The 110,295-nt window shown below is 74.6% G+C and carries 119 protein-coding genes, 2 tRNA genes and 1 pseudogene (2 of these 122 running past the window's edge); 66 read left to right on the forward strand and 56 right to left on the reverse strand.

Annotated features, from left to right (window positions below; translation table 11 throughout):
- Positions 1–123 carry the 5' portion of a glycosyltransferase family 4 protein gene (locus I4I82_RS20125; protein WP_218592437.1) on the reverse strand. Its footprint begins 942 nt before the window's first position, so the window shows 123 of its 1,065 coding nt (coding positions 1–123); its start codon is at positions 121–123; its stop codon lies beyond the left edge, outside the window.
- A gap of 250 nt (positions 124–373) precedes the next feature.
- Between I4I82_RS20125 and I4I82_RS20130 the strand changes: the two genes are divergently transcribed.
- From I4I82_RS20130 to I4I82_RS20160, 7 genes are all read left to right on the forward strand, one after another.
- Complete coding sequence (locus tag I4I82_RS20130) at positions 374–1,528, forward strand: glutathione-independent formaldehyde dehydrogenase (protein ID WP_218592438.1); 1,155 nt, start codon at positions 374–376, stop codon at positions 1,526–1,528.
- A gap of 1 nt (position 1,529) precedes the next feature.
- A complete protein-coding gene (locus I4I82_RS20135) occupies positions 1,530–2,093 on the forward strand; it encodes a type 1 glutamine amidotransferase domain-containing protein (protein ID WP_218592439.1) in 564 nt (187 codons plus the stop codon).
- Positions 2,090–3,751, forward strand: coding sequence for a zinc-dependent alcohol dehydrogenase (locus I4I82_RS20140; protein WP_225920633.1), 1,662 nt, complete (start codon positions 2,090–2,092; stop codon positions 3,749–3,751). Before I4I82_RS20135 ends, I4I82_RS20140 begins: the two co-directional genes overlap by 4 nt.
- A complete protein-coding gene (locus tag I4I82_RS20145) occupies positions 3,748–4,419 on the forward strand; it encodes a hypothetical protein (RefSeq protein WP_218595934.1) in 672 nt (223 codons plus the stop codon). Before I4I82_RS20140 ends, I4I82_RS20145 begins: the two co-directional genes overlap by 4 nt.
- A gap of 16 nt (positions 4,420–4,435) precedes the next feature.
- Positions 4,436–4,711 (forward strand): hypothetical protein, encoded by a 276-nt coding sequence (locus I4I82_RS20150; RefSeq protein ID WP_218594872.1) that lies wholly within the window; start codon positions 4,436–4,438, stop codon positions 4,709–4,711.
- Positions 4,698–5,426 carry a DUF1345 domain-containing protein gene (locus tag I4I82_RS20155; protein WP_218594873.1) on the forward strand — a complete coding sequence of 243 codons (729 nt, stop codon included), beginning with the start codon at positions 4,698–4,700 and terminating at the stop codon, positions 5,424–5,426. The genes I4I82_RS20150 and I4I82_RS20155 overlap by 14 nt, the downstream gene beginning before the upstream one ends.
- 95 nt (positions 5,427–5,521) lie before the next feature.
- Positions 5,522–5,800: a hypothetical protein gene (locus I4I82_RS20160; protein ID WP_218595935.1), complete on the forward strand. Its 279-nt coding sequence runs from the start codon at positions 5,522–5,524 to the stop codon at positions 5,798–5,800.
- A gap of 31 nt (positions 5,801–5,831) precedes the next feature.
- Here the strand turns inward: I4I82_RS20160 and I4I82_RS20165 are convergent, their stop codons facing one another.
- The 3 genes from I4I82_RS20165 to I4I82_RS20175 form a co-directional block, all read right to left on the reverse strand.
- A complete protein-coding gene (locus I4I82_RS20165) occupies positions 5,832–6,401 on the reverse strand; it encodes an HtaA domain-containing protein (RefSeq protein WP_218594144.1) in 570 nt (189 codons plus the stop codon).
- 180 nt (positions 6,402–6,581) lie between these two features.
- Positions 6,582–6,791, reverse strand: coding sequence for a hypothetical protein (locus I4I82_RS20170; protein ID WP_218594143.1), 210 nt, complete (start codon positions 6,789–6,791; stop codon positions 6,582–6,584).
- 26 nt (positions 6,792–6,817) lie between these two features.
- Complete coding sequence (locus tag I4I82_RS20175) at positions 6,818–7,336, reverse strand: MBL fold metallo-hydrolase (protein WP_218594142.1); 519 nt, start codon at positions 7,334–7,336, stop codon at positions 6,818–6,820.
- A 22-nt stretch (positions 7,337–7,358) separates the two neighbouring features.
- Between I4I82_RS20175 and I4I82_RS20180 the strand changes: the two genes are divergently transcribed.
- Complete coding sequence (locus tag I4I82_RS20180; protein WP_218594141.1) at positions 7,359–7,937, forward strand: AMP-binding enzyme; 579 nt, start codon at positions 7,359–7,361, stop codon at positions 7,935–7,937.
- 100 nt (positions 7,938–8,037) lie between these two features.
- Here the strand turns inward: I4I82_RS20180 and I4I82_RS34500 are convergent.
- Positions 8,038–8,193, reverse strand: a pseudogene (locus I4I82_RS34500) (MmyB family transcriptional regulator); the annotation flags it as partial.
- A gap of 400 nt (positions 8,194–8,593) precedes the next feature.
- Between I4I82_RS34500 and I4I82_RS20190 the strand changes: the two are divergent.
- Entirely contained in the window at positions 8,594–8,911 is a 318-nt protein-coding gene (locus tag I4I82_RS20190) for a hypothetical protein (RefSeq protein ID WP_218594140.1), read from the forward strand.
- Between the two features lie 161 nt (positions 8,912–9,072).
- Positions 9,073–9,699 (forward strand): InlB B-repeat-containing protein, encoded by a 627-nt coding sequence (locus tag I4I82_RS20195; RefSeq protein WP_218594139.1) that lies wholly within the window; start codon positions 9,073–9,075, stop codon positions 9,697–9,699.
- Between the two features lie 33 nt (positions 9,700–9,732).
- Here I4I82_RS20195 and I4I82_RS20200 read toward each other — a convergent pair whose 3' ends face one another.
- On the reverse strand, positions 9,733–10,572 hold the full coding sequence (locus I4I82_RS20200) for a helix-turn-helix transcriptional regulator (RefSeq protein ID WP_218594138.1): 840 nt from the start codon (positions 10,570–10,572) through the stop codon (positions 9,733–9,735).
- Positions 10,573–10,744: 172 nt separating this feature from the next.
- On the opposite strand from I4I82_RS20200, the gene I4I82_RS34790 reads away from it, so the two are divergent.
- Complete coding sequence (locus I4I82_RS34790) at positions 10,745–12,415, forward strand: SDR family oxidoreductase (RefSeq protein WP_218595937.1); 1,671 nt, start codon at positions 10,745–10,747, stop codon at positions 12,413–12,415.
- 12 nt (positions 12,416–12,427) lie between these two features.
- Here I4I82_RS34790 and I4I82_RS20215 read toward each other — a convergent pair whose 3' ends face one another.
- Together I4I82_RS20215 and I4I82_RS20220 are read right to left on the reverse strand one after the other, a co-directional pair.
- Positions 12,428–13,087, reverse strand: a complete 660-nt coding sequence (locus I4I82_RS20215; protein WP_218589380.1) for a DNA alkylation repair protein — start codon at positions 13,085–13,087, stop codon at positions 12,428–12,430.
- Positions 13,084–13,479: a hypothetical protein gene (locus I4I82_RS20220; protein ID WP_218589381.1), complete on the reverse strand. Its 396-nt coding sequence runs from the start codon at positions 13,477–13,479 to the stop codon at positions 13,084–13,086. The genes I4I82_RS20215 and I4I82_RS20220 overlap by 4 nt, the downstream gene beginning before the upstream one ends.
- A gap of 135 nt (positions 13,480–13,614) precedes the next feature.
- Here I4I82_RS20220 and I4I82_RS20225 point away from each other — a divergent pair, with 135 nt between their 5' ends.
- Positions 13,615–14,076, forward strand: a complete 462-nt coding sequence (locus I4I82_RS20225) for an ATP-binding protein (protein WP_218589382.1) — start codon at positions 13,615–13,617, stop codon at positions 14,074–14,076.
- Positions 14,077–14,079: 3 nt separating this feature from the next.
- On the opposite strand, the gene I4I82_RS20230 is transcribed toward I4I82_RS20225, so the two are convergent.
- Entirely contained in the window at positions 14,080–15,042 is a 963-nt protein-coding gene (locus I4I82_RS20230; RefSeq protein WP_218589383.1) for a hypothetical protein, read from the reverse strand.
- A gap of 101 nt (positions 15,043–15,143) precedes the next feature.
- On the opposite strand from I4I82_RS20230, the gene I4I82_RS20235 reads away from it, so the two are divergent.
- Positions 15,144–16,439 (forward strand): HAMP domain-containing sensor histidine kinase, encoded by a 1,296-nt coding sequence (locus I4I82_RS20235; protein ID WP_218589384.1) that lies wholly within the window; start codon positions 15,144–15,146, stop codon positions 16,437–16,439.
- A 34-nt stretch (positions 16,440–16,473) separates the two neighbouring features.
- Here I4I82_RS20235 and I4I82_RS20240 read toward each other — a convergent pair whose 3' ends face one another.
- Complete coding sequence (locus I4I82_RS20240; RefSeq protein WP_218589385.1) at positions 16,474–17,154, reverse strand: response regulator transcription factor; 681 nt, start codon at positions 17,152–17,154, stop codon at positions 16,474–16,476.
- Positions 17,155–17,278: 124 nt separating this feature from the next.
- On the opposite strand from I4I82_RS20240, the gene I4I82_RS20245 reads away from it, so the two are divergent.
- Positions 17,279–17,527 carry a hypothetical protein gene (locus I4I82_RS20245; protein ID WP_218589386.1) on the forward strand — a complete coding sequence of 83 codons (249 nt, stop codon included), beginning with the start codon at positions 17,279–17,281 and terminating at the stop codon, positions 17,525–17,527.
- A gap of 4 nt (positions 17,528–17,531) precedes the next feature.
- Here I4I82_RS20245 and I4I82_RS20250 read toward each other — a convergent pair whose 3' ends face one another.
- The 9 genes from I4I82_RS20250 to I4I82_RS20290 form a co-directional block, all read right to left on the reverse strand.
- Positions 17,532–18,569 (reverse strand): alpha/beta fold hydrolase, encoded by a 1,038-nt coding sequence (locus I4I82_RS20250; RefSeq protein ID WP_218589387.1) that lies wholly within the window; start codon positions 18,567–18,569, stop codon positions 17,532–17,534.
- A gap of 35 nt (positions 18,570–18,604) precedes the next feature.
- Positions 18,605–19,066 carry a GNAT family N-acetyltransferase gene (locus I4I82_RS20255; protein WP_226370154.1) on the reverse strand — a complete coding sequence of 154 codons (462 nt, stop codon included), beginning with the start codon at positions 19,064–19,066 and terminating at the stop codon, positions 18,605–18,607.
- Positions 19,067–19,107: 41 nt separating this feature from the next.
- Positions 19,108–19,515 carry a nitrile hydratase accessory protein gene (locus I4I82_RS20260; RefSeq protein ID WP_218589388.1) on the reverse strand — a complete coding sequence of 136 codons (408 nt, stop codon included), beginning with the start codon at positions 19,513–19,515 and terminating at the stop codon, positions 19,108–19,110.
- Entirely contained in the window at positions 19,515–20,111 is a 597-nt protein-coding gene (gene nthA, locus I4I82_RS20265) for a nitrile hydratase subunit alpha (protein ID WP_218589389.1), read from the reverse strand. Before nthA ends, I4I82_RS20260 begins: the two co-directional genes overlap by 1 nt.
- Positions 20,111–20,815: a nitrile hydratase subunit beta gene (gene nthB / locus I4I82_RS20270; protein WP_218589390.1), complete on the reverse strand. Its 705-nt coding sequence runs from the start codon at positions 20,813–20,815 to the stop codon at positions 20,111–20,113. Before nthB ends, nthA begins: the two co-directional genes overlap by 1 nt.
- The gene (locus tag I4I82_RS20275) at positions 20,812–22,359 is read right to left on the reverse strand and encodes an amidase (protein ID WP_218589391.1); all 1,548 of its coding nucleotides are present in this window, start codon (positions 22,357–22,359) and stop codon (positions 20,812–20,814) included. Before I4I82_RS20275 ends, nthB begins: the two co-directional genes overlap by 4 nt.
- Before the next feature lie 87 nt (positions 22,360–22,446).
- Positions 22,447–23,880 carry a substrate-binding protein gene (locus I4I82_RS20280; RefSeq protein ID WP_218589392.1) on the reverse strand — a complete coding sequence of 478 codons (1,434 nt, stop codon included), beginning with the start codon at positions 23,878–23,880 and terminating at the stop codon, positions 22,447–22,449.
- The gene (locus I4I82_RS20285) at positions 23,880–24,212 is read right to left on the reverse strand and encodes an ArsR/SmtB family transcription factor (protein WP_218589393.1); all 333 of its coding nucleotides are present in this window, start codon (positions 24,210–24,212) and stop codon (positions 23,880–23,882) included. Before I4I82_RS20285 ends, I4I82_RS20280 begins: the two co-directional genes overlap by 1 nt.
- A gap of 9 nt (positions 24,213–24,221) precedes the next feature.
- Complete coding sequence (locus I4I82_RS20290) at positions 24,222–25,052, reverse strand: helix-turn-helix transcriptional regulator (protein ID WP_218589394.1); 831 nt, start codon at positions 25,050–25,052, stop codon at positions 24,222–24,224.
- Positions 25,053–25,249: 197 nt separating this feature from the next.
- On the opposite strand from I4I82_RS20290, the gene I4I82_RS20295 reads away from it, so the two are divergent.
- Positions 25,250–25,450 carry a hypothetical protein gene (locus I4I82_RS20295; protein WP_218589395.1) on the forward strand — a complete coding sequence of 67 codons (201 nt, stop codon included), beginning with the start codon at positions 25,250–25,252 and terminating at the stop codon, positions 25,448–25,450.
- Positions 25,451–25,521: 71 nt separating this feature from the next.
- Here I4I82_RS20295 and I4I82_RS20300 read toward each other — a convergent pair whose 3' ends face one another.
- The 4 genes from I4I82_RS20300 to I4I82_RS20315 are packed head-to-tail and all read right to left on the reverse strand — an operon-like array spanning position 25,522 to position 28,774.
- Positions 25,522–26,724 carry a VOC family protein gene (locus I4I82_RS20300; RefSeq protein WP_218589396.1) on the reverse strand — a complete coding sequence of 401 codons (1,203 nt, stop codon included), beginning with the start codon at positions 26,722–26,724 and terminating at the stop codon, positions 25,522–25,524.
- Complete coding sequence (locus I4I82_RS20305; RefSeq protein WP_218589397.1) at positions 26,721–27,236, reverse strand: RNA polymerase sigma factor; 516 nt, start codon at positions 27,234–27,236, stop codon at positions 26,721–26,723. The genes I4I82_RS20300 and I4I82_RS20305 overlap by 4 nt, the downstream gene beginning before the upstream one ends.
- Before the next feature lie 40 nt (positions 27,237–27,276).
- The gene (locus I4I82_RS20310; RefSeq protein ID WP_218589398.1) at positions 27,277–28,350 is read right to left on the reverse strand and encodes an alpha/beta fold hydrolase; all 1,074 of its coding nucleotides are present in this window, start codon (positions 28,348–28,350) and stop codon (positions 27,277–27,279) included.
- A gap of 58 nt (positions 28,351–28,408) precedes the next feature.
- Positions 28,409–28,774, reverse strand: coding sequence for an HNH endonuclease (locus tag I4I82_RS20315; protein WP_218589399.1), 366 nt, complete (start codon positions 28,772–28,774; stop codon positions 28,409–28,411).
- A gap of 49 nt (positions 28,775–28,823) precedes the next feature.
- On the opposite strand from I4I82_RS20315, the gene I4I82_RS20320 reads away from it, so the two are divergent.
- Together I4I82_RS20320 and I4I82_RS20325 are read left to right on the forward strand one after the other, a co-directional pair.
- The gene (locus I4I82_RS20320; RefSeq protein WP_218589400.1) at positions 28,824–29,828 is read left to right on the forward strand and encodes an LLM class flavin-dependent oxidoreductase; all 1,005 of its coding nucleotides are present in this window, start codon (positions 28,824–28,826) and stop codon (positions 29,826–29,828) included.
- A gap of 136 nt (positions 29,829–29,964) precedes the next feature.
- Positions 29,965–31,482 (forward strand): alpha/beta fold hydrolase, encoded by a 1,518-nt coding sequence (locus I4I82_RS20325; protein WP_226370155.1) that lies wholly within the window; start codon positions 29,965–29,967, stop codon positions 31,480–31,482.
- A 73-nt stretch (positions 31,483–31,555) separates the two neighbouring features.
- Here I4I82_RS20325 and boxB read toward each other — a convergent pair whose 3' ends face one another.
- The 3 genes from boxB to I4I82_RS20340 all read right to left on the reverse strand — a co-directional run bounded on the left by boxB (position 31,556) and on the right by I4I82_RS20340 (position 36,347).
- Entirely contained in the window at positions 31,556–32,968 is a 1,413-nt protein-coding gene (gene boxB / locus I4I82_RS20330; protein WP_218589401.1) for a benzoyl-CoA 2,3-epoxidase subunit BoxB, read from the reverse strand.
- A 1-nt stretch (position 32,969) separates the two neighbouring features.
- Positions 32,970–34,667, reverse strand: a complete 1,698-nt coding sequence (boxC, locus tag I4I82_RS20335) for a 2,3-epoxybenzoyl-CoA dihydrolase (protein WP_218589402.1) — start codon at positions 34,665–34,667, stop codon at positions 32,970–32,972.
- Between the two features lie 84 nt (positions 34,668–34,751).
- Entirely contained in the window at positions 34,752–36,347 is a 1,596-nt protein-coding gene (locus tag I4I82_RS20340) for a benzoate-CoA ligase family protein (protein WP_218589403.1), read from the reverse strand.
- A 203-nt stretch (positions 36,348–36,550) separates the two neighbouring features.
- On the opposite strand from I4I82_RS20340, the gene I4I82_RS20345 reads away from it, so the two are divergent.
- The 3 genes from I4I82_RS20345 to I4I82_RS20355 all read left to right on the forward strand — a co-directional run bounded on the left by I4I82_RS20345 (position 36,551) and on the right by I4I82_RS20355 (position 40,511).
- The gene (locus I4I82_RS20345) at positions 36,551–37,678 is read left to right on the forward strand and encodes an NDMA-dependent alcohol dehydrogenase (protein ID WP_218589404.1); all 1,128 of its coding nucleotides are present in this window, start codon (positions 36,551–36,553) and stop codon (positions 37,676–37,678) included.
- 92 nt (positions 37,679–37,770) lie between these two features.
- Positions 37,771–39,612: an AAA family ATPase gene (locus I4I82_RS20350; protein WP_218589405.1), complete on the forward strand. Its 1,842-nt coding sequence runs from the start codon at positions 37,771–37,773 to the stop codon at positions 39,610–39,612.
- Positions 39,613–39,728: 116 nt separating this feature from the next.
- A complete protein-coding gene (locus tag I4I82_RS20355; protein WP_218589406.1) occupies positions 39,729–40,511 on the forward strand; it encodes a PIG-L family deacetylase in 783 nt (260 codons plus the stop codon).
- Here I4I82_RS20355 and I4I82_RS20360 read toward each other — a convergent pair whose 3' ends face one another.
- The gene (locus I4I82_RS20360) at positions 40,512–41,318 is read right to left on the reverse strand and encodes an ABC transporter permease (protein WP_218589407.1); all 807 of its coding nucleotides are present in this window, start codon (positions 41,316–41,318) and stop codon (positions 40,512–40,514) included.
- A gap of 95 nt (positions 41,319–41,413) precedes the next feature.
- On the opposite strand from I4I82_RS20360, the gene ctaD reads away from it, so the two are divergent.
- From ctaD to I4I82_RS20380, 4 genes are read left to right on the forward strand one after another with little or no spacing between them, the layout of a single operon-like run.
- Complete coding sequence (ctaD, locus tag I4I82_RS20365) at positions 41,414–43,168, forward strand: aa3-type cytochrome oxidase subunit I (RefSeq protein WP_218589408.1); 1,755 nt, start codon at positions 41,414–41,416, stop codon at positions 43,166–43,168.
- A 4-nt stretch (positions 43,169–43,172) separates the two neighbouring features.
- Positions 43,173–44,393: a phosphoserine phosphatase SerB gene (serB, locus tag I4I82_RS20370; RefSeq protein WP_218589409.1), complete on the forward strand. Its 1,221-nt coding sequence runs from the start codon at positions 43,173–43,175 to the stop codon at positions 44,391–44,393.
- Between the two features lie 35 nt (positions 44,394–44,428).
- Positions 44,429–45,082: an aminoacyl-tRNA hydrolase gene (locus I4I82_RS20375; RefSeq protein ID WP_218589413.1), complete on the forward strand. Its 654-nt coding sequence runs from the start codon at positions 44,429–44,431 to the stop codon at positions 45,080–45,082.
- A gap of 26 nt (positions 45,083–45,108) precedes the next feature.
- A complete protein-coding gene (locus tag I4I82_RS20380) occupies positions 45,109–47,253 on the forward strand; it encodes an SEC-C domain-containing protein (RefSeq protein WP_218589410.1) in 2,145 nt (714 codons plus the stop codon).
- 209 nt (positions 47,254–47,462) lie between these two features.
- Here the strand turns inward: I4I82_RS20380 and I4I82_RS20385 are convergent, their stop codons facing one another.
- Positions 47,463–47,660 (reverse strand): YciI family protein, encoded by a 198-nt coding sequence (locus tag I4I82_RS20385; RefSeq protein WP_226370156.1) that lies wholly within the window; start codon positions 47,658–47,660, stop codon positions 47,463–47,465.
- 247 nt (positions 47,661–47,907) lie between these two features.
- On the opposite strand from I4I82_RS20385, the gene I4I82_RS20390 reads away from it, so the two are divergent.
- Positions 47,908–49,101, forward strand: a complete 1,194-nt coding sequence (locus I4I82_RS20390) for a winged helix DNA-binding domain-containing protein (protein WP_226370157.1) — start codon at positions 47,908–47,910, stop codon at positions 49,099–49,101.
- Positions 49,102–50,049: 948 nt separating this feature from the next.
- Here I4I82_RS20390 and I4I82_RS20395 read toward each other — a convergent pair.
- Positions 50,050–52,047, reverse strand: a complete 1,998-nt coding sequence (locus I4I82_RS20395) for an ATP-dependent DNA helicase (protein ID WP_218595940.1) — start codon at positions 52,045–52,047, stop codon at positions 50,050–50,052.
- A 405-nt stretch (positions 52,048–52,452) separates the two neighbouring features.
- Here I4I82_RS20395 and I4I82_RS20400 point away from each other — a divergent pair, with 405 nt between their 5' ends.
- A complete protein-coding gene (locus tag I4I82_RS20400; RefSeq protein WP_218593334.1) occupies positions 52,453–53,331 on the forward strand; it encodes a thioesterase family protein in 879 nt (292 codons plus the stop codon).
- Here the strand turns inward: I4I82_RS20400 and I4I82_RS20405 are convergent.
- Both I4I82_RS20405 and I4I82_RS20410 read right to left on the reverse strand, forming a co-directional pair.
- A complete protein-coding gene (locus tag I4I82_RS20405) occupies positions 53,328–53,891 on the reverse strand; it encodes an isochorismatase family protein (protein ID WP_218593335.1) in 564 nt (187 codons plus the stop codon). The two genes, I4I82_RS20400 and I4I82_RS20405, sit on opposite strands and share 4 nt — an antisense overlap.
- Before the next feature lies 1 nt (position 53,892).
- The gene (locus I4I82_RS20410; protein ID WP_218593336.1) at positions 53,893–55,191 is read right to left on the reverse strand and encodes a nicotinate phosphoribosyltransferase; all 1,299 of its coding nucleotides are present in this window, start codon (positions 55,189–55,191) and stop codon (positions 53,893–53,895) included.
- Positions 55,192–55,228: 37 nt separating this feature from the next.
- On the opposite strand from I4I82_RS20410, the gene clpS reads away from it, so the two are divergent.
- A complete protein-coding gene (gene clpS / locus I4I82_RS20415) occupies positions 55,229–55,528 on the forward strand; it encodes an ATP-dependent Clp protease adapter ClpS (RefSeq protein WP_218593337.1) in 300 nt (99 codons plus the stop codon).
- Positions 55,525–56,076, forward strand: coding sequence for a DUF2017 domain-containing protein (locus I4I82_RS20420; RefSeq protein ID WP_218593338.1), 552 nt, complete (start codon positions 55,525–55,527; stop codon positions 56,074–56,076). Before clpS ends, I4I82_RS20420 begins: the two co-directional genes overlap by 4 nt.
- Before the next feature lie 27 nt (positions 56,077–56,103).
- Here the strand turns inward: I4I82_RS20420 and I4I82_RS20425 are convergent, their stop codons facing one another.
- Positions 56,104–57,813, reverse strand: a complete 1,710-nt coding sequence (locus I4I82_RS20425) for a bifunctional metallophosphatase/5'-nucleotidase (RefSeq protein ID WP_443690127.1) — start codon at positions 57,811–57,813, stop codon at positions 56,104–56,106.
- Between the two features lie 67 nt (positions 57,814–57,880).
- Between I4I82_RS20425 and I4I82_RS20430 the strand changes: the two genes are divergently transcribed.
- The 12 genes from I4I82_RS20430 to rdgB all read left to right on the forward strand — a co-directional run bounded on the left by I4I82_RS20430 (position 57,881) and on the right by rdgB (position 66,145).
- A complete protein-coding gene (locus I4I82_RS20430) occupies positions 57,881–58,303 on the forward strand; it encodes a GNAT family N-acetyltransferase (RefSeq protein WP_226370158.1) in 423 nt (140 codons plus the stop codon).
- Between the two features lie 78 nt (positions 58,304–58,381).
- Entirely contained in the window at positions 58,382–58,960 is a 579-nt protein-coding gene (locus I4I82_RS20435) for a M67 family metallopeptidase (protein WP_218593339.1), read from the forward strand.
- 56 nt (positions 58,961–59,016) lie between these two features.
- Positions 59,017–59,286: a MoaD/ThiS family protein gene (locus tag I4I82_RS20440; RefSeq protein ID WP_172154098.1), complete on the forward strand. Its 270-nt coding sequence runs from the start codon at positions 59,017–59,019 to the stop codon at positions 59,284–59,286.
- A 7-nt stretch (positions 59,287–59,293) separates the two neighbouring features.
- A complete protein-coding gene (locus I4I82_RS20445) occupies positions 59,294–60,241 on the forward strand; it encodes a PLP-dependent cysteine synthase family protein (RefSeq protein ID WP_218591382.1) in 948 nt (315 codons plus the stop codon).
- Positions 60,242–60,555: 314 nt separating this feature from the next.
- A complete protein-coding gene (locus I4I82_RS20450; protein ID WP_218591381.1) occupies positions 60,556–61,167 on the forward strand; it encodes a rhomboid family intramembrane serine protease in 612 nt (203 codons plus the stop codon).
- A gap of 57 nt (positions 61,168–61,224) precedes the next feature.
- Positions 61,225–62,037 carry a glutamate racemase gene (murI, locus tag I4I82_RS20455; protein ID WP_218591380.1) on the forward strand — a complete coding sequence of 271 codons (813 nt, stop codon included), beginning with the start codon at positions 61,225–61,227 and terminating at the stop codon, positions 62,035–62,037.
- Positions 62,037–63,236 carry an MFS transporter gene (locus I4I82_RS20460; protein ID WP_443690120.1) on the forward strand — a complete coding sequence of 400 codons (1,200 nt, stop codon included), beginning with the start codon at positions 62,037–62,039 and terminating at the stop codon, positions 63,234–63,236. The genes murI and I4I82_RS20460 overlap by 1 nt, the downstream gene beginning before the upstream one ends.
- Positions 63,233–63,595, forward strand: a complete 363-nt coding sequence (locus I4I82_RS20465) for a hypothetical protein (protein ID WP_218591379.1) — start codon at positions 63,233–63,235, stop codon at positions 63,593–63,595. The genes I4I82_RS20460 and I4I82_RS20465 overlap by 4 nt, the downstream gene beginning before the upstream one ends.
- Entirely contained in the window at positions 63,588–63,995 is a 408-nt protein-coding gene (locus I4I82_RS20470) for a hypothetical protein (protein WP_218591378.1), read from the forward strand. Before I4I82_RS20465 ends, I4I82_RS20470 begins: the two co-directional genes overlap by 8 nt.
- A gap of 10 nt (positions 63,996–64,005) precedes the next feature.
- A complete protein-coding gene (locus I4I82_RS20475) occupies positions 64,006–64,779 on the forward strand; it encodes an MBL fold metallo-hydrolase (RefSeq protein ID WP_218591377.1) in 774 nt (257 codons plus the stop codon).
- Between the two features lie 32 nt (positions 64,780–64,811).
- Positions 64,812–65,558, forward strand: a complete 747-nt coding sequence (rph, locus tag I4I82_RS20480) for a ribonuclease PH (RefSeq protein ID WP_218591376.1) — start codon at positions 64,812–64,814, stop codon at positions 65,556–65,558.
- Positions 65,555–66,145 carry an RdgB/HAM1 family non-canonical purine NTP pyrophosphatase gene (gene rdgB, locus I4I82_RS20485; protein ID WP_218591375.1) on the forward strand — a complete coding sequence of 197 codons (591 nt, stop codon included), beginning with the start codon at positions 65,555–65,557 and terminating at the stop codon, positions 66,143–66,145. The genes rph and rdgB overlap by 4 nt, the downstream gene beginning before the upstream one ends.
- Here rdgB and I4I82_RS20490 read toward each other — a convergent pair.
- Entirely contained in the window at positions 66,142–66,531 is a 390-nt protein-coding gene (locus I4I82_RS20490) for a carboxymuconolactone decarboxylase family protein (protein WP_372451435.1), read from the reverse strand. The genes rdgB and I4I82_RS20490 overlap by 4 nt on opposite strands.
- A 98-nt stretch (positions 66,532–66,629) precedes the next feature.
- On the opposite strand from I4I82_RS20490, the gene I4I82_RS20495 reads away from it, so the two are divergent.
- Positions 66,630–67,283, forward strand: a complete 654-nt coding sequence (locus tag I4I82_RS20495; protein WP_218591373.1) for a TVP38/TMEM64 family protein — start codon at positions 66,630–66,632, stop codon at positions 67,281–67,283.
- Between the two features lie 3 nt (positions 67,284–67,286).
- Here the strand turns inward: I4I82_RS20495 and I4I82_RS20500 are convergent.
- Together I4I82_RS20500 and bcp are read right to left on the reverse strand one after the other, a co-directional pair.
- Positions 67,287–67,360 (reverse strand) — tRNA-Leu (locus I4I82_RS20500).
- 568 nt (positions 67,361–67,928) lie between these two features.
- The gene (bcp, locus tag I4I82_RS20505; protein ID WP_218591372.1) at positions 67,929–68,396 is read right to left on the reverse strand and encodes a thioredoxin-dependent thiol peroxidase; all 468 of its coding nucleotides are present in this window, start codon (positions 68,394–68,396) and stop codon (positions 67,929–67,931) included.
- A gap of 96 nt (positions 68,397–68,492) precedes the next feature.
- Here bcp and I4I82_RS20510 point away from each other — a divergent pair, with 96 nt between their 5' ends.
- Positions 68,493–68,714, forward strand: coding sequence for a DUF3618 domain-containing protein (locus I4I82_RS20510; protein WP_218591371.1), 222 nt, complete (start codon positions 68,493–68,495; stop codon positions 68,712–68,714).
- An 11-nt stretch (positions 68,715–68,725) separates the two neighbouring features.
- Here I4I82_RS20510 and I4I82_RS20515 read toward each other — a convergent pair whose 3' ends face one another.
- From I4I82_RS20515 to I4I82_RS20530, 4 genes are all read right to left on the reverse strand, one after another.
- Positions 68,726–69,943, reverse strand: coding sequence for an NAD(P)/FAD-dependent oxidoreductase (locus I4I82_RS20515; protein ID WP_218591370.1), 1,218 nt, complete (start codon positions 69,941–69,943; stop codon positions 68,726–68,728).
- A gap of 67 nt (positions 69,944–70,010) precedes the next feature.
- Positions 70,011–70,790, reverse strand: a complete 780-nt coding sequence (locus I4I82_RS20520) for a SigB/SigF/SigG family RNA polymerase sigma factor (protein WP_218591369.1) — start codon at positions 70,788–70,790, stop codon at positions 70,011–70,013.
- Positions 70,787–71,227 (reverse strand): ATP-binding protein, encoded by a 441-nt coding sequence (locus tag I4I82_RS20525; RefSeq protein ID WP_226370160.1) that lies wholly within the window; start codon positions 71,225–71,227, stop codon positions 70,787–70,789. Before I4I82_RS20525 ends, I4I82_RS20520 begins: the two co-directional genes overlap by 4 nt.
- A 69-nt stretch (positions 71,228–71,296) precedes the next feature.
- Positions 71,297–71,704: an STAS domain-containing protein gene (locus tag I4I82_RS20530; RefSeq protein WP_226370161.1), complete on the reverse strand. Its 408-nt coding sequence runs from the start codon at positions 71,702–71,704 to the stop codon at positions 71,297–71,299.
- A 173-nt stretch (positions 71,705–71,877) separates the two neighbouring features.
- Between I4I82_RS20530 and I4I82_RS20535 the strand changes: the two genes are divergently transcribed.
- The 3 genes from I4I82_RS20535 to I4I82_RS20545 all read left to right on the forward strand — a co-directional run bounded on the left by I4I82_RS20535 (position 71,878) and on the right by I4I82_RS20545 (position 75,492).
- The gene (locus I4I82_RS20535; protein ID WP_218591367.1) at positions 71,878–74,058 is read left to right on the forward strand and encodes a SpoIIE family protein phosphatase; all 2,181 of its coding nucleotides are present in this window, start codon (positions 71,878–71,880) and stop codon (positions 74,056–74,058) included.
- Between the two features lie 228 nt (positions 74,059–74,286).
- Positions 74,287–74,886, forward strand: coding sequence for a hypothetical protein (locus I4I82_RS20540; RefSeq protein ID WP_218591366.1), 600 nt, complete (start codon positions 74,287–74,289; stop codon positions 74,884–74,886).
- A 105-nt stretch (positions 74,887–74,991) separates the two neighbouring features.
- Complete coding sequence (locus tag I4I82_RS20545) at positions 74,992–75,492, forward strand: Dps family protein (protein WP_218591365.1); 501 nt, start codon at positions 74,992–74,994, stop codon at positions 75,490–75,492.
- Positions 75,493–75,603: 111 nt separating this feature from the next.
- Here the strand turns inward: I4I82_RS20545 and I4I82_RS20550 are convergent, their stop codons facing one another.
- The 4 genes from I4I82_RS20550 to selA form a co-directional block, all read right to left on the reverse strand.
- On the reverse strand, positions 75,604–75,897 hold the full coding sequence (locus I4I82_RS20550; RefSeq protein ID WP_218591364.1) for a WhiB family transcriptional regulator: 294 nt from the start codon (positions 75,895–75,897) through the stop codon (positions 75,604–75,606).
- Between the two features lie 141 nt (positions 75,898–76,038).
- Positions 76,039–76,452, reverse strand: a complete 414-nt coding sequence (locus I4I82_RS20555) for an STAS domain-containing protein (RefSeq protein WP_218595941.1) — start codon at positions 76,450–76,452, stop codon at positions 76,039–76,041.
- A 6-nt stretch (positions 76,453–76,458) separates the two neighbouring features.
- Complete coding sequence (gene selB, locus I4I82_RS20560; RefSeq protein WP_218595942.1) at positions 76,459–78,294, reverse strand: selenocysteine-specific translation elongation factor; 1,836 nt, start codon at positions 78,292–78,294, stop codon at positions 76,459–76,461.
- Positions 78,285–79,589 (reverse strand): L-seryl-tRNA(Sec) selenium transferase, encoded by a 1,305-nt coding sequence (selA, locus tag I4I82_RS20565; RefSeq protein WP_218594352.1) that lies wholly within the window; start codon positions 79,587–79,589, stop codon positions 78,285–78,287. The genes selB and selA overlap by 10 nt, the downstream gene beginning before the upstream one ends.
- Positions 79,590–79,627: 38 nt before the next feature.
- Here selA and selD point away from each other — a divergent pair, with 38 nt between their 5' ends.
- The 5 genes from selD (at position 79,628) to I4I82_RS20595 (ending at position 83,595) form a co-directional block, all read left to right on the forward strand.
- Positions 79,628–80,653 carry a selenide, water dikinase SelD gene (selD, locus tag I4I82_RS20570; RefSeq protein WP_218595943.1) on the forward strand — a complete coding sequence of 342 codons (1,026 nt, stop codon included), beginning with the start codon at positions 79,628–79,630 and terminating at the stop codon, positions 80,651–80,653.
- Positions 80,654–80,699: 46 nt separating this feature from the next.
- On the forward strand, positions 80,700–81,806 hold the full coding sequence (gene cds1 / locus I4I82_RS20575; protein WP_218595944.1) for an L-cysteine desulfhydrase Cds1: 1,107 nt from the start codon (positions 80,700–80,702) through the stop codon (positions 81,804–81,806).
- 86 nt (positions 81,807–81,892) lie between these two features.
- Positions 81,893–82,339 (forward strand): PH domain-containing protein, encoded by a 447-nt coding sequence (locus I4I82_RS20580; protein ID WP_218594891.1) that lies wholly within the window; start codon positions 81,893–81,895, stop codon positions 82,337–82,339.
- Positions 82,336–83,163: a PH domain-containing protein gene (locus I4I82_RS20585; protein WP_218594890.1), complete on the forward strand. Its 828-nt coding sequence runs from the start codon at positions 82,336–82,338 to the stop codon at positions 83,161–83,163. The genes I4I82_RS20580 and I4I82_RS20585 overlap by 4 nt, the downstream gene beginning before the upstream one ends.
- Before the next feature lie 210 nt (positions 83,164–83,373).
- Positions 83,374–83,595 (forward strand): hypothetical protein, encoded by a 222-nt coding sequence (locus I4I82_RS20595; RefSeq protein WP_225922734.1) that lies wholly within the window; start codon positions 83,374–83,376, stop codon positions 83,593–83,595.
- An 86-nt stretch (positions 83,596–83,681) separates the two neighbouring features.
- On the opposite strand, the gene I4I82_RS20600 is transcribed toward I4I82_RS20595, so the two are convergent.
- The 3 genes from I4I82_RS20600 to I4I82_RS20610 all read right to left on the reverse strand — a co-directional run bounded on the left by I4I82_RS20600 (position 83,682) and on the right by I4I82_RS20610 (position 85,672).
- The gene (locus I4I82_RS20600) at positions 83,682–85,046 is read right to left on the reverse strand and encodes an amidase (RefSeq protein ID WP_218594446.1); all 1,365 of its coding nucleotides are present in this window, start codon (positions 85,044–85,046) and stop codon (positions 83,682–83,684) included.
- Between the two features lie 105 nt (positions 85,047–85,151).
- Positions 85,152–85,247: transfer RNA gene (locus I4I82_RS20605), tRNA-Sec, on the reverse strand.
- Positions 85,248–85,273: 26 nt separating this feature from the next.
- Positions 85,274–85,672 (reverse strand): STAS domain-containing protein, encoded by a 399-nt coding sequence (locus tag I4I82_RS20610; protein ID WP_218594445.1) that lies wholly within the window; start codon positions 85,670–85,672, stop codon positions 85,274–85,276.
- Positions 85,673–85,867: 195 nt separating this feature from the next.
- On the opposite strand from I4I82_RS20610, the gene I4I82_RS20615 reads away from it, so the two are divergent.
- A complete protein-coding gene (locus tag I4I82_RS20615) occupies positions 85,868–86,140 on the forward strand; it encodes a DUF2795 domain-containing protein (RefSeq protein ID WP_218594444.1) in 273 nt (90 codons plus the stop codon).
- Positions 86,141–86,178: 38 nt separating this feature from the next.
- Here the strand turns inward: I4I82_RS20615 and I4I82_RS20620 are convergent, their stop codons facing one another.
- Positions 86,179–86,601 carry an acyl-CoA thioesterase gene (locus tag I4I82_RS20620; protein WP_218594443.1) on the reverse strand — a complete coding sequence of 141 codons (423 nt, stop codon included), beginning with the start codon at positions 86,599–86,601 and terminating at the stop codon, positions 86,179–86,181.
- A gap of 19 nt (positions 86,602–86,620) precedes the next feature.
- On the opposite strand from I4I82_RS20620, the gene I4I82_RS20625 reads away from it, so the two are divergent.
- The 5 genes from I4I82_RS20625 (at position 86,621) to I4I82_RS20645 (ending at position 92,691) form a co-directional block, all read left to right on the forward strand.
- Positions 86,621–87,040: an acyl-CoA thioesterase gene (locus I4I82_RS20625; RefSeq protein WP_218594442.1), complete on the forward strand. Its 420-nt coding sequence runs from the start codon at positions 86,621–86,623 to the stop codon at positions 87,038–87,040.
- 212 nt (positions 87,041–87,252) lie between these two features.
- Positions 87,253–88,020, forward strand: coding sequence for an alternative oxidase (locus I4I82_RS20630; RefSeq protein WP_218595946.1), 768 nt, complete (start codon positions 87,253–87,255; stop codon positions 88,018–88,020).
- A gap of 68 nt (positions 88,021–88,088) precedes the next feature.
- Positions 88,089–88,808, forward strand: a complete 720-nt coding sequence (locus I4I82_RS20635; protein WP_218589647.1) for an ABC transporter ATP-binding protein — start codon at positions 88,089–88,091, stop codon at positions 88,806–88,808.
- Complete coding sequence (locus I4I82_RS20640) at positions 88,805–90,385, forward strand: sensor histidine kinase (protein ID WP_218589648.1); 1,581 nt, start codon at positions 88,805–88,807, stop codon at positions 90,383–90,385. Before I4I82_RS20635 ends, I4I82_RS20640 begins: the two co-directional genes overlap by 4 nt.
- A complete protein-coding gene (locus I4I82_RS20645; RefSeq protein WP_218589649.1) occupies positions 90,382–92,691 on the forward strand; it encodes an FtsX-like permease family protein in 2,310 nt (769 codons plus the stop codon). Before I4I82_RS20640 ends, I4I82_RS20645 begins: the two co-directional genes overlap by 4 nt.
- Here the strand turns inward: I4I82_RS20645 and I4I82_RS20650 are convergent.
- Positions 92,678–93,055, reverse strand: a complete 378-nt coding sequence (locus I4I82_RS20650; RefSeq protein ID WP_218589650.1) for a response regulator transcription factor — start codon at positions 93,053–93,055, stop codon at positions 92,678–92,680. The genes I4I82_RS20645 and I4I82_RS20650 overlap by 14 nt on opposite strands.
- 5 nt (positions 93,056–93,060) lie before the next feature.
- Positions 93,061–93,720 carry a response regulator transcription factor gene (locus I4I82_RS20655; protein ID WP_218589651.1) on the reverse strand — a complete coding sequence of 220 codons (660 nt, stop codon included), beginning with the start codon at positions 93,718–93,720 and terminating at the stop codon, positions 93,061–93,063.
- A gap of 146 nt (positions 93,721–93,866) precedes the next feature.
- On the opposite strand from I4I82_RS20655, the gene I4I82_RS20660 reads away from it, so the two are divergent.
- A complete protein-coding gene (locus I4I82_RS20660; RefSeq protein WP_218589652.1) occupies positions 93,867–94,595 on the forward strand; it encodes a hypothetical protein in 729 nt (242 codons plus the stop codon).
- Positions 94,596–94,664: 69 nt separating this feature from the next.
- Positions 94,665–95,939: a competence/damage-inducible protein A gene (locus tag I4I82_RS20665; RefSeq protein WP_218589653.1), complete on the forward strand. Its 1,275-nt coding sequence runs from the start codon at positions 94,665–94,667 to the stop codon at positions 95,937–95,939.
- Between the two features lie 239 nt (positions 95,940–96,178).
- On the opposite strand, the gene sodN is transcribed toward I4I82_RS20665, so the two are convergent.
- Positions 96,179–96,595 carry a superoxide dismutase, Ni gene (sodN, locus tag I4I82_RS20670; RefSeq protein WP_172154054.1) on the reverse strand — a complete coding sequence of 139 codons (417 nt, stop codon included), beginning with the start codon at positions 96,593–96,595 and terminating at the stop codon, positions 96,179–96,181.
- 81 nt (positions 96,596–96,676) lie between these two features.
- On the opposite strand from sodN, the gene I4I82_RS20675 reads away from it, so the two are divergent.
- A complete protein-coding gene (locus I4I82_RS20675) occupies positions 96,677–96,991 on the forward strand; it encodes a S26 family signal peptidase (protein ID WP_308112814.1) in 315 nt (104 codons plus the stop codon).
- 100 nt (positions 96,992–97,091) lie between these two features.
- A complete protein-coding gene (locus tag I4I82_RS20680) occupies positions 97,092–98,249 on the forward strand; it encodes an FIST signal transduction protein (RefSeq protein WP_218589655.1) in 1,158 nt (385 codons plus the stop codon).
- Here I4I82_RS20680 and I4I82_RS20685 read toward each other — a convergent pair whose 3' ends face one another.
- Genes I4I82_RS20685 through I4I82_RS20700 form a run of 4 tightly spaced genes read right to left on the reverse strand, consistent with a single transcriptional unit; the run spans position 98,250 to position 101,905 of the window.
- Positions 98,250–99,383 carry an epoxide hydrolase family protein gene (locus I4I82_RS20685; protein ID WP_218589656.1) on the reverse strand — a complete coding sequence of 378 codons (1,134 nt, stop codon included), beginning with the start codon at positions 99,381–99,383 and terminating at the stop codon, positions 98,250–98,252.
- 2 nt (positions 99,384–99,385) lie between these two features.
- On the reverse strand, positions 99,386–100,135 hold the full coding sequence (locus tag I4I82_RS20690; protein WP_218589657.1) for an SDR family NAD(P)-dependent oxidoreductase: 750 nt from the start codon (positions 100,133–100,135) through the stop codon (positions 99,386–99,388).
- Positions 100,135–101,121: an acetamidase/formamidase family protein gene (locus I4I82_RS20695; RefSeq protein WP_218589658.1), complete on the reverse strand. Its 987-nt coding sequence runs from the start codon at positions 101,119–101,121 to the stop codon at positions 100,135–100,137. The genes I4I82_RS20690 and I4I82_RS20695 overlap by 1 nt, the downstream gene beginning before the upstream one ends.
- Positions 101,122–101,164: 43 nt before the next feature.
- Positions 101,165–101,905 carry an IclR family transcriptional regulator gene (locus I4I82_RS20700; RefSeq protein ID WP_218589659.1) on the reverse strand — a complete coding sequence of 247 codons (741 nt, stop codon included), beginning with the start codon at positions 101,903–101,905 and terminating at the stop codon, positions 101,165–101,167.
- A gap of 68 nt (positions 101,906–101,973) precedes the next feature.
- Here I4I82_RS20700 and I4I82_RS20705 point away from each other — a divergent pair, with 68 nt between their 5' ends.
- The 5 genes from I4I82_RS20705 to I4I82_RS20725 all read left to right on the forward strand — a co-directional run bounded on the left by I4I82_RS20705 (position 101,974) and on the right by I4I82_RS20725 (position 106,216).
- Positions 101,974–103,131, forward strand: a complete 1,158-nt coding sequence (locus tag I4I82_RS20705; protein ID WP_218589660.1) for a 4-hydroxybenzoate 3-monooxygenase — start codon at positions 101,974–101,976, stop codon at positions 103,129–103,131.
- Positions 103,131–103,847, forward strand: a complete 717-nt coding sequence (gene pcaH, locus I4I82_RS20710; protein ID WP_218589661.1) for a protocatechuate 3,4-dioxygenase subunit beta — start codon at positions 103,131–103,133, stop codon at positions 103,845–103,847. Before I4I82_RS20705 ends, pcaH begins: the two co-directional genes overlap by 1 nt.
- A complete protein-coding gene (gene pcaG, locus I4I82_RS20715) occupies positions 103,840–104,352 on the forward strand; it encodes a protocatechuate 3,4-dioxygenase subunit alpha (protein ID WP_218589662.1) in 513 nt (170 codons plus the stop codon). The genes pcaH and pcaG overlap by 8 nt, the downstream gene beginning before the upstream one ends.
- Positions 104,353–104,502: 150 nt before the next feature.
- Positions 104,503–105,192 (forward strand): GtrA family protein, encoded by a 690-nt coding sequence (locus I4I82_RS20720; protein ID WP_218589663.1) that lies wholly within the window; start codon positions 104,503–104,505, stop codon positions 105,190–105,192.
- 40 nt (positions 105,193–105,232) lie between these two features.
- A complete protein-coding gene (locus tag I4I82_RS20725; protein ID WP_218589664.1) occupies positions 105,233–106,216 on the forward strand; it encodes a glutathione S-transferase family protein in 984 nt (327 codons plus the stop codon).
- Positions 106,217–106,319: 103 nt separating this feature from the next.
- On the opposite strand, the gene fabG is transcribed toward I4I82_RS20725, so the two are convergent.
- Together fabG and I4I82_RS20735 are read right to left on the reverse strand one after the other, a co-directional pair.
- A complete protein-coding gene (fabG, locus tag I4I82_RS20730; RefSeq protein WP_218589665.1) occupies positions 106,320–107,060 on the reverse strand; it encodes a 3-oxoacyl-[acyl-carrier-protein] reductase in 741 nt (246 codons plus the stop codon).
- Positions 107,061–107,067: 7 nt separating this feature from the next.
- Entirely contained in the window at positions 107,068–109,014 is a 1,947-nt protein-coding gene (locus tag I4I82_RS20735) for a 3-oxoacyl-[acyl-carrier-protein] synthase III C-terminal domain-containing protein (RefSeq protein WP_218589666.1), read from the reverse strand.
- Positions 109,015–109,143: 129 nt separating this feature from the next.
- Here I4I82_RS20735 and I4I82_RS20740 point away from each other — a divergent pair, with 129 nt between their 5' ends.
- A protein-coding gene (locus I4I82_RS20740; protein ID WP_218589667.1) for a glycoside hydrolase family 3 N-terminal domain-containing protein crosses the window boundary here: on the forward strand, positions 109,144–110,295 show its 5' portion. Its footprint extends 72 nt past the window's final position; 1,152 of the gene's 1,224 nt are visible here — the first part of the coding sequence; the start codon lies at positions 109,144–109,146; its stop codon lies beyond the right edge, outside the window.

Raw genomic sequence — 110,295 nt, forward strand, 5'->3', positions numbered from 1 at the left:
GAGCAGCACCCGGTGACCGGCGCGGACGAGCCCGCGGGCCAGCCGGTCGACGACCGACTCGGTGCCGCCGTAGGCGGGCGGGGGCACGGGGAGCCCCGGAGGGGCGATGAGACCGATGTACATGAGGGACGTCCTCGGCGGTGGCGCGGGCCGTGGCCCGCGGCGAACTGTGGGCCCTTCCATGTCACCGGCCGGTGACCGCCGCGGCCATCGGCAGAGCGGCCCATTCCGGCGACGGTGGTGGCCGCCCGTCGGGTCGGCGCCGTCGGCGCGGTATCGGCATCTCTGCCGATACCGGGGGCCGCACCGCGCCCGGTGCAATGGAGGCCCGGCCCGGGCGCAGCGCGGGGGAGCACACGGACGAGGAGGCAGCGTGAAGGCAGTGGTGTACGAGGGACCGCGGCAGGTCAGCGTCAGGGACGTGCCGGACGCGAAGATCGAGCGGCCGACCGACGTCCTGGTGCGGATCACCTCGGCGAACATCTGCGGTTCGGACCTGCACATGTACGAGGGCCGGACCGACTTCGAGACCGGCCGCTGGTTCGGGCACGAGAACCTGGGCCAGGTGGTCGAGGTCGGAGCGGGGGTCGACAAGATCCGGGTGGACGACTGGGTCGTCCTCCCCTTCAACATCGCCTGCGGGCACTGCAAGAACTGCGAGCGGCAGCTCACCAACTACTGCCTGACCGCGCAGCCGGAGCCGAACATGGCCGGCGCCGCGTACGGCTTCGCCGACATGGGCCCCTACGGCGGGGGGCAGGCCGAGCTGCTGCGCGTGCCCTGGGGCGACTTCAACTGCCTGCGGCTCGGCGAGGACGCCGAGCAGCGGCAGACCGACTACGTGATGCTCGCCGACATCTTCCCGACCGGGTACCACGCCACCGAGCTGGCCGGTGTGCAGCCCGGCGACCAGACGGTGATCTACGGCGCCGGCCCGGTCGGGCTGATGGCGGCCCTCTCGGCCACCATCCGCGGGGCGGGCAAGGTGATGGTCGTCGACCGGCACCCCGACCGGCTGCGGCTGGCCGAGTCGATCGGCGCGATCGCCATCGACGACTCGAAGGTCGACCCGGTGCAGGCCGTCCTCGACCAGACCATGGGCCTGGGCGCGGACAACGGCTGCGAGTGCGTCGGCTACCAGGCGCACGACCCCGACGGCCGCGAGCAGCCCAACCTGACGATGAACCGCCTGGTCGCCTCGGTGCGCTTCACCGGGAGGATCGGCACCGTCGGCGTCTTCGTGCCTCAGGACCCCGGAGCATCCGACGAGCTGGCCAAGCAGGGCAAGCTCGCCTTCGACTACGGCATGTTCTGGTTCAAGGGCCAGCACATCGGCAGCGGCCAGGCGCCGGTCAAGAAGTACAACCGGCAGCTGCGCGACCTCATCGCGGCGGGCAAGGCCGAGCCGTCCTTCATCGTGAGCCACGAGCTGCCGCTGGACCGGGCCCCCGAGGCCTACGAGCACTTCGACAACCGGGACGACGGCTGGACCAAGGTCGTCCTCCACCCGACGACGGCGGGAGCGTGACATGGCAGGGGAACTGAGCGGACGGAGAGTGGCGATACTCGCGGCCGACGGGGTCGAGCGGGTGGAGCTGGAGCAGCCGCGGCAGGCGCTGGAGGACGCAGGGGCCCGCACCGTCGTCGTCTCGATCTCGAGCGGTGAGATCCAGGCGCGCGACAACGACCTCGCCGACGCCGGCACCTTCGCGGTGGACCAGCTGGTCGGCGCGGCGTCGGTCGACGACTACGAGGCGCTGCTCCTGCCGGGCGGGACGGTGAACCCGGACAAGCTGCGGATGGAACCCGCCGCGGTGGGGTTCGTCCGGTCGGGCAAGCCGGTCGCGTCGATCTGCCACGGCCCGTGGAACTTCGTCGAGGCCGACGTCGCGCGGGGCCGTCGCCTGACCTCGTACCCGAGTGTGCGCACCGACCTGCGCAACGCCGGGGCGAAGGTGGTCGACGAGGAGGTGGTCACCGACGGCAACATCACGACGAGCCGGTCGCCGGACGACCTGCCCGCCTTCTGCGAGCGCATCGTGCAGGAGTTCGCCCGGGCCGCGCAGCCCGCCGCCGCGGGGGGTGGGTCATGACCTCCGCCATCGGGACCGCCGCGACCCTCGCCGCCCGCGCCGGCGGCACCGTCTTCCGGCTGGTGCGGTGGACCATCGACCCCGCATCCTCCCGGTCGGCCGCCGCGGGCGGGCCGGCGTCGGGGTGGCTCGTGGTGACCCTGTTCCGCGAGCCGACCGACATCGACACCGGCGCGCTGCCCGCGCCGCTCGCGGAGTTCGGCGACCGCATCGAGGTCCGCGTCCGCCCGGCCGCCGACGGCAAGGGCACCGAGCTGGCGGCCCGGCTGCGCGACCCGGCGGGCTCGGGCGGCGCGGCGCGCCGGCTGGGCGGCAACGACGCGCAGGCCGACCTGCGGTCCGCGCTGCGCCGGGCCAAGCAGCTCATCGAGGTCGGCGAGGTGCTGGCCGTCGACCCCGCACCGCACGGCGAACGGACGCCGACCCCCGGCGGTGCGCTCCTCGAGTCCTGGACCCGGTCGGCTCCGAAGGCGGGGTGTGCGATGAAGGCGGTGACCTGGCGCGGCGTCAACGAGATCGGCGTCGAGGACGTTCCCGAGCCCAGGATCCTCAACGACCACGACATCGTCCTCGAGGTGGGGCTGAGCGCGACGTGCGGCTCGGACCTGCACCTGGTGGGCGGCTACATCCCCGCCATGCGCGCCGGCGACGTGCTCGGGCACGAGTTCATGGGCACGGTGGCCGAGGTCGGCCGCGGCGTGACGAAGCACCGTGTCGGCGACCGTGTCGTGGTGGTCTCCTTCATCAGCTGCGGGAAGTGCTGGTACTGCAGGCAGGGGCTGTGGTCGCTGTGCGACAACGGCAACCCCAACCCCGGGATCACCGAGGCGCTGTGGGGCCAGTCCATCGGCGGCTGCTTCGGGTACTCCCACGCCCTGGGCGGCTGGGCGGGCAGCCACGCGCGCTACATCCGCGTGCCCTACGCGGACAACGGGGCCTTCACCATCCCCGAGGGCGTCTCCGACGAGCGGGCGCTGTTCGCCTCCGACGCCGCGCCGACCGGCTGGACCGGGGCGCACCAGGCCGAGGTGCAGCCGGGCGACGTCGTCGCGGTGTGGGGCGCGGGCGGAGTGGGGCAGATGGCCGCGCGCAAGGCCATCCTCATGGGCGCGGAGCGGGTCGTCGTCATCGACCGGTTCGACAACCGCCTCCAGCAGGTCCGCACGCACATCGGGACGGAGACCCTCGACTACGAGCAGACCGACGTCCCCGCCGAGCTGCGCGAGATGAGCGGCGGTCGCGGGCCGGACGTCTGCATCGAGGCCGTGGGGATGGAGGCGCACAGCCCGGGCCCGCAGTACCTCTACGACCAGGTCAAGCAGCAGATGCGGCTGCAGACCGACCGGCCCACGGCGGTGCGCGAGGCGATCTGGGCCTGCCGCAAGGGCGGGACGGTGTTCACCCTCGGCGTGTTCGCCGGCCTCGTGGACAAGTTCCCCCTCGGCGCCGTCATGAACAAGGCGCTGACGCTGCGCGGCGCCCAGCAGCACGGGCACCGCTACATCCCGGAGATCCTCGACCTGATGAGCCGGGACGAGGTCCGGACCGAGCACCTCGCCACCCACGTGATGCCGATCGAGGACGGGCCGAAGGGCTACCGGATGTTCAAGGAGAAGGAGGACGGGTGCGTCCGGGCCGTGTTCCGTCCGGGCGGGTGACGGGGGTGCCGGGGCCGCGGGTGACGGCGGAGAGGAGGACCGGGGCCGGGCCGACGGTGGTCGGGGTGCTGGCCGACCCGGGGGCCCCGGCCGAGCTGGCGCAGCGGCTGGCCGAGGAGCTCCCCGAGCTGCTCGGCGACCAGCAGGACGCCGACGACGACTGGGACGTCCGCGTGGAGGTCCTGCGACTGCCGCCGCAGAGCCCGGGACACCGCCGGCTGCTCGACGCGGTCGGGCCGCGGATGCGGGAGGAGGAGTGGGACCTCGCGGTCTGCCTGACCGACTCCCCGCTGCGCGGCGGGGAGGCCCCGCTGGCGGGCGAGCTGCTCGGTGCGGAAGGAGTGGTGGTCGTGTCGGTCCCGGCGTTCGGCGGCGTGTCGGTGCACCGCCGGCTCCGGGGGGTGGTGGCCGAGCTGCTCACCGCCGCCGGCCGGGACCCGGAGGAGCGGGCGGACCGGGGCGCGACGTCCCTGGTCGGCCCGTTCCGGCGGGTCGTGCCCGACGAGGAGACGGAGAACCTGCACGTCCTCGCCTCGCGCGGGCGGCTGCGGCTGCTCGCCGGGATGGTGTGGGACAACCGGCCGTGGCGGCTCGCGCCCACCTCTGGGAGCGGCCCTCCGATGCGGCGGAACGGGAGGAGGTGCGCCTCTACAACGCCTCGACCGTGATCACCCTGACGGTGGGGTGGGCTGCCTGTACGCGGGGCTGTTCGTCGTCATCGCCCTGGCGGAGCACTTCCTGATCCCTCCCGGGTACTTCGAGTCCAACCTGGGACACCCCGTCGGGTTGGGCGACTACCTGACCCTGGCGTGGTTCGCCACGTCCCTCGCGCTGGTGGCCGGGGCCCTCGGGTCGGGGTTCGAGAACGAGGACGACGTCCGCCAGGCGGCCTACGGCTTCCGCGAGCGCGAGCGCCGCGAGGGCACGGACGACGGGGACGGGTCCGATGACCGGCGCTGACCCCCACGACGGCGGCGCGCAGGGCCCCGTCGGGCAGCGGTCGGCGGAGCGGACGGGACCGCCCGGCGGGCCCGGCGGGCGGATCCTGTCCGCCCGCCGGGCCGTGGTCTCGGTGGTGGTCGGTCTCCTCGTCGGCGCCGCCGTCGGGGTGGTCACCGGCGCGCCCGAGCTCGTCCCCCTGGTCAGCTGGACCGTGGCGGCGGCGGTCGTCCTCACCTGGTTGTGGCGGATCAGCTGGCCCCGGGACCACCGGGGCACCAAGCAGCTCGCCGAGGAGGAGGGCCGGTCCCGCACGACGGACGCCGCCGTGCTGATCGGCTCGGTCGTCAGCCTCGGGGCCGTCGCCCTGGCCCTCACCCGCGCCGGCGGCAACCGGGACGCGGTCGCGGTCGCCCTGGTCATCCTGGGAGCGCTGGCGGCCGTCCTGGCCTGGGCGCTGGTGAACACGGTCTTCGCGCTGAAGTACGCGCGCCTCTACTACAAGGACGAGGCCGGTGCCGACGGTGGCATCGACTTCAAGCAGGACCAGCCGCCGGCCTACAGCGACTTCGCCTACCTGGCCTTCACCGTCGGGATGTCCTTTGCGGTCCCGGAGACCGAGCCCGTCGACAGCCGCGTCCGGAAGGTGGCGCTCGGGCACGCCCTGCTCTCCTACGCCTTCGGCACCGGGGTCCTCGCCGTGGCGATCAACCTGGTGACGAACCTGGGCCAGTAGGGGTGCGGGGAGCCGGGTGCGTCGGTGCCGAACGACCGGCGCGGACGTGCACTGCTCCACAGACCGCGGCCACCGCGGACCGGATGCTTGCCCGCATGAACCCGAACCCCCAGCACCCCCACTTCCAGCACCCCCACTTCCAGCACCCCCACCCGATGCAGCCCGCCCGTCGACCCGCCACGCCCGTGCGCACGATCCTGCTGATCGCCGCCGGGATCGTCGTGTTCGTGCTCGTGCTCGCGTCCGCTCTGGGCGACGGGGGCACGAGCGACGACTCCTCGACCGGATCCGAGTGCACGACCGAGTTCTTCGATGGCGGCACGATGACCGTCTGCAACGGCGAGGTGGTGTCGACGGACGTGGGCGACTTCTGACGCAGCGCCGTCAGACGAGCGGCGGGATCGCTCAGAGGCGGGCGCGGACGGTGGCCGTGCCGATCGGCAGGCCCCCGGAGAACAGGTCGACACCGAACGTCGAGTTCAGCGCGGCCGCGGCCTCGTCGGTCAGCGTGGCCCGCACGCCGCGGACGGTGAGGCGGTCGTCGCCGGCGCGGATGCGGGCGTCGCCCGCGTCCAGGTCCAGCAGCGGGACCCGGGTGTCGGTGCCGCTGACGCGCGCCGTCAGCACGCCCGCCACGGTGTCGATCACGAAGTCCTCGACGCCGAGCGTCACGTCGCCCGCGGTGACCTCCAGCCCGCCGACGTGCTCGATCTCCCCGGCCGCGGTGGACGGCACGACCGAGCCGCCGACGATCGGGAAGGTGAAGCGGGTGCCCTCGCCGCCGGCCTCCTCCTGCGCGGTGACGCTCACGCCGTTGTCGGCGAGCACGCCCGCGGTGCCGGCGTCCAGGCGCAGGGTGGTGCGCCCGCCGTGCAGCGAGACGGCGGAGTCGTCGTGCCGGGCGTGGGTCGGCGCGGCCGGCGCGGCGATCGCCGGGGTGGCGGCGGCCAGGCTGCCGAGGCTGAGGGCGGCCACGGTGGCGGCGGTGGTCAGGACCTGTCGATGCGCATGGGATGTCCTCTCGTGGTGGTCGGCCGTCGTCGGTCGGCCACGAACGAGTGAATCGCGAGGTGGGCGGGGGTGCGCGTCGACGGCGAGTCGGTCACGTCCTGCATCCGTGGAGGCCCTTGGGGCCGTAGTACGTGGAACGCCGCCTCAAGTGCCGCGTCCGACGAGATCGGTGACGGATGCGCCATCAGGGGCCACGGCGGGGTCGTGGCCGGGGACGATGAGATCGTCCCGGTCGGCGAGGGACTCGCAGGTCTCGAAGCCCGCCAGGCACTCCCGCACGTCGACCAGGATCGGGAACGGGTTGCGGCGGACGCGGTTCTCGGTGAAGTGCAGGGCGTCCGACGCGAGCACCATCCACCCGGCCGCGGTGCGGACCCGGACTACTTGGGTGCCGCCGGTGTGTCCGCCGACGCGGTGCAGTTCGAGGCCGGGGGCCAGTTCGACGCTCCCGTCGACACGCCGGACGGGCCCGCGCGGTCGGCGTCGAGGATGGCCGCGATCTCGCGGCACTTGTAGAAGGCCCCGACGATGTTGTGGCGCATCACAGCGTCGGAGACGAACGCCAGTTCGTCGGCCTGCACCACGATATCGGCGTCGGCAAACAGGTCCACGCCGCCGGCGTGGTCGTAGTGGAGGTGCATCAGCACGACACGGCGGACGGATGCCGGCTCGGCTCCGACGTCGCGGAGGAGCCGCTCGACCGGGGTGAGGGTCGTGCGGCCCCGGCGGACGCCAACGACGGCCGAGGAACGGGTGTCGACGACGGTCACGCCGTCCGGCCCGTGCACGGTCAACACGAAGTAGTCCATCGGCATGGACACGTCGGGACGGTCGATCGGCCCGACGAAGTTCTCGTGGCGCCGGCGCTCGCCCAGGCTGCCGTAGCGCAGGGCGTGCACGCGGTACGTCGGCGGGGGAGCGGTGTCCGGCGGCCGTCGGCCTCACCGAGGCCCGGTCATCCCCGCTTTCCTCACTCCGCGCGACCACGCGGAGGCGCTGGCCGACCCGTGGCTCGCGCGCCGGTTGCTCAGCTGCGGGCGGCCCGGACCGTTCACCGAGATCGGGATCGTGGACGACGACGGCCGGCAGCTCGGTCCCTGGCAGCGCGGCGAGATCGTCTGCCGGGGCGGCACCGTGATGGCGGGATACGTCGACGACCCGGACGAAGACGCGCGGGTGTTCGCGCACGGCTGGTTCCACACCGGCGACGTCGGCGAGCGCGACGGGGACGGCTTCGTCCACCTCGTCGACCGCAAGAAAGACATGATCATCTCGGGTGATTTCAACGTGTACTCCGCCGAGGTGGAGCAGGCGGTCTGGCGGCACCTCGCCGTCCGCGACTGCGCCGTGGTCGGCCTGCCCGACGAGGAGGGGGGCGAGGCGGTCGCGGCGTCCGTCGAGATGAAGGACGGCGCGGAGCTCGACGTCGAGGAGCTGCGGGCGGCGCGCTGCGCGAGCAGCTGGGCGGGGTCAAGGCGCCAAGGCGGTGCGGATCGTTGAGGCCCTGCCGCGCAGCGCGGCGGGGAAGGTGCTCAAGCGGGTCATCCGCGAGCAGTGCTGGGAGGGGCGCGAGCGTGCCATCTGAGGCCCGGGCGTGCTGGAGGTCGTGCGGGCGGCCGGGGTCGGCGAACACGATCTTCAGCAGGTTGCGGGAGGTGCTCCGGCCGCCGAACAGGGCGTCGGCGATCTCGTTGGCGGCGAGGACGTCGGTCGCGCCGTTGTGGACGAGGGCGGGGTTGTCGGGCCAGGCGTCCATCTGCTGGCGCAGCGCGGGGTCGACGCGGTCCGGGGCGCTGGTCCCGCGCGCCGGTGGCGCGACGCCGGCCAGCGCGAACAGGCGAGAAGCACGTCGAGCACCTGTTCACGAAGACCGGAGCGCCCTCGCGCGCCGCGCTCGCGGCCGGTGCAGCCCGCGGGTCGTGGTCGGCGGCGCCGCCGTCCACGTAGCCGCGTCCACCGCGGATACGTGCGCGCACTGACGCCCCGGCGCGGTGCGGGCGCGATCCTCGGTGGAGCCGGTGTCCCCGGCCCCACCGACCGCAGCAGGAGGACCGGATGAGCTACGTCGCCGCCCCTGGAGTTCGCACCCGAGCCCGTCCCGCGCGCGGGAACCCGCCGCCCGGGTTCGCCGTCCGCGCCACCGACGGCGAATCACAGTGCTCGACGGGAACGCCGACCTGCTCGCCGGGCCCGTCACCTACGACACCGAGGTGACCATGACCGGCGAGTCGACCTTCGTCGAGAAGGGCGAGCTCGTCGTCGGCGACCGGCCGATGAGCATCGACAGCGTCGGCGATGGCGTGCTCGAACCCAGTGCGCGCGCCGGCGTCCTGCAGGGCGCGGTGTTGTGGCGGGTCGAGGGGTGGTCGCCGGACGGCGCCGTCCGCGGGCTGCTCGCGACGTCGTTCATGCTCGAGCCCGGCACCGGTCGGTCGAGCGAGAACCAGGTGCTCCGGCTGTTCGTGGCCGACTGACCCGGCCAGGGCGTCAGGCGGCGGCGGGCGCCGACGTGCGCGCACTACGGCTTCGTCCCCGATGGCGCGGATCGACTCGGCTGCGTGCGGCGGCGCACCACCCCCCGAACCGAGTCGTTGGAGCTGGTGACCCCACGAACATGGAACGATCAGGAGCGACGATGCAGAAGACGAGCCGGAACAGATGGGTTGCGGCCAGCGTGATCGGTGTTCTGTCTGCGACCGTGGTCGTTTTCTGGGCCTCCGGCGCCAGTGCTGAGGAAGAGCCGGGTGCCGACGCCCATCAGCACTCGAAAGCAGTTGAGGGGGACGTTCCCGGCGTGGCCCGCATGATCAGTTCCTTGGACGACTTGAACGGCCTGCCGTGCAACACGGCGAGTGACGACCCAGGGACTGTGCAGATCGATTACGGGGTGCCCCAATCCGAGTCACAGGTCGGTATCTATTGCCAGGTCGGGGATCCCAAGCTGACGATCAGCATCGACACCGAGAGTTTCGCGACGAATCCGGACACAGGACTCCGCACCTCAGGTGGACGGGTGACGGCCGATCCGCCCGGATTCGTGTGCGATTCGGCGGACCTCCCAGCGGGGGCACGCTCGTGCGAGCCGGTCGAGTACCAAGAGGGCGACGTCGTGACGCTGACCGTCGAACCCGACGCGGTCTCCAGCTTCGCCGGCTGGGTGGAGATCGCCGGAACCTGCCAAGGAACGCAGTCGCCCTGCTCCTTCGTCATGGGTCGCGACGAGAGGGTGTCCGCGACCTTCGGCCTCATCGGCGGCCTCTGAACGCTCCGAGAGGACGAACGGGGGCCGGCGGCGTCAGGGCAGCGCCTGCGCCCCGATCACCGACAGCAACTGCAGCTTCTCGTAGCTCTCGCTGCCCGGCACGGCGGTGTAGACGAGCAGGGTGTGCGCCTGCTCCGGGTCCAGCAGCGTCTGGCAGTGCAGCTCGAGGCGGCCGAGCTCAGGGTGCTCGAAGCGCTTGGTCGCATGGGGGCGGACGCCGACCTCGTGCTCCTCCCAGGCCGTGCGAAACTCCTCGCTCCGCCCGACGAGCAGGTCGGCGAGGTGGGCCGCCCGGGAGCCGGGGCCGCGCAGGGTGACGACCCGGCGCAGGCCCGAGGCGAACATCCGGGACAGGAACGGGTGGTCCTCGGGCGCGTAGATCCGGCGGGAAGCGGGGTCGGTGAACCAGCGGTAGCCGATGCTGCGCTCGGGGCCGGTGAAGCGGGTCGTGTCACCGGTGAGGGCGACGCCCATCGGGCTCTGCCGCAGCGTCTCGCCCAGCTCGCTGACGACCTCGGCGGGCGTGTCGTCGAGCCGGTCGAGGATGCGGAGCAGACCGGGGCTGATGTGCTCGGTGACCCCGCCGCGGGCGGGTGGGTTGTGCCCGGCGAGGCGGAAGAGGTGGTCGCGCTCCTCCAGCGACAGGTGCAGCCCCTGGGCGATCGAGGCGATCATCTGCGGCGAGGGCTGCGGCCCGCGTTCGCGCTCGAGCCGCGAGTAGTAGTCGGCCGACATGTGGCAGAGCGCGGCCACCTCCTCGCGCCGCAGCCCGCTGGTGCGGCGGCGCTGCCCGCGCGGGAGGCCGACGTCCTCGGGCTGCACCGCCTCCCGCCGCCGCCGGAGGAACCCCGCCAGCCCTGCCCGGTCGATCATCGTGTGCCGCCCTCTCGTCGGTGCTGCCCCGTTCCTACCGCCGGGGGCCCCTGCGCAGCCACGGATCGTCGATCCCCCCTTCCGGGCGAGAGGGGGATCGGCAGGCCGTGGTTGCCCTCCCGGCGGGGCGCGAGTCTCGGTGGCACACCCCGAGCCGCACCGAGGAGCACCCGTGACGCACCAGCCCACCGCCCCGCCCGCCCGGCAGCCCCCGACCGAGGACGAGCCGTCCGGCGTCGCCCGCCAGGCCCTGCGGAGTGCGGGCGGCTGGGCCGGGATCGCCGTCGCCGCCGCGCCCACCGTGGCGTTCGTCGTCGGCAACGGGCTCGGCGGGCTGCCGTGGGCGTTCATCGCCCTCGCCGTGGCCGCGCCCGCGGCGTTCGGGGTGCACCTCGTGCGCCGCGAGCCCGTCCGGGCCGCGGCGGTCGGCCTCGTCGTCGCCGCGGTGTGCGCGCTGGTCGCGGCGCTGGCCGGCGAGGCCCGCGCCTACTTCCTCGTTCCCACCCTGCTCCCCGTGGCGTGGACGCTGGTGTTCCTCGGCTCGGTGCTCGTCGGACGGCCGCTGACGGGCGTCGCGCTCAACCGCCTCGCGGGCGGACCCCGCGACTGGCGCCGGCACGCCCCGCTGCGCCGCGTCTACACGATCACCTCGCTCGTCGCGGCCGCCATCGCGCTCGTCAACGCCGTCGTCCGCGCGGGTCTCTACCTCGCCGACCAGCTCGCGGTCCTGGCCGTCGTCGAGGTCGCCGTCATCCCGGTGCCCTTCGCCGTGGCCGCCTCCACCGTCGTCGCGGCCCGCCGCGCCGTCCGACGGACGCCGTCGCCCCCGCCTGACCCACCCACTCCGCACCGCACGTCGACCACACACAGGAGCACCGCCATGCCACGCACGATCGACATCACCGTCCCCGACCTCTCCGGCACGCGCGCCGTCGTCACCGGCGCGAGCGACGGCTTCGGCCTCGGCCTGGCCCGCAGGCTCGCCGCCGCCGGGGCCGAGGTCCTCATGCCCGTCCGCAACCGAGGCAAGGGGGAAGCGGCCGTCGACGGGATCCGGCGGCAGGTCCCCGGCGCGGACGTGTCGCTGCGCGACCTCGACCTGTCGTCGCTGGAGTCCGTCGCCGCACTGGCCGCCGGGCTCGTCGACGAGGGCCGCCCGATCCACGTCCTGGTCAACAACGCCGGCGTGATGACCCCGCCCGACCGGCAGACCACCGCCGACGGGTTCGAGCTGCAGCTCGGCACCAACCACCTCGGGCACGTCGCGCTCGTCGCCCACCTGCTGCCGCTGCTGCGCGCCGGCCGGGCCCGGGTGACGTCGCAGCTCAGCATCGCGGCCCGGTCGGGGGAGATCCACTGGGACGACCTGAACTGGGAGCGCTCCTACGACGGTCGCCGCGCCTACAGCCAGTCGAAGATCGCGTTCGGGCTGTTCGCCCTCGAGCTCGACCGCCGCAGCCGCGCCGGCGGCTGGGGCATCACCAGCAACGCCTCCCACCCCGGGGTCGCGCCGACGAGCCTGCTCAGCGCCCGTCCCGAGCTCGGCCGTGACGGGGACACCCCGCAGATCCGGGTGATCCGCTGGCTGTCGCGGCGGGGGATCCTGGCCGGCACCGTCGAGACCGCCCTGCTGCCCGCGCTCATGGCCGCGACGGACCCGGCCGCGCGCGGCGGCCTGTTCTACGGGCCCAGCGGGTTGGGCGGCCTCGCCGGCCGCCCGGCCGAGCAGCCGCTGTACCGCACCATGACCAGCACGGAGGAGGCGGCGCGCGTGTGGGAGGTGTCGCAGGAGCTGACGAGCGTGCGGTTCCCCAGCACGGGTGCGGTGCACCCCGCCAGGTGAGCGGTGGCGCCCTCAGGCGTTCTGCCGCCGCACCATCTCCGCGATCCACACCGGCGCGTACGGGGAGGTGCAGTTCGGGGGAGTCGGGTAGTCCTCCAGCACCCGCAGGCGCTCCCCGATCGCGATGGCCCGCTCCCGGTGCGCGGCGTGCTCGATGCCGATCTGGGCCAGGCAGTGGTTCATCGCCCACTGCAGGCGGTCGGGGGCGTCCCCCATCTCGGCCTCGACGACGTCGAGCAGGCCCGGGAGGTCGAGGCCGTCGGGCCTCTTCGCGACCCGCTCGGTCGTCAGGGCCCAGCCCGCGCTCGCGACGACGGGGTCCGGGTCGGCCGTCCAGGCGACGCGCAGCTCCTCGGCGTGCGGGTTCTTCCTCACCACGTAGTTGACGAGCCAGTCGTGGACCTTGGGGGTGCGGGCCGCGCGGAGCATGGCGTCGAGCTCGTCGCGGCCGAACGCCTTCGGCCGGCAGATCAGCAGCGCGAGCAGCATCGCGGCGGTGTCGTCGGTGGCCCACAGCTCGCGGGCGAGGTCCTGCTGGGTCGTGAGCCGCTTGGCGACCGCCCGCAGCTTCCCGAGGTTCACGCCGTGGTCGTCGCCGTGCCTCTCGTTGACCTCGCGGACCCGCGGGTCCGCGAGGTCGGCCAGTTCGGCGAGCACCTCGGTGACGGTCATGCGGACCTCCTGTCCGTCGCGTGGGAACGGGGCCGCAGCGCCACCCCCAGCGGCACCAGCACGGCCGCGGCGGCGACCGTACCGAGCAGCACCAGCACCGCCCCGACCGCCCACAGCCCGGAGTCGTCGACGGTGCGGGCGGTGAGGACCCAGGCCGCGGTGAACGACAGCGGCATGACGAGCACGACCAGCCACCCCGGCAGCCACCGCGGTGCGAGCACGGCGAGGGCGACGGCGCTGACGACGGTCGCGGCCACCTGCCACGCGGCGTAGGAGGTCCCGCCGGGCACCACGACCGCCCACCCCGTCCACAGGAACCAGCTCGCGGCGGTCAGCACCGCCAGCGCGGCGGCTCCCGCCCGGCGGCGCGGACCGGTCAGCTGCTCGTCCATGCCCCGGAGTCTGCCCGTCGGGGGGACCGGTCACCTCGGTGCTCCTACCGACGCGCCGCCGCCGCTGGGCGACGGGGATCTCCCGCCGGTCGCGGGAGTGGTTGGGCGGTGACCGGGTACGGGTACAGGCCTCTCGTGCCCGAGACCCTCGACTTGGTGATCCCCGCCGGATCGCAGGCGCCCTCACGCGTGCGCCGGGCCGTGACCGACTGGCTGTCCGGGGTGTGCGGGCACCGGGCCCTGTGCGACACGGGCGAGGACCTGCTCTACGCCGTCAGCGAGGCCGTCGCGAACACCGTCGACCACGCCTACTCCCACGACGAGCGCCACCGCGGCTCGGTGAGCGTGCTGGGGCAGGTGGCGCCGCCCGGGCTCCCGGCCGTCGCCCGCGAGGGCTGCACGGGCGACTTCCGGATCGAGTTCGTCATCGTCGACACCGGCCGCTGGAAGGAGCCCGCGGCCGACCCGGACGGCCGCGGCCGCGGGCTGCAGATGATGCGGGCGCTCGTCGACCGGTGCGAGGTGACGCGCGCGCCGGGCGGCACCACCGTCACCCTGCGCCGGGTCCTCGCGTGCGCGGGTGGCGACGCGGCCTGAGGGTCAGGAAGCGGTGTCGCAGCCGCGGCGGCCGGACGTCACCGCGGTGCCGGAGGGGACCGGGATGCCGCGGTCGGCGGCCCAGAACATCGTGTCGACGGCCACCGCCGCCCAGTCGACGGCGCAGGTGGCGGTGCTCGGCCGGCCGCGCTCGTCGTAGTCGTGGATCTCCATGTGCCACACCAGCTCCGGGTCGGAGCCCATCAGCACGCGGTGCCGCGACGGGCGGCGCACGAGGAGACCGACGGCGGCCCGGACGACCCCGCGGACCACGCCGCGCAGCGTGCCGCCGTCGGCGTCGGGCAGCAGGTCGGCCGCGGCGAACGGGCGGAAGCCCTGCAGTGCCAGGCAGGTGGCCCGGTCCCAGGCCCCGCCGGTGTAGGGCATGCGCCGCAGCAGCGCCGCGTCCTGGCGCAGCGCGGCCCGGCGGACGCCGAACGTGCTGGTGGTCGAGTGCGCGCGGAACCATGCGGCGGCACCGCGGCGCGGGGCGTCGGGCAGGCCGTCGGTGCCGGGCTGGTCGCGCCGCACGGCACGGGCGCCGGAGGCGTCGAGGTCGAGCGAGCCCGAGCCGTACATCGCGAAGTAGTCGGTGCCGGGGAAGGCGTCGGCCGCCGCGCGCAGCGACGTGAGCGCGTCGGGGGCGTAGAGGTAGTCGTCCTCGGCGAACCAGACGAGGTCGTCGGGCTCGCCGGCGAGGGCGGCCTCGTGCGCGACGACGGCGCGGAAGGTCGCGCGGTTGCTGCCGCCCTCGATCCGCCGCACGGTGCCGTGGGCCTCCATGAGCGCGAGGCGGTCGGCCGGGATGTCGCCGTCGTTGACGAAGACGATCTCGGCGTCGTCGCCCAGCGGCTCCACCGCACGCAGCAGGGAGGCCAGGGCGAGGGTCTTGCTGTAGTACGGAGGGCGGGGCTTGGTGTTCTCCGACTCCGCCGACCGGTAGACGATGCGCACTCGTGAGCTCACGTCCGCAACGCTAGACAAAGATCGGCAAGCGCTTGGGTCGGCGAAGGTTAGCGAACGGCTAACGTCGCCCCGACGACGTCACAGGCCCGGGAGGAGTCGAGGTGCGCACACGGATCGTGACGCTCGCCGTGGTGTCGGCGGCCGTCGCCATCGTGCTGTTCGGGCTGCCCCTGGCCGTGGCCGGAGCGCTGTACGCCCAGCAGTACAAGATCCTCGACCTGGAGCGGCAGGCCGAGCGGGCCTCGGTCCGCGTGTCCCAGGCGCTCACCGAGGGTGACGACCCCACGGAGGACGACCTCGACGACGTCGGCGAGCTGACGTTCCGCTCCGTCTACGACACGGACGGCCACCTGCTGCTCGGGCGCGGTCCCGAGACCGGCGACCAGTTCGTCGACAAGGCCACCCGCGGCCGCGTCTCCACCGGGTCGCTCAACGGCGAGCTCGTGGCGGCGGTGCCGGTGATCGACTCGGGTGACGTCGTCGGCGTCGTGCGCGTCTCGGGCTCGGCGAGCACGCTGCTGTGGCCCGTCGGGCTGGCCTGGATCACCATGACCGGGCTCGCCGGGCTCGCGATCGCGGCGGTCCACCTGCTGGCCCGGCGCCAGGCGGCCCGCCTCGCGCAGCCGCTCGACCAGCTCTCCGCGGCCGCGCAGCGCCTGGGCAACGGCGACTTCTCCGTGCGGCTGCCGCCCGTCGAGTACGCCGAGATCGACGCCGTCGGCAGCTCGCTCAACCGCACTGCGAGCCGGCTCGACGACCTCCTCGCCCGGGAGCGCGCGTTCTCCGCGGAGGCCTCCCACCAGCTCCGCACGCCGCTGACCAGCCTGCGGCTCGGGCTGGAGTCGGCACTGGAGCGCCCCGGCGACGACCCGCGGCCGGCGCTGATGCAGGGGCTGCGCTCCACCGAGCGGATCGAGCGGACCATCGAGGAGCTGCTCACGCTCGCCCGGGACACCCACGGCGCCGTCGACGCGCTCGACGTCGGCGCACTGCTGGCCGAGGCGCGGGGGCAGTGGTCGGCCCAGTTCGAGGAGCAGGACCGGCCGCTGATCGTCGTCGTCGACCCCCAGACGCCGCCCGCGCTGGCCTCGGGCGCCGCCGTGCGGCAGGTGCTGGCCGTGCTGCTGGAGAACGCGCTCGTGCACGGCCAGGGTCCGGTGCAGCTCAGCGCGCGCGACGCCGGCGACGCCGTCGGCATCGAGGTGTCCGACCGCGGTCCCGGGATCACCCTCACCGACGCCCAGCTGTTCACCCGGCGCTCGCCGTCGGCCACCGGACACGGCCTGGGGCTCGCGCTGGCCCGGCGGCTCGCCGAGGCCGAGGGCGGGCACCTGCGGCTGTCCCGGCCCTCGCCGCCGCAGTTCGCGCTGCTGCTGCGGGCGGCGACGTCGGTCTGAGGGCCGGGTCGTCCGGCGCTGGACCGTCCGAGCGCTACGGGTTCTCCAGCCGGTACCCGTGCCCGCGCACGGTGACGATCTGCGGCACCGTCCGGCCGGTCTCCGACAGCTTGCGGCGCAGCGCGGCAACGTGGACGTCGAGGGTCTTCGTGGAGCCGTACCAGTGCTGGTCCCACACCTCCGACATCAGCGTCTCCCGGCTCACGGCCGAGCCCGGCTCGACGATCAGGCGGGCGAGCAGGTCGAACTCGCGGGGCCGCAGCGCCAGCTCGTGGCCGTCGACGGTGGCGCGGCGGCTCTCGACGCTGACGGTGAGGTCGCCCGCGTGGTGCGTGGCGGGCGTCTTCGCGGGCTCGGTGCGGCGCAGGTGCGCGCGCACCCGGGCCACCAGCTCGGCCAGCGGCACCGGCTTGACCAGGTAGTCGTCGGCGCCCACCTCCAGCCCGACGACGACGTCCATCTCCCGCGCCCGGGCCGTGAGCATCACGATGACGGTGGTGGGCAGCGTCAGGCGCAGCTGGCGGCAGACCTCCAGGCCGTCGAGGTCGGGGAGGCCGAGGTCGAGCAGGACCAGGTCGACCTCGGTGTCGGCGGCGCGCGCCAGGCCGCCGCGGCCCGTGCGCTCCCAGTGCACGGCGTGCCCGTGCAGCGCGAGGCTCGAGCGCAGGAGCTCGCCGATCTCCTCGTCGTCCTCGATCACCAGCAGGTGACTCATGGCGCCAGCCTAAGTTCGCGTTCGTCGCCACGTTCGGGTGGACCGGTCCGTCGGTCGCTGTGACGGCGGCTGCGCTCCGCTACAACGGGTCGACCATCGCAGCAACGTCGGGGGACGCGCACCCATGAGCATTCCGGCCCAGGCCCGCTCCGTCACGCAGACCGGTCCCGCCCACGCCGTCGGCAGCCGCCCCGGCTTCGGCCCGACGCCGCGCTCGCGGCGCAGCTACACCGCGCGCCCCGACGGGCGGGTGCTGACGGCGCTGCGCGCCACCGCCTACGTCCTCACCAGCCTCGCGAGTCTGGCGTTCCTCGCCCTGGTCGTGCTCGGCGTCGTGTGGTTCGCGCGGCTGCAGGAGCTGCTGCTGCCGTAGCCGCTCAGGACGCGAGCATCTCCGCGATCACGGCGTCGACGGCGGCCGGGTCCTCGGGCCGCAGCCCGAACATGCCGAAGTGGCCCATCGGCGTCTCGATCGGGCGGTAGTGCCCGTTCGGGATGGCCGCGCAGTCGGCCTCGCAGTCCTCCGGCGGGAAGAACAGGTCCTCGGAGAAGGGCACCACGAAGAACTGCGCGGTGATCCGGCCCAGCGCCGCGGCGAGGTCACCGCCGGTGTGGGCGGAGATGTCGCTCGCGCGCCACTTGCGGCCCTGGACGATGAGGTTGTTGGGGTCCATCGGGGCGAAGTAGCCGCGGATGAAGCCCTGGCGGAAGTCGTCGGGCGAGGCGAAGCCCAGGCCGCGCCACAGCTCCTGGCGGAAGAACGCCGACGACAGCCCCATCAGCGAGAACGACACCGCGAGGCGCTGCAGGCCCAGCCGCACCTCGGCCTGGTCGTCGTAGAAGCCGCCGCGGAACGCCGGGTCCGACGTCAGCAGCTCGTTCCAGGTGTCGATGAAGATCTGGTTGTGGACGGGGTTGCGCGCGGTCGCGGCGAACACCGCGGCGCGCGGCACCATGTCGGGGAAGCGGACGGCCCACTCGTAGGTCTGCTGCCCGCCCATCGACCACCCGAGCACGGCCTGCAGCCGCTCGATGCCGAAGTGCTCGGTGACGAGCCGGTGCTGCGCGACGACGTCGTCGGCGATGGCGACCAGCGGGAACTGCCCGCGGTCGAAGGGCGCGGGCGTGTTGGACGGGCTGGAGGAGAAGCCGCCGCCGAACTGCCCGGGCAGGATCACGAAGTGCGTCGACGGGTCGAGCGGGCGGCCCTCGCCGACGTAGGCCTCCATGAACGCCGAGGTGCCGGAGAACATGTGCGGCGCCAGCACCGCGTTGTCCTTCGCGGCGTTGAGCGTGCCGACCGTCCGGTACCCGAGGCGGGCGCCGGGCAGCGTGTAGCCGCTGGTCAGGGCGAAGTTGCCCAGCTCGAAGTACTCGTGCGGTCCGTGGACCTCGTCGGTGTAGTAGCCGGCCATCGGGGGCTCCCTCGTCGTCGGGGGTGGGGCGGCGGTCAGCGTGCCAGCTCCAGGGTGAGGTAGGCACTGTTCGGGTCGTCGGTGTAGCCCGCGAACGGCGGGCAGGGGACGAAGCCGTGCCGGGCGTAGAGGGCGCGGGCGGGAGCGAAGAACTCCTGCGTACCGGTCTCCAGGCTGAGTCGGTGCAGCCCGCGGGCGCGGGCCTGCGCGAGCAGGTGGCGCAGCACCGCCGTGCCGATCCCGCGGCCCTGGTGGCTCGCCGCGGTGCGCATGGACTTGATCTCCGCGTGCCCCGGCTCCAGCACCTTGAGGGCGCCGCAGCCGATCACCGCGCCGTCCTCGACGACCGTCCAGACGGTGACCGCGGGGTCGCGCAGGCCGTCGAGGTCGAGCGCGTGGACGCTCTCGGGCGGGCTGGTGGCCCGCATGTCGCGCAGGTGCTCGTCGAGCAGCGCGACGATGCCCGGACCGGTCAGGTCGTCCACGACGATCAGCACGGTGCCCAGTGTGCCGGGGACCGTGCCGGTCGTCGGGAGCCCTACCGGGCGGGGTCGACCGCCACGGGCTCGCGGTGGGCCTCGTGGTGGTTGGCGTTGCGCGGCGTGGCCAGGACGGAGCGGGTCTGGTCGTCGAGCACGGCCTCGGAGAGCTTGCCGTTGCCCGCGAGGACCGTCTCCAGGGCCTGGAGCCAGTGCTCGTAGTACGACCACGGCTCGGCGCCGCCGTCGGTCTCCCACTTCCTGATGGAGTCGATCAGCGAGAGCTGGAACTCCGACCACTCGTACTGACCGGAGTGGTAGGCCGCTACGGCCATCGCGAACGCGCGCACCTCCCACGGGTGGTCGAAGGAGCGGTCGGCGTCGCTGCCGCCGGGGAGGTCGCAGACCAGCGACTCCACGCGGCGCCGGGCGTCGCCCAGCTCCGTGGCGTCCTGCCGGAGCGCCATCAGGCGGCCTTCGCCGCGCCGACGCCGATCATCGAGTCGCGGGTGACGAGGGCGGCGAGCGCCTTCTCGTCGAGGCCCTCGGTGCCGGCCGGGCGCTGCGGGAGGATCCAGTAGCGCATCTCCGACGAGGAGTCCCAGACGCGGATCTCGACGGAGTCCGGGACCTCGAAGCCGAAGTCGTCGCCCAGGACCTTGCGCGGCTCGCGCACGATGCGCGCGCGGAACGCCGGGTCCTTGTACCAGTTGGGGGGCAGCCCCAGCACCGGCCACGGGTAGCAGGAGCACAGCGTGCAGGTGATGACGTTGTGCACGGTGTCGGTGTTCTCGACGACGACCATGTCCTCGCCCTGCAGGCCGCCGATGCCCAGCTCGGCGCACGCCTCCGTGCCGTTGGCCAGCAGGCGCGCCTTGAACTCCGGGTCGGTCCAGGCCTTGGCGACGACGGCGGCGCCGAGCTGCGGGCCGACCTCGTTCTCGTAGATCTCGACGAGGCGGTCGACCGCCGCCGTCGTCATGATCCCCTTCTCGATCAGGATCGACTCGAGCGCCTTGACGCGCGCGGCGATCTCTTCCTGGGTGCGGACGGTGGCGGTCATCAGGCGGCCTTCTCGGTGGTCGTGGCGAGGGTGATGTAGGGCTCCCACACGTCGAAGTACACGGTGCCGTTGGGATCGGCGGCCTCCGCGCCCCAGAGCTCCTCGGCGGTGAACTTGACGGTGTAGACGTGCTCGGGGGCGTCGGGCCCGCCGTTGCCGGCGCTGTCGGGGTAGATGAACGTGCCGTGCGCCAGCGCGATCTCGCCCGTGCGGCCGCGGATGTACCCGGCCTTGCGGGTGTGGCCGAACGGCACGTCGGACGCGACGGTGACCCGGTCGCCGACCGTGAACTGCGCGACCTTGTCCGACGGGCGCCCCGCCGGGGCACCGGCCTTGACGACGCCGTCGACGAAGGCCAGGAGGTCGGGGTCCTCCTTCTCGGCGGGCAGCGGCGCGTCCGGGTTCTCCAGGTAGTGCTGGGTGCGCCGGTCGAGCTCGGCCTCGTCGATCATGCCCTTCTCGATGCCGTGGTGCTCGATCGTGTGCAGCCAGTGCTCGTAGTAGGGCGAGAGCAGGTACGTGGCCGGGTGCATCTGCTCGATGCCGTAGCGGAACGCGTCGATGCCGAAGAAGCCGGCGCGGAACGTCATGGAGAACATGGCGAACGCCGCCTTCTCCCACTCCGCCCGGTAGACCGGTTCGTCCTCCGGGATCTCGACGGGACCGAGCCCGTCGGTGCCGCCCAGATCGTGCACGCCGTTCATGCCTGGCTCCCTGCTGCTGCTCCTGCGGGCGTCGGGAAGCCCCCGACCGCCTGCTCGTACGTGTGCGCGACGCGCAGCACCGTGGCGTCGTCGAACTGGCGGCCGACGATCATCATCCCGGTGGGGAGGCCGTCGACGAGACCTGCGGGGACGCTGCAGGCCGGGTGGCCCGTGACGTCGGTGACGCAGGTGTTGGCGATCATCTCCAGGGCCCGGCCGATGATCTCCTCGCGCGGGGCGTCCGGGTCGGGGATCGCGGTGGCGTGGATCGGGGTGGTGGGCAGGACCAGCACGTCGTAGCGCGAGAGCGCCTCGTCGTAGGCGGCCCGGAGCTCGTAGGCGAGGTTCTGCGCCATGCCGTAGTGCTTGCCGTGGTGGGAGTCGAGCGCGTGCCTGCCGGCGAGCAGCACGAGCTTGACGGTCTCGGAGAACTGGCTGCCGTCGGCGCGCCACCGGTTGCCGTAGTGCTCCATGACCTCGGGGTCGTAGAGGCCCTTCCAGTTCAGGCCGTACCCGTTGAGGTCGACCATCTGCGACGCCGCGCCCTCGACGGAGATGACGTCCCAGATCGCCGCGCCGTGGCGGTGCCAGGGCACCGACACGTCCTCGACGACGAGCCCGGCGCCGCGCAGCGACTCCGCGGCCGCGCGCACGGCGGCGTCGACGCCCGGGTCGGAGTTGGCGAGGCCGAAGCCCTCGGTGAGGATGCCGACGCGCAGGCCCTCGGCCCCGCGGCCCAGTGCGGCGACGTAGTCGTCGGGCACGAGGTCGCGCGGCTGGCGGGGGTCCTGCCCGTCCGGTCCGGCGATCACGTTCATCACCAGCGCGGCCTCGGCGACGGTGCGCGTGATCGGGCCGACGTGGTCGATCGTCTGCTCGATCGGGAACGCGCCGGTGTAGGGCACGAGGCCCCAGGTGGGCTTGTGCCCGACGACCCCGCACCAGGAGGCCGGCATGCGGATGGAGCCGCCCTGGTCGCCCGCGGTGCCGACGTCGACCAGGCCCGAGGCGACGAGCGCCGCGCTGCCCGACGACGAGCCGCCGGTGGAGTGGGTCTCGTTCCACGGGTTGCGCACGGCGCCGGTGCGGGAGGTGTGCGAGCCGCCGGAGAAGCAGAGGTCCTCGCAGACCGACTTGCCCGCGATGGTGGCGCCCGCGTCGAGCAGGCGCGTGACGATGGTGGCGTCGCGCAGCGGCGTGTAGCCCTCCATCGTCGTCGAGCCGTTCATCATCGGGACGCCCGCGACGGCGGTGTTGTCCTTGACCGCCACGGTCTTCCCGGCCAGCGGACCCTCGCCCGAGCCGGTGATCGACGTCGTCACGTACCAGGCGTTGTAGGGGTTGTCGGCGGCCTCGGGACGGGTCCAGGCCCGCTCGGGCATCGCGGGCGCCGAGGCGGCGTAGAGCTCCTCGACCGCGTCCCACGACGCGAGCAGCCCGTGGACCATCGGCGAGAACGAGGCGACGTCGGCCTCGTCGAGTCCCAGCCCGTAGTGCTGGGCGGCCTTCGCGAGGTCGTCGGGGTCAGGGGGGCGCAAGGGCATGGCGTTCTACCTCCGGAGGGGTGAGAGCGCGAACCTATTGAGCCCTATCCGCACGTGTCAATAGGTAGTGGCACGTTGTCAAGATCGTTAACGCGACGGACTCACGGCGAAACCGCCCGCCACCGCCTCGGCGACGAACAGGTCCTGCTGCACGGTCTCCGGACCGGTCACGGTGACCGGCCCGCGGGGGAACGCCGCCCGGCTCGACCGCAGCTCCCTGGCGATCACGCGCGGCTCGTTCTCCCCGGCCCGCCGCGCCGCCGCCGCGTACAGGTGCACCGCCTCGTACGCCGACTCCGAGATGCTCGACAGCGGCGGCGCGAACCGGCCGTGGGCCTCGCGGTAGCGCCGCAGGAAGGCGCGGTTCGCCTCGCCGGGGAGCTGCTCGAAGTAGCCCGAGACGCCCCACATCCCGGCCGACGCGGCGTCGCCGATCCGCTCGCGGGTGGGCTCCTCCAGCGTCAGCGCGAGGGTGCGGCAGCGCGCGCGCACGCCCATCGCGTGGCACTGGCGCTCGAACGCGACGAGGTCGGCGCCGACGAACGACGACAGCACGACGTCGGCGCCGGAGGCGAGGATCCGCTCGATCAGCGGGCTGAAGTCGCGCGTGCCGAGCGGGGCGAACCCCTCGCCGACGATCGTCGCCCGCCGCTCGGTGAGCACCCGCCACGCCACGGTGTGCACGACCCGCGGCCACACGTAGTCGTTGCCGGCGAGGAACCAGCGGCGCCCGCCCGCCGCCTGCATCAGCGGCCCGGCGGCGGCCTCGAGCTGGGCGCCCGGCCGCTCCCCGAGCTGCACGCACAGCTCGCTGCCCAGCCCGCCCTCGTTCATCAGCGTCTGCACGAGCAGCACACCCGCCGGGCCCAGCTCGGCGGCGGCGCGCTCGAACGTCGCCGAGGTCGTGGTGACCAGCAGCGTGCGGCACCCCGCCCGCACCAGCCGGTGGGCCTCGGCCGCGCCCGTCGCGGGGTCGGTGGCGTCGTCGCCGACGACCAGGCGCAGCGGGCGCCCGTCGATGCCGCCGTCGGCGTTGACCTCGTCGGCGGCCATCGTCGCCATGTTCTCCGTGGCCGCGGCGAACACGCTGCCCAGCCCGGACTTGCTGGTCAGCAGCCCGACGCGGTGCTCGTCGGGGCCGTGCCGGTCGGGCACCGGATGGCCGCGGCGGCGCATGAGCCAGGTCAGCCCGGCGTCGTCGAGATCGGTGACGACGCGGACGCGCGTGCCGGTGCCGTCGCGCTCGAACAGCACGCGCAGGCGCCCGGTCCAGGGCTGGTCGAGCCGGACGTCGATCCGGCCGGGGGAGGCGCCGGGCGCGCGCAGCGCGGTGATCCGGCCCAGCAGCGCGACGCTCTCCCCGCCCAGCGGCGCCTGCATGGACACCGCGGCGCCGACGCCGAGCCGGTCGCACGTGGCGTCGAACAGCCAACCCGCGCCGCTACCGGCTCCGAACAGGGCGAACACCGCGTCGGGTGGCGACTCGATCCGCGTCTGCGCGTGCAGGGCGAGACCGCCCATCACATGGCTCGGCGGTCCGCACCGGTGGTGGACTCGGCGGCGTCCCGGGCCGCGTCGAGCGAGGACTGGAACAGCTCCTGCAGCAGGCGGATGACGTCCTGCGCCGGGCCCGTGGGATCGACGGAGTACATGCGGAACCGGCCCGTGCGGCGCTCGGTGATCAGGCCCGCCGTGCGCAGCACGCGCAGGTGGCTGGAGACGGCCGTGCGTCCCACCCGGGAGATCGCGGCGGACAGCTCGCCCGCGCTGCACTCGTCGCGTCCGGCGAGCACCGCGAGGATCTCGCGCCGCACCGGATCGGCGAGCGCGTCGAACGCCAGGTCGGAGGCCACGGGCGGAGCTTAACCGACGCTCTGCAGTCCGAGGACGCGCAACAGGTCCAGGGCCTGCGCCTCCGGCGTCCCGGGAGCGGCGGAGTAGACGAGCAGGATCTGGTCGTCGGCGTGCACGAGCAGGGAGTTGCAGTCCAGCGACAGCGGGCCGAGCTCGCGGTGGCGGATCGTCTTGGTGTCGCCGTGGCGCTCGTCGAGCTCGCGCAGGTCCCACAGCCGCGCGAACGCCGGGCTGGCCGCGCGCAGGTCGGCGACCAGGCGGCGCAGGCCGGCGTCGTCGGGGTAGCGGGCGGCGGCGCGGCGCAGGTCGGAGACCATGGCGCGGTCGAGGCGTTCGCGGTCGGGGTCCTCCTCCCAGCGCCACGGCCCCGTGAACGACTGCCGCGCGGCGTTGCGCTCGGCCGGGGGCAGGGCGGAGAAGTCGCCGAGCAGCGCGGCGGCCATCGGGTTCCACAGCAGTACGTCGAGCTTGGCGTCCATGAGGAACGCGGGGAGGTCGGTGAAGCGGTCCATGAGCCGGGCGACGCTGGGGCGCACGGCGCTGCGGATGCGCCCGGGTCCCGGCGGGGTGGCGCCGGCGAGGCGGTAGAGGTGCTCGCGCTCGGCGTCGGACACGCGCAGGGCGCGGGCCAGCGCGGCCACGACCGACTCCGACGGGTGCGGCCCGCGGCCCTGCTCCAGGCGCGTCACGTAGTCGACGGACACGCCCGCGAGCTGCGCCACCTCCTCGCGGCGCAGGCCCGGGACGCGGCGGCGGACGCCGGCCGGCAGCCCGACGTCGACGGGGTCCAGGCGCTCGCGCCACGTGCGCAGCGCGCCGGCGAGCTCGGTGCGGTCCATGCGTCCAGCATGCCCCGGTCCGGGTGGCGGAGGGTGGTACCGGCCGTCCCTGCCTGCGCGGTGGCAGCGGTGATCGTCGGCAGTGTGACGCCATGGTCCTCCCGACGGCAGTGACGACGCACTCCCGGTGATCACCGGGCAGCGGGTGTCAGGAGTGGGCCTCACGGCACCTCCCGCGACCACGACTCACACTTCCGGTGATCACCGCCGCTGCGACGGCCGCACCCGATGCGGTCGACACCGGCAGGAGGGCTTCCCGCCCGTCGTACCATCCGCTCGGCAACAGCGGCCCGCAGACGGTGCAGGAGGGGACGGACGCGATCGTCGAGCCGGCGCAGGTGGCGCCGGACGGCCCGACGGGCGGGTTCTTCGACCGGAGCGGCGCGGTGCCCTGGTAGGTCGTGCCCTGGTAGGAGGTCGTGAGTGGGAACCGGTGCCCTGGCACCGGTTCCCACTCACGGGCAGCCCGCTAGGGCTGCAGCAGGCGGAACGCGGTGCCCTGGTCGTCGACGCACCGCGTCATCCGCCCGAACCGCGACTGCACCGTCTCCTGCGCCGTCCCGCCCCCGGCCCGCACCGCGGCCAGGGCGGCGTCGGAGTCGGGCACCCGGAACGTCGGCACGACGGTCGGCACCGCCTCCCCGCCGGCCAGCCCGGTGCGGGGGCGGGTGCGCCCGCCGTCGACGGTGCCGTTCCAGTAGTCCCCGCCGTGGTCGCCGGGCCGGAAGCCCCAGCCCAGGACCGTGCCGTAGAACGCGCGGGCCCGGCCGGAGTCGGGCACCCGCAGCTCCGCGTACTCCGGCAGCGCCACCGCCGGGGCGTCGCCCTCGTGCAGGGCGAACGCAAGGCCCTGGTCGTCGACGCAGTCGGCGACGCGCCCGTGCTCGCGGACCTGCGGCGGCCGTGCGGTCCCGCCCGCGGCGCGCACCACGTCGGACGCGGCGTCGAGGTCGGCCACGGCGTAGCAGAGGAACAGCCCCGCCGACGGGTCGCCCGCGGTGATCCGCAGCCGGCCGAGGTCGCCGAGCACGGCGGCGTAGAAGCGCTCGGCCCGCGCGACGTCGGCGGTCCACAGCGAGGCGAACACGACGTCACCGGGGCGGGCGAGGTCGGCGTCGCGCGAGACCATCCAGCGGTGCCCGGACGGGTCGAGCACCACGCCGCCGCGCCCGTACGGGGAGTCGGTGACGGGCCGCTCCAGCACGCCGCCGGCCGCCACGGCGCGGGCGACGACGGCGTCGGGGTCGGTCACCTCCAGGCGCAGCGACTGGCTCACCCCGCCGCGGGTGACCGGCGCGAGCAGCCCCATCTCACCGAACTCCTCGGCCAGCATGAGGACGCTGTCGCCCAGCGCCACCTCGGCGTGCCCGACCTTCCCGCCGGGCATGACGATCGGCTCGCCGCGGCGGACCCCGCCGAACGCGGTGACGTAGAAGTCCAGGGCCGCGGCCGCGTCGGTGACGGCCAGGTAGGGGGTCAGCGACCGCAGGCGGGCGGTGGCGGGCGCGGCGGTGGTCGCGGCGGTGGGTACAGCGGTGGTCGCAGTGGTCACGGTGTCCTCCACAGGAGACAGCAGCGCGCGCTCCAGGCGGGCGCGCAGGGTGCGGGCGAAGACGGGATCGGGATCGACGGGGACGGCGGCGGCGCGCAGGGCGTCGAGCGGGTCGGTCACCGCGCACCTCCCTCGTAGCCGCGGCGGAACGCGGCGCGGGCGCGCGCCAGCAGCGACTCGGTGGCGTGCACGGTGCGGCCCAGCGCGCGGGCCACGTCGGCGACGGGCAGGCCGTCGAGGTAGCGCAGCGTCAGGGCGGCGCGGTGCAGCGCGGTCTGGGCGTCGAGCACCTCGCGGGCGACCACGGCGTCCACGTGCCCCTCCCACGGGTCCTCGACGTCCTCGGTGGACTCCTCGACGGCGCGCAGCCCGCGCTCCTCCCGCTCGACGGACCGCCAGTGGTCCACGAGCTTGTGCCGCGCGATGCCCACCAGCCACCCGACGTTCAGGGGCGGCGGCGGGTGCCGGCGGCACGCGGTGACCGCGGCCAGGAACGTCTCGGCCGTGAGGTCCTCCGCGAGCGCCCGGCGCCCGCAGCGCGCGAGCAGGTAGCCGTACACCTGCGGCAGCGCGTCGTCGTAGAGCGCGAGCAGCGCCGGTCCCGGTTCGGGGCGGATCTGCTCGCGGTTCACGTCCCTTCGTCGTCCGGGGGCCGCGGGTTCCGTCGGGAGGTCACCCGTTCGTCGTAGCGGCCGTCGTCGCAGAGGCCGTCGTCGTGAGGAAGGTCCGGAACACCGACAGCCACCGCTCCGCCGCGTCGATGTGCGGTCCGTGGCCGGACGCCTCGAACATCTCGGTCGTGACGGCGCCGCCCGCCGCCGCGTACCGCTGCAGCAGCGACCGGATCTGGCTGACCATCGGCTGCGGCGGGTAGACGTCCGCACCCGGCCACCCCGGCACGGCGCCGCCCGCGCCGAGCGCGCCGAACTCGAGCATCGAGCCGTCGGCGATCACGAGGTCGCCCATGCCGTGCGTCCACAGCACCGGCGGCTTCGCCGCGATGTCGACCAGCCCCGTCCAGTCGCAGTACTTCGGGGACAGTGCGTTGAGGATGCCGGTGGTGCCGGGTGCGAGGCCCGGCCAGTTCTCGGTCGGCGTGGAGCCGCCGGGGTAGCCGTCGTCGCCGACGAGCGTCAGCAGGACCTCGTCGACGAGGAGGTCCTCGCGCGGCTCGGTGTGCGTGGGCGCCCAGTAGAGCGAGCGCATGACGCTGCGGGGCGAGAGCGGGCTGTCGGCGCTGCGGTCGCCCGCGCGCAGGCGCTCGACGAGCTCGGGGTTGGCGCCGCCGCCACCCGAGCCCGCGGCGTCGGGGAAGCAGGGGGTGCCGTCGGCGAACGTGCCGCCGTAGCCGTGCGGGGAGACCGGGTCGATGAACGTCAGCGACGCCACCGGGCGCGCCATCGCGAACCGGGCGATCGCCGCGCCCGCCGTCGACCACCCGACCAGGTGCACCGGCCCGTCGACGCCGAGTGCGCGCAGCAGGGCGTCGAGGTCGTCGGCCCAGTCGTCGAGGCCGCGGGTGGCGTCGATCGGGGCGGGCTCGGACCGGCCGAAGCCGCGCATGTCCGGCGCGATCACCCGGTACTCGGGCAGCCCGGGCATGAGGTGCTCGTAGAACCGCGAGGTGGAGAGGTTGCCGTGCACCATCACCACGACCGGGCCGTCGGCGGGCCCGGACTCCAGGTGGTGCATCCGGATGCGGTCGGTCTCGGTGGTCGCGGAGCGCACGCCGGGCAGGAGGTCCATGTCCGCGGATGCTGGTGGCCCCGTGCTGGTGGGTCAAGTGGGCCGGTCGGTCAAGGGGTCACGTGAGCCGGCGCAGCTGCGCCGCGAGGTAGGGCCGGGCCCGCCGCCGGCCGCCGCGCGCGGCGATGGCGCGGTCGAGCGCGCGCAGCGACCGGACGACCCCGTCGACGTCGGGCGACCAGCCGCGGCGCTCGCACTCGGCGATCCAGTCGGCGGGGGTGGCGTGCCCGCGCTGCCGGTTGCACCGCGAGCACGCGACGACCTCGTTCTCGCGCCACGACGGGCCGCCCTTGACGCGCGGCACCAGGTGCTCGGTGGTCGGGCGCACCAGCCCGGTGCAGCGGCGGCGGCACCACACGCAGCGGTCGCCGTCGCGGTCGATCGCCTCGCGCAGCCGGGTGGCGCGGTCGGCCTGGTCGCTCATCGCCTCCCAGTGTGCGACGCGCGGCGCGCGCCCGCTCTAGGGTCGGGGCATGACGGAGCGGATGGGTGTGGCGGTCCACGGCGGCACGCTGACGACGGCGGTGAACGCCGCGGTGCGGGCCGAGGAGCGCGGCTTCGAGTCGGTGTGGACCACCGAGTTCTACGACCGCTCGGCCACGGTCTCGCTCGCCGCGATGGCGCTGCGCACGTCGACGATCACGGTGGCGTCGGGCATCGCCTACGCCGTGGGGCGCAGCCCGCTCGTGCTCGCCGCCGAGGCCCGCGACCTCGCCGAGCTGTCGGGCGACCGGCTCGTCCTGGGCCTGGGCACCGGCACCCGCACCATGCAGCGCGACTGGCACGGCGTCGACGGGGCCTCGCCCGCCCCGCGCATGGAGGAGCTCGTGCCCCTGCTGCGCCGGATCTGGACGATGGACGCCGCCGGCGTGCAGCACGAGGGTCGCTTCTACCGGATGGCGCTGCAGCCCACCGCCGCGGTGACGCCCCGCCCGCCGGTGCCGGTCTACCTCGCCGGTTTCAACGCGCGGATGGTGCAGGCCGCGGGCGCCGTCGCCGACGGGCTGGTCGGGCACCCGATCTTCACCCGCCGCTACGTCGAGGAGGTCGTGCGGCCCGCGCTCGCCGCCGGGGCCGCGCGCACCGGCCGCCCCGCCGACATCCCGGTTGCCGGCTATGTGATCACCAGCGTGGCCGATGACGGCGACCGCGCCCGCCGCGACGCCGCCGCCCAGATCGCCTTCTACACCGTGGTCCGGACCTACGCGCCGCTCGTCGAGCTCGAGGGCTTCACCACGGAGGTCGCCGCGATCCGCGACGCCTGGAAGGCCCGCGACCACGACGGCATGATCGCCGCCGTCAGCCCCGCGATGCTCGACCGGATGGCCGTCGCCGGCACCCCCGACGAGGTCCGCGACCGGATTCCCGGCTTCCACGGGCTCTACGACCGCCTGCTCTGCTACATCCCCAGCTACGGCCTGTCCGACGGCGAGATCGGCGAGCGCCTCGACGCCGCGATCGACACGTTCGGGTCGTGAATCCGGACGTTCCGGTCGGCTGCCCGAGTTGGTGTTGGCTCTCGTGCTGATCAGGTGACACGCTCCTCGTCGTCGGGGTGCGCGCAGTCGTGCGATCACTCCCGGTGACGAGATCGGGGGGAACGTGCGCAGATCCGTGACGGCCGTGCTGACGGCCGGACTGCTGGCCGCGGGGGTGCTGGTGGCGCCCCTGGCGCAGGCCTCCCCGGTGCCGCAACCGCCTCCCGGGTTCGTGCCCGCGCCGGTGGTGTGGGGGCCGTGCGAGGCGTCGGCGCTCGTGTCGGCGGGAGCCGAGTGCGGGTTCGTCGCGGTGCCGCTCGACCACGACGACCCGACCGGACCGACCATCGAGATCGCGGTCTCGCGCGTCGTCCACACGACGCCGCAGTCGCAGGGCGTCATGCTCGTCAACCCCGGCGGCCCGGGCGGCTCGGGGCTGACGCTCGCGCTGCTCGGCGGGGCCGTGCCGAACGGGGCGGGCGCCTCCTACGACTGGATCGGGTTCGACCCCCGCGGCGTCGGCTCCAGCCGCCCCGCGCTGAGCTGCATCCCCGACTACTCCGGGTTCAACCGTCCCGACTACCGGCCCGAGGCGGGCACCGAGCAGGCCTGGCTCGACCGGTCGCGCTCCTACGCCGAGGCCTGCGCGACCAACGGCGGCCCGCTGCTCGACCACCTGAAGAGCATCGACACCGTCCGCGACATGGACGTCCTGCGCGCCGCACTGGGTCAGGAGCAGATCAACTACTACGGCTTCTCCTACGGCACGTACCTCGGCCAGGTGTACGCCACGCTGTTCCCCGACCGGGTCCGGCGCCTGGTGATGGACGGCGTGGTCGACGTCCGCAACATCTGGTACGAGGCCAACCTCAACCAGGACGTCGCGTTCGAGCGCACCATCGGCGCGTTCTTCGACTGGATCGCGAAGAACGACGCCGTCTACGGCCTGGGCACCTCCGGCGAGGACGTCGAGGCGCTCTACTACTCCGTGCAGGACGACCTCCGGGCGGCGCCCGCGGGCGGCATCGGGCCGGCGGAGTGGAACGACCTGTTCCTCAGCGCCGGCTACAACGTCCTCGCCTACCCCGGCATCGCGCAGGCCTTCTCCGCCTACGTGAACGACGGCGACGTGGCGGCGCTGGAGGGGGCCTACGGCTTCGACCCGGCTGCACCGGACGACAACGGCTACGCGATCTACCTCGCCGTGCAGTGCACCGACCTGCCGTGGCCGGACTACGAGCGGGTGCGCGCCGACAACACCCGCGTCGACGCGGTGGCCCCGTTCGAGACGTGGGCCAACGCCTGGTTCAACGGCCCCTGCTCGTTCTGGCCGGCGCAGGCGGGCACGCCCGTCGAGGTCGACGGGAGCGGCGTGGCGGGCGCGCTGCTGCTCAGCGAGACCTTCGACGGCGCCACGCCGTTCGACGGCGCGCTGAACGCCCGCGAGCTGTTCCCGAACGCGGTGCTGGTCGAGGGCGTCGGCGGGTTCACGCACTCGGCCTCGCTGTCGGGCGTCGCGTGCACCGACACGATCGTCGCCGACTACCTGGCCACCGGCGCCCTGCCGGCGCGCCAACCGGGGAGCGGCCGGTCGGACGTGCAGTGCGACCCCCTGCCCCAGCCCGACGCCCCGGCCCCCGCCGCGGCCTCCTGAGCCAGGGGTACCCACGCGAACGGCCCGCTCGCCCGACCAGGTCGGGCGAGCGGGCCGTTCGCGTGGAGCGGGATCAGGCGAAGTGCACGTACTCGTACTCGAACGGCTTGTCGTTGATGCCGTTGCTCGGCGGCGCGATCCAGCCGGCGATCTTGCCGGGCTCGTAGACCGGGCGCATCAGCGACTGGACGTGCACCTTGTCGGCCTCGGTCGGCAGCCAGCGGTCCTTGCTGGCCTCCCACACGTCGGGCCCGACGACGTCGCCCTTGGGTGTGACGTGGTGCCCGGAGAACAGGCCGACCTCGCGGTTGAAGCCGACGTGGGGCAGCGACAGGCGGTGGTCGAGACCCGCCTTCTCCAGCACGCGGTTCCAGCGCTTCATCCCGGTGGCGCAGTCCTGGACGTACTCGTTGCGCAGGTCGTGGTTGAGCGCGACCAGCGCGGAGACCTCCTCGGTGGTGACGACGCCGTCGCGCACGAGGTCGACGTGCGCGGCGTCCTCGGTGAGGACGTGGTCGTCCTTGCGCCGCTCCTCCTGCCAGCGGCCCTTGAGCCCGGCGGTGAAGTAGTTGGCGGCGTTGGTCGACTTCTCCGACCCGAACAGGTCGAGGCTGACCGAGTAGTGGAAGTTGACGTACTTCTGGATGACGTCGAGCGGGATGCCGCCGTGCGGGGCGATGTCGTCGGTGTCGTGCTCGCGCATGAGCTCGGCGCTGCGGGTGACGACGCGGTCGATGCCGGTGGTGCCCACGAACATGTGGTGGGCCTCCTCCTTGAGCATGAACTCGCACGTCCGCGAGAGCGGGTCGAACGCCGACTCCTTGAGCGTGCCGAGCTGGTACTTCCCGTCGCGGTCGGTGAAGTAGGTGAACATGAAGAACGACAGCCAGTCCGGGGTCTCCTCGTTGAACGCCCCGAGGATGCGCGGGCTGTCGAGGTCGCCGGAGTTGCGCTGCAGCAGCGCCTCGGCCTCCTCGCGGCCGTTGCGCCCGAAGTAGGCGTGCAGCAGGTAGACCATCGCCCAGAGGTGGCGGCCCTCCTCGACGTTGACCTGGAAGAGGTTGCGCAGGTCGTAGAGCGACGGGGCGGTCTCGCCCAGGCGGCGCTGCTGCTCGACCGAGGCGGGCTCGGTGTCGCCCTGGATGACGATCAGGCGCTGCAGCTCGGCGCGGAACTCACCGGGGACCTGCTGCCAGACGGGCTGGCCCTTCTGCTCGCCGAACGCGATCTTGCGGTCGGCGTTGTGCTCGGAGAGGAAGACCCCCCAGCGGTACTCCTCCATGGCGACGTGGCCGAACTGGGCCCAGCCCTCGCGGCCGACGTCGACGGCGGTGCGCAGGTAGACGTCCTCGGTGGGGACGGCCGGGCCCATCGTCTTCCACCAGTTGATGAAGTTGGGCTGCCAGCTCTCCAGCGCGCGCTGGAGCTTGCGGTCGCCGGCGAGATCGACGTTGTTGGGGATCTTCTCGCTGTAGTCGATGCTCATGTCAGACCCGCTTCCGGTCGAAATCGGCCTTGCGTCCCGTGCCGTACTTGCGCAACGCGCCCTCAGGGCCGGACGCGTTGGGTCGAACGAAGATCCAGTTCTGCCAGGCGGTGAGCCGGCTGAAGATGCGGCTCTCCATGGTCTCGGGCCCGACGAACCGGTGGTTGGCCTCCATGCCGGTCAGGGCGTCGGGGGAGAGGGAGGCCCGCTCCTCGAGCATGATCCGGACCTCGTCCTCCCAGTCGATGTCGTCGGGGGCGTCGGTGACCAGCCCCAGCTCCATCGCCTCGGCGGCCTCGATCCGGCGCCCGGTCTCCTGGCGCAGCTTGGCTACGGTGTCGTCGTCGCCGTAGAAGCGCGAGCCCAGCCGCGACAGCCCGTTGGACATGGGGAAGGTCCCGAAGTTCGACGCCGACAGCACCATCTGCGCCGGCTCGCCCTCCTGGGAGTCCTCCTCCATGAAGCCGTCGAGCATGTACTGGCGGTCGCACGCCAGCGCCAGCTCCAGCAGCGCACCGGCGAAGCACGAGCCCGGCTCGATCAGCGCGATGAGCGAGCGGGAGGTGACGTCGAGGCGCTTGAGCACGCGCTTGAAGTAGTGGCGGATCTCGTTGACCAGCCAGTCGGACCCGCTGTACTGCTCGATGACCCGCTCGAAGGCCAGCGCGTCCTCGACGTCGCCCTTCGTGCGGATGATCCAGGTGCCCAGCTCGAGCTCGTTGGCGCGCAGCCGCAGGATCAGGTCGTCGAGCTCGCGGGTCATGGCCAGCGGCCAGAACTCCGCACCCAGCTCGTGCACCCGCAGGGCGGTGTCGGGCACGTCGCCCTCCGGCCCGTGCACGGTGATGTTGACCAGGCCCGCGTCGCGGTCGAAGTCCGCGGTGACGTGGCGGTAGCGGATCCCGTCGGCGTCCTCCTCGCGCTCCAGCGGCGGGAGTGCGACGCCGGTGGCGTCGGACGGGCGGGTCGAGGCGGCGGCGGCGGTGGCGGCGCGCTCGGCGACCGTCTCGTCCCAGGCGCGCTTGGGGATCACCTCGTCGACGAGCTTCCACTCCACGGCCTGCTTGCCGCGGGCGCCCTCGGACTTGGTGGCGAACACGTCGGCGCGGTCCTTGCGGACGCGGCGCTTGTCGATCACCCGGGTCAGCCCGCCGGTACCGGGCAGCACGCCCAGCAGCGGCACCTCCGGCAGCGACACCGCGGAGGAGTTGTCGTCGATGAGCAGGATCTGCTCGCACGCCAGCGCCATCTCGTAGCCGCCGCCCGCCGCGGTGCCGTTGAGCGCCGCGATCCAGGTCTGGCCCGAGTTCGCGGTGGCGTCCTCGATGCCGTTGCGGGTCTCGTTGGTGAACTTGCAGAAGTTCACCTTCCACGGGTGGCTGGACTGCGCCAGCATCCGGATGTTCGCGCCCGCGCAGAAGTTGCGATCCTTCGCGCTGGTCAGCACGACCGCCTTCACGCCCGGGTGCTCGAAGCGCAGCCGCTGCGTGGCGTCGTAGAGCTCGATGTCGACGCCCAGGTCGTAGCTGTTCATCTTCAGCTCGTAGCCACCGACGATGCCGCCCGCCTCGTCGATGTCGAGCCGCAGGTACGCGACCTCACCCTGGACGTCGAGCTTCCAGTGGCGGTACGACGACGGCTCCCTGTCGAAGGAGACCGTGGGGATCTCGGCCTGGTCGGGATCTGCGGTGGTGGTCATCCGTCCTCCGTTGGTCGGCGCTCACTCTACAAGATTCGGCCGGATCACACCATCGCTGTAGAACGTCGGTTCCGGCCCGCGAGGTCAGGCCTGGGACTCCGCGACGTCCGTCGGCGCCGTCGGCGCCGGCGCCACCGTCGCCGCGGCCAGCTCGCGCAGCCGGAAGCGCTGGATCTTGCCGGTGGCCGTGCGCGGCAGCTCGCTCACCTCGACGACGAGCCGCGGCCGCTTGAACGACGCCAGCCCGGCGCGGCAGAACGCGATGACCTCGTCGGCGTCGACGTGCACGCCCGGCCTCGGCACGACGTAGGCGACCGGCTTGTCCAGCCCGTCGCTGTCGGGCACCCCGACGACGACGGCCTCGGCCAGGTCGGGGTGCTCCATGAGGCGCGCCTCGACCTCGGTGGGGCTGACCCAGATCCCGCCGACCTTGAGCACGTCGTCGGCGCGGCCCAGGCAGGTGTAGCTGCCGTCGGTGCCGCGCACGTACTGGTCGCCGGTGCGCATCCACTCGCCCTGGAACACCCGGCGGTTGACCTCGGTGCGGCACCAGTAGCCGGTGCAGATCGAGTCGCCCGCGATGTAGAGCATCCCCGGCTCGTCGGCGCCCTCGATGACCGAGCCGTCGGGGCGGCGCAGCTCCACGCGGTAGCCCGGCACCGGGAAGCCGGAGCTGCCGGGCACGACCGCGCCCGCGACGTTGGAGATGAAGATGTGCAGCGCCTCGGTGGAGCCGATGCCGTCGAGGATCTCGAAGCCGTACTGCTCGCGGACGCCGTGGAACATCCGCGCGGGCAGCGCCTCGCCCGCCGACACGCCGTTGCGGACGGTGGCGAACTGCGCGGGCGGCAGGTCGGCGGCCATGAGCGGGCCCCAGAAGCTGGGGCCGCCGAAGAACAGGGTGACGCCGTACCGCTCGGTCAGCTCGCCGAACCGCGCCGGGTTCGGGCGCGCCGGCTCCAGCACCGCGGCGGCGCCGACCGACAGCGGGAAGAACAGCGAGTTGCCGATGCCGTAGGCGAAGAACAGCTTGGCTCCCGACAGGCAGACGTCGTCGCGCCCGATCCGCAGCACCTCGCGGCCGTAGGTCTCGCAGACGTAGCGGATGTCGGTGTGGCGGTGCATCGCGCCCTTGGGCGTGCCCGTCGTGCCGGAGGTGTAGAGCCAGAGGGCGGGCGACTCGGCCCACGTCGGGTACGGGGTGTCGAGAGGCTCGGCGGTGCGCAGCTCGTCCCACGTCAGCGTCGTGACGCCCGGGACCCCCGGCGCGGTGTCGCCGGTGACGACGAGGTGGCGCAGGTCCGGGGCGCCGGTGGCCGCCGTGGTGACGGCGGCCGTGAACTCGCTGCTGCCCAGCAGCACCCGCGCCCGCGAGTCGACGACGAGCTTGCCCAGCTCGGGCCCGGTCAGCATGGTCGACGACGGCACGGCCACCGCGCCGACGTACATCACGGCCAGGATGCCGGTGGCGAGCTCGACGTCGTCGACCATCGCGAGGAGCACCCGCTCCTCGGGCCGCACGCCGATCGCGACGAGCCCCGCCGCGACGCGCCGGACCTCCTCGGTGAGGCGGCGGTAGGTGAGGGCACCGCGCGGGTGGTGGAACGCGACCCGGTCGCCGTCACCCGCGGCGACGCGGTCCTCGGTCAGGTACGTGGCGGCGTTGAACGTGTCCGTCATGGTGGCGCTCCGTGCTCGGGGTCACAAGACTCTACTGCCGCTCGACCGCCCGTCAACGGCCCGTAGAACGCCCGGTTTCTACGGGTGCCTGGCACCCCGTCGTGCGGTCAGTAGAGCTTTCCAAGTCATGCGCACCCTGCTATGAACCGTGTGGCGCGCCGCACAGCGGCAGCCGACCCCGAAATCTGTTCAAGGGAGAGCACATGCAGACCCGCGGAGCGATCGTCCGTCAGGCACCCGGCAAGTACGAGGTCGTGGACCTCGAGGTGGACGACCCCCGTCCCGGTGAGGTCCAGGTCAAGCTGGTCGCCTCTGGCCTGTGCCACTCGGACGACCACATCGCCACCGGCGACATCCCGGTCGGCGTCTACCCGTTCGCCGGCGGCCACGAGGGCGCCGGCATCGTCACCGCCGCCCCCCCGAACCACAAGGGCATCAAGGAGGGCGACCACGTCGTCTTCTCGTTCCTCCCCTCCTGCGGCCACTGCCGCTGGTGCGCCTCGGGCCAGCAGAACCTCTGCGACCTGGGCGCCGGGCTCCTCGCCGGCTCGCGCTGGGAGGACACCTCCAGCTTCCGCCTCAAGCTCGCCGGCTCCGACACCCCGGTCGGCCAGATGTGCGGCATCTCGACCTTCGTCGAGACCACCACGGTCTCGGCCGACTCCGTGGTGAAGGTCGACAGTGACCTGCCGCTCGACAAGATCTGCCTGCTGGGCTGCAACGTCGGCACCGGCTGGGGCTCCGCGGTCAACTCCGCAGAGGTCCAGCCCGGCCACACCGTCATCGTCATGGGCATCGGCGGCGTCGGCATCAACGCGGTGCAGGGTGCGGCCCACGCAGGCGCGGCCAACATCATCGCCGTGGACCCGGTGGCGCTCAAGCGCGAGAACGCCACCCAGCTCGGCGCCACCCACGGCGTCGAGACCATGGAGGAGGCCACCGAGCTGGCCAAGCAGTTCACCAACGGCCAGGGCGCCGACTCGGCCATCATCACCGTCGGCGTCATCAAGCCGGAGTACGTCGGGCAGGCCATGGCCTCGATCCGCAAGGCGGGCACGGTCGTCGTCACCGCGCTCGGCAACATCGCCGACACCACGCCGCTGCCGGTCTCGCTGGCCGACGTCACCCTGTTCCAGAAGCGCATCCAGGGCTCGCTGTTCGGCGAGTCGAACCCCAACTGGGACATCAAGCGCCAGGTCGAGCTCTACCGGGCCGGCGTGCTGAAGCTCGACGAGGTCATCACCACGACCTACAGCCTCGACCAGATCGGCGAGGGCTACGAGGCGATGCACGCCGGGACGAACCAGAAGGGCGTCATCGTCTACAGCTGACCGTCCCCGAACCCCCCGAGCGGCACTCCCGTCCTCCGGACGGGGGTGCCGTTCGTTCGCCCACCGAGTCGTCCGCCCACCGAGAGGAACCCATGGGGTCTCCCACACCCGTCGTCGGCCTGCGCCGCGAGCGCGAGGTGCTCACCGTCGCGCTCGTCACCGGCCGGCACGTCGTCATCGAGGGCCCGCCCGGCACCGGCAAGTCCACGCTGCTGCGCTCCATCGCCCGCGACACCGGCCAGGAGGTCGTGTTCGTCGAGGGCAACGCCGAGCTGACGCCCGCGCGCCTGGTCGGCCAGTTCGACCCGTCGCAGGTGCTCGCCACCGGCTACCAGCCCGACGCGTTCGTCGACGGCCCCCTGATCACCGCCATGCGCACCGGTGGCCTGCTCTACATGGAGGAGCTCAACCGCGTCCCCGAGGAGACCCTCAACGTCCTGATCACCGTCCTCACCGAGGGCGAGATCGCCGTGCCGCGGCTCGGGACGGTCCACGCGGGCAAGGACTTCCGGCTGATCGCGGCGATGAACCCGTTCGACGCTGTGGGCACCGCGCGCGTCTCGCAGGCCATCGCCGACCGCATGTGCCGGGTCGTGCTGGGCTACCAGGATCTCGAGGGCGAGCGGGCGATCACCGGTTCGGTCAGCGGTCTGGCCGGGCGCTGGGTCGACCTGTCCGTGGCGCTCACCCGCGCCACCCGCGAGCACCGCGACGTGCGCATGGGCTCCTCGGTCCGCGGCGCCATCGACCTCTCGCTGGTGCTCACCGGGCTCGCCGAGCTGCGCGGGGAGGCGACGCCCACCCGCGACACCGCGCGCGACGCCGCCTACGCCGCGCTCTCGGGCCGCATCCGGATCACCGACGGCGTCGACCGCACCGCCGAGTCGGTCATCGACGAGCTGCTGGAGATCCACTGGCCCGCCGACGACGAGGAGTCCGACCCCGCGGAGTCCCCGGACGCCGAGGAGAGTGACGGCCAGGGAAAAGCACCCAGCCCGGGGCATAACCCGGGCTTCCAGCAGCGCTCGCGCCCCGGGCGCGAGCAGCCCTCGCGCACCCAGGGGCGCCAGGAGATCGCGGCCAACCACCCCGACTTCGCCGACGTCTCGCCCGAACCGGGCGAGCTCGACGTCGACGCGTTCGAGGCGCTGGCGGCCGAGGACCCCGACAAGGCCGCCGCACTGCTGGCCGACATGGCCGTGGCCACCGACGTGCAGCTGCGCGCGGCGGCCCGGCGCCTCGCCGGACGGGTGTTCATCCGGTTCGGCCGCGTCGGGCCCGCCAAGGCGAGGGGCACGCGGCGGCTGGGCCCGTCGCGCCGCCTCGACGGCGACCTCGACCTCGACCGCACGGTCGAGGCGTGGGACCCGTCGTCGTCGCGGCGGCCCGAGGAGCTGGTCACGCGGACGTGGACGGCGCACCGGCGCGCGGTCTGCCTCGTCGTCGACATCTCCGGGTCGATGAAGGGCCTCGCCGTCGCGCTGGCGTCGGTGGCCGCGGCCGGTGTGGTCGTGGCCAACGAGAACGGCCCGCCGCCGCTGCAGCCCTCGGTCATCGCGTTCGGCGCGGGGGTCAGGGTGCTGCAGGCGCAGGGGGTGCGGCGGCCCCCCGAGGAGCTGCTGTCGGACCTCATCGCCCTGCGCGGGCACGGCACGACCGACCTGGCCGCCGGCCTGCGGGAGGCGTCGAAGCAGCTGGCGTCGGCCGTGGCGGACGAGCGCATGGTCGTGCTGCTGAGCGACTGCCTGCACACCGCGGGCGACGAGCCGGCCGAGGCGCTGGGCGGCATCGACCGCCTGCACGTCCTCGTGCCGCTCGGCGGGCCCGAGGCGGAGGCCGCGGCGCACCCGCTGGCCCTGCGCGGGGGCGGCCGGGCGCAGGTGGTGGCCCGGTTGACCGACATCGCGCCCGCACTGACCCGCATCCTCGCCTGAGGCGGGGGTGCCCGGTGGTCGCCGGGGGGCGGGGCCGACGACGCCCCCGTCCTCCCGGTGGCCGCGGTCCACGGGACGGCCCGCCACCCCGGCGCCGGGGCGGTTAAGGTCGATCCGTGGCCACCATCGTCAGCTTCCACGCCCATCCCGACGACGAGTCGATCGCCTCGGCCGGCACCCTGGCCCGGGCCGCGGCGGCCGGGCACCGCGTGGTGCTCGTCTTCGCCACACGCGGCGAGCTGGGCGAGCCCGTGCCGGGCGTGTTGGAGCCGGGGGAGCAGCTCGCGATGCGCCGCTCCGCCGAGTGCTACGCCTCGGCCGCCGTGATCGGCGCCAAGCGCGTGGAGTTCCTGGGCTACACCGACTCCGGGATGATCGGCGAGCCCAGCAACGACGCCCCGTTCTGCTTCTGGCAGGCCGACGTCGAGCACGCGGCCAAGCGCCTCGCGGTGATCCTCGACGAGGAGGAGCCCGACGTCCTCACCGTCTACGACGACAACGGCGGCTACGGCCACCCCGACCACATCCAGGTGCACCGGGTGGGCCGGCGGGCGGCCGAGCTCTCGGCGGTGCCGGTCGTCGCGCAGGGCACGATCAACCGCGACTGGATGATCCGCGGCCTCAAGCAGTCCGGCGCCGAGCTCCCCGAGAACCTGCCGACCATGGGCAAGCCCGAGGCCGAGATCACCCATCGCGTCGACGCCGTCGACTTCGTCGACCAGAAGCGCGCCTCGATGCGCGCCCACGCGAGCCAGATGGGCCCCGACCACTTCATGCTGACGATGCCCGACGCGATGTTCGCGCTGGGCATGGGCACGGAGTTCTACATCGTCGACCCGCCGCCGAACCCGGCCTCGGCGCCCGACGTGTTCGAGGAGCTGTTCATCTCCCTGCACTGATCATCTGCCTACGCCGAGCGCGCGGGCGGCGGCGCGCGGGCCGCGGTGGCTCTCCAGCAGCTGCTGCGGTTCCGTCGTCCGGTGCACCAGGCCGCGGCAGACGAGCTCCACGGCCACGGCCACCGCGATCGTCTCCACGGCCAGCAGCAGGATCAGCACGAGCAGCTGGACCGCGCCCGCCTGCACCGGCGACGCCCCGCCGAGCAGCATCCCGACGAACGCGCCCGGCAGCGTGACGAGCCCGACCGTGCGGGTCTGGTCGGTCACCGGCACGAGCGACTGCCCCGCGGTGCACCGCGCGATCTCCAGCGCGGCGTCGCGGGGGAGCATGCCGAGCGAGAGCGCGGCCTCGACCTCCCCGCGGCGCGCCTCCAGCTCGTCCAGGGCCCTCCGTCCGGCCAGGGCCGTCGCGGTCATCGTGCCGCCGATGAGGATGCCCGCCATCGGGATGACGGCGATGCCCTGCGGCGGCACGACCCCGGCGAGCACCAGCGCCGCGACGACGGGCACCGGGGCGAGCGCGATGGGCACGATCGCCCACCAGCCGCTGCGGTCGGGGGTCATCCGGCGTCCGGCGGTGCGTGCCGCGACCACCACCATCAGGGCGACGAAGGCCGCGCTGAGCGGCACCGACCCGACGATCGCGCCGATCAGCAGCGACACGGCGCCGAGCTGCACGATGGCCCGGACGGCCGCGGTGACCGTCGCGGACGACGTCTCCAGCCGGGTGAGCCGCGCGACGACGGCGGCCACGAGCACCGCCGTGACCAGGGCGACCGCGAGCGCCGGACCGATGACGATGCTCATCCGATGCTCCTGACCGTGCTCCCGGGGGCGCCTTCGACGGCGAGTAGAGCTAAGCTCCGACACGAGCTCAACAGACCACCGCAGGGAGTGAACACGTGACAGCCGTCGCCCCCAAGCCGATCACGTCGCGCCCGTATCCGGCGCGGCGCACCGGCAAGGGTTCCACGTTCCTGAAGATGCTCAGGACGACGGACCCCAAGGACATCGCGATCCTGTACATGGTCACGTCGTTCGGCTTCTTCCTGGCCGGTGGCGCCATGGCGCTGCTGATGCGCGGCGAGCTGGCCGTCCCGGGGCAGCAGTTCCTGTCGAGCGAGCAGTACAACCAGCTGTTCACCATGCACGGCACGATCATGCTGCTGCTCTACGCCACGCCCATCCTCTTCGGGTTCGCCAACTACATCGTGCCGCTGCAGATCGGCGCCCCCGACGTCGCGTTCCCGCGGCTCAACGCCTTCTCGTACTGGCTGTTCCTGTTCGGCGGTCTGACGGTCCTCTCCGGCTTCCTCACCCCGGGCGGTGCGGCCGACTTCGGGTGGTTCGCCTACACCCCGCTGAGCAACGCCACGTACTCCCCGGGCGCGGGCGGTGACCTGTGGATCGTCGGCCTGATCGTCTCCGGTCTCGGCACGATCCTGGGTGGTGTCAACTTCATCACCACGATCGTCTGCATGCGCGCGCCGGGCATGACGATGTTCCGGATGCCGATCTTCACGTGGAACATCTTCGTGACGGCGCTGCTCATCCTCATCGCGTTCCCGGTGCTCACCGCCGCCCTGTTCGGGCTGCTGGCCGACCGCCACCTCGGCGCGCACGTGTTCGACCCCGCCAACGGCGGCACGATCCTCTACCAGCACCTGTTCTGGTTCTTCGGCCATCCCGAGGTCTACATCGTCGCGCTGCCGTTCTTCGGCATCGTGTCCGAGATCTTCCCGGTGTTCAGCCGCAAGCCGCTGTTCGGCTACAAGACCCTGATCTACGCGACGATCGCCATCGCGGTCCTCTCGGTCGCGGTGTGGGCGCACCACATGTACGCCACCGGCGCGGTCCTGCTCGCGTTCTTCTCCTTCACCACGTTCCTCATCGCGATCCCGACGGGCGTCAAGTTCGTCAACTGGATCGGCACGATGTGGAAGGGCAAGATCACGTTCGAGACGCCGATGCTGTTCTCGGTCGGCTTCCTCGCCACGTTCCTGTTCGGCGGCCTGACCGGCGTGCTGCTGGCCAGCCCGCCCATCGACTTCCACGTCTCCGACACCTATTTCGTGGTGGCGCACTTCCACTACGTGCTGTTCGGCACGATCGTGTTCGCCACCTACGCCGGCATCTACTTCTGGTTCCCGAAGATGACCGGTCGGATGATGGACGAGACGCTGGGCAAGTTCCACTTCTGGACCACGTTCGTCGGCTTCCACATGACGTTCCTGGTGCAGCACTGGGTCGGCAACGAGGGCATGCCGCGCCGCTACGTCGACTACCAGCCCCAGGACGGGTTCACGTTCCTCAACTCGTTCTCCTCGGTGGGCGCGTTCGTGCTCGGCGCCTCGACGCTGCCGTTCATCTGGAACGTGTTCAAGAGCTACCGCTACGGCAGGGTCGTCACGGTCGACGACCCGTGGGGCTTCGGCAACTCGCTGGAGTGGGCCACGAGCTGCCCGCCGCCGCGGCACAACTTCACCGAGCTGCCCCGGATCCGATCGGAGCGCCCGGCGTTCGAGCTGCACTACCCGCACCTCGTCGAGCGCTTCCGCGGGGAGGCCCACATCAGCCGGCACCCCGATCCGGGCGAGTTGATCAGCCAGAAGGTGGGCCCGGAGACGCAGCCGGACGGCGACGCGAAGTCCCGCTGATCAGGTGGCCGACACCAGTGTCCTGATCACGGTCACCGGCCCCGACCGTCCCGGTGTCAGCTCGGTGCTCTTCGCCGCGCTGACCCGGCACGGGGTCGACCTCGTCGACGTCGAACAGGTCGTCATCCGCGGACGGCTCACGCTCGGCGCGCTGGTCACGGCCCATCACGACCCGGAGGGGTTGCAGGAGGCCGTCGAGCAGGCGATGGCGAGCATCTCGATGCAGGTGCAGACCTCGCTGGGCGCCGACCCGTCCGTCCGGCACTCCACGCACGTCGTCGTGGTCACCGGGCGGCCGATCTCGGCGCGCGCGTTCGGCTCGATCGCCCAGGCGCTGGCCGACGCCGGCGCCAACATCGACGCGATCCGCCGCGTGGCCGACTACCCGGTCACCGGGCTGGAGCTGATGGTGTCCCCGGTGCCCGGGCAGGGCTCCGAGGACTACCCGCCCGGCACGCTGCGCACCAGGCTGGTCGAGGTCGCGCGCGCGGCGGGCGTCGACGTGGCCGTGGAGCGGGCCGGGCTGGCGCGCCGCAGCAAGCGGCTCATCGTGTTCGACGTCGACTCCACGCTCGTGCAGGGCGAGGTCATCGAGATGCTGGCCGCGCGGGCCGGCGCCGAGGACGAGGTCCGGGCCGTCACCGAGGCCGCGATGGCCGGTGAGCTGGACTTCGCCGAGTCGCTGCGCCGCCGCGTCGCGGTGCTGGCGGGGCTGCCGGAGTCGGTGCTGGCCGACGTCGCCGCCGAGCTGGAGCTGACGCCGGGCGCGCGGACCACGATCCGCACGCTCAAGAGGCTCGGCTTCCGCTGCGGGGTCGTGTCCGGCGGGTTCACCCGCGTCATCTCCGGGCTGGTCGAGGAGCTGGGCCTGGACTTCTGCGCGGCCAACGAGCTGGAGGTCGTCGACGGGCGGCTCACCGGGAAGGTCGCCGGCGAGATCGTCGACCGTCCGGGCAAGGCCGTGGCGCTGCGCCGCTTCGCCGACACCTACGGGGTGCCGCTGGAGCAGTGCGTGGCCGTCGGCGACGGCGCCAACGACATCGACATGCTCGCCACGGCGGGGCTGGGCATCGCCTTCAACGCCAAGCCCGCGTTGCGCGAGGTGGCCGATACGGCGCTGTCGCACCCCTTCCTCGACGTCGTGCTCTTCGTGCTGGGCATCACTCGCGACGAGGTCGAGCGCGCCGACGCGGCGGAGGGGCTGCTGCGGCGCGTCCCCCTGTGACGTCTTCCTCTGCGACGCCTCCTCCCGGGACGGTCCTGTCCCCGCTCGCGGTCCGGCGCGTCCCACCGCCCGAGCCCGACGGCGTCGTCCGGGCGATGCCGGTGGTGCTGCGGCTGGACAAACCGCCCGCCGCCCGCACCCCGGTGCTGGAGGCGGCCGCGGCAGCCGCGCTCGCCGTGTGCCTCGACCCGCGCGCGCAGTCGGACGGGGAGTGGCACGAGGCTGTCGGCACGTGGGTGGCGAGCCGCATCCGCAAGATCGCCCGCCGCGCCCGCGGCGTGCACTGGGAGGCCGTGCAGGCGCTGCCCGGCGTCACGTGGACCGTGGGTGACGCGCAGGTGCGGGCCCTGCTGCCCGGCCCCGTCGACGACGTGCCGCGCGTGGTCGCGCGCCTGCAGATCGGCGGCACCGACCTCGAGCCCGACGAGCCCGGCCCGGCGCAGCCCGGCGTCCCGGTGGTCTGGGTGAACGCGGCGCTGGGCATGAGCGTCGGCAAGGCCGCGGCGCAGGTCGGGCACGCCTCGATGCTGTACGCCGCCGTGCACGGCCTCACCGCGGTGCCCGCCTTCGCGGTGCGCGACGCGGGCCCGCAGCAGTGGCGCGAGGTGCTGGCGGGCGACCCGGTGGTGGTCCGCGACGCCGGGTTCACCGAGGTGGCGCCCGGCACCGTCACCTGCGCCGTGCTCTGACGCGCCCCGGAACTACGCTGCGCGGCGTGGACGAGGCCCCGCTGCGATTCCTGTTCGGCACCGTCCCCGAGGCGGTGCCCACGACGCCCGACGAGTGCGCCGACCTGCTCGACGCCGACCGCCCCGGCGCGTCCGAGCGCGAGCTGGAGCTGCGCGCGACGGTGGCCGGGCAGGTCCTCGGGGGCGAGCACCCCGACGTCTGGCGCACCGCGCAGCGGCTGCTCGAGGCGGGCCTGAGCCGCGAGGACGCGCTCGACCAGCTCGTCGGGGCGATCGTGTTCGACGGGGAGAGTGCCGAACCCGTCGCGGTCCTCGACCGGCTGCCCGTGCCGGGGCCGGACGCGCTGGCCGCCGCGTACGTCGAGCTGGCCCGCGAGCACGGCCCGGTGCCGATCGGCGAGCTGGCGGTGCACATGATCGCCCGGCTGGACCTGCACCCCGACGACGCCGCCCGGCTCACCGACCAGGCCGAGGAGCGACTGCACGACGACCCGGACAGCCCGGTCGTCCTGCTCTCGCCCGACCTCGTCGTGCACGTCGACGCGCTCACTGCCGGGATCGTGCTCACCCACCGCCTCACCGCCGCCGAGCGCGACGCCGACCGGCTCGACCTGCTCACCGACCTCGCCGTGTTCGCGCGCACCGCCGCGCCGACCGTCGACGGTGCCGCGCTCGCGTTCGACGACGACGGCGCCTGGGTCGGCCCGCCCGGTTGGCTGGCCGCGCACCGGCCCGGCGACCTGCTCGCCGTCCGCGTCGACCCCGACGGCGCCGTGTCGGTGGAGGCGGTCGACGACGAGCCGGTCGCCGGGCCCGCGCTGCTGATGACCACCCGCACCGCCTACGACGAGGAGACCGAGGAGACCGGCCTGCCGCTCGCGGCCGAGGACCTCGTCCTCGCCGTGCTGGTGCGCGATCCCGCCGCCTTCGGGCGCCCGCGCCCCCCGCTGGTCGAGCTGGCGGCCACGACCGGGCTGCAGCACCGCGACGGCGAGTTCGCGCACGAGGAGGCCGCCTGGGTCCGTGGCGAGGCGTTCGGCGTGCAGGTGCGCCTGGCCGACGCGGTGGGCACGGAGCGCGCCGCGCAGGCGTCCACGGCCTACGAGCTGCTGGCCGACCCGGCGTCCGGCGCTCCCGCGCTGCGCGAGGCGCTGGAGATGCTGGAGGACCCGGCGACGCTGGTCGGCGTCGTCGACGAGCTGGCGGGCGACGAGAGCCCGGAGCGCATCGCCGCACTGGTCGCGGCGGGCGACCGGCTCGTCGCCGTGGCGGGGAGCGGCGGCCGGGCCGCGGTCGCCGAGTACGTGGCGGCGGTGGCGGCCGAGCGCGACGGCCGGGTGCGCGACGCCGAGGCGCACCTGCGCGCCGCGAGCCTCGCCGGCCGCGGCTGGGGGCTCGTGGAGGACCGGCTGGCCTGGTACGAGTCCGACCGCGGCGAGGCGGCCGCGGCCTACGGGCGGTGGAGCGAGCTGGAGCTGCCCGACGACGACCCGGACCTCGCGATGGTCCGCCGCTTCGCCGCCGCCACCGGCCCGGAGCCCGGGCGCAACGCGCCGTGCTGGTGCGGGTCCGGGCGCAAGTACAAGCAGTGCCACGCGGGCCGCCCGGCGGTGCCGCCGCTGCCCGAGCGGGTGGGGTGGCTGCACCGCAAGGCCCTGGCCTACCTGGAGCGGCGCGGGGGCACCGACGGCGACGTCTACGACTACGCCGCCGTGCGCGACCCCGACCCCGTGGTGGCGCTGGCCGACCCGCTGACCCTCGACGTCGTGCTGCACGAGGGCGGCTGGTTCGGGAAGTTCCTCGCCGAGCGGGGTCCGCTCCTGCCCGCGGACGAGGCGGAGCTGGCGGCGGCGTGGACGGAGGTCGACCGCGCCGTGCACGAGGTCGTCGAGGTGCGCCCGGACGGGCTCTCCGTGCGCGACCCGGCGGGTGGTGGCCTCGTCGAGGTCGCGGAGCGGACGGCCGGGCGCGAGCTCGTCGCCGGGGCTCTGCTGTGTGCGCGTGCGGTGCCGGACGGGTCGGTGCGGGACGGGTCGGGGCCGGACGGGACGGGCCGCCGGTTCGTCGGCGGGCTGTTCCGCGTGCCGGACGGGCGCGGGCCCGAGCTGGTCGACCTCCTGGCCACCCGTGACGGGGCCGCACTGCTGGCGTGGGTGGCGGCGGCGGGCTGAGGGCCGGCCACCCGCGGGCGAGATCGTCGGCGCGGGCGAGCAGCGCCTGTCGCTCGCTCCCGGTCCGAGCCAGGCCGGCAGCGCGGCGGACAGCGCGTCCTGCGCGCAGTCCTCGGCGAGGGTCCAGTCGCCGGTGATCCGGATGAGGGCCGCCACGATCCGCGGGTGCGCGTCGGCACCCGCGGTCGCGACGGCGTCGTGCGCCGGGGTCACGGCGTCCAGAAGGGCCGCAGCTCGAGCCGCCCGATCCGTGCCATCGGGTGCGCGCGGGCGACCTCGACGGCTTCGTCGAGGTCGGCGCACTCCAGGACGTCGTAGCCCACGATCAGCTCCTTGGTCTCGGCGAGCGGGCCGTCGGTGACGAGCAGTTCGCCCGCGCGGACGCGGACGGTGGTAGCGGCCGACACCCGGCGAGCCGGTCGCCGTCGATGCGCCGTCCGGTCGCGTCGTTCGTGCGGACCCACGCCTCGGCGTCGTCGGTGGTGTCGGCGTCGGGCTCGGGGTCGGTGCAGACGAACATCATGCAGCGCAGCGGGTGCTCCTTCGCGTCCTGTCGTGCGGTCACCAGGATGACGAACGAGGGGCGCCGGACCGTACAGCCTTCGACCGGCGTCGCCGGGAATCCTGTCGCACCGGGGTGGGAGGCTGCCGCCCGTGACCCCCCGACGCTTCGACGCCGCCGAGCGACGCGCCCGCCTCGCCCTGCGGCACCGGCACGTCCCGGACGAGCGCACCGACGACGTCGTCGCGATCACCGACGGCCTGGTGGCGCTGCACTCCACCGACCCCGTCTCGGTGCACCTCTCGGTGGCGGCGCGGATGCGCACACCCGACCTGGCGGCGCTCGAGCGGGCGCTGTTCGGGGAGCGCTCGCTGCTGCGCCACCACGCGATGCGCCGCACGCTCTGGGTGTTCGGCCACGACACGGCCCGCCTCGCCCACCACGCCGCCACCCTCGGGCTCGTGCCGGTGCAGCGGCGCGCCCTGCTGGCGATGCTGGAGGCCGGCGGGGTGGCCGCGCCGGAGCAGTGGCTGGCCGAGGCGGCCGCGGCGGTCGACGAGCTGCTGGTGGCGTCGGGCCCGCTCACCGCGCGCGAGGTCGGGGCGGCCCTGCCCGAGCTGGCCCGGCCGGTCCCGGTCGGTGGCGGCGCGTACGCCACGACGCAGGGCGCGCACAGCCGGGTGCTGCTGCAGCTGGGGTTCGAGGGGCGGGTGCTGCGGGCCCGCCCGACCGGCACGTGGATCAACGGGCAGTACCGCTGGGCGTCGGCGGGGGAGTGGTTCCCGGGCGGTTTCGGCGAGGCCGACGTGCGCGCGGCCGCGGCCGGCCTCGCCGCGCGCTGGCTGCGCGTCTTCGGCCCCGCCACCCGCACCGACCTGCGGTGGTGGGCCGGCTGGACCGTCGCCACCACGAAGCGGGCGCTGCTCGACGTCGGCGCGGTGGCGGTGGAGGTCTCGGAGGGGAACGGGGTGTTCGTCGAGGGCTGGACGCTGCCCGACGACCTCGAGCCCACACCCGCAGCACCCCTGAGCGCCCGGCTGCTGCCCGGCCTCGACCCGTCGACGATGGGCTGGAAGCAGCGCGCCTTCCACCTCGACCCCGCCCACGTCCCCCAGCTGTTCGACCGCAACGGCAACGGCGGCCCCTGCCTGTGGGTCGACGGCCGGATCGTGGGGAGCTGGGTGCAGCGCCCCGACGGCCGGATCGCGATGCGGCTGCTGGAGGACGTCGGGGAGGAGGCCCGCGCGGAGCTGGAGCGGCACGCCGGGGAGCTGGAGGCGCTGCTGGGCGAGGTCCGCTTCTCGGTGCGCTTCCCCGCGCCGGTGCAAGCGGCCCTCCTCGCCTGACCACCCACCCCACCGGCGCCGCCCCCGGCCCGGCGCCCCGCGCGGCTCCGCGGAACTGCCGGTGCAGGCGGGCGGCGACGGGGTCGAAGGGCGTCGAGGTCGGGCCGGCCCCAGCGCGCCATGCCGAGACCGGTGGCGCGCATCGCGTCCTCGCGGATCTTCTCGGCGAACACCGCGTCACCGGCGGTCTGCCCGGCGAGCAGCAGCCGCCCGTACTTCGCCCGCCCGTCGAACTCGCCGACGGTCGGCAGCTCCGGCCACCCGAGGTCGACGAACCCGATCCGCCGTCCGTCGGACGTGCACACCTCGTGCTGCAGCAGCGGGGACGGCGGCCGGGCCGACCACATCGCCACCCTGCTGCGGGACTCCCCGGGACTGCGCCCGCCACCGTCCGCGAACGCCACGGCTCGGCGCGCCGCGGCCCGCCCGGTGCGGCCCGTACGGTCGACCGCCGCCCGCAGAGCCGCCGGGACGGTGAGCGGACGGCCGTCGGCACGCGGGGCGAGTGCCGCATCGGCCACCACGACCGCCTGCTCGAACGGCACGACCGCCGCCACGTCGGCGATCGTCCGGGCGGGCGCGGTGACCCGAACGCCCCCGATGGTGACGACGTCCACGTCCGGCAGCGGGACGAGGTGCCGGTGCACCCCCCCCGGTCACCCGCCCTCCGCCCGACCCGTCGCGCGAGACGTGCACCCGGTCGAGCGGCACGCCCCAGGCGGGGAGCCCGAAGAGCACGGCGGCCGAGTGGTGGCTCACCACCCATCCCGGTGCGAGGTGCGGCAGCGTCGCCTGCACGAGCAGCGCGTGCCGCGCCCCGCGCGCTCACGTCCCCGCAGTCACGTCCCCGCTGACAGTGAAGTGGCTCTACTGCCACCCAGTGACAGTGAAGCCACTCCACTGTCACAAGGGGGGCGTACGGGGGGCGTGGGCGAGGCGGGCTGCGCCTCAGGCCCCCCGCAACCGCCTCAGAGCCGCGTGGACCTTCTCCCGGTCGTCCGTGGCCCAGAACGGGGGGAGGCTGGCGCGCAGGAAGCCGCCGTAGCGGGCGGTGGCGATGCGGGAGTCGAGGATCGCCACCACCCCGCGGTCGTCCATGCCCCGCAGCAGGCGGCCGGCGCCCTGGGCGAGCAGGAGGGCGGCGTGGGTGGCCGAGACCGACAGGAAGCCGTTGCCGCCGCGGGCGTCGGTGGCGCGCTGGCGGGCGGCGACGAGCGGGTCGTCGGGCCGGGGGAACGGGATGCGGTCGATGATCACGCACGACAGCGACGGCCCCGGCACGTCCACGCCCTGCCACAGCGACAGCGTGCCGAACAGCGAGGTGGCCTCGTCCTCGGCGAACTTCTTCACCAGCTGCATCGTGGAGTCGTCGCCCTGGCACAGCAGGGGCGTGGACAGCCGCCCGCGCAGCGCCTCGGTGGCCTGCTTGGCCGCGCGCGTCGACGAGAACAGCCCGAGCGTGCGCCCGCCCGCGGCCTCCACGAGCCCGGCGATCTCGTCGAGGGTGGCGGGGGCGAGGCCGTCGCGCCCGGGCGGGGGCAGGCGCTTGGCGACGTAGAGGATCCCGCTGCGGGCGTGCGCGAACGGCGACCCGACGTCCATGCCCGACCACTTCGGGGCGTCCGACTCCTCGGAAGGGGCGTCCGACGGCGGCAGCCCCCACTGCCGCGCGAGCGCGTCGAAGTTGCCGCCCAGCGCGAGCGTGGCGCTGGTGAGCACCACCGTCGACCGCCCGAACAGCCGCTCCCGCAGCAGCCCACCCACCCACAGCGGCGCCGCGCGCAGCACCTTGTGCCGGGACCCGTCGGGGCCCTGCTCGCCCAGCCACACGACGTCGCGCCGCTTCGACGGGTCGGGCTCGGAGAACGCGTCGAGCAGCCGGACGGCGACCTCGGACACCTCGTCGAGCGCGGCCAGCGCCAGCTTGCGCGCGGCCGAGCCCTCGGGGTCGTCGCGGCGCTCGGGCCCCAGCGACTGGCGGCACTCGCCCGCGGAGTCGCGGATCGTCGTGAGCACCCCGGCGGCGGCGGGGGACAGGGCGTCCCAGCGGCCGGGCGGCAGGTCGTCGAGCACCATCGCCAGGCCCTCGCCCGCCTCGGCGAGCCGGTCGGCCACGGCCTGGTCGACGAGCTTGCCCAGCCGGCGCGCGGCCGCCCCGACCGTGCCGGACGTCAGCTCCGCGGTGGCGACGCCGGTGACGCGGTCGACGAGCTCGTGCGCCTCGTCGACGACGACGACGTCGTGCTCGGGCAGCACCGGCCGTCCCTCGAGCGCGTCGATGGCGAGCAGCGCGTGGTTGGTGACGACGATGTCGGCCCTGCCCGCCTCGGCCTTGGCCAGCTCGGCGAAGCAGTCGTCGCCCACCGGACACTTCGACGCGCCCACGCACTCCCGCGCGGTGACCGACACCTGCCGCCACACCGCCTCGGTGACGCCGGGCACGAGCTCGTCGCGGTCGCCCTTCTTCGTGGTGTCGGCCCACTCGTGCAGCCGCTTCACCGCGCGGCCCATCGCGGACACGGCGAAGGGGTCGAACAGCTCGTCGGCCGGGTCGACGTCGTCGGGGCCGTGCAGCTTGTTGAGGCACAGGTAGTTGCGCCGGCCCTTGAGGATCGCGAACGTCGGCGCCCGCCCGAGCAGGGGCGCCAGGGCCTTGGCGAGGCGGGGGAGGTCGCGGTCGACGAGCTGGCGCTGCAGGGCGATCGTGGCCGTGGAGACGACGACGCTGCGGTCCTTGTCGACGGCGTGGTGGATCGCGGGCACGAGGTAGGCCAGCGACTTGCCGGTGCCCGTGCCGGCCTGCACCGCGAGGTGTTCGCCGCTGGTCAGCGCCTTGCGGACGGCCTGGACCATCGCGTCCTGGCCCTCGCGCCGGGTGCCGCCGACGGCCTCGACCGCGGCCTCCAGCAGCTCGGCGACGCCGGGGAGCGTGGTCTTGGCGGGCACGTCGGGGAGGCTACCCGGCGGGTCGCGCGCCCGGACCGGAACCGTTCGCCGCACACCCCCCGTGACACTCTTGTGACCAGCGGCACACGCGGGTACAAATGGGTCCACGGAACGGCGGCAGGCCAAGGCCGGATCGGTGGAGAAGATCCCGTCCTCCCGGTCGTCGATCCCGGTACGAGCAGACGGGTACCCACGCGGAGCACGCCGCCGAGGCATCAGCGCCGTGGGTCTGCAGCGGTCGGCGACACCCGCCGTCCGATGCCGAGACCGCCCACACGGCCACCTGCGCACGCCTGGTAGCCCGTGTGCCCGTACCTTCGAACGCCGCCCGTGAGCAGCACGGGCGGCGTTCGGCTGTCCGGGGTCACACCGTTCACTGGGGCGGGTGACGGCACAATGGCGACGGTGACGTCCACGCAGCTGCTGCTCGATCCCGCCTCGTTCCCCGTGCTCGTCGAGCACCCGGCCCGCTACAGCGACCTCGACCCCAGCCGGCGCATCGGGCGTGACGCCCTCGTCCGCTGGTTCGAGGACGCCCGCGTCGCCGTCGAGCAGGACGCCTTCGGCGCCGATCTCGGCACCCGCCTGCGCGGCGAGATGCGCCTGCTGCTCGCCTCGGTCCGGGTCGACGTGCTGGCTCCGCTCCGCGTCGCCGGGCACTACCGCATCGGCCTCGGGGTCACCCGGATCGGCACGTCGTCGTTCACCTACTCCTACGCCGTGTTCGCGGGCGACGAGTGCGTCGCCACCGGCGAGTCGGTCAGCGTGCACGCCACCGGCGACGGCCCGGCGCCGCTGCCCGACGCCGTCCGCGCCGCTCTGGAGCTGCTGCGCGTCGCGGGGGAGCCCGCGCCGCGGCCCGAGCGCGAGCACCGCGTCCGCGAGGCCTACCCGTTCCGCCTCGACATCCGCACCCGCTTCGGCGACATCGACACCAACCGCCACGTCAACAACGTCGCCCTCGCGGGCTGGTACCTCGACGCGCTGGCCGAGCTGCACCTCGACGTCCTCGGCTATCCGACGGGCGGCCCGCTCGACGGCCTCTCGCCCAGCTCGCTGTCGGTGCAGTACCTCGACGAGGTGCACTACCCGGGCATCTACCAGCTCCGCGTCGGCGTGCTGGAGCTCGACGACGACTCCGTGCTCTACGCCTGCGGCCTGTTCGACGGCCCGCGCTGCATCGGCGTCGCGCAGGCCCGGGGCGCGCACCTCGCGCACAGCGGCGACGGCGACCCGGTCGAGCTGGCCGCCGCGCTGGAGCCGTTCCGGATGCGGTCGGTCTAGGCGTCCGGCGCCGGGGCGTCGAGCACCGTGACCCCGGCCGCGCGCAGCTCCTCGAGCGCGCGGGCGGTCGTCTCCGGCGCGACCCCGGCGCACAGCTCGAGCCGCACCGTCGTGTCGAGCCCGGCCGCCACCGCGTCCAGCGCCGTGGCGCGCACGCAGTGGTCGGTGGCCAGCCCGACGACGTCGACGGTGTCGACGCGCCGCTCCACGAGCCAGTCGCGCAGGGTCACCCCGCCGGGATCGGTGCCCTCGAAGCCGGAGTAGGCGGCGGTGTAGGCGCCCTTGTCGAACACCGCCTGCACCGGCGCCACGTCGAGCTCAGGGTGGAACGACGCCCCGGGCGTGCCCGCGCGGCAGTGCGGCGGCCAGCTGTCGACGTAGTCGGGGGTGTCGGAGAAGTGGTCGCCCGGGTCGACGTGGTGGTCCCGGGTGGCGACGACGACCTCGTAGTCGGCCATCGCCGTGGACACCGCGGCGGCCACCGCGGCACCCCCGGTGACGGCGAGCGAGCCGCCCTCGCAGAAGTCGTTCTGCACGTCGACGACGATCAGCGCGCGCACGTCACACCTCGAACGTCGTCGGGATGGCGGGCTCGCCGCGCGAGAGTTTGAGGCCCTCCCACGGCACCGACACCAGCGCGGCGCGCAGGTGCTCACGCGACTGCTCCAGCGTCGGCAGGTCGGGCACCGGCTCCCCGCCGCGCAGCAGCGGCACCGGCATCACGCGGTCGTGCGGGCCGACCGGGACCGGCCGCCCGGTGGCGTGCACGACCTCCTCGACGGCCGTGCCGGTCGGCTTGTAGCGCCGCACCGCCGACTTCGCCCCGCCGCGCGACTCCTTCGCCGCGCTGCGCTTCGCGACCGGCCGCCCGTCGACCTCGACGAGCTTGTAGACCATCCCTGCGGTCGGCGCGCCGGAGCCGGTGACGACCGAGGTGCCGACGCCGTAGGAGTCGACGGGCTCGGCGCGCAGGGCGGCGATCGCGTACTCGTCGAGGTCTCCCGACAGCACGATGCGCGTGTTCACCGCACCGAGGGCGTCGAGCTGCTCGCGGGCCTGGCGGGCGAGCTCGCCGAGGTCGCCGGAGTCGATCCGGATGGCGCCGAGCTCCGGGCCCGCGGCCTGCACGGCCAGCTCGACGCCGCGGCGGATGTCGTAGGTGTCGACGAGCAGGGTGGTGTCGGCGCCCAGCGCCTTGACCTGGCTCTGGAACGCGCCGAGCTCGTCGTCGTGCAGCAGGATCCAGGCGTGCGCGGCCGTGCCCGCGGTCGGGATGCCGTGGCGCCGCTCGGACTCGAGGTTCGACGTGGCGCCGAACCCGGCGAGGTACGTCGCCCGCGCCGCCGCGACCGCGGCCGCCTCGTGGGTGCGCCGCGACCCCATCTCGATCAGCGGGCGCCCGGCCGCCGCCGTCACCATCCGCGCGGCCGCCGAGGCCACCGCCGAGTCGTGGTTGAGGATCGACAGCGCGAGCGTCTCCAGCACCACGGCGTCGGCGAACGTGCCGCGCACCGAGAGGATCGGGGAGCCCGGGAAGTACAGCTCGCCCTCGGGGTAGCCGTCGACGTCGCCGGCGAAGCGGTAGGCGGCCAGCCAGTCGAGCGTCGGCCCGTCGACGACGTGGCGCAGGGCCGCGAGCTCCTCGTCGCCGAAGCGGAAGCGGGAGATCGACTCCACGAGCCGCCCCGTGCCCGCGACGACGCCGTAGCGCCGCCCGTCGGGCAGCCGGCGCGCGAAGACCTCGAACACGCACTGCCGCCCGGCGGTGCCGTCGGCCAGCGCCGCGGCCACCATGGTCAGCTCGTACCGGTCGGTGAGCAGGGCCGTCGAGACCCCCGCCGACTGCGGACTACCACTCATGGGACCGCACCTTATGTCCCGTGCCACCATGGGGGGCATGACGGCGCCGCTACCCGCACCCACCCGTCAGACGGACGTACACGTCGACGAGGACGTCTCCGGGGACGTCCCCTGGCAGGCGATCGTCTGGAACGACCCGGTGAACCTCATGTCCTACGTGGCCTACGTGCTGCAGAAGCTCTTCGGCTATCCCGAGCCCAAGGCCACCGCGCTGATGCTCGACGTGCACCACAAGGGCAAGGCCGCGGTGTCGGCGGGCGACAAGGACAAGATCGAGGCGGACGTGGCGAAGCTGCACGCGGCCGGGTTGTGGGCGACCATGCAGAAGGCCTCATGAACGGCTGGAAGAAGTCCGGGCGCGGGTCGAGGGTGCGGCTCGTCGCCTCGCTGGAGGCGCAGGAGGCCGCCGTGCTGCGCGGGCTCGTCGCCGAGGTGAAGCAGATGCTGGCCGGGCGCGTCGAGCAGAACCCGCCCGACGAGCTGGCGGCGATCACCGGCATGCGCACCGGCCCGTCGACACGTCCCGACGACCGCGTCCTGGCCCGCCTGCTGCCCGACTTCACCACCGAGGACGCCGACCTCGCCGCCGGCCTGCGCTCGCTGCACGAGCCCGAGCTGATCGAGGCCAAGGACGCCGCGGCCACGCTCGTCCTCGACACGCTGCCCGAGACCGGCGGGAAGGTCGAGCTCACGGTCGAACAGGCCGACACGTGGCTCGCCGCGCTCAACGACGTCCGGCTGGCGCTGGGCACCGCGCTCGACGTCAGCGAGGACATGCCCGACCAGCTCGACCCCGACGACCCCCGCGCGTCGCACCTGGGCGTCTACCAGTGGCTGACGTTCGTGCAGGACGCGCTGGTGCAGAGCAGGATGCAGGTCCGCTGACGCGCGCCGGCGCCGGATGCAGGTCCGTCAGCCCGTCACCGTGATCCGGTCCTGCACCGGCGGGGCGAGGTCCGGGTCGGCGCCCAGGTAGGCGAGGAGGGCATCGAGGTCGATCTCGCCGCCGGTGAGGTCTGTGCCGTCGGCGAAGGCGGTGAAGCCGTCGCCGCCCGCGGCCAGGAAGTTGTTGACGGCCACGCGGTACGGGGCCTCCGGGTCGACGGGGACGCCGCCGATCGTCAGGCCGGTGGCGCGGTCGCCGACCGGCGCGGCGCCCGACCAGCTGTAGCGCAGCGTCGAGGAGACCTGCAGGATCCGCGGGCTCGACTGGCCCTGCCACTGCTGCTCCAGCGCCGCGTCGAGCTGCGCGCCGGTGAGCGTGAGGACCTGCATGATGTTGCCGAAGGGCTGCACCGTGAACACCTCGCCGTAGGTGACGACGCCGTCGGGCGCGAACGGCAGGTCGGCCCGGATGCCGCCGGGGTTGGTGATCGCGACCTGCGCGCCGGCGTCGCGGGTGGCGGCGAGCTGGGCGTCGGCGATGACGTCGCCCAGCGGGGTCTCGCCGGACGGCCCCCCGCTGCGGAGCAGGTCGGCCGCGATCGTGCCCACGGGCTCGTCCGCGATCGGTGCGGCGTCGGCGACGGCCTCGTCGACGATCGCCTGCACCTCCGCGTCCGGCTCGATGTCGCGGGAGACGATCTCGTTGCGCGCGGTGGTGCGGTCGCGCAGGACGTCGCCGGTGGCCGGGTCGACCGCCACGTCGACGACCGAGAGCAGTCGCCCGAACGACAGTCCCTGCACCAGCGGGCGGAGGTTCCCGGCGGGGTCGGGCCGCGCGCACACGTACTGCTGGTGGGTGTGCGCGGTGAACACGGCGTCGACGTCGGGGCTCACGCCGTCGGCGATGGCGGAGCCCGCGCCTCCGGGCTCGACGGAGCACTCCGACGGCCCGCCGCCCGCGCCCTCGTCGCCCTGGTGGACCAGCACGACCTGCGCGGTGACGCCCTGCGCGGTCAGCTCGGCCGAGGCGGTGTCGACGGCCGCGACCTCGTCGCCGAACGCCAGCCCCGCCACGGCCTCGGCGGTGACGACGGTCGGCAGCTCGCGCAGCGTCACCCCGATGACGCCGATCCGGACCCCGCCGACCTCGACGACCGTGCTCGCCGGCAGCGCGGGCGCCCCCGCGGTGTCGGTGACGTTGGCGCCCAGGAACGGGAAGGACGCGCCGTCGAACTCGGGGCGGAACACGCAGCCGTCGACGGGGTGGCAGCCGCCGTACTGCAGCCGCCGCAGCTCGGGGAAGCCCTCGTCGAACTCGTGGTTGCCAACGGTGCTCGCGGCGACGCCGAGGCGGTCGAGGACGTCGACCGTGGGTTCGTCGTGGAACAGCGCCGAGGCCACGGGGGAGGCGCCGACGTTGTCGCCGACCGAGAGCAGGACCGTGTCGGGCGCCTCGGCCCGCAGGCGTGCGACGTGCGCGGCGAGGTACGCGGCGCCGCCCGCCTCCACCGCGGCGCCCGCGGCGTCGTCGACCTCGCCGGACGAGCCCGACGGCGGCTCGAGGTTCCCGTGCAGGTCGTTGAACGCGACGATCCGCACCGCCACCGGCCCGCCGTCCGCGGCGGAGCCCCGGACGTTGCGCACCTCCAGCGCGACGATGCCGGCCACCACCAGCACCAGGACGACGACGAGGGCGATCACGGAGGGACGCGACAGCGCCCGGGTCTGCGACGGCACGGCGTGATCATGGCAGCGGGTGGAACTCCTGCCCACCGGGAGCGGCGACGATCTAGGGTGCGACGCCGTGGACATCAACGCCGTGGACATCGACGCCGTGGACATCGACGTGGACCCGCACCGGATCGACCGCGAGGTCGTCTGGGAGTTCCTCTCCACCCACGCCTACTGGGCCCGCTGGCGCACTCGGGCCGACGTGGAGACGCAGCTCGACCGCGCCTGGCGCGTGGCCGGGGCCTACCGCGACGGCCATCTGGTCGGGTTCGCCCGCGCCGTCTCCGACGGGGTGGCCTTCGGCTACCTGGCCGACGTGTTCGTGCTGCCGGAGGCGCGCGGCCTGGGCGTCGGGAAGGCCGTGGTCGACGCCGTGATCGAGGGTGACCCCCGCATCCGGTGGGTCCTGTTCACCGACGACGCCCACGGCCTCTACGCCGCGAAGGGGTTCGTCCCCGCCGACGCGACGTGCATGGTGCGGCCGTCGGCCGTCTGAGCGCCCTCATGTGGACGGGGGTGTGAGGCCGGGCTCCGCCGGGTGCGTCGTGACGGGGGCGCCACGTAGGCTGGACGGGTGCTGCAGATCCGCGCCGACCTCGTCGAGGAGATCATGGCGCACGCCCGTGCGGAGCACCCCCACGAGGCGTGCGGGATGATCGCGGGCTCCGAGGGCGCCGAGCGGCCCGAGCGCTTCTTCCGGATGACGAACGCGGCGAAGCCCACGGGCGACGCCGAGGCGCAGCAGCGCGAGCAGGTCCACCGCGCGCTGGTGCTGGGCGAGGCGCACGCGGAGTACCGCGGCGAGGTCCGGTCGTCGCTCACGTACTACACGTGGGACGTCAAGGAGCGGCTGCGGGCGCAGCGCGAGATGGACGAGCGCGACGAGTGGCCGGTGGTGATCTACCACTCGCACACGCGCAGCGAGGCCTATCCGTCGCAGGTCGACATCGAGGTGGCCTCGGGCCCCGCCAACGACCCGCGCATCCACTACGTGATCGTCTCGACGCGTCCCGACGCCGAGGCGCGCGTCCGCGGCCACGACCTCCGGTCGTTCCGGATCGTGGACGGTGTGGTCACCGAGGAAGAAGTCGACGTCGTGGAGACTTACATGTTCGCGCACACCGGCGCGGACGACGTCCCCGACCTCGATTGAGCCGCGGTCCCGACGCCCGTCCCGCCCGTCCCGAACACCACCTGGAGAGCACCCGCATGGCCACCGTGTCCGTCCCCACCATCCTGCGCACCCACACCGGCGGCGAGAAGTCCGTCGAGGCGAAGGGCAGCACCGTCTCCGAGGTGATCGCCGACCTCGACGCGAAGCACAGCGGCATCGCCGGCCGCCTGCTCAACGACGGCAAGCTGCACCGCTTCGTCAACATCTACGTCGACGACGAGGACGTGCGCTTCTCCGGTGGCCTCGACGCCCCGGTGAAGGAGAACTCGACCTTCACGATCCTCCCCGCGGTCGCGGGCGGCTGATCCCGCGATGCGGTACGACTCGCTGATCGCGGCGGTCGGGGACACGCCGCTGGTGGGGCTGCCGAACCTCTCGCCGTCGCCCGAGGTGCGCCTCTGGGCCAAGCTCGAGGACCGCAACCCCACCGGCTCGATCAAGGACCGCCCCGCGCTGGCCATGATCGAGAAGGCGGAGGCCGACGGCCTGCTCACCCCCGGCTGCACGGTTCTCGAGCCGACGTCGGGCAACACCGGTATCTCGCTGGCGATGGCCTGCAAGCTCAAGGGCTACTCGCTGATCTGCGTGATGCCGGAGAACACCTCGATCGAGCGCCGCCAGCTCCTGGAGATGTACGGCGCGCGGATCGTGTCGTCGCCGGCCGCGGGCGGGTCGAACCAGGCCGTCGCGATGGCGAAGGAGCTGTCCGCGGAGAACCCGAGCTGGGTGATGCTCTACCAGTACGGCAACCCGGCCAACGCCGACGCGCACTACCGCACCACCGGCCCGGAGATCCTGCGCGACCTGCCGACGATCACGCACTTCGTCGCCGGCCTGGGCACCACCGGCACGCTCATGGGCGTCGGCCGGTTCCTGCGCGAGCACAAGCCCGACGTGCAGGTCGTGGCGGCCGAGCCGCGCTACGGCGAGCTGGTCTACGGCCTGCGCAACATCGACGAGGGGTTCGTCCCCGAGCTGTACGACCCCGAGGTGCTCACGGCGCGCTACTCCGTCGGCAGCCACGACGCCCTGCGCCGCACCCGGGAGCTGGTGGAGCGCGAGGGCATCTTCGCGGGCATCTCCACCGGCGGCATCCTGCATGCGGCGCTGGCCGTGGCGGAGAAGGCGGCGGGTGCGGGCGACCGCGCCGACATCGCGCTGATCGTGTGCGACGCGGGCTGGAAGTACCTGTCCACCGGCGCCTACTCCGGTGAGCTCGACGACGCGGCCGACGGCATCGAGGGCCACCTCTGGGCCTAGCGGCCCACGGGTGCGCGGCGGCCCTCGGTCGGCGCACACCCGGCCGTCCCGCGCGCGTTCCCGTCTGCCGCGCGCGTTTCCTGCTCCCGCGGGCCGCCGGGGGCGCGCGGGAACATGTTCGGCGCGCGGGAGGAGCGGACGCGCGCTCGCAGGGGCGGTCGCGCTCGCGCCGGGCTCGCCGAGCGCCCGCGGCGGACTCACCGGGCGCCGACGGCGAACTCACCGAGCGCCCGCGGCGAACTCGCCGGGTGGGGGGTCCGCCGTGGAGCGTTCGGGCCTGATCCCCACCCCCGCGCGCCGGTAGTCTCGCAGGCATGACCGCACCCGCACCGCGCCGGACGATCGGGCGCGTGCTGCCCGCCGCCCCCGGCCGCTCCGCGCTGACGATGCTGGTCTTCACTGCGCTGCTCTACGTCGTCGAGGTGGCCGACGTCATCTCCGGGCAGACCCTGGAGCTCAACGGGATCCACCCGCGAGACACCGGTGACCTCGACGGCATCCTGTGGTCGCCGCTGCTGCACGGCGACTGGGCGCACCTGGCCGCCAACACCGTGCCGTTCCTCGTCTTCGGATTCCTCGCGATGGCGGGCGGGGTGCGGCAGTTCGTGCTGGTCACGGCCACGATCTGGCTGCTCGGCGGGCTCGGCGTCTGGTTCGCCGGCGACGACGGCAGCTACCACATCGGTGCGTCCGGGCTGGTGTTCGGCTGGCTCGCCTTCCTGCTGACGCGCGGCTTCTTCGCCGGCAGCGGGCGCCAGATCCTGCTCGCCGTCGTGCTGTTCCTCGTCTGGGGCGGCATCCTGCTCGGGGTGCTCCCGGGCCAGCCGGGCATCTCCTGGCAGGGGCACCTGTTCGGCGCGCTCGCGGGCGTCCTCGCGGCCTGGCTGGTGGCGCGGGCCGACCGCCCGGCGGTGGCCGCGCCGTAGGACAACCGCGCCGTAGGACGACCGCGCCGTAGCAGAGCCGGGCCGTAGGCTGGCGGGGTGAACCTCGACGCCCCCATCGGGATCTTCGACTCGGGCGTCGGCGGCCTCACCGTCGCACGCTCGGTGATCGACCAGCTGCCCGCGGAGCGCGTCGTCTACGTCGGGGACACCGCCCACGGCCCCTACGGCCCGCTGGCCATCGCCGACATCCGCCGCCACGCCCTCGCCGTCGGCGACGCGCTGATGGAGCGCGAGGTCAAGGCCATGGTCGTGGCCTGCAACACCGCGAGCGCCGCGTGCCTGGCCGACATCCGCGAGCGCTACCCGGTGCCCGTCGTCGAGGTGATCCGCCCCGCCGTCCGCCGGGCCGTCGCCGCCACGCACACCGGCCGGATAGGCGTCATCGGCACGCGGGCCACGATCGCCTCCGGCGCCTACCTCGACGCCTTCGTGGCGGCCAGGGACGTGCAGGTGACGGGGGCCGCGTGCCCGCGGTTCGTCGACTTCGTCGAGCGCGGCACCACCAGCGGGCGCCAGGTCCTCGGTCTCGCCCAGAGCTACCTCGAGCCGCTGCAGCGCGCCCGCGTCGACACCCTGGTCCTGGGCTGCACGCACTACCCGCTGCTCTCGGCGGTGCTGCAGATCGTCATGGGTCCCGACGTCACGCTCGTCAGCAGCGCGGAGGAGACGGCCAAGGACGTCGTCCGCGTGCTGTTCGAGGCGGGGCTGGCCCGCGAGCCCGGTGCGCCCGCCGGACCGCACGAGTTCCTCGCCACCGGCGACCCCGAGCCGTTCGAGCGCCTCGGTCGTCGCTTCCTCGGCCCCGAGGTCGGGTCCGTCGCCGCGCTGGCGCCCGCGGTCCCCCGGTGATCGGCTTCCGCCTGGCGCTGCTCGCGGGCGGCGCGTTCGCCGTCGGCACCAGCGCCTACGTCGTCGCCGGGCTGCTGCCCGAGATCAGCGCCGAGCTCGGCGTCACGGTGTCCGCGGCCGGGCAGCTCACGAGTGCGTTCGCCCTGGCCTACGCCGTGGGCGCGCCGGTGCTCGCCACGCTGCTGGGGCGCTGGGAGCGGCGGAACCTGCTCGTCGCCGCGCTGCTCGTGGCCGCGGCCGGCAACCTGCTCTCCGCGCTCGCGCCCGCCTACCCGCTGCTGTTCGCCGGCCGGATCCTCACCGCGCTGGGCGCCGCCGCGTTCACCCCGGCCGCCACGCACGCCGCCACCCTGCTCAGCCCGCCCGAGCGCCGCGGGCGGGCCGTCGCCGCGGTGTTCACCGGCATCACGCTCTCGCTGGTCGTCGGTGTGCCCGCCGGCACGTTCCTCGGCGCCACGCTGGGCTACCGCGGCGTATTCGGCGTGGTGGCGGCGCTGTGCCTGGTCGGCGCCGTCGGGGTGCGCACGCTGCTCCCGACCGTCGAGGCCCCCGCGCCCGTCGGTCTGCGCGAGCGCCTGGCCGTGGCCGCCGACCGCCGCGTGCTGACGATCCTGGGCATCACCGTGTTCGGGCTGATGTCGGTGCTGACGGTCTACACCTACATCGCGCCGCTGCTCGCGGAGTCCGCGGGCGTGACCGGGCCGCTGCTCGGGATCCTGCTGGTCGTCTACGGGATCGGCGCGCTGGTCGGCAACGACCTCGGCGGCCGCCTCACCGACCGCTTCGGCAGCCGCCGCCCGCTGCTCATGACGATCCCGGTCGTCGCCCTCGCCCTGGCGACGCTGCCGCTCACGCTGACCACTCCCGTCGGGGCCGCGGCGGCGCTGTTCGTGCTCGGCGGCGGGTTCGTCGTCAACTCGCCGGTGCAGACGCGGCTCATCGAGCTCGCCCCGAACGGCAGCGCGCTCGTGCTCTCGCTCAACGCGTCCGCGATCTACCTGGGGATCGGGCTGGCCGGGCTCGTCGGCGGCGGGGTCGTCGCCACCCTCGGGGTCCTCGCGCTGCCGCCGGTGGGGGCCGCGCTGTCGGTCGTGTCGCTCGGGCTGCTGTGGCTCGCGCGGCGCCAGGAGCCCGGTGTGGCGGCCGTCCCGGACGCCCCGGACGGCGGCACGCCCGGCAGCGGTAGCGTCGCCGCGTGATCGACGTGCTCGTGCTGGTCGTGGTGGTGGCGCTGGGCGCGCTCGCCGTCCACGGCCTCGTCACCACCGTGCTGAACCGGCCGCCCGACCGCTGGACGCGCCTGGCCGTCGCCGGCGTCGTCGGGCTGCTCGCCGTGCAGGCCGCGATCGCCGCGGTCCGGGTGTTCTCCGGCGTCACGCTGCCCGAGACGTCGACGTTCCTGATCTACCTCGTCGTCTCGGTGTGCGTGCTGCCGATCGCCACGCAGTTCGCCACGGCCGAGCCGACGCGCTGGGGCGGGGCGGTCATCGCGGCGGGGGCGGTCGGCACGGCCGTGGCCGTCGTCCGGCTGCAGGGGCTGTGGGACGCCGGTGCCTGACCAGATCCGTCCCGGGCGCACGTCGAGCGGCTTCGGGCGCCTGCTCATCACCGTCTACGGGATCTTCGCGCTGTCGGCCACCGCCCGCGCCGGAGTGCAGATCGCCACGCGGTTCTCCGAGGCCCCGCTGCCCTACCTGCTCTCCGCGCTCGCGGGCGTCGTCTACATCCTGGCGACGATCGGGCTCGCCCGGCGCGGCCCCGGCGCACGGCGCCTGGCCTGGGGCGCCGTCGGGTTCGAGCTGGCCGGCGTGCTGGTCGTCGGGCTGCTGTCGGTGTTCGACGCGGGGGACTTCCCGGACGACACCGTGTGGTCGGACTTCGGACGGGGCTACGGCTTCATCCCGCTCGTGCTGCCGCTGGTCGGGCTCTGGTGGCTGCGGCGGACCCGCGCGGGCTAGCGTGCCCGGCATGAGACTGGTCGTGCTCGGCTGCTCGGGCAGCGGCCCCGGGCCGGCCTCGCCCGCGTCGGGCTACCTCGTCGAGGCCGGCGACGTCCGGCTCGTCCTGGACCTGGGCAACGGCACGTTCGGCGCGCTGCAACGCCATGTCGACCCGTGGCGGCTCGACGCCGTCGCCTTCTCCCACCTGCACCCCGACCACTGCGCCGACTTCACCGCGCTGGTCGTGCACCGTCGTTACCACCCGTTCCCGCCCGAGGGCGCCGAGCGGCTCCCGGTGCTCGCCCCGGTCGAGGCGCCCGATCGCTTCGCCGCCGCCTACGCCCCCGACGCGGCCGAGCGCGCGGAGACCGACCTCTCCGACGCCTTCGACTTCCGCCCGCACGCCGCCTCGGCGACCGTCGGCGACGCCGTGCTGCGCACCGCGCCCGTCGACCACCCCTGCGAGGCCTACGCGCTGCGCGTCGAGCACGGGGGGCGCAGCCTGGTCTACAGCGGCGACACCGGCCCCGCCGAGGCGCTGGTCGACCTGGCCCGCGGCGCCGACGTCCTGCTCTGCGAGGCCACCTGGCCGCACGTCACGCCGAGCTGGGACGCCCCCCCGCCCGGCGTGCACCTGTCGGGCCGGCAGGCGGGGGAGCACGCCGCCGCGGCCGGGGTCGGGCGGCTGCTGCTCACCCACTGCCCTCCGTGGTTCGACGCCGGCGAGCTCGCCGACGAGGCGCGGGCGGTGTTCGACGGCGAGGTCGCCGTCGTCGCGGCCGACGGGTCCTACGAGGTGTAGGAGCGCCGGGGGCGCCGCATAGGGTGTCCTGCGTGAAGCGACTGGATGGCAGGACCGACGACGAGCTGCGCCCCGTGAAGCTGACCCGCGGCTTCCAGGCGCACCCCGCGGGCTCCGTGCTCGTCGAGTTCGGCGGCACGAAGGTGCTGTGCGCGGCGAGCGTCACGGAGGGCGTACCGCGCTGGCGGGCCGGATCGGGGCTGGGCTGGCTCACCGCCGAGTACGCGATGCTGCCCTCGGCCACGCACACCCGCAGCGACCGCGAGTCCGTCAAGGGCCGCGTCGGCGGCCGCACGCACGAGATCAGCCGCCTGATCGGCCGCTCGCTGCGCGCCTGCATCGACCTCAAGGCGCTGGGGGAGAACACGATCGCGCTCGACTGCGACGTGCTGCAGGCCGACGGCGGCACCCGCACCGCGGCGATCACCGGCGCCTACGTCGCGCTCGCCGACGCCGTCACCTGGCTCGGCGCGCGCCACCGCCTCGCCGACCCGCAGCCGCTGTCCTGCCAGGTCGCGGCCGTCAGCGTCGGGGTCGTGGACGGGCGCGTGCGCCTGGACCTGCCCTACGAGGAGGACTCGCGCGCCGAGGTCGACACGAACGTCGTCGCGACCGACCGGGGCACGCTGATCGAGGTCCAGGGCACCGGCGAGGGCGCCACGTTCAGCCGCGCCACCCTCGACGCCATGCTCGACTCCGCGCTCGCCGGGATCGCGCAGCTCTGCGCGGCGCAGGCCGAGGCCCTCGCCGCGCCGTACCCGGGGGGGCTGCCGTCGTGAGCACCCGGATCCTGCTGGCCACGCGGAACGCCGGGAAGCTCGTGGAGCTGCGGCGGATGCTGTCCGGGTTCGAGGTCGTCGGGCTGGCCGACGTCCCGGAGTTCCCCGACGCCCCCGAGACCGGCGCGACGTTCGCCGAGAACGCCCTGGCCAAGGCCCGCGACGCCGCGGTGGCCACCGGCCTGGTGTCGGTGGCCGACGACTCCGGCCTGGCCGTCGACGCCCTCAACGGCATGCCCGGCGTGCTGTCGGCGCGCTGGAGCGGGCGGCACGGCGACGACGCCGCCAACACCGCGCTCCTGCTGGCGCAGCTCGGCGACGTCCCCGACGAGCGGCGCGGGGCGGCGTTCGTGTGCGCCGCCGCGCTCGTCGTCCCGGGCGGGGAGGAGACCGTGGTGCACGGGGAGTGGAAGGGCACGATCGTCCGGGCCCCCCGCGGCACCAACGGCTTCGGCTACGACCCGGTGTTCGTGCCCGACGGCGAGCAGCGGACGTCGGCCGAGCTCGACCCGCAGGAGAAGGACGCGGCGTCGCACCGGGCGCTGGCGCTGGCCGCGCTCGTGCCGCACCTGCAGGCTCTCGGTTAGGTCTGCTCCTCGGCCAGCACCCGGCGCGCCACCGCGAACGCCGAGTTGGCCGCCGGCACCCCGCAGTAGATCGCGGTCTGCAGCAGCACCTCGACGATCTCCTCGCGGGTGAGGCCGTTGCGCAGGGCCGCGCGCAGGTGCAGCTCCAGCTCCGCGAGGTGGCCGTGGGCGACGAGCGCGGTGAGCGTGACGGCGCTGCGCATGCGCCGGTCGATCCCCGGGCGCGTCCAGATGTGCCCCCACGCGTACTTCGTGATCATCTCCTGGAAGTCGGCCGTGGTGGCGTCGGCGCGCGACAGGGCGGCGTCGACGTGGTCGGGGCCGAGGACCTCCCGGCGGACGGCGAGGCCGTCGGGGTCGAGGTCGAGCTCACGGGGTTCGGTCACGGCCGTCACGCTAGCGCCGGTGACGGGCGGGTGGCCGCCGGGTGACGGGCGTCCCCCACCGCGACGCGGGGGCCCCCGACGTCGGTACCGTCGACGCCGTGACCCTCCGGCGAGCGCTCCTGGGCCTCGTGGCGCTCGCCGCCGCGGTGGCCGTGGTGCTCGTCGTCCGCTCCGCCGGGCTGCCCGACGTGCGGGCGGCCGTCGAGGCGTCGGGGGCGTGGGCGCCGATGCTGTTCGTGCTGCTGTCGGGCGCGGTCACGGTGACGCCGGTGCCGCGCACGGTGTTCACCGTCGCCGCCGGGGTGCTGTTCGGCTCGGTGCTCGGCGTCCTGCTCGCCGTGGCCGGCACGACGCTGGCCGCGATGGCCGCGTTCTGGCTGGTCCGCGCCGTCGGCGGGTCGTTCGTGGCCCGCCACGCCCACCGCGGTCCGGTCACCTGGGTCCGCGCCCGGCTCGACCGCAGCGGCCTGCTCGCGGTGATGTCGCTGCGCCTGATCCCGATGGTCCCCTTCGCGGCGCTGAACTACGCCGCCGGGCTCTCGGGCGTCCGCTTCGCCCCGTACGTGGGTGGCACGGTGCTCGGCATCCTGCCCGGCACGGTGGCCGTGGTGGTGCTGGGCGACGCGGTGACCGGCGGCCGGCCCCACCCGGTGCTCCTGACCGTCTCGGTCGTGTGCGGCCTGCTGGGGCTCGGTGGGGCGGTGCTGGCGGCGCGGCGGCCGGTGGTCGTGGACGCCCAGCAGCCCGCGTAGCGGTGCCGACGGCGGGATTCGAACCCGCACTGACGGCGTTCTAAGCGCCGGCTCTCTGCCAGTTGGAGTACGTCGGCTGGACCTTGCGCCGGCACCAGGTGTCGGTGATGGCGTGGCAGTTCGGGCACAGGATACGGAGGTTCTCCAGCCGGTTGTCGGTGTGGTCGCCGTTGACGTGGTCGAGCGCGAGGGGCAGCGCACGGCCGCGCCACTCCCGCAGGCCGCACTCCTCGCAGTGGTCGGGCTCGATCCCGTCCCTGATCAGCCGCCGCCGGAGGCTGCTCCCCGACCCGGAGGTGGCGCCGACCACCAGGAGTTCCTCGAGCGGCCGGGAGTTCCGGCCGGGGAAGCGGCGACCCCGGGCCCACGCCTGGCCGCCGCCGAAGTGGCTCGTGTCGAGCTCCAGGCGCCTGCTGTGCGCGGCGATGTTGCGGAACACGCGCGGCGCGCCTCCCGCGCGCGTTCCCGTCTGCCGCGCGCGTTCCCAGCTCCCGCGGGCCGCCGGGGGCGCGCGGGAGCCGGTTCGGCGCGCGGGAAGGGCGAGGTGGGTCACCCTGCGCCGACCTCGTGCCCGCGCGGACCTGCTCGGCAAACTCGCCGGGGGGCCTTGACGGACTCGCCGTCCCGCGCGCGGGAAGCGCGGATTCAGACGTCGAGGTCCCGCCGCAGCTTCGCGACGTGGCCGGTGGCGCGGACGTTGTACTGCGCCACCGCGATCCTCCCCTCCTCGTCCACCACGAACGTCGAGCGGATGACGCCCGTGACGGTCTTGCCGTACATCGTCTTCTCCCCGAACGCCCCCCACGCCGCGAGGACGGAGCGGTCCTCGTCGGCGAGCAGGGGGAACGTCAGGCCCTCCTTGTCGCGGAACTTCGCGAGCTTCGCGGGTTTGTCGGGGGAGATGCCGACGACGTCGAGACCGGCGTCGCCGAGGTCGGCGAGGCTGTCGCGGAAGTCGCAGGCCTGCTTCGTGCAGCCGGGGGTGGCGGCGGCCGGGTAGAAGTAGACGACGACGCGGCGCCCGCGGTAGTCGGCCAGGGAGACCGGCTTGCCGTCGGCGTCGGGCAGGGTGAACTCCGGCGCGGCGTCACCGGGGGCGAGGCGAGTGGTCATGGGCGCGATCCTGGCACGACGCCCGCGGGCCGTGTGATCTACGGTGGCGACCTGCACGGCCGTACTCAGCACCGGCCGATTTCTGAGGGAGGCGTCGTGGCCCGGGACCCGGACACCATCCAGCGCGAGATCGAGAGGGCCAGGGACGCGCTCGCCGACAGCCTCGACGCCCTCGGCGAGAAGGCGAGCCCCAAGCGCCTCGTCGACTCGGGCAAGCAGAGCGCGCAGGCCAAGCTGGCCGACCCCAGGATCAAGTACGGGCTGATCGCCGTGGGCGCCCTCATCGGGTTCGCGATCCTGCGGAACCTGTTCCGCTAGGCAGCCCCTGATCAGGCGCGCGGCGCCGACTGCGCGGCGGCCAGCTCCAGGGCCGCCCGCCGGTCGGCCCCGTCGGCGACCAGCGCGCGGTAGCGCGCCAGGTGGCGGGCCGCGCCGAACCCGGCGACGGCCACGAGCCGGTCGCCCGAGAGGTAGCCGGCCACCGTGCCGCGGATCGCTCCGCCGTCGAGGCCCGCGCCCAGCAGCGGCAGCACCTCGTCGGCGCCGTCGGGGTGCCCGACGAGCTGGATCTTGAGCCCGAACTGGTCGGACCAGAAGTAGGGCACGGTCGCCGCGGGCGGGTCGACGCCGAGGATGTCGTGCGCCACCGCGGCGGCCTGGTCGCCCGCGCTCGTCCAGTGCTCCGTGCGGCGCCCGTCCCACGCGGCGACGTCGCCGACGGCCCACACACCGGGCAGGCCGTGCACGCGGCCGGTCGGCCCGCACGACACCCCGTGGGTGAGGTCGAGGGCCTGCCCTCCGGGCCCGGTGGCGGGCAGCCACGCCACCTGCGGTGCGCTGCCGACGCCGACGAGCACGGCGTCGGCGGTGACCTCGCTGCCGTCGGCGAGCACGACGCCGCCGTCGACGAAGCCGGTGAGCGAGGTTCCGGTGCGCAGGTCGACGCCGGCCTCGGTCATCAGCCGTGCGGCCAGGGCGCCCAGCACGGGCCCCAGCGCGCGCTCGGCGGGCACGGACGCGGCCTCCAGCACGGTGACGGCGATCCCGCGGCCCACGGCGGCGCTGGCCACCTCGGCGCCGATGAAGCCGCCGCCGACGACGAGCAGCGACGACACCGTGCCCAGCACCTCGCGCAGGGCGAGGGAGTCGTCGAGCGTGCGCAGGACGTGTGCGGAGTCGGGCTGGCCGGGGAGCCGGCGGGCCGTCACCCCGGTGGCGACGACGACGGCGTCGCCGTGCAGCGACGACCCGTCGGAGAGCTCCAGCTCGATCGAGCCGCGCTCGCCGTGGCGCAGCGCGACTGCGGCGGTGCCGAGGTGCACGCGCACGCCGAGCTCGTCGAGCGCGTCGAGGTCGCGCAGCACGGCCTTCGCGGGCTCCCAGTCGCCCGTGAGCACCTGCTTGGACAGCGGCGGGCGGTCGTAGGGGGCGTGGGTCTCCGCGCCGACGAGGCTGATCCGCCCCTGGTGGCCCGCGGCGCGCAGCTGCTCCGCCGTACGCAGGCCGCCCAGGCCCGCACCCACCACCAGCACGTGCTCGGGTTGCATGCCGCCATCCTCGCCGATCACCGCCGCACCGGCCGCCGCCGGGGGGCCGATCGGAGGTCGGGTCCGGTCAGCCGACGCGCGTCTCGGGGTCGAGCCGGCTGCGGAGGCGGTCGAGGGTCTGGGACAGCAGGCGCGACACGTGCATCTGCGAGATCCCGACCTCCTCGGCGATCTGGGTCTGCGTGCGGTTGCCGAAGAAGCGCAGCAGCACGATGGTGCGCTCGCGCTCGGGCAGCTCGCTCATCACCGGGCGCAGGGCCTGCATGAAGTCGACGCGGGCCAGCTCGGCGTCGGCCTCGCCCACGAGCTCGCCGACGGTGGCGCTGCCGGCGTCGGAGGAGAGCATCTCGTCGAGCGAGGAGCTGCGGTAGACCTCCGAGGCCTCCAGACCCTCCAGGACGTCGGCGACGGAGATGCCCAGGTGCTGGGCGATCTCGCTGGGCCGGGGCGCGCGCCCGATCTCCTGCGCGAGGGCCGACACCGCGCCGTTGATCGACACGTGCAGGTCCTTGAGGCGCCGCGGCACGCGCATCGACCAGCCGAGGTCGCGGAAGTGCCGGCGCACCTCACCGCTGATCGTGGGGACGGCGAAGGAGAAGAAGTCGGAGCCGCGGTCGGGGGAGTAGCGGTCGACCGCGTTGATCAGCCCCACGGTGGCGACCTGCACGAGGTCGTCGAGGGGCTCGCCGCGGTGCGCGAAGCGCCGGGCGATGTGCTGGGCCACGGGGAGGAAGCCGGTGACGAGCTCGTCGCGCAGGTGCTCCCGCGCAGGGTCGTCCTGCTCGAGCGAGGCGTACCGCTCGAGCAGGGGGACCAGATGGCCGTACTCGGAGTCGCTCCTGGTCACCGGGGTGCGTCGCCGGCGAGCTTGTCCAAGCGGATGCCCACGGTCGGACGCCCCCCGTCGACGGCCGGGGAGGCGAGGACGTCGACCTCGTCGGCGAGGGTCTGGAGCACCCGCCAGCCGAAGGTGTCGGTCGACACGGCCGAGGTCGGGTCGCCGACCTCCACCTCCGCGCGGACCTCGATGCCGTCGTGGCGCACGTGGAACGTGCAGTGCAGGACCGACCGCGGGGCGGCGACGTCGACGAGCGTGGCGCACGCCTCGTCGACGGCCATGCGCAGGTCCGAGATGGCGTCGAGGTCGAAGTCGGCGCGCGCCGCGAGGTCGCTGGCGACGGCGCGGATCGTCGGGATGAGCGCCGCGCTGGCCGAGGTCCTGACCTCCACGGTGGACACCCCGTCGAGCGTCTCGGCGGGATGGGGGGAGTCCAGGTCGGGCACGCTGCCGGGTCTCCTTCCGGTTCGTTCGTCGTCGTGGGGGGTCATCTTGCTACCCCGGGCGGCGGGAGATCAATCGAGGTCGGCGCGATCGTCCACGGGAACGCCCGCGGACGCCCGGTCGTCGTGGATGTCGAAGAGCTGGTCGGTGCCCGTGATCTCCAGCGGACGGCGCACCTGGCGGCCCGTCGCGACCAGCCGGAGCCTGCGCTGCGTCCCCTCGGCGCGGTGCGCGGCCTGGATGAGCACGGCGAGGCCACTGGAGGCCAGGAAGGTGATGCCGGTGAGATCGGCCACCAGCGTGGCCGCCTCCTGCTCGAAGAGGCCGTCGAGCGCCTGACGCAGGTGCGGGGCCGTCACGGTGTCGATCTCGCCGGTCACGGTGAGCACCGCCGCGTCCGGTCGGGGGCGGGTCAGGACGGTGCCGATCGCCTGCGCGGCATCTCCGTCACCCGTCTCCGACGGGATCGTGTCGAACACTGGCGCCTCCACGCACGGGGTCGGTCCGGTCCGCGGCGCGTAGGCCTGCGGACGGTCGCGCCGGACCCGGTCCGGCGCCGTTCGGCGGCTGGGGGCTCAACCGCGCTCGGCGGTCACCCTACCGCCGTGGTCGTCGCGGGCGCGCGTCGGAGACCTCTTCTACGATGACCGCTGTGACCGAGATTGCCGGCGCGGTGGGCGTGACCGCCGTCGCGGCCACGGAGCTGCCGCAGGTCCTGCACGGGGCTCCCGCGGCCGTCCTCATGATCGACCTGAAGAGCCGGGAAGTGGTGTACGCCAACGCCGCCGCCATCGAGCTCACGGGTGACCGCGTGCGTCTCCCCGTCGACGTCGACGACTGGGGCGACGCCGCCGGCCTCACCGACCTGGGCGGCCGACGGATGAGCGAGACGCAGTCGCCGCTCTCGCTCGTGGCGTCGGGCGTGCCCGTGGCGGGGGAGCCGGTGGCCGTCCACGACGCCGCCCGGCGGGGCTCCACGGCGACCGCCGAACAGCGCGAGGCCAGCGAGGGCCGGTTGCTGTGGGTCACCGGCTTCGGGCTGGCGGGCACCGCGCCGGTCGCGCCGGAGGCCGCGTCGCTGGAGTCGCGGGCGCTCGTGGTGTTCCTCCAGCTCTCGGGCACCGAGCACGGCGACCGCCGGCACCTCGAGGTGCTGCGCGACCGCGCCGTCGTCGCCACCGAGATGTCGTTCACGATCACCGACCCGCGCCAGCCCGACGACCCGCTCATCTGGGTCAACCCCTCGTTCACCCGGCTCACCGGCTACACCCACGACGACGTCGTGGGCCGCAACTGCCGGCTGCTGCAGGGGCCCAACACCGACCGGTCGAGCGTCGCGCAGATCGCCGACGCCCTGCGGCGCCGCGAGCCGATCACCTCGGTGCTGCTCAACTACCGCAAGGACGGCACCGCCTACTGGAACCAGGTGTCCATCTCCCCGGTCTTCGACGGCTCGGGCGAGCTGGTCAACTTCGTGGGCGTGCAGAACGACGTCACCGAGCGCGTGATCGTCGAGCAGGAGCGCAGCGCGGCGCTGGCCGACGCGGAGGCCAGCCGCAGCCAGCTGCGCCTGCTGGCCGAGGCCACGACGCAGATGACCGAGGCCCTCGACGTCACCGACGCGTGCGCCCGCCTGGCCCGGATCGTCGTGCCGCAGCTCGCCGACCTCTGCGCGGTCGACCTCATCGACCGGCCCGGCGGCGCGCCGACCCGGGTGGCGGTGGCGGCCCGCGACCGCGGCGACGAGGAACGCCTGCGCCGCATGGCCGTGCTGCGCGACTACCGCCCCGGTGGGGGCAGCTCCACGGGCCGCGTGCTGGCGGGGGAGCCGCCGCAGCTGATCTCCGAGCTGCCCGACACGGGCGCCGAGCGGCACCCCGGCGACCCGGCGCCGGCCGCGGTCTACGACGAGCTGCGGCTGCGCTCGGCGATGGTCGTGCCGGTGCGGGCGCGCGGGCGCGTGCTCGGCACGCTGACGCTGCTCACGCAACTGCCCTACGGCCGCCGCTACGGCTCCCGCGACCTGCACCTGGCCGTCGACCTCGCCGGCCGGGCCGGGCTGACGGTCGACAACGCGCGGCTCTACGAGGTCGAGCACGCCGCCGCGGCCACGCTGCAGCGCAGCCTGCTGCCGGTGGTGCCCGACGTCGACGGGCTGCAGGTGGCGGCCCGCTACCTCGTCGGCGCCGACGGCAACCAGATCGGCGGCGACTGGTACGACCTGCTGCCGCTGCCCGACGGCGCCGTCGGCATCGCGGTGGGCGACGTCGTCGGCCACGACCTCGCGGCCGCCGCGGCGATGGGCCAGCTGCGCGGTGTCGTGCGCTCCTACGCCTGGGAGGGCCGCGGGCCCGGCTCGGTGCTCGACCGCTGCGACCAGCTCGTGCAGGGCCTGGAGATGGCCGCGATGGCCACCGCGTTCTACGCCCGCATCGAGCCGGCGGGCGGCGACGGCGCGCGCACGGTCCGCTACGCCAACGCCGGGCACCCGGCCCCGCTGCTGCTCGGCCCCGACGGCAGCCTGCGCCGCCTCGACGAGCAGCGCTCGCCGATGATCGGGGCGGTGCCGACGTTCGGCCGCTCGTCGGGCCGCGTGCGCTCCGAGGCCGAGCTGCGGTGCCCGCCCGGATCGGTCCTGCTGCTCTACACCGACGGGCTCACCGACATGGCGGGCGAGGACGCCGACGAGCGCACCGACCTGCTGGAGCGCACGGTGCGTGAGCAGCCGGCCGGCCTGGGCGCGGAGGCGCTGGTGGAGCGGGTGCTCGAGGCGTGCGCCCCCAGCCGGCTCACCGACGACGTCGCGCTGCTCGCCGTGCGGATGGCCGACTGACCGGTCGTCGGCCGGGCGCGCTGGTGATCGACACGGCGCCGGACGGAACGATCACGCATCGTCACCGGTTCGGGTGTTACGGCGTGATGAACCGGCCGCTCGGAGATCGCGCGGGGCCGCTGGGCGTATGCGCCCGTGCACGGTGCACGCACCGCGGTGCGACACGGTTCACTCGTCCCCGAAAGGCCCAGCGGCGAGCGCCGGGGGCCGCGGCGGGAGGGCAAGAGGATGGTGGCGGTTCCGGTCGGCGGGTTCCCCCTGCCGCAGAGCCCGTCCGTCGCGGAGCGGACGGTGCGGCCGGTCACGGAGCGGCGGTTCGTGGCCGTGTCCGTGTGCACCGTCGAGCTGCTGCGCCCCGGCTCCGACCTCGTGCGCCTGCTGGAGGGCGGCGGCCCGGCCGACCTGCTCGTGGCCTGCGACGACGCACCCGCCGCCGCCTTCGCGCCCCTGGGCGTCCTCGGGGTGGGCGACGCCGTGCTGCTCGACGACCACGACGACGGCGACCTCGAGGACGACGAGGACGACGACCGCGACGCCCTGCGCACCAGGGCCGCGGAGCTGGGGCTGCCCGACCTCGGGGTGCACCGCCTCGGCCTGCGCACCCCGATGCCGCCGACCGCGGAGGCCGACCTCGTGGCCGCGATCAGCGAGCTGGTCGGGTTCGACCCCGAGCCGGGGCTCTACCTGCTCGGGCCGGCCGTCGAGCCGGGCCGTGCGGGCGCCGAGCGGGCCGCCGTCGATCGGGCCGTGCAGCGCGTCGCGCAGGTCTACGGGATCCCGCTGCTGCGCTACCGCTGCCACGAGCTCACGGTCGTCGACGCCGACTGAGGTCCTGGTCACGGCGGCGCCGGGGCGCGCGCCGGCGGAATGTCCGGGCCCGGAGGAGTGTTGTACGGATCGATGATCCGCACCGACACCACGGAGGAAATCGCGATGACCGCGTCCCCGACGCACCCGATCCCCAGCACGCTCGACGACACCGCTCGCGACATCACCGGGGCGGCCCTGCAGGCGACGCTGGTCGACATGGTCGACCTCTCCCTGATCGCGAAGCAGGCGCACTGGAACCTGGTCGGCCGCCAGTTCCACGACGTCCACCTGCACCTCGACGAGCTCGTCGACACCGCCCGGCAGTTCTCCGACACCGTGGCCGAGCGCGCGGCCGCCGTCGGCGTCTCGCCGGACGGGCGCGCCGCCACCGTCGCCGCCACGAGCGGCGTGGCCGCCCCGCAGGCCGGCTGGGTGAACGACCGCGACGTGATCGCGCAGGTGTTCGAGGCCCTCGACGGCGTCGTCGGCCGGCTGCGCCCGCGCATCGAGGAGACCGACAAGACCGACCCGGTGACACAGGACCTGTTCATCGGGATGGTCGGCGAGCTCGAGAAGGCCCGCTGGATGTGGCAGGCCCAGAACATCGGCTACCAGAACAGCTGACCGCCGCAGGACGGCCCAGCAGCACAGCAGGACGAGAGAGGACGGCCCACCCCCCGCGGGTGGGCCGTCCTCGTTCTCGGGGCTCCCGCTCGCGCGGGGGCCGTCACGGCGTCAGCTGGCGAGCGGGATGCCGCGCTGCTCCAGGATGACGCGGCGCTCGGCCTCGGCGAGACCGCCCCAGACGCCGAAGGGCTCGCGGGTCTGCAGGGCGAACTCCCGGCACATGTCGATGACGGGGCACCGGTGGCAGACCGCCTTGGCCTGCGCGGTGCGGCGCGCGCGCGACGGGTTCCGCTCTCCGTCCGGGTGGAAGAACGTGGCGCTGTCCATGCCACGGCACGAGCCGAGGCGCTGCCACTGCCAGGCGTGGTCCATCGGACCGGGGAGCCGGGAAACGTCGCTCATCGCGGGAGTCACCTCACATACGTCCGTGCCCGGGCGGACCGGGCGATCGGAGCACTGATTCCCGGGACCGCCGCCGACCAAACGCGGGACGCGGCGAAGCGTCCCCTGTGTGACGCAGATCACGCCCCCCGGAGGGGCGTCTCAGGTGGCGGCGAGCGCGTCGTCCAGGTTCTCGTGGATGTCGAACAGCGGCACCAGGCCGGCGATCGTCAGCGGCCGCAGGACGCGCCGTGCGGTGCAGGCCAGACGCAGTTCGACGCCCGCGGCGTGGGCCGACTCGCGCACCTCGATGAGCGCGGCGAGGCCGCTCGTGCCCAGGAACGTGACGCCGTCGAGGGCGAGGACGACCAGTTCGGTGCCGGCGTCCGGTTCGAACTGCTCCAGGACGGCTGCACGCAGCTGCGGCGACGTCAGCATGTCGACCTCACCGCCGACCTCGATGACGACCTGCCCGCTCCCCGCGGCACGGGTCGTCAGGGTGATCTGGTCGTCCGCGTCCCCGCCGCGACGGATCGGGGCGGGGTCGGGGGTCGGGGTCTCACGCGTCTCGGACATCGCCGCTCACGGTAGGGCTCCGGGGGGCGCGATGCCACCGGGGGCGCGCAGTCGGTGGGCACCGTCATCCCCCCGGACGGTGCGTCCGGTCCGGGCCAGCAGCTCCAGCAGCGGTACCACGACCCTCCGGCTGGTGCCCAGCGCCTGCCGCGCCTGGCTCGCCGTGAACTCCCCGGGGAGGTCGGCGAGGGCCTCCACGGCGCGGTCGTCGGCCCCTGCGAGGAGCACCACGCCGTCGGCGACGCGCAGCACCTCGCCCGCCCGCACGAGCGCCGCGAGCTCCCGCGGGCCGAGGCCGAGCTCGACGAGGCGGCCGGCGTCGGGCGCGGCGAACGGGGCGTCGGCGAGGTCGGCGCGCAGCCGGTCCAGCGCGGTGACGAGCGCGGGCGCGAGGGCCCCGGTACGGGCCCGGGCGACGCGCCCGTCGCGGTGCGCGAGTCCGGGTGCGGCGGCGAGCACGGCGTCGAGCAGCCGGGCGTCGGGCAGCCCGGCCGCGCGCCGGGCCGCCTCGGTGGGCAGGCCGGGGTCGAGCGGGTCGGCGCGGTCGTGGGCGTCGACGGCCTCGGCGAGCGCGCGGGCGGCCGCGGCGGCGTGCTCCGGGTCGACCAGCCAGCCGCCGGGGGCGGGGCCGAGGCCGGCGACCGGCACCCCCATCGCGGCCAGCTCCGCGCGGCGCACGACCCCGCGCCGGCGCAGCTCGGCGGCCGGGTCGGGCTCGGCGTCCATCGTGGCCAGCTCGGCGGCCCGCGCGGCGGCGGCCCCGCGGCGGCGCAGCTCGGGCGGGCGGACATCGAGGACGGTGATGCCGGCGCGCACGCGACGGCGGCCGGGGTCGCGCAGCACCGCGCGGTCGCCCACGCGCAGCGGCAGCGGGTGCCGCAGCCGCAGCCGCACGGTGTCGGCCCCGAGCGGGCGGACGCGGGCGGCCACCGCGGCCGAGCCGATGTGCAGGACGAGCTCGCGCGGCAGCCCGCCGTCGGAACCGCCGTCCGACCTGTCGTCGGCCGTGTCGTGGGTCGGGTGCAGGCGGACGTCGACGGTGGTCACGGGCAGCCACGCGCCGCCGGTGAGCAGCGCGCCGCCGCGGGTGACGGCCTCGCGCGGCACCCCGCGCAGGTTCACCGCCACCCGGCTCACCCCGCGCGCCTCGTCGACGGGCGCACCCAGGCTCTGCAGCCCGCGCACGGTGACGCGGCGCGCGCCCCCTCCGCCGGCGAGCTCGAGCTCGTCGCCGACGCGCAGCCGCCCGCCGGGCAGCGTCCCGGTGACGACGGTCCCGGCCCCGCGCACGGTGAAGGCGCGATCGACCCAGAGCCGGACGTCCGCGGCGTCGTCGGCGGCGGGCAGGCGGGCGACGAGCGACCCGAGCGCGGCGCGCAGCGCGTCGGTCCCGGCGCCGGTGCGGGCGGAGACGGCGACGTCGGGGATCCCGGCCAGCGGCGTGCCCGCCAGGTGCGTGCGGGCGTCGTCGAGGGCGAGGTCGGGCTCCATGAGGTCGCTGCGGGTGATCACCAGCAGCCCGTCGCGGACGCCGAGGGCGACGAGCGCGTCGAGGTGCTCGGCCGACTGCGGCATCCAGCCCTCGTCGGCGGCAACGACGAGCAGCACCGCCGGGACCGGTCCGACCCCGGCGAGCATGGTCGTGACGAACCGCTCGTGGCCCGGCACGTCGACGAAGGCGACGGCGCCGGCCGCGCCGAGGTCGGTCCAGGCGAAGCCCAGGTCGATCGTCATGCCGCGGCGCTTCTCCTCGGCGAAGCGGTCCGGCTCCATCCCGGTGAGCGCGCGGACCAGCGTCGACTTGCCGTGGTCGACGTGCCCGGCGGTGGCGATCACCTGCACGGCGCGCCCGCCACCGCCTCGGCCACGGCGTCGTCGGACTCCGGGGGGACCGCGCGCAGGTCGAGCAGGCAGCGCCCGTGCTCCAGTCGCCCCAGCACGGCCGGACGCCCGGCGCGCAGGGCCGCCGCGTAGGGCTCGGGCAGCGACAGCGCCGCGCTGGGCAGCGTGACGCCGGGCGCCCCGCCGCCGCCGACGGTCGACACGCTGTCGACGACCACCGCGTCGACGCCGGGCAGCCGTGCCGCCAGCGCCTCGGCGCGCGCGCGCAGCGAGGCCGCGTCGGCGTCGAGCGCGACCCGCACCGGCGGCACCGGGCCGCGCAGCGTGGCCTCGAGCGCGGCGAGGGTGAGCTTGTCGACGCGCACCGCGCGCGCCAGCGGGTGCCGCCGGATCCGCGCGACGAGCTCGGCGCCCGCTCCCGGCCCGCCGAGCAGCAGCCCGGCCTGCGGGCCGCCGAGCAGCTTGTCGCCCGAGGCGGTGACCAGCGCGGCGCCGCGGGCGAGCGTCGTGGCGGCGTCGGGCTCGTCGGGGAGCAGGGGGTGCGGGGCGAGCAGGCCCGACCCGATGTCGGCGACGACCGGCACGCCCAGCCCCGTCAGCTCGTCGATCTCGCAGGAACGCGTGAACCCGGTGACGACGAAGTTGGACGGGTGCACCTTGAGCACGAACGCGGTGTCGGGGCCGACCGCGTCGGCGTAGTCGGCCGGGCTCACGCGGTTGGTGGTGCCGACCTCGTGCAGGCGCGCACCCGTGGACGTCAGCAGGTCGGGGATGCGGAACCCGGCGCCGATCTCGACCAGCTCCCCGCGGGCGATGACGATCTCCCGCCCGTCCCCGGCCAGCGCGGCGGCCACCATCGCGATCGCCGCGGCGCCGTTGTTGAGCACGTGCGCGGCCGCGGCGCCGGGGACGGCGGCGAGCAGGGCGTCGACGGTGGCGGCCCCGCGGGCGCCCCGGCCGCCGGTGGCGAGGTCGAGCTCGACGTCGCAGGCGCCCGCGGCGAGGTCGAGCGCCTCGCGGGCGGCGGCCGAGAGCGGCGCCCGGCCCAGGTTCGTGTGCAGCAGGACGCCGGTGGCGTTGACGACGGGCGTCAGCGACGCGGCGGCCGAGGGCAGGGCGGCCAGCGCGGCGCCGGGGACGTCGGCGGGCCCGATCTCGCCGCGGCGGGCGCGGTCCTGGGCGGCGACGACCGCGCCCTTGACCACCGCGCGCCCGAGCCGCCGGGCCGCGTCGGCGACCGCGGGCTCCGCCAGGACGGTGTCGGTCCGCGGGACGAGGCGGCGGGCGTCGGTCACGGGCGCCACCCTACGAGCGCCGCTCGTAGGGTGCAGGCATGTCCTCACGTCGGCTCACCGAGTTCAGCCACGGCGCGGGATGCGGGTGCAAGCTCGGGCCCGCACACGTCGCGGAGCTGCTCGCCACCCTGACCCCGCCCACCTCGCCCGACCTGCTCGTCGGCACCGAGACCGGCGACGACGCCGCCGTCTGGCGTCTGGACGCCGACCGCGCGCTCGTCGCCACCACCGACTTCTTCACCCCCGTCGTCGACGACGCCCGCACGTGGGGCCGGATCGCGGCGCAGAACGCGGTGTCGGACGTCTGGGCGATGGGCGGGCGGCCGCTGTTCGCGCTGAACATCGTGGCGTGGCCGCGCGACGACCTGCCGATGTCGCTGCTGGCCGAGGTGCTGGCCGGGGGCGCGGAGATCGGCGAGGAGAGCGGGTTCGCCGTGGTCGGCGGGCACAGCGTCGACGACCCGGAGCCCAAGTACGGCCTCGCCGTCGTCGGGGAGGTGCACCCGGACCGGATCCTCACCAACCGCGGGCTGCGCGACGGCGACGTCCTCGTCCTCACCAAGGCACTCGGCATCGGGATCGCGACGACGGCGATCAAGGCCGGCACCGCGTCCGCCGCGCTTGCCGGGGCGGCCGTCGCGTCGATGACGGCCTCCAACGGCCCGGCCGCCCGCGCGGCGGTCGACGCGGGCGCCACCGGCTGCACCGACGTCACCGGCTTCGGACTGCTCGGCCACCTGGCGAAGATGGCGGCGGCGTCCGGGGTGGACGCGGAGGTCGACGTCGGCGCCGTGCCGTTCCTCGACGGGGTCCGCGAGCTCGCCGCCGCAGGCACCGTGCCCGGCGGGTCGCGGCGCAACCGGGAGTGGGTGGCGCCGCAGGTGGACGCGGACGGGGCCGACGAGCTCGACGTCCTGGTGCTGGCCGACGCCCAGACCTCCGGCGGCCTGCTGTTCGGCGCGTCGCCGGAGCGGGCGGCGGAGGCGGTGGTGGCGCTGGGGGCCCCGGCCGCGGTGATCGGGAGGGTGCGGGCTGGGACCGGGCGGGTGCGGGTGGTGCGGTAGAGCGGGCCGCGCGGGCGGGTGGGGTGGAGCGGGCTAGCGTGCGGGTGTGGAGGCTTCGTACGACCGCTCGTCCGCCCGCACCCGGGCCTGGGTGCACGAGGCGATCCGGCTGGTCGAGGCCGACGCCAACCGCTCCGCCGACACCCACCTGCACGTGTTCCCGCTGCCGCGGGACTGGGGGGTGAGCGTCTACCTCAAGGACGAGTCGGTGCACCCGACGGGCAGTCTCAAGCACCGGTTGGCGCGCTCGCTGTTCCTCTACGCCCTGGTCAACGGGCACATCGTCGAGGGCACGACGGTGGTGGAGGCCAGCTCGGGGTCGACGGCGGTGTCGGAGGCGTACTTCGCGCGGCTGATCGGGGTGCCGTTCGTCGCCGTGATGCCGCGGAGCACGAGCCCGGAGAAGGTCGCGCTGATCGAGCGGTACGGCGCGCGCTGCCACTTCGTCGAGCACGGGCCCGAGGTGTACGAGGTGGCGCAGGGCCTGGCCGACGGCTGCGACGGCCACTACCTCGACCAGTTCACCCACGCCGAGCGCGCCACCGACTGGCGCGGCAACAACAACATCGCCGAGTCGATCTTCCAGCAGATGGCGCAGGAGCCGCACCCGGTGCCGGAGTGGATCGTGGTCGGGGCGGGCACCGGCGGCACGTCGGCGACGATCGGGCGCTACCTGCGCTACCGCCGCCACGACACGCGCCTGGCCGTCGTCGACCCGGAGAACTCGTCGTTCGCGCCGGGCTGGGCGAGCGGGACCCCCGACTACGCGACGGGGATGCCGTCGAGGATCGAGGGCATCGGCCGGCCGCGGATGGAGCCCAGCTTCGTGCCGGGCGTCGTCGACGCCATGATCCGCGTGCCCGACGCCGCGAGCATCGCCGCCGCGCGGTTCCTGCGCGGGCGCACCGGCACCTGGGCGGGCGGGTCGACGGGCACCAACCTGTGGGGTGTCTGCCGGCTCGTGGCGCGGATGCTGCGCGAGGGCCGCCGCGGCAGCGTCGTCTCCCTGATCTGCGACGGCGGCGAGCGCTACCGCCACAGCTACGACGACGACGCGTGGGTCGCCGCGCAGGGCATGGACCTGGCGCCGTGGACCGCGGCGCTGGAGCGCTTCGTCGTCGACGGCACGTGGGACCCGCCCCCCGGCGGCTGACTCGACCGCTGAACTGCGACCCGGGAGGTGACGGGAGCAGACGAAAGGATGACGACACCGCGCCGGGGCACGGGCACGGTGGTGCCATGAGCTCCGCACCGTCCGCCGCCCCGCGCCTGCGGCTGCGCGCGCCCGCCCACCAGGTCGACCCCCGCGCGGTCACGTGGTGGCGCCTGCAGGACGGGCTGTTCTGGGCGGTCGTGCTCGTCGCCGTCGGGGTGGTGCTGGTGTTCTGGCGGCCGTGGTGGCTGGTGGCGCCGGCGGTCGCGGTCGCGGTGGTGGCGCTCGTCGACGTCGCCGTCTCGCCGCGCGTGCGCTACGCGCGGCACCGCTGGGAGGTCACCGATGTGGCCGTCTACGTCCGCACGGGCACGATCGTCGAGGACCGGCGGGTGGCGCCGCTGTCGCGGGTGCAGACCGTCGACACCCAGCGCGGCCCGCTGCAGCAGTGGCTCCGGCTCTCGACGGTGACCGCCGAGCTCGTCGAGCGGCTCACCGCGGCCACGGAGGCCACCCCCGGGGACGCGACGTGACCGTGACCGACGCGCCGCCGGTGACCGCGTGGAGCCGGCTCGACCGCCGCTCGATCTGGGTCGAGGCCGTGCGCCCGGCCGGCGGGCTGCTGCTGGCCGGGGCCGTCGCCGTGACGTTGCGCGGCTGGGGCCGCCTCGGCTGGGTCGAGCCGGCGATCGGCGCGGTGGTCGTGGTCGGGATCCTCGCGCTCAGCGGCTGGACCTGGGCGACCACGACCTACCGCGTCACCAGCACCCACGTCGAGCTGCGCAGCGGGCTGCTCGTGCGCCAGGAGCGGTCGGTGCCGCGTGACCGGCTCCGGTCGGTCGACCTCACCGTCGACGTCGTGCACCGCCTCGCCGGGCTCGCCGTCGTGGCGATCGGGACGGGGCGCCAGGGCGGGGAGTCCGACGACGACCTGAAGCTGCAGTCGGTGTCGACGGCCGAGGCCGAGCGGCTCCGGTCGGTGCTGCTGGCACGCGGCTCCGCCCGGACGGCCGACGCCGGTGCCGGGCCAGGGGCCGACGCGCCCGCCGCTCCGATGGCCGCCTTCGCGGCGTCGTGGGTGCGGCTGGCGCCGCTGTCCCTGCTGGGGCTCGTCGCGATCGGCGTGGTGGGTGCGGCGCTCGCGCAGTTCGGCGAGGCGATCGACTACGGGCAGCTGTGGCGCTCGGGACCGGTGCGGTCCGCCGTCGAGCGGGTCCGGGGCGTCGGGGTGCCGCTGGTCGTGCTGGCGGTGCTCGCCGGGCTGGTGCTGCTCAACACCGTGCTGTCGACGGTGCTCTACGTGGTCCTCTACGGCGGGTTCCGGCTGGTCCGCGGCACGACCGGACCCTGCGCGTGACCTACGGCCTGCTCACGCAGCGCTCGGTGACGATCGAGGAGGCGCGGATCCGCGGGGTGCGGCTCGACGAGCCGCTGCTGCTGCGCCTGGGCGGGGGAGCGCGGGCGCGGATCGTGGCGGCGGGGGTCGGGGTGGCGGGCGCGGACGGGCAGGAGAAGCGCGACTCGGACCTGCTGCTGCCCGCGGTGCCGGCCGGGCTCCCCGGCCGCGGTGCCCCTGCGCCGGCACCCGCGGGCGGCGCTGCGGGTGCTGCTGGTGCGGTGGGTGCCGGTGTCGGCGCTGCCCGCGCTCGTGCTGTCGGTGACGGCGGCGGTCGCGGCCGGGGAGGGCGGCCAGACGATCGCGTGGGCCGACCAGGACGAGGTGCTGGCTCTGGCCGTCGACGCGGTGCCGGGGCTGCTGGCGCCGTTCGTGGAGCCCGACCCGCACTGACTTTGCTCTGCACACCCATACGCACCGGGCGGGTCGGGCCGGTGCGTATGGGTGTGCAGAGCAAAGGGGCTCAGGCGTGACCGGCGTCAGGCGTAGCTGCGCGGGCTCGCCGCCGCCCCCACCGGCACCGGGCGGTGCTCCAGCCGGGCCGCGGCCGTGAGCAGGGCCGCCTCCGACCCCGGCCGGCCCACGAGCTGGACGCCGACGGCCCGGCCCGCGATCACGACCGGCGCCACCATCGCGGGCAGCCCGGCGAGGTTCCAGGCCTGGGTGAACGGCACCTGACGGGTCTGGGCGAGCAGGGTGCGGGTGTAGCCGCGGCGGTGCAGCGACCCGGCGGCGGGCGCCGGGCCGGCGACGGCGGGGCCCATCATCAGGTCGTAGCCGCCGTCGTCGAGCCAGGCGACCATGCGGTCGCGCCAGGCGCGGGCCGCGTGCGGGCCGGGACGGGCGCGGCGGCCCCGGCGGGCCACGGCGGCGGTGCGCCGCTCCACGTCGGAGGGGTCGAGCCCGAGCGCGGCCAGGTCCTGCGCGACGCCGGCGTGCCAGCGGCGCATCCACTGCAGCGCCAGGCCGGTGGGGTAGGGCGGGTCGGCCAGGGTGACGACGGCTCCGCCCGGACCGGCGCGCAGCCGCGCGGCCGCGCCGACGGCGGCCGAGCGGTGGTCGGGGTGCAGCCGCCCGATCGGCGACGGCACGCGCAGCGACAGCGCGATCCGCGACGGCCCCCGCTCGCCCAGCACGACGGGATCGCCGCGCAGCACGCCGAGCATGAGCGCGGCGTCGGCGGCGGTGCGGGCCAGCGGACCGGCGGCCGACATGCCGTACCAGTGCTCCTGCGCCTTGCCCGGCAGCGGGACGACCCCGGAACCGGGCTTGACGCCCACCAGCCCGCAGTAGGCGGCCGGGATCCGGATCGAGCCGCCGCCGTCGGTGCCCAGCGCGAGCGTGGCCATCCCGGCGGCGACCGCGGCGGCGCTGCCCCCGCTGGACCCGCCCGGGTCGAGCGCCTCGTCGAGGGGGTTGCGGGTGTCGCCCAGGCGTGACTGCGTGAAGCCCCAGATCGCGAGCTCGGGCATCCGCGTCTTGCCGACGACGACCGCACCGGCCCCGCGCAGGCGCTTGACCAGCTCGTCGTCGCGGCGGGCGGGGGCGTCGGAGGTGGCGGTGCTGCCGTGGCGCGTCGGGTAGCCGGCGACGTCGACGCAGTCCTTCACCGCCACCGGGACGCCGGCCAGCGGCAGCGCGAAGCGGTCGGCCCGGCTGTCGACGCCCTCCGCCTCGGCGAGCACGCGGCGGGCATCGACGACCTGGAACGCGCCCACGACGGCGTCGCGGGCCTCGATGCGGGCGAGGTGGGCCCGTGCGACGTCGACGGCGCTGGTCCAGCCGTCGTGCACGCGCGCCGCGATCTCCGCGGCGCCCATCGCCGTCAGGTCGTCGGGGTCCATCGGCTCACGATCCCACTGAACAGGGGTTATGTGCCACCGACCCGCCGGGTGCGGTCCACGACCGAACGGGGCACCGCCGCGCAGCGCAGCGTGACACGGGCCGGGTGGCGGAGGCGGACGGGAATCGAACCCGCCTGGCCGGGATGCCCGGCCACGTCGGTGTTGAAGACCGCGGGGGCCACCAGGCACCCTCACGCCTCCCTGCCCCCGGCGGGGCGACGGGCGCCTCAGGCGCTGACGTCGAGGGCCTCCGGCACGCCGTCGGCGGTGTCGAAGAGGGTGAGCAGGCCCGTGGCCTGCAGGGCGCGCGTCACGATGCGGGAGCCGCAGACCAGGCGCAGGCGGTGCCCGCGGCGGTCGGCGTCGTCCTTCGCCGCGACCAGGACCGCGAGGCCGGCCGATCCGAGGAACGTGACGTCGGTGAGGTCGAGCACGACCAGCGGGACCGCCGCGATCTGCTCGTCGAGCTGGGCCCGCAGCAGCGGCGCCGTCAGCGTGTCGATCTCGCCGACCACGTGGACGACGGTCGCACCCCCGCCGTGACCGACGACGTCGAACCGGATGACCTCGCCGACGTCGCCGGGGTCACCGGACACCCCGCCGTCGAGGGGAAGATCGCCACTCATTGCGCACAGGCTCCTCGAGTGATCGTGGACTTGAGGCGCGGACTGTGTACTCGAACCGCCGCTCAACCCTACGACCGGCCATGGGCGGACACAACATCACCCCCCGTCACCGCGAACGGACGAGTTCTCGCCCGTTTGCCGCAGCCCAGCAGTGGGTACACCGGAGCAACTGTTTCGGCTTCGGGGGAGTACGCGATGCGCAGGGGAACACCGGCGGACGTCCAGAGGGTCCGGCACGTGCTCGGCGGGATGGCCTTCCCGGCCGCGAAGTGGCAGCTGATTGTCCACGCGGAGGAGTACGGCGCCGACGCCGCCACCCGCACGGACCTGTGGGCCCTGCCGACCGGCAGCTACGACAGCGTGGCCGCCGTCGTCGCCGCGATGGGGTTCACGGCGGCCCCGGCGCGCCGGGCCTTCCGCTCGGCCCCGCCCGCCCAGGCAGCCGCGCGCGACCTGCCGCGCTACTGACGGCCCCGCGCTACTGACGGCCCCGCGCTACCGGCGGATCAGCCCGGCTGCTGCTCCCCGCCCTCGGTGAGGGCGGTGCGCAGCGCGTCGGGCCACGGCGAGGGCCGGCCGGACCCCGGATCGACCAGCACGGTCGCCAGCGTCCCGCGCGCGGCCGTCACGCCGTTGCGGCTCACCGTGAAGGCGTAGCGGGCCGACGTCGTGCCGACGTGCTCCACCGCGAAGTCGACGTCGACGTCCTCGCGGAAGTACAGCCGCTCGGTGAAGTCCACGGTGGCGTTGACCCGCGGCTCGCGGCCGAACGTGACGTCGGCGATGCCCAGGCGCTCGTGCAGCACGGTCTCCGCCTGCTCGGCCCAGTGCAGCACCGCCGTCCAGTGGTGGTGCCCCGCCGCGTCCGTCTGCGCCCACTCCACCCGGCGGCGGATCCGCACCCGGGCCGGGTCCTGCATCTGCGTCATGGCCGGAGATCATGCCCGCATGGCCTCCTTCTCGGTCCGCGTCGGCGTGCGCAGCTACGAGCTCGACATGAACGGGCACGTCAACCACGCCGTCTACCACCAGTTCGGCGAGCACGCCCGCAGCTCGCACCTCGCCGCCGCCGGCTGCTCGTTCGGCCGGATGGTCGAGGTCGGGCTCGGCATCGTGCTGCTGGAGACGCGTGTGCGGTTCCTGCGCGAGCTGCGCCAGGGCGACGAGGTCGAGATCGACTCGCGGCTGGAGTTCGGGGAGGGGCGCGCCTTCACGATCGACCAGACCATCCGCCGCGACGACGGCGTCGTCGCCGCGGAGATCACCTGCGTGGTGGGGCTGCTCGACCAGGGCACCCGCAGGCTCGTCCCCGCGCCGGCCGACCGGCTGCGCGCGATCGCGACGGCGCCGGACGTGCTGGGACTGTAGGACGGCTCCGACTCCAGGACGGCTCCGACTCCAGGACGCTCCGGCGCCGGCCGTCTCCGCTCCGCCGGACGGCGGGGGTGCTGGCCGCACCGCCGCGGTGGGGGTGGGCGCCGTGCGGTCGGCCGGGCAGCAGGGTCGGTGCGGCGCCCCCGCGGCTCCAGGCTGGGCGCCAGACGCCGCCGGGCCCCGGCGGCCCGCCCGCAGGAGTACCGATGAGCGCCCCGACCCTCGCCCGCCACCACACGGCCCCTCGCGTCCGCCCGTTCCCCGGCGCGCCCGACACCGCCCCGACGGTCGTCCTCGCCCCGCTCACGGCCGCGTGCACGCCGCGCCTGGGCCGCCGCGCCCTGCTGCACGAGCACCGTGCCACGCTCGCCACCCCGCGTCGCCCGTACGGACCCGTCGCGCGGCTGCTGTTCGTCACGATGGACCTGCTCTACGGCAGGCGGGGGACGCTGGAGAAGTTCATGGTCCTGGAGGTCGTGGCGCGGATCCCGTACCAGATCTGGGAGAACGCGGCGTACCGCGCGCTGGGCCGCCGCCACCGCGACGCCGGGCTCGCTCACCGGATCGCCGCGCGGATCGAGGAGAACCGGGAGCAGCAGGACAACGAGCAGTGGCACCTGCTGATCCTCAGCGAGCTCGTGGCCGCCCGCGGCGGGGACCGCTCGTGGTTCCGGTTCCGGCTGCTGCCGTGGGTGATGGCCGCGAGCTACTACCACCTGTCGTGGCTGCTGCACGTCCTCGCGCCGCGCTGGGCGTACCGGCTCAACGCCGACTTCGAGGACCACGCCGAGCACACCTACGCCGAGTTCGTCGCCGAGCACCCCGAGCTCGAGGCGGTGCCGCACCGCTCCGCTTTCGCCGCGCGGTACGGCGCGCACGGCTCCGTCGCCGACCTGCTGCGCCAGATCTCGCACGACGAGCGGATGCACAAGCTGGAGTCGGAGCGGTACCTGGACGAGGCCCCGCTGCGCTGACCCCTCGTGCGCCGATGGTGGTGGTAGCACCCCCGTGCGGCGCTTGCCGCCGTTCCTAGGCTGCCCGGGTGGACGATCGGACGCCCGCGCTCGTGGTGCGCGGCCTGCGCCGGACCTACGGGTCCGGCTCCGGCGGGGACGTCGCCGTGCGCGCGCTGCGCGGGGTGGACCTGACGGTGGACAGCGGCGAGTTCGTCGCGCTGATGGGGCCCTCGGGGTGCGGGAAGTCGACGCTGCTGCACCTGCTCGCCGGGCTCGACCGCGCGGACGAGGGGGTCGTCGAGCTCGCCGGCACCCGCATCGACGACCTGGGCGCCGCCGCGCTCGCCCGCCTGCGCCGCCGCCACGTCGGGCTGGTGTTCCAGTTCTTCCACCTCGTCGAGCACATGTCGGCGCTGGAGAACGTGGCCCTGGCCGCGCTCGTCGCGGGGGAGCGGCCCGCGCGGGCGACCGAGCGCGCGCGCGACCTCCTCGACACCCTCGGCCTGCTCGACCGCTCCGGCGAGCTGCCCGGCGCCCTGTCCGGCGGGCAGCGCCAGCGCGTCGCGATCGCCCGCGCGCTGGCCAACCGCCCGACGGTCCTGCTCGCCGACGAGCCGACGGGTGCGCTCGACTCCGACGGCCAGGCCGAGGTGCTCGACCTGTTCGCCCGCCTGCACGCGGCCGGGCAGACGATCCTGCTGGTCACCCACGCGCCGGAGGTGGCCGCGGCGGCGCAGCGGGTGGTCCGCATGCGCGACGGCCGGGTCGTCGACGACGGGCGGGTCCCGGCCGGGGCGGCGCCGTGAGGCCGGGGGTCCGCGCGCGTTGGTCGCTGGTGGCGGCGGGCGTGCTGGTCGCGGCCGGGGTGCTGCTCGTGGCGCTCGCGGGGTCGCTGCTGGGTGGCGGGCCGGCGCTGCCGGCGGCCGCGTGGTGCGCGGGCGGGGCGGTGCTCGCCGGGCTGGTCGCGGGGGAGGTGCCGGCGCTGCGGCGCGCGAGCGCGGCCGTGCTGGCCGGTGGGGCCGTCGTCGCGGCGGTCGGACTGGCGGCGGCGCTGGGTCTGGTCACCGCGCTGCTGGTGCTCGGGCGCCTGCCGGTCGGGGCGGAGCGGGGTCTGGCCACACCGCTGGTGGTGGGCACCGCGGTCGCCGCCGCGCTGGCCCGCCCGCTCGCCCGGCGGGCCGCGCACGCCGCCCGCGCCGCGCTGCACGGCACCCGCCGGTCGCCCGACGAGCTGCTCGCCGCCGTCGCCGACCCCGCGACCGACTCCGGCGAGACGGCCGGTGACGGGGAGGGCGGGGACGAGGACCTCCTGCGCCGCCTCGCCGAGTCGCTGCGCCGCGAGCACCGGCTCGCCCGTGTCGAGATCTGGTCACCGGCCCCGGGCGTCGACGACGCGCTGCACCGCACGCTCGCCGTCCCGGCCGGTGACGGGCCCGGGCCGCCCCCGCTCGACAAGGCCGAGCTCGCGCTGCTGGCCCGCGCGGGCGTCGGCGGGCCGGGGTGGCTGCGGCTGTGGCTGCCCCGCCTGCTGGAGGGCCGCGGGCCCGACGTCCAGCTGCGGTTCGCCCCGGCCGTGCACGGCGGGCGGGTGCTCGCGCTGCTGGTCGTCGAGCGTGCCGGGGACGCCGACGCCCTCACCGGCGCCGACGAGCGCGCGCTCGGCGAGGTCGCCCGACGGCTCGCGATCGTGCTGCGCAACCGCGCGCTGGACGAGGCGCTCACCGACACCCTCGCGGACCTCCGCCGTGCCAACGCTGAGCTGCAGGCCTCCCGCGCCCGCCTGGTCAGCACGGCCGACGCCGAGCGCCGCCGCATCGAGCGCGACCTGCACGACGGCGCCCAGCAGCACCTCGTCGCCATCGCGGTGGGGCTGCGGCTGGTGCGCGACACCGCGGAGAGTGCCGGGAACGCCGCTGACGTCGAGCTGCTCGACGAGCTCGACCGCGGCGTCCGGGAGTCGATCTCCGCCCTGCGCGACCTCGCCCACGGCATCTACCCGCCGCTGCTGCGCGACGCCGGCCTGCCCGACGCGCTGCGCGCCGCCGCCGCGCGCAGCCCGCTGGCCGTGCACGTGCGCGCGGGCGACGTCGGCCGCCATCCCGAGCCGGTCGAGGCCGCCGTCTACTTCTGCTGCCTGGAGGCCCTGCAGAACGCGGCCAAGCACGCCCCCGGCTCCGAGGTGGAGATCGAGGTCGACCGCCGCGACGGCCACCTCGTCGTCGAGGTCGGGGACACCGGTCCCGGGTTCACCGGCGCCCCCACCGGCGCCGGCCTGCAGAACATGGCCGACCGGCTCGGTGCGGTCGGCGGCTCCGTGCGCTGGACGTCCACGCCCGGCGTCGGCACGACGGTCACGGCCACGGTGCCCGTGGAGCGGAGGTGAGTGCGCTCCGGGCCGTCGCGCGCGCCGAGCTGCGCACGCGGTGGCGCTCGCTGCTCGCGCTGGGCCTGGTGCTCGGCCTCGCGGGCGGGGTCGTGCTCGGCGCGGCGGCGCTCGCGGTGCGCACGGCCACCGCCTACCCGCGGCTGGTCGAGGCCGTGCACCTGGACGACGCGCGGGTGCTCGTCCCGGCCGACCAGCCCGCGCTCACCGCGGCCGTGCCGGGGCTGCCCGGCGTCGAGCGGGCGTGGGTGACGTCGGGCTTCATCGCCCAGATCGACGGCCCGGCCGTGCGGTACGTGTCGCTGGGGGCGGGCGCCGACCCGCCCGGCGACCTCGTCGAGCCGGTGGTGCTGGAGGGCCGCGCTCCCGCGCCCGACGCCGTCGACGAGCTGCTGATCGGCGAGCCGCTGGCGGGGATGGGCGGGTACGCCGTCGGCGACGAGCTGACGCTGCGGATGCTCACGCTCGAGGAGGTGGCGCAGTTCGACGTCGGCTTCGGGACGCCGGACGGGGCGGTCGCGACCGTGCGGGTCGTCGGGATCGCGCGGATGCCCGGGTGGGGCGGCGCGCTGGCGAACGCGCTGGCCGGGCCGGAGTTCGCCGAGCGGTACGCGGCCGACGCCGTGTCGAGCCCGGTGTTCGTCGACCTGCGCGACGGCAGCGCGGACGCGTTCGCCGGGGCCTACGCGGCGGTCGCCGCCGCGCAACCGCCGTCGATGGTGGCGCAGTACTTCTTCCCGACCGTGCAGCGGCCGCGCGCCGACGTCGACCCGGCCGTCCGCACGGCCGAGCGCGTCCTCACCGGCGGGCTCTCCGTGTTCGCGCTGGTGCTGGCGGTCGGCGGGCTGCTCGTCGTCGGGCAGGCGCTGCTGCGCCACCACGGCGCCGGGCATGCGGCGCAGCGCGTCGAGTCGGCGCTCGGGCTCACCGCCGCGGGGCGGGCCGGGGCCCGGGTGCTCGCGGCGGCGCCGGCGGCGGCCGTCGCGGGGCTGGTGGGCGGTGCGCTGGCGTTCGCGGCGGGGGTGCTGCCGCCACTGGGCAGCCAGGCGGCCTACGAGCCCGACCCCGGCTTCCGGCCGCCGTGGGCACTGGCAGCGGGCGGGGCGGTGCTGCTCGCCGCGGTGTTCCTGCTGCTCACGGCGTTGGCCGCGGTCGTGGCGGGGCTGCGCACGCCGGGGGCGCGCCGGGTCGTGCGGCGCGCGCCGCGCTGGGGCGGCCGGGCTCCCGCGGTCGTCGTCGGGACGGGGCTGGCGCTGCGCCGGGGGCCGCGCGAGCTCCTGGCGACGCTCGGCGCGGCCGCCGCCGTCACCGGGGTGGTGGCCGCGGCCGTGTTCGGGGCGGGCGCGGCCCGGCTCGTCGAGACCCCGGCGCGGTACGGGCAGGCCGCCGACCTCACGGTCGTCGACGCCCGGCCCGACGACCTCGCCGCGCTCGCCGCCGACCCGCGCGTGGCCGCGCTGGAGGTGTCCACCGGGGCCGACGTCGAGATCGCGGGGGAGCGGGTGGAGGCCTCGGCGCGGGAGCGCCGCGTCGGGTCGCTGCCCGTGGAGACCGCGCAGGGCCGCCCGGCGCAGGCCCCGGGGGAGGTGGCGCTCGGGCCGCGGTTCGCCGCGCGCCTGGGGATCGCGGTCGGCGACACCGTCACCGCGCGAGCCCCGGACCGCACCGCGGTGCCGCTCGCCGTCACCGGTCTGGTGGTGGTGCGCTCGGAGAACACCGGCACGCTCGGGGAGGTCGCGCAGCTGGTCCCGGAGCAGCTCGCCGCTCTCGGGCTCGCCGAGCCGCTCGTCGCCGGGCACGTGCTGGCCGTGCCGGGAGCGGCGGAGGAGCTCTACGCCGAGCTGTCGGCGCGGCTGGAGGTGTTCGAGCGGGAGGTGCCGCCGTCGGTGGCCGCCCTCGCCGACCTCGTCGCCCTGCCCGAGCTGCTCGCACTCGTCCTCGCGCTCGTCGGCGGGGCCGGTACGGCGCAGGCGGTGCTGTCGGCCACCCGCCGCCACACCGGCGACCTCGCCGTCCTGGCCGCGCTCGGCGGCACCCCGGCGCAGCTGCGCTCCACGGTCGCGGTGCTGGCCGCGGCCACCGTCCTGCCCGCGCTGCTGGTGGGGGTGCCGCTCGGGCTGGCCGTGGGGCGGGTGCTGTGGGCGGAGGTGGCGCTGTCGACGGGCGTGGCGGGCGACGTCGCGCTCCCCGTCGCCCTGCTCGTCGCGATCGGGCCGGTGGCGCTGCTGGGCGCGCTGCTGGCCGCCGCGCGCCCCGGGCTGCGGGCGGCGCGCACGCCACCGGCGCCGGCGCTCAGGGCGGGCTGACCGCGTCCTCCCACACGGCGCGCAGCGCGGCCGGGCGCAGCTCCTCCTTGTGCAGGTAGGCGGCCACGCCCGGGCTGTCGACGGGGAACGGGAGGTCGGCGCGGGCGTAGCTGGAGCACAGGACGACGACGGTCCGCGGCGCCCGTTCGACGAGCAGCGCGGCCGCCTCCACCCCGCTGATGCCGGGCAGTCGGACGTCGAGCAGGACGAGGTCGGGGTGCAGCGACGCCGCGAGCACCAGCGCCTCCTCGCCCGTGCCGGCCTCGCCGACCAGCAGGAACCCGGGCGTGCGTGCGAGCACGGCGGCGGCGACGAGCCGGAACGGCCGCTGGTCGTCGACGACGAGCACCCGGACGGGCCCCATCGCGCTCAGTCCTCCTGCAGGTACATCAGGACGGCGCTGACGCGGCGGTTGAGGTCGCGCTCCTCCGAGAGCCCGAGCTTGGAGAAGATCGAGTTCGTGTGCTTCTCGATGGCCCGCTCCGACAGCACCAGCGCGGCGGCGACGGCGGCGTTGCTCTTGCCCTGCGCCATCTCGCCGAGCACCTGGAGCTCGCGCGGGGTGAGCCGGTCGAGGTCAGAGGGCGCGGCGCGGTTGGCCGCCACGAGTCCCTCGATCACGGTCGGGTCGATCACCGAGCCGCCCGCGGCCACGCGCCGGATCGCCTCCGCGAGCTCGTCGCCGTCGGCCACGCGCTCCTTGAGCAGGTAGCCGCGCCGCGCGGTGCCGCCCGCGAGCAGCGCCATCGCGTAGGGCGCCTCGGCGTACTGGCTCAGGACGAGCACCCCCATCTCGGGGCGCTCGTCGCGCAGCCGGGTGGCCAGCGCGATGCCCTCGTCGGTGTGCGTCGGCGGCATCCGGATGTCGGTGACGACGACGTCGGGCGCCTCGCGGTCGACGAGGTCGGTGAGCGCGGGGAGGTCGGCGGCGGCACCGACGAGGGTGAGGTCCTCGGCGGCGTCGACGAGCCGGACCAGGCCGGCGCGCAGGAGGGCGTTGTCCTCGGCGAGGACGACTCGGGTCTGCACGCGAGGAGCGTAGGGCGCGCGCCACCACCGCGGCGGGGGTGCTGGCACCACAGCCGAAGCGCCAGGGAACACCGGTCCGCCGCAGGCGCGGCGGGAGCAGGCTCGTTCCCGTCAGACCGACCGGCCCACACCCCCTGGAGCACCCGATGACCAGCACCGCCGCCGCCACCACCGTCCCTGCCACCCTGCCCCGCGAGGTGCCCGTCGCGCCCGCCACCACCTTCCGCCGCCGCGCGCTGGGCGTCACCGGCGTCGTCGCGGGCCTGGTCACCGTCGCCGGGTTCGCGGCGACGAACTGGGAGACCTCCGAGGGCACGCTCGCCTACCTCGACTCGCTGGCCGCCGACCCGGTCCGCAGCCAGGTCGCCGCGCTGCTGCTGCAGTACGGCTACCTCGGCATCGTGCCGGTGCTGCTGGCGCTGGGGATCATGACCAGGCGGCGGAGCCGGGTGGCAGGGAACGTCGGGCTGGGCCTGGCACTGCCCGGCGCGCTGGCACTGCCCGGCCTGCTCGTCACCGACTTCTACGACCTCGCGATCCGCCAGAACCTGCCCGCCGAGCAGGCCGTGGTCGTGTCCGACGGGGCGCAGGGCCTGCCGCTGGCCGCGTTCCTCGTCGCCGGGCCGATCCTGCTGGCGACCTTCCTGGGCATGACCGTGCTGGGCCTGGCGGCCTGGCGCGCCGGGTTCTTCCACTGGATCCCGACCGCGCTGGTGCCGCTGTCGATCGTCGCGACGACGGTGCTGCCGATGGGTGCCGTCAGCGGGATCGTCCAGGGCCTCGGGCTGGGCCTGTTCATGGTCGCCGCGGGCGTGGCCGCGCTGCGGATGACCGACGAGGAGTGGGTGAGCGGCAGCCGGGGCGCCGGACGCTGAACCACCTCCGCGGCGCGGGCCCGTCGTCGTGGGCGACGAGTCGGCGTGCGCGGCGGTAGCGTCCCGGGCATGAGTGGATCAGTGAGCCAGCCGCGGGCCGCGGTCGTCGTCACCGGGAGCGAGCTGCTCACCGGCGCGATCTCGGACAAGAACGGTCCGTGGGTCGCCGAGCACCTCGGTGAGCTGGGGTTCGAGGTGTCGCACGTGCTGGTCGTCGGCGACCGGCCCGCAGACCTGGCCGACGCGCTGCAGTTCGTCCGCGGTGCGGCGCTCGTCGTCACCAGCGGCGGGCTGGGCCCGACGGCCGACGACCTCACGGCCGAGGTCGTCGCCGGGTTCGCCGGGGTGCCGCTGGAGCTCGACGAGCCGATGCGCGCGCACATCGCCGACATCCTCGCGGCCTGGGCGCGGCGCACCGGCTTCGACGGCCCGGCGCTGGAGGAGGCCAACCGCAAGCAGGCGATGGTGCCGCGCGGCGCCACGGCGCTGACGCCCGTCGGCACCGCGCCCGGGCTCGTCGTCACGGTGCCGGACGGGCCGGTCGTCGTCGTGCTCCCCGGCCCGCCGCGGGAGCTGCAGGGGATGTGGCCCGCCGCGCTCGCCGCCGAGCCGGTGCGCGCGCTGCTCGAGTCGGTGCCGCCCGCGCGGTCGCGCTCGCTGCGCTACTACGGGCTGCCCGAGTCGGAGATCGCGGCGACCCTGCGCGACATCGGGGCGGGCGGGCTCGACCTGTCGGGCATCGAGATCACGACCTGCCTGCGTCGCTCCGAGCTGGAGGTCGACCTGCGTCCCGGTCCGGGGGCGTCGGCCGACGCACTGGCGGACGCCCTGATCGCCGCGCACGAGCGGCACCTGGTCAGCGCCGACGGCACCAGCACCGACGCGCTCGTCGCCACCGGCCTGCTCGACAAGGGCTGGACCGTCGCGACGGGGGAGTCGTGCACCGGCGGCATGCTCGCCTCGCGGCTGATCGACCGCGCCGGGTCGAGCGCCTACGTCGCCGGCGGCGTGGTCGCGTACTCGAACGCGGCGAAGACCGCGCTGCTCGGGGTGCCGGCGGAGATGATCGCCGAGCACGGCGCGGTGTCGCCCGAGGTGGCCCGCGCCCTGGCTGACGGCGCCCGCGAGCGCTTCGGCGCCGACGTCGGCATCGGCATCACCGGGGTGGCCGGCCCCGGCGGCGGTACGGAGGCGAAGCCCGTCGGCTACGTCTGCTTCTGCGTCACCACGGCCGACGGCGTGGTGATCGCCCGCGACCCCCGCCTGCCCGGCGACCGCTCCGACGTGCGCGAACGCTCCACCGACGCGGCGATGCACCTGCTGCTGAGGGCCGTCCGGGGCTAGGCGGGGCCGGGCTGGTCCGGGCCGCGGTTCTTCGACGCACCGTGGGGGCCGCAGATCGTCGGCTGGTGCTCGACCCCGATCCCGAGGTGGACCCGGAGGAGCTCACGGAGCTGCTGACCGAGAGCTACCGGCTGCTGGCGCCGCGGAAGCCGGCCGACGGGTAGGGACGACCCCGGGGACGACGAACGGCGCCGCCCGGCGGAACGAGTCCGCCGGCCGACGCCGTCGAGGGCCTGAGGTCAGGCAGCGGCCTTGGTCTCCCAGAAGATCTTGTCGATCTGGGCGATCAGGTCGAGCAGCTCCTGGCCGGTGGCCGGGTCCATCGAGGACTTGGCGCCGTCGGCACCGCCGCCGGCCTTCTTCGTGGCCTTGTTGAACAGCTCGTGCAGCTCCGGGTACTTCTCGAAGTGCGGCGGCTTGAAGTAGTCGGTCCACAGCACCCACAGGTGGTGCTTGACGAGGTCGGCGCGCTGCTCCTTGATGTCGATCGCGCGCACCCGGAAGGCCGGGTCCTCGTTGCCCTGGTACTTCTCCTGGATGGCCTTGACCGACTCGGCCTCGATGCGTGCCTGGGCCGGGTCGTACACGCCGCAGGGGAGGTCGCAGTGCGCGGTGGCCTCCAGCCGCGGGCGGAGAATACGGGACAGCATCCGCATTGTGTCCTTCCTCGTTCGATGATCGTTCTCGCTTCTGCCACCCTACTCCCGCGTCGTTCCGAGAACGGGATGGAGATCGGTGTGCGGTGGTGGAGGCGGGTCGCGGTGCGGGGCCCGTCGATGTCCCCGACGGTCCGCGACGGCGACGTCCTGCTGGTCCGGTTCGGCGGGGAGCCGTCACCGGGCGACGTGGTGCTCGTCCGCTGGTCAGCACGGCCGGAGCAGCTGTCGGTGAAGCGCGCGGTGCGCCCCGAGGGAGGGGGCTGGTGGGTCCTCGGCGACAACCCCTTCGGCTCCACCGACTCGCGCGTCCTGGGGCCCGCCGACGTGGTCGGGATCGCGTCGGCACGAATGTGGCCGCAGCCCGGACGCCTGCGCCCGGCGCCCCATTCCTGACGTTTCAGCCACTCGTTCTCCGCTGCAATTCACTGGCGAGAAGGGTCCGTTCGTCGATCGGGGACGGTCGCGCGGGGCCGGTCCGTGTGACGATGGGCCGATGACGGGATCGCGGCGTTTCGGGGACGGGCTCGCGGTCGGTCCCGACCTGACGGGAGCCGCGGAGGTCGCGGTCGCGCAGGCGCTGGCCCCGCTCGAGGGCGCCGTGCCCGACCTGCTCTGGGTGTTCGTCGCGCCGGGGCGCCTCGGGGCCGATGCGGCCGAGGCCGCCGGGCGCCGCGCGATGGAGCTGGCCGGGGCCCGCACCAGCGTCGGCGGCACCTCGGGGGGTGTGATCGGCGACGGGCGCGGTGTCGAGCACGGCCCGGCCGTCGCGGTCTGGGCGGCCGTGCTGCCCGGCGCCGCGGTCCGCGCCGTCCGGCTGGTCGCCGAGCAGGCCGAGGGCGGCATCCGGGTCGCCGGGATGCCCGTCCCGCGCTCCGACGACCGCGTCGCCGCGCTCGTCGTCGACCCGTACTCGTTCCCCGTCGGCGGCTTCCTCGAGCACGCCAACGCGGTGAACCCCGGCTTCCCGGTGGTCGGCGGGCTCGCGGGCGCCCCCGGCGGCCCCGGGTCCAACCGCCTGTTCCTCGACGGCGAGGTGCACGAGCGCGGCGGCGTCGGCGTGGTGCTGGGCGGCGACGCGGGCGTGCGCACGGTCGTCAGCCAGGGCTGCCGCCCGATCGGGCCCGCGATGGTCGTGACGCGCGCCGAGCGCAACGTCCTGCACGAGCTGGCCGGCTCGCCCGCCTACCGGCGCCTCGCCGAGATCGTGACGTCGCTGCCACCCGCCGAGCAGGAGCTCGCCGGGCGCGGGCTGCACGTCGGCATCGCCATCGACGAGTACGCCGACGACCACGGCCGCGGCGACTTCCTCATCCGCGGCGTCACCGGCGTCGACCCCGAGGCTGGCGCCGTCGCGATCGGCGAGCTCGTCGAGGTGGGGCAGACCGTCCGCTTCCAGGTCCGCGACGCCGCCGGCGCCGGCGAGGATCTCGAGGAGCTGCTGGGCACCGAGCCCGTGTCGGGCGCGCTGCTGTTCTCCTGCAACGGCCGCGGGACGACGATGTTCGAGTCCGCCGACCACGACCCGGCCCTGCTGCGCCGCGTCCTGGGCGACGCCGGGGTGGCCGGGTTCTTCGCCGCGGGCGAGATCGGGCCGGTCGGCGGGCGTAACCACCTGCACGGCTTCACGGCCTCGGTGCTGACGTTCCGCTAGCTACCGCACCAGCCGGAAGAACGCGCGGACCTCGTCGACGAAGATCTCGGGCTGCTCCATCGAGGGGAAGTGGCCGCCGACGTCGGGCTGGCTCCAGTGCCGGATGTCGGTGTAGCGGCGCTCCAGCCAGGAGCGCGGCAGCCGCCACAGCTCCTTGGGGAACAGCGTGATGCCGGTGGGCACCTCGACGGGGTCGAGCCGGCGGCGCCGGAAGCTCTCCCAGTACAGCCGCGCCGACGACGTCCCGGTGCCCGGCAGCCAGTAGAGCATCACGTCGTCGAGCATCCGGTCGCGCGGGACGACGTTCTCCGGGGGCCCGGCGCTGTCGGTCCAGTCCCAGAACTTCTCCACGACCCACATGCACTGGGCGACGGGGGAGTCGGCCAGGCCATAGCCCAGGGTCTGCGGGCGCGTGGCCTGGATCGCGGAGTAGCCGGAGCGGTGGGTCTCGAAGTAGCGCCGGTCGGTGAGCGCGGCCTCCTCGGCCTTGGTCAGCGGCGGCACGGAGCCCTCGGGCGGGCGCTGGGCGAGCGGGAGCGTGACGTGGATGCCGGCGACGTTCTCCGGCATCCCGGTGCCCAGCGCCGAGGTGATCATGGCGCCCCAGTCGCCGCCCTGGGCGCCGTAGCGGTCGTAGCCGAGGCGGTCCATGAGCTGCGCCCACGCCGTCGCGATCCGCTCGACGCCCCACCCCGACGTCGACGGCTTCGCGCTGAAGCCGTAGCCGGGCAGCGACGGGATGACGAGGTGGAAGGCGTCGCGCGGGTCGGGCGGGTCGGTCAGGGCCTCGATCACGTCGAGGAACTCGATCACCGAGCCCGGCCAGCCGTGCGTGAGCAGCAGCGGGAACGCGCCCTCGTGGCGGGAGCGGACGTGCAGGAAGTGGATCTGGCAGGAGTCGTCGCCGCCGCCGTCGAGCGGGGTGGTGAACTGCGGCAGGGCGTTGAGCTCGGCCTCGCAGCGGCGCCAGTCGTAGACGGTGGTCCAGTGCTCGACGAGCTCGCGGGCGTAGTCGAGCGGCACGCCCTGCTGCCACCCCTCGACGGTGGCGGGCTCGGGCCAGCGGGTGCGGGCGAGGCGGTCGCGCAGGTCGTCGAGGTCGGCCTGCGGGACGTCGATGCGGAACTCGCGCATGGTTAGAGCTGCACCCCGCGGGTCAGGGCGCCGTCCACGACGAGGTTGGTGCCCGTGATGAACGAGGCGCGCGGGCTCGCGAGCATCGTCACGGCGTACGCGATCTCCTCGGCGCGGGCCATCCGCCCGGTGGGGTTCATGCCCATCGCGGTGGCGAACAGGTCGGGGTTGCCGCCTTCGATGCCCTCCCACACCCCGCCCGGGAAGTAGGTGTTGCCGGGGGAGACGCAGTTGGCGCGCACGCCCGCGGCGGCGTGCTCGAGGGCGAGCCCGGAGACGTAGTGCACGACGGCGGCCTTCATCGTGCCGTAGGCGTCCTTGGCGAAGTCGATCTCGCGGCCGGACACCGACGAGATGGCGACGATCGAGCCCTGCGTCTGCAGCAGGTGCGGCAACGCGGCCTCGCAGAGCCGCACGGTGTGCATGAGGTCGACGTCGAAGCCGGCCTTCCAGTTGTCCTCGCCCGGCCCGATCGCCAGCGCGCTGACGTTGGCCACGGCGACGTCGACGCGCCCGAAACGCTCGGCGCTCGCGGCGACCCACGCGGCGAGCGCGACGCCGTCGGCCACGTCGACGGCGGTGCCGGCGGACGCGGACCCCAGCTCGGCCTCGGCCTTCTCGACGTCGGCCGCGGTGCGGGCGCAGAACGCCACGGACGCGCCCTCGGCGAGCAGCGCCTCGACGACGGCGCGCCCGATGCCCTTCGTGCCGCCGGTGACGAGCGCGGTCTTGCCGGCCAGCTGGAGATCCATCAGGTCAGTCCAATCGCTAGGGAGCGCAGGTGGGCGTGCATGCCGCCGTGTGCGGCGGCGTCGGGGAGCAGGCGCTTCTCGATCTTGGTGAGCGCGCTGTAGTTGGTGTCGCACACGTTGGCCAGCGGGGAGAGCGCCACCTGCGTGAGGAGCTGGTAGGCGTCGAGGCGGTCGAGCCCGTAGAGCTCGCCGAGCCAGGTGATCATCCCCACCTGGCTGGCGCGCCAGGCGTCCTCCAGGGGGCGGGCGGAGCCGACCACGGCGTAGTGGTCGTCGTGCTCCAGGCGGGGCCACGCGGGCGCGCCGCCCTTGATCAGCTCGACGATGAGCGTGACGTCCATGGCGCCCTCGACGGCGGTGCCGCAGCTCTCGCCCTCGCCCTGGCGGTAGTGCCCGTCGCCGACGGAGAACAGCGCGCCCTCGACGTTGACGCCCAGGTAGCAGGTGGTGCCCGGCTTCATCTCCGGGGTGTCCATGTTGCCGCCGAAGGTGTCGGGCACGAGGCTCGACCGCACCTCGCGCCCGGGCGGCGCGACCCCGACGGTGCCCAGCATCGGCTCCAGCGGCAGGTCGAGGGTGAGCGCGGCCGACTCGAACCGGACGGTGCCCGCGGCCCGGTCGAGCTGGTAGATCCAGGTCCGCTCGGGCAGCGGCTCGTGCAGCGTCGACGGGTGGGTGAGCGCGCCGAAGAACGGGATCGTCGTGGAGGCGGCCCAGTCGCGCGCCGGCGTGAGGTCGACGATGTGGATCGCGAGCGTGTCGCCCGGCTCGGCCCCCTCGACGAAGAACGGGCCGGTCTGCGGGTTGACCTGCGTCATGTCCAGCACCTGCGACGGCATGTCGGTGGTGCGCTGCAGGCGCCCGGAGAACGCGTCCTCCGTCCACAGCTTGAGCACGGTGCCCGGGCGGATGCGGTGGCTCGGCGCGACCCCGCCGAAGGTCCAGGCGAACTGGTCGGGGGTGGGCCGGAACTCGACGACGTCCATCGTCGGGATCGTTGCGGCTGGAAGCACGTGGACGCAAGTGCGGTCAGCCGGACGCCCCCAGCGACCGCGACACACCCCGGGCCGCCGCCCGCACCACCGGCACGTAGGCCCGCGCGTCGGACGTGGCCGCCGGGACCACGACCGACAGGGCCGCCACCACCTCGTCGCGCGGCCCGCGGACCGGCGCGGCGACCGACAGCGCCACGAGCTCGATCTGCCGGTCGCTCACCGCCACCCCGGTGCGCCGGACGTCGGCGAGCACCCGGCGCAGCTCGGCCGGCGCGCAGATCGTGCGCTCGGTGTAGCGGCGCAGCGGGGCGGCCAGCACCTGCTCCTGCAGCGCGGCGGGGGCGTGCGCGAGCAGCACCAGGCCGACCCCGGTGGCGTGCAGCGGCAGCCGCCCGCCGACGCGCGTGATGACGTTGACGGCGCCCCGCCCGGAGATCCGGTCGACGTAGACGACCTCGGCGCCGTCGAGCACCGCGAGCTGCACGTTCTCGCCGGTGACCTCGTGCAGGTCGGTGAGGAACGGCATCGCCGCCTCGCGCAGGCCCACCGACCGCGGGGCCAGCGCGCCGACCTCCCACAGCCGCAGCCCGATCCGGTAGCGCCCGTCGTCGCCGCGCTCCAGCGCGCCCCAGCCGGCGAGCTCGCCGACGAGCCGGTGCGCCGTCGACAGCGGGAGGGCGGCCCGGCGCGCGATCTCGGTCAGCGTCAGCTCGGGGTGTGCGGCGGAGAACGCGTCGAGGACGCCCAGCACGCGCGCGGTCACCGTGTCACCCACGACCCCATCCTTCCGCCCAGCGGAAGGCCCGTCGAGCCGAGGCGGCCCGCTCCGTCATCGTGGCGCCCATGCGGACACAGGTGGGCATCGTGGGCGCGGGACCGGCGGGGCTGCTCCTGTCGCACCTGCTCGCCCGCCGGGGGATCGACTCGGTCGTGCTGGAGGCGCGCAGCCGCGAGTACGTCGAGAAGCGGGTGCGGGCCGGCGTGCTGGAGCACCCGACCGTCGAGCTGCTGCGCGAGGTCGGCCTCGGTGAGCGCCTCGACCGCGAGGGCATGGCGCACGAGGGCGTCTCCCTGCGCTTCGACGGCGAGGAGCACCGCATCGACTTCGCCGACCTCACCGGCCGCGGCATCGTCGTCTACGGGCAGCAGGAGGTCGTCAAGGACCTCATCACGGCCCGGCTCGCCGACGGCGGCGACGTGCGGTTCGAGGTGTCGGGCGTGCAGATCGACGACGTCACGACCGATCCGGTGATCCGCTTCGACGGCGACGACGGGGGACGGGACGAGCTCCGCTGCGACGTCGTCGTCGGCGCCGACGGGTTCCACGGCGTCAGCCGCGCCTGCGTTCCGCACACCGCGCACGACCGGCAGTACCCCTTCGCCTGGCTGGGGATCCTCGCGAAGGCCGCGCCCACGCAGGACGAGCTCGTCTACGCCCACCACGAGCGCGGCTTCGCCCTCTACTCGATGCGCAGCCCCGAGGTCACGCGGCTCTACCTGCAGGTCCCGGTCGACACCGACGCCGACGACTGGTCGGACGCGCGGATCTGGGACGAGCTGCACGAGCGCCTCGGCACCGAGATCAACGAGGGCCCGCTGCTGGAGAAGGGCGTCACCGGGATGCGCAGCTTCGTCACCGAGCCCATGCGGCACGGGAAGCTGTTCCTGGCCGGCGACGCCGCACACATCGTCCCGCCCACCGGGGCGAAGGGCATGAACCTCGCGATCGCCGACGTCCGGGTGCTGGCCGACGCGCTCACCACCCACCTGCACGACGGCGACGACACCGGGATCGACGGCTACTCCGACACCTGCCTGCGACGGGTGTGGCGGGCCGAGCACTTCTCCTGGTGGATGACCTCGATGCTGCACACCGACCCGGCCGCCGACGCGTTCGACCGCAGGCTGCAGCTCTCCCAGCTGCGCCAGACGGTGAGCTCGCGGGCCGCGGCCACCACCCTCGCCGAGAACTACGTCGGCCTGCCCCACGGGAGCGTCTGATGACCTACCGCCCCGCCGCCGACGGCACGCACCCGCCGCTGCTGTCGCCGGGTTACCGCAGCACCGCGCTGCGCGCCCCGTCGCACGCGCCCGTCGTGCTGCCCCAGGGCCTGACCGAGCTGACCGGGCCCGCGCTCACCGGTCCCGCCGGCCCGTCCGACCACGACCTCACCCGGCAGCACGCGGGGGAGCCGATCGGGCAGCGGATCGTCGTGTTCGGGCGCGTCCTGGACTCCGACGGCCGTCCCGTGCCCGACTCGCTCGTCGAGATCTGGCAGGCCAACGCGGCGGGCCGCTACGCCCACGCGCGCGACGACTGGCCCGCGCCGCTCGACCCGAACTTCACCGGCGGCGGCCGCGTCGTCACCGGCTCGGACGGCTCCTACTCGTTCACCACGATCAGGCCCGGCGCCTACCCGTGGGGCAACCACCACAACGCCTGGCGTCCCGCCCACATCCACCTCTCGCTGTTCGGGCGCGCGTTCACCCAGCGGCTGGTGACGCAGATGTACTTCCCGGACGACCCGCTGTTCGCCCAGGACCCGATCTTCAACTCGGTGCCCGACGAGAAGGCGCGGCTGCGGATGGTGTCCACGTTCGACCTCGACGCCACCCGCGCCGACTGGGCACTGGCCTACCGCTTCGACGTCGTGCTGCGCGGCCGCGACCAGACCCCGTTCGAGGCGCCGCACGACGAGGAGAACGGCCATGAGTGAGACCCCGTCCCAGACCGTCGGCCCGTTCCTGTCGATCGGCCTCACCTGGCCCGACGGGCACCTCGTCGTGCCCGCCGGCAGCCCCGGCGCGGTGCGGATCTGCGGGACGCTGATCGACGGGGCGGGCGAGCCCGTCTCCGACGGGCTGATCGAGACGTGGCAGGCCGACGCCGACGGCCGCTTCGACGACCCGCTCTTCGGCTTCGGCCGCGCCGCGGCCGGGAGCGACGGCTCGTGGGAGGTCGTCACCGTCAAGCCGGGGGCGACCGGCGACGGCCAGGCCCCGCACGTCGACGTCTCGGTGTTCGCGCGCGGACTGCTCGACCGCGTCGTCACCCGCCTCTACTTCCCCGACGAGGCCGCGGCCAACGCCGCCGACCCGGTCCTGGCGTCGCTGCCGCCCGAGCGCGCCGCGACCCTCGTCGCCACCGACGCCGGCCCGGGGGAGCTGCGCTTCGACATTCGGCTGCGCGGCGAGGACGAGACGGTGTTCTTCGTCATCTAGGCCCGTTCTCCCCGAACCGGTGAGACGACTCACGCGTAGATCATGACACGGTCGGGAAATCCTCCCGGGTTCACAGCGTTCACACAGGTGAGCGACAGCGCTCACCTCGTGTCGTGTGATGAGCTGGGGTCGAGGCGGAGGGGGTGCGGGATGGCGGTGCTGACGGCGTCGCACACGTCGGGTCCCTCGCTGCGCGAGCGCCACCCCGTGGCCGCACAGATCGCCCGGTACGTGATCGCCGGTGGGGTCGGGACGCTGGTCAACGCGCTCGTCTACCTCGCCCTGCGCACCTCGATGGAGCTGCTGCCGGCCAACCTCACGGCGCTGGTGGTCAGCACGCTGGTGAGCACCGAGGTGAACCGCCGCTTCACGTTCAGCGGCGAGGAGGTCCACCCCTGGCGCGCGCACGTGCAGACCGTGGGGATGGTCGCCTTCTACGCGGTCTACAGCTCGCTGGTGCTGCTCGCGCTGCACACCGTCGTCGACTCGCCGACGCCGCTGCTGGAGTCGGCCACCGTCGCGGCCGCCAGCGTGCTGGGCGGGGCGGGCCGGTTCCTGCTGCTGCGGTTCTGGGTGTTCGAGGACGACACGGACCACGACCCCGGTCACGACTACCCCGGCCACGACTCCGCCGGGGACGGGCCCGACGACCCGGCGTGGGAAGCTGCGCACATGGGACATTCCACCGTGAAGCGGACCGTCGTCGCCGCGGCCGCCGGCGCCGCACTCCTGCTCAGCGCGGGAGCCGCCTGCGGCCCCGTCGAGGGCGACGACGACGACACCCCGGGCGTGTCGAACCAGCAGGACGGCGACGACGATGACGGCGGCGAGGACGACTGACCGACCGGCGGGCCGCCGCGCGTCGATCTAGGCTCGGGCCATGACCGAAGGCGGTTTCGAACGGGAGCCCGTCGGGCTCGACGAGCGCATCACCTCCGACGGGTCCACCGCGTGGCCCGTCGAGGCGGGGCGCTACCGGCTCGTCGTGGCGCGGGCGTGCCCCTGGGCGCACCGCTCGGTGATCGTGCGGCGGCTGCTCGGGCTGGGGTCCGCGATCTCGATGGGGATCGCGGGCCCGCTGCACGACGAGCGCAGCTGGCGCTTCCACCTCGACCCCGACGACCGCGACCCGGTGCTCGGCATCGAGTACCTCGGCGAGGCCTACCGCGCCGCCGACCCCGACTTCGACGCCGGCGTCACGGTGCCGGCGATGGTCGAGGTGAGCAGCGGGAAGGTCGCCACCAACGGCTTCCAGCAGCTGACGCTGGACTTCTCCACGCAGTGGACCGCCCACCACCGCCCCGGCGCGCCCGACCTCTACCCGTCGGCCCACCGCGACGAGATCGACGAGGTCATCGCCTCGTTCTACGAGGACGTCAACAACGGCGTCTACAAGTGCGGGTTCGCGAGCACGCAGGAGGCCTACGAGACGGCCTACGGCGAGCTGTTCGGCCGCCTCGACGCGCTGTCCGAGCGCCTGGCCGGCCGCCGCTACCTCGTCGGCGACACGATCACCGAGGCCGACGTCCGCCTCTGGGTCACCCTCGTCCGCTTCGACGCCGCCTACCACGGCCACTTCAAGTGCAACCGGCAGAAGCTGGCCGAGATGCCGGTGCTGTGGGCCTACGCCCGCGACCTCTTCCAGACCCCCGGCTTCGGCGACACCACCGACTTCGTGCAGATCAAGCAGCACTACTACGGCGTGCACCACACGATCAACCCGAGCGGTGTGGTGCCCCTGGGCCCCGACCTCCGCAACTGGCTCGACCCCCACGGCCGCGAGGACCTGGGCGGCCGCCCCTTCGGCGACGGCACCCCGCCCGGTGAGCCGGCGGAGGGGGAGCGGGTGCCGTCGATCGCCTGACGTCCGCCCTCCCCGCCGCCGATCGTCGGGAGGCGCTGGTCTCGCGTCCCTGCCGTCGCGCCCGCCCCACCACCATGCGTAGCGGGGCGAGGCGCGACCGCACCTACATGTCCATCCCGCCGTTCACCGAGATCACGCTGCCCGTGATGTAGCCGGCGTCGTCGTCGACCAGGAACTGCACCGCCCGCGCGATCTCCGACGCCTGACCCAGCCGCCCCACCGGCACCTTCGACACGATCTTGTCGAAGGCCTCCTTCGGGATCGCCGCCACCATCTCGGTCTCGATGTAGCCCGGCGCCACGCAGTTGACCGTGATGCCCTTGCTGGCCGTCTCGCGGGCCAGGCTCTGGGTGAGGCCGAACAGGCCGGCCTTGGAGGCGGCGTAGTTGACCTGGCCGATGTTGCCCATCTGGCCGATCACCGAGCTGATGTTGACGATGCGCCCGAACTTCTTCTCGAGCATGTGGTCGAGCACCGGCTTGGTCATGTAGAACGCGCCGGAGAGGTTGACGCGCAGCACGGCGTGCCAGTCCTCGACCGACATCCTGCGCATGGTCTTGTCGACGGTCACGCCCGCGTTGTTCACGAGGTAGTCGACGCGCCCGTACTGCTCGAGCACCTCGCCCACGACGCGCTGGCAGTCGTCGGGCGAGCCGACGTTGCCCTGGTGGGTCGAGACCGAGGCGCCCTCGGCGCCCATCTTCTCCGCCAGCTCCTTCGCGGCCTGGCTGTTGGAGGAGTACCCCGCCGCCACGTGCACGCCGGACTTCGCCAGCGCGGTGGTGATGGCCGCGCCGATGCCGCGGGCCCCGCCCGTCACGATGGCCACTCGCCTGTCGGTCATGGTGTCCTCATTCCCCGAACGCCACGCGGACGTCGTCTGTGGTGGTGGGCCGCTCGGCCGCGCGCGGGCCGTCGGTGGTGCCCGGCGTCGCCGCGCGCTCCGGGGCGACGATCGACGGGTCGACGCGGAGCACGGCGTAGCCGCCGACCGCACCCGCCCCGAACCCGGGCGCGAAGACCCGGACCGGTGCGCTGATCACGCCGTCCCGCACGGCGTCGGCGATGGCGATCGGGATGGACGCGGCGGAGACGTTGCCCATCGTCTCGATGTCGAAGTACAGCTGGTCGTGCGAGAGCCCGGCCTTGTCGGCCAGGCCCAGGATCATCGTCTTGTTGGCCTGGTGCGGCACGATGAGGTCGATCGAGTCGATCATCGGGCGGCCGGGCTCGTCGGGGTCGGGCTCGGTGCCCAGCTCGCCGAGCATCTGGTCGAGGTAGCGCTGCACCAGCGACTTGACCTCGGGCCCGTAGACGGTGATGTCGTTGTCGAACTCCGGGTTCGGCCAGATGATCGAGTTGACCTCGCTGACCGGCCCGCTGGCGTAGGTCTGCAGCAGCTCGATGTCGCTGGTCCCGCCGGGCGCCACCACGATCGCGGCCGCGCCGTCGCCGAAGATCATGCGCGAGGTGCGGACCGCGCCGATCTTGTCCGAGAACTTCTCGACGCAGACGAGCAGCACGGGCCGCTGCACCTCCTGCAGCAGCCGCACGGCCTCCGACAGGCCGTAGGGCAGGCCCGCGCAGGCGGCGACGATGTCGGCCGACATGTGTGTCTGCAGGATGCCGAGCTGCCCCGAGAGCCAGCACGCCACGGACGGGATCAGCCGCTCGCTCGTGCAGGTGGCGACGAGGACCGCGCCGATCTCGGCGGGTGTGCGGCCGGAGTGCTCCAGCGCGGCGAGGGCCGCGTCGAGGGCGAGCTGCTCCAGCGGCCGCTCCGAGTAGCGGCGCTCGTCGATGCCGGTCTTCTTGCTGATCTCCGCGGCGCTCATCGGCGACCAGGAGAAGCTGGCGTTGCGGATGACGTCGTCGTTGGAGCAGACGAGCTCGCCGCGCACCACCGACAGCGCCTCCAGCACCGGCTTGACCGCGAAGGCCTCGCGCACCCGCGTCGGCGGGTAGGGCGCGACCGGCTCGACGGGCGGCAGCGGCGGCGGCAGCACCGACGCCGTGGCCGACGTGCCGGAGCGGACGCGCTCGATGAACGCGCTGACGTCGCGGTTGCGCGGGTGCAGCGCGATCACGACGTCGTCGTCGCCGATCTCGCCGACGGGCCGCAGCGTGGTCTCGGCGCGCTCCCACGGGTACTGGTTGTGCAGGACCATCGCCCAGCGCGAGAGCGCCTCCAGCTCGGGCACCGACTCGTCGGCGTCGAGGATGTCGCCGATCGAGAACGTCGGGAAGTCCGGGTCGTGCGCGGGCAGGACCCAGGTGAGCGCCTCGGGCTGCGCGAGGAGCTCGGCCACCGTCGGCTTGATCGCCGGCAGCTCCGTGGCGTGGTGGCGCTTGTGCCGGAAGACGTCGAACAGCAGCGCGAACGCGCGGTCCTCGGCCTCGGCGTCGTAGGTGGCGGGCAGGGACCGGTACGCCTGCTCGACGGCCGCGACCTTGCGCTCGCCGTCCTCCCACGGGGTGAGGACGGGGAGGAAGACGTCACCGCGCGTTCGCGGCAGGTCGCGGAATCGGGTGGGCCTCTTGTCGAACATGGTCATGGAGTAGCGGTTGACCCAGAACAGGTTCTGGGCCAGGTCGCGCAGGAGCGCGAACCGGCTGTCGTAGGCGCCGGCCTCGACCCGTTGCAGCAGGTCGGTACCGGTCGGGGCCTTGGACTCGTAGTCCCGCCCGATGACGGCCGTGAACTGCTCGAGGGTGTCGAGGACCGAGAAGTCGAGTTCCCCGAGGATCGTCGCGGGGAACACGAGCTTGCCGTGGCTGTTGATCACGAACGGCTTCACGGTCCCTACCCAACGTGATCTCACACGGTGATCACAACCGCCAGTCGACCCATGTTCGGGAGGTCATACCCGGACGTGCGCGTCGGGTGTGAGTGTCGTCGCGACCGGCGGGGTGCAGGATGACCGGTGATGAGCCGCCCCCACACGCACCACTCGTCCGTCCGCCTGCGCGCCCGCGCCGTCCCGGCCCGCCGGTCGGCCGGGCCGTGGCTCGTCGGGCTGGCGGCAGGGGTGCTGGCGTGCACGGGTGCGTTCCTGGTGCCGACCGGTCCCGCCCCGGCGGCGCCGGTGCCGCTGGCCGCGCACGCGGCCGCACCCGCTCCCGTCGACGACCGGTTGCCCGACTGCGCCGCCGTCGTCGCCGCGATGTCGCCGCGGGCGCTGCTCGCGCAACGGCTCATGGTGGGCGTCGACGCGGCCGACCCGGCGGCGGCCGCGGAGACCGTGCGCACGTCCCAGGTGGGCGGGGTGTTCCTGCCGGGCAACGCCACCGCGCTGCTGCGCGACCAGGCGCTGCGCGCGCTGCAGGCGGGGGCGCGGCTCCCGGTCACGGTGGCCGTCGACGACGAGGGCGGGCGCGTGCAGCGCATCGACGAGCTCGACGGCGACCTGCCCAGCGCCCGCGCGATGAGCGGGATGACCACCGACGAGGTGCGGGCGCTCGCGGTGGCGCGCGGCCGGGCGTTGGCGGCCCGCGGCGTCACGCAGGACATCGCGCCGGTCGTCGACCTCGGGGGGCAGTCCGCGCGCGAGGTGATCGGCGACCGGTCCTTCGGCACCGACCCCAACGACGTCACGCGCTACGCCCTCGCGTTCGCCGAGGGCCTGCGCGAGGCCGGGATCGAGCCGGTCGTCAAGCACTTCCCGGGCCACGGCCGGGCCGACGGCGACTCGCACGCCGGGCGCGTCACCACTCCGCCGCTCGACGAGCTGCGCAGCGCCGACCTGCGCCCCTACGCCGATCTCGTCGGCCCCGGCGCCCCGCTGGCGACGGGCCCCCTGCCCGCGGCGGTGATGGTCGGGCACCTCGACGTCCCCGGCCTCACCGACGGCCTGCCCAGCTCGCTCACCCCGGCGGTGTACGCGCTGCTGCGCGACGAGTACGGCTTCGCCGGAGTGGTCTACACCGACGACCTCGGCGCGATGAAGGCCGTCACGGGGCAGTACGAGCTGCCCGAGGCCGTGCTCGCCGCGCTCGACGCGGGGGCCGACGTGGCCCTGTGGTCGGCCGGCGGCGACCCGGATCCGATCCTCGACGCGCTGGAGCCGGCCCTGGCCGCG

The sequence above is a fragment of the Pseudonocardia oceani genome (genome assembly GCF_019263585.2).
GTDB lineage: Bacteria > Actinomycetota > Actinomycetes > Mycobacteriales > Pseudonocardiaceae > Pseudonocardia > Pseudonocardia oceani.

Excerpts from the sequence above, each read along its gene's own strand:
- selD (WP_218595943.1), top strand. The coding sequence starts at position 79,628 with ATGTCCTCACGTCGGCTCACCGAGTTCAGCCACGGCGCGGGATGCGGG.
- nthA (WP_218589389.1), bottom strand. The coding sequence starts at position 20,111 with ATGACCGCCACCGTCCGCACCCAGGAAGAGATCGCCGCGCGCGTCAAG.
- clpS (WP_218593337.1), top strand. The coding sequence starts at position 55,229 with ATGACGGCGCCGCTACCCGCACCCACCCGTCAGACGGACGTACACGTC.
- I4I82_RS20550 (WP_218591364.1), bottom strand. The coding sequence starts at position 75,897 with ATGAGCGACGTTTCCCGGCTCCCCGGTCCGATGGACCACGCCTGGCAG.
- I4I82_RS20310 (WP_218589398.1), bottom strand. The coding sequence starts at position 28,350 with ATGGACCTCCTGCCCGGCGTGCGCTCCGCGACCACCGAGACCGACCGC.
- pcaG (WP_218589662.1), top strand. The coding sequence starts at position 103,840 with ATGAGTGAGACCCCGTCCCAGACCGTCGGCCCGTTCCTGTCGATCGGC.
- I4I82_RS20540 (WP_218591366.1), top strand. The coding sequence starts at position 74,287 with ATGGTGGCGGTTCCGGTCGGCGGGTTCCCCCTGCCGCAGAGCCCGTCC.
- I4I82_RS20275 (WP_218589391.1), bottom strand. The coding sequence starts at position 22,359 with ATGCCCTTGCGCCCCCCTGACCCCGACGACCTCGCGAAGGCCGCCCAG.
- I4I82_RS20280 (WP_218589392.1), bottom strand. The coding sequence starts at position 23,880 with ATGGGCGGTCTCGCCCTGCACGCGCAGACGCGGATCGAGTCGCCACCC.
- I4I82_RS20340 (WP_218589403.1), bottom strand. The coding sequence starts at position 36,347 with ATGACGGACACGTTCAACGCCGCCACGTACCTGACCGAGGACCGCGTC.
- I4I82_RS20650 (WP_218589650.1), bottom strand. The coding sequence starts at position 93,055 with ATGGGGCCCGTCCGGGTGCTCGTCGTCGACGACCAGCGGCCGTTCCGG.
- I4I82_RS20580 (WP_218594891.1), top strand. The coding sequence starts at position 81,893 with ATGAGCTCCGCACCGTCCGCCGCCCCGCGCCTGCGGCTGCGCGCGCCC.
- I4I82_RS20690 (WP_218589657.1), bottom strand. The coding sequence starts at position 100,135 with ATGGATCTCCAGCTGGCCGGCAAGACCGCGCTCGTCACCGGCGGCACG.
- I4I82_RS20720 (WP_218589663.1), top strand. The coding sequence starts at position 104,503 with ATGGCGGTGCTGACGGCGTCGCACACGTCGGGTCCCTCGCTGCGCGAG.
- I4I82_RS20200 (WP_218594138.1), bottom strand. The coding sequence starts at position 10,572 with ATGATCGACCGGGCAGGGCTGGCGGGGTTCCTCCGGCGGCGGCGGGAG.
- I4I82_RS20450 (WP_218591381.1), top strand. The coding sequence starts at position 60,556 with ATGACCGCACCCGCACCGCGCCGGACGATCGGGCGCGTGCTGCCCGCC.
- I4I82_RS20240 (WP_218589385.1), bottom strand. The coding sequence starts at position 17,154 with ATGAGTCACCTGCTGGTGATCGAGGACGACGAGGAGATCGGCGAGCTC.
- I4I82_RS20515 (WP_218591370.1), bottom strand. The coding sequence starts at position 69,943 with ATGCAACCCGAGCACGTGCTGGTGGTGGGTGCGGGCCTGGGCGGCCTG.
- I4I82_RS20685 (WP_218589656.1), bottom strand. The coding sequence starts at position 99,383 with ATGCGCGAGTTCCGCATCGACGTCCCGCAGGCCGACCTCGACGACCTG.
- I4I82_RS20615 (WP_218594444.1), top strand. The coding sequence starts at position 85,868 with ATGCGCAGGGGAACACCGGCGGACGTCCAGAGGGTCCGGCACGTGCTC.
- I4I82_RS20630 (WP_218595946.1), top strand. The coding sequence starts at position 87,253 with ATGAGCGCCCCGACCCTCGCCCGCCACCACACGGCCCCTCGCGTCCGC.
- I4I82_RS20135 (WP_218592439.1), top strand. The coding sequence starts at position 1,530 with ATGGCAGGGGAACTGAGCGGACGGAGAGTGGCGATACTCGCGGCCGAC.
- I4I82_RS20155 (WP_218594873.1), top strand. The coding sequence starts at position 4,698 with ATGACCGGCGCTGACCCCCACGACGGCGGCGCGCAGGGCCCCGTCGGG.
- pcaH (WP_218589661.1), top strand. The coding sequence starts at position 103,131 with ATGACCTACCGCCCCGCCGCCGACGGCACGCACCCGCCGCTGCTGTCG.
- bcp (WP_218591372.1), bottom strand. The coding sequence starts at position 68,396 with ATGACCACTCGCCTCGCCCCCGGTGACGCCGCGCCGGAGTTCACCCTG.
- I4I82_RS20445 (WP_218591382.1), top strand. The coding sequence starts at position 59,294 with ATGCGGTACGACTCGCTGATCGCGGCGGTCGGGGACACGCCGCTGGTG.
- I4I82_RS20215 (WP_218589380.1), bottom strand. The coding sequence starts at position 13,087 with ATGACCGTCACCGAGGTGCTCGCCGAACTGGCCGACCTCGCGGACCCG.
- I4I82_RS20420 (WP_218593338.1), top strand. The coding sequence starts at position 55,525 with ATGAACGGCTGGAAGAAGTCCGGGCGCGGGTCGAGGGTGCGGCTCGTC.
- I4I82_RS20290 (WP_218589394.1), bottom strand. The coding sequence starts at position 25,052 with ATGGACCGCACCGAGCTCGCCGGCGCGCTGCGCACGTGGCGCGAGCGC.
- I4I82_RS20610 (WP_218594445.1), bottom strand. The coding sequence starts at position 85,672 with ATGAGTGGCGATCTTCCCCTCGACGGCGGGGTGTCCGGTGACCCCGGC.
- I4I82_RS20315 (WP_218589399.1), bottom strand. The coding sequence starts at position 28,774 with ATGAGCGACCAGGCCGACCGCGCCACCCGGCTGCGCGAGGCGATCGAC.
- I4I82_RS20260 (WP_218589388.1), bottom strand. The coding sequence starts at position 19,515 with ATGGCGCTCCGGCAGGACGCCACGGAGCTGGGCGACGCCCGGCGCCGC.
- I4I82_RS20440 (WP_172154098.1), top strand. The coding sequence starts at position 59,017 with ATGGCCACCGTGTCCGTCCCCACCATCCTGCGCACCCACACCGGCGGC.
- I4I82_RS20345 (WP_218589404.1), top strand. The coding sequence starts at position 36,551 with ATGCAGACCCGCGGAGCGATCGTCCGTCAGGCACCCGGCAAGTACGAG.
- I4I82_RS20620 (WP_218594443.1), bottom strand. The coding sequence starts at position 86,601 with ATGACGCAGATGCAGGACCCGGCCCGGGTGCGGATCCGCCGCCGGGTG.
- I4I82_RS20545 (WP_218591365.1), top strand. The coding sequence starts at position 74,992 with ATGACCGCGTCCCCGACGCACCCGATCCCCAGCACGCTCGACGACACC.
- I4I82_RS20665 (WP_218589653.1), top strand. The coding sequence starts at position 94,665 with ATGAGTGGATCAGTGAGCCAGCCGCGGGCCGCGGTCGTCGTCACCGGG.
- I4I82_RS20170 (WP_218594143.1), bottom strand. The coding sequence starts at position 6,791 with ATGGTGCTCGCGTCGGACGCCCTGCACTTCACCGAGAACCGCGTCCGC.
- I4I82_RS20410 (WP_218593336.1), bottom strand. The coding sequence starts at position 55,191 with ATGAGTGGTAGTCCGCAGTCGGCGGGGGTCTCGACGGCCCTGCTCACC.
- I4I82_RS20600 (WP_218594446.1), bottom strand. The coding sequence starts at position 85,046 with ATGGACCCCGACGACCTGACGGCGATGGGCGCCGCGGAGATCGCGGCG.
- I4I82_RS20160 (WP_218595935.1), top strand. The coding sequence starts at position 5,522 with ATGAACCCGAACCCCCAGCACCCCCACTTCCAGCACCCCCACTTCCAG.
- I4I82_RS20625 (WP_218594442.1), top strand. The coding sequence starts at position 86,621 with ATGGCCTCCTTCTCGGTCCGCGTCGGCGTGCGCAGCTACGAGCTCGAC.
- I4I82_RS20220 (WP_218589381.1), bottom strand. The coding sequence starts at position 13,479 with ATGGACGAGCAGCTGACCGGTCCGCGCCGCCGGGCGGGAGCCGCCGCG.
- I4I82_RS20705 (WP_218589660.1), top strand. The coding sequence starts at position 101,974 with ATGCGGACACAGGTGGGCATCGTGGGCGCGGGACCGGCGGGGCTGCTC.
- I4I82_RS20475 (WP_218591377.1), top strand. The coding sequence starts at position 64,006 with ATGAGACTGGTCGTGCTCGGCTGCTCGGGCAGCGGCCCCGGGCCGGCC.
- I4I82_RS20725 (WP_218589664.1), top strand. The coding sequence starts at position 105,233 with ATGACCGAAGGCGGTTTCGAACGGGAGCCCGTCGGGCTCGACGAGCGC.
- I4I82_RS20140 (WP_225920633.1), top strand. The coding sequence starts at position 2,090 with ATGACCTCCGCCATCGGGACCGCCGCGACCCTCGCCGCCCGCGCCGGC.
- I4I82_RS20695 (WP_218589658.1), bottom strand. The coding sequence starts at position 101,121 with ATGGACGTCGTCGAGTTCCGGCCCACCCCCGACCAGTTCGCCTGGACC.
- sodN (WP_172154054.1), bottom strand. The coding sequence starts at position 96,595 with ATGCGGATGCTGTCCCGTATTCTCCGCCCGCGGCTGGAGGCCACCGCG.
- I4I82_RS20250 (WP_218589387.1), bottom strand. The coding sequence starts at position 18,569 with ATGGCCGGCTACTACACCGACGAGGTCCACGGACCGCACGAGTACTTC.
- fabG (WP_218589665.1), bottom strand. The coding sequence starts at position 107,060 with ATGACCGACAGGCGAGTGGCCATCGTGACGGGCGGGGCCCGCGGCATC.
- I4I82_RS20195 (WP_218594139.1), top strand. The coding sequence starts at position 9,073 with ATGCAGAAGACGAGCCGGAACAGATGGGTTGCGGCCAGCGTGATCGGT.
- I4I82_RS20360 (WP_218589407.1), bottom strand. The coding sequence starts at position 41,318 with ATGAGCATCGTCATCGGTCCGGCGCTCGCGGTCGCCCTGGTCACGGCG.
- I4I82_RS20555 (WP_218595941.1), bottom strand. The coding sequence starts at position 76,452 with ATGTCCGAGACGCGTGAGACCCCGACCCCCGACCCCGCCCCGATCCGT.
- I4I82_RS20660 (WP_218589652.1), top strand. The coding sequence starts at position 93,867 with ATGACCAGCACCGCCGCCGCCACCACCGTCCCTGCCACCCTGCCCCGC.
- boxC (WP_218589402.1), bottom strand. The coding sequence starts at position 34,667 with ATGACCACCACCGCAGATCCCGACCAGGCCGAGATCCCCACGGTCTCC.
- I4I82_RS20320 (WP_218589400.1), top strand. The coding sequence starts at position 28,824 with ATGACGGAGCGGATGGGTGTGGCGGTCCACGGCGGCACGCTGACGACG.
- boxB (WP_218589401.1), bottom strand. The coding sequence starts at position 32,968 with ATGAGCATCGACTACAGCGAGAAGATCCCCAACAACGTCGATCTCGCC.
- I4I82_RS20245 (WP_218589386.1), top strand. The coding sequence starts at position 17,279 with ATGAGCATTCCGGCCCAGGCCCGCTCCGTCACGCAGACCGGTCCCGCC.
- I4I82_RS20350 (WP_218589405.1), top strand. The coding sequence starts at position 37,771 with ATGGGGTCTCCCACACCCGTCGTCGGCCTGCGCCGCGAGCGCGAGGTG.
- nthB (WP_218589390.1), bottom strand. The coding sequence starts at position 20,815 with ATGAACGGCGTGCACGATCTGGGCGGCACCGACGGGCTCGGTCCCGTC.
- I4I82_RS20680 (WP_218589655.1), top strand. The coding sequence starts at position 97,092 with ATGACGGGATCGCGGCGTTTCGGGGACGGGCTCGCGGTCGGTCCCGAC.